This window comes from Vibrio sp. R10-SG-ISO4, from assembly GCF_059834135.1.
Genome location: NZ_JCBDHJ010000017.1, coordinates 287,864 through 403,206 on the forward strand (window position 1 = coordinate 287,864; position 115,343 = coordinate 403,206).

Sequence of the window (115,343 nt, forward strand, 5' to 3'; positions counted from 1 at the left end):
GTGTGTGCAAGGCGCTGGTCACTAAGGCAAGTGTATTTATCCCTGGCTTAACGCCTTACCTTTTGGCGCTCTACAAAGTGATGAAAGCGCAAGGCGTGCACGAAGGGTGTATCGAGCAAATGCAACGGCTCTACGCAATCAAGCTCTACAATCAAGCAAAAGTAGAGGTTGATGGCGAACGGTTAATACGTATTGACGATCTAGAATTGGCCAAGCCCGTTCAGGATGAGGTGGCGCTCCTACTCAAAGAGATGAACCGAGATAACTTCAAACAGCTGGGTGACTATCAAGGCTACAAGCAGGAGTTTCTCAATTTGAATGGTTTCGGATTTGATGCCATTGATTATCACGCTGATGTCGATTTAGCCCCATTTATCGAAACAAAAGAGGCGTAACTTCCCCTACTCGCCGTGCCTTCCTCGCGCGGCGAGTGCTCTAGGTTCCACTGACCTCTAGCACCTTATTCTTCGGTAGTTTACCTTTACTCCGCGCCGACAGGTTTCTATAATCCACGCTTTCAAAATTCTATAGTGAGCCAGTCATGGATCAGTTAACCGCCACCCTTAAAAAAATCGAAAAGCAGAACTATCGCGCTTATCAGCAAATCAAAGGTCAATACGACTTTGGCGATTACACCTTTCACATCGACTACGTTCAAGCCGACCCGCATGCCTCAGCATCACGAGTGCGCGCACTCCGCCCTTGGTCGTTAACCGGCTTAGACTGGCTACGTGAGCAATCTGCTGTCTATCAAATTGCGGCACGCGACTTTATCGCCCGCACCTTTGCTCAACTGGCAAAACAAGAAAACCTCATCAGCATCGCCCTAACGGGTCAAACTGTGATGGATTCCACTGCGGTGATGTTTACTGACGAAGGCATAGAGCTGCGTTTTCGGGTTAATTTACCCGCAGAAGGACGCAGTGTCCTTGGAAAAAAAGCGCTTAACCTCCTCACCTTTCACCTACCTAAATTTATCCGTCGTGCCACGATTGAGCGCGAGTTAGATAAAGCTGCTCTTATTGCACATTGCCAAGGTGTGGAAGATCAACAAGCGATTCGAGATCAACTGGATGAGCGTGGCTTAGTCGCCTTTATTGGTAATGGCGCCGTGCTGCCGCGTTTGGCCGGTAACTCTGACTTGCCAATGAAAGAAGCGGTCGCGTTTGTCTCGCCGCCGTCGCTTGAAGTGACGTTCCATACCCCTCATCACGGTGCGGTGTCAGGTATGGGCATTCCGGCTGGCATTACATTGATCGTTGGTGGCGGCTTTCATGGCAAATCGACGCTACTGAGCGCTATCGAACGCTCTATTTACAACCACATTGCCGGCGATGGCAGAGAATGGGTCGTCACCAGCAGCGAAGCGATGAAAATCCGCGCCGAAGACGGGCGCTGCGTGCATGACTTGAACCTGTCAAACTACATCAACCACTTACCGATGGGCAAAGATACGGCTCATTTCTCAACCCAAGACGCGTCCGGTTCGACCTCTCAAGCAGCATGGTTACAAGAATCTATTGAATCTGGCGTTAAAGCGATGCTGATTGATGAAGATACCTCAGCCACCAACTTCATGATTCGTGACGAGCGCATGCAGGCTTTGGTCGCAAAAGGTGATGAACCGATCACGCCCTTGGTCGATCGCATTGGCCAGTTACGTGATGAATTGGACATCTCAACCATCGTTGTTATGGGGGGCTCAGGCGATTACCTAGATGTGGCGGATACCGTGATTCAAATGCACGATTACCAAGCCATCGATCTGACCGAAAAAGCGAAACTTGTTACGCAAGAGCACCCAACCACGCGTCAAAATGAAGCCGAATCAGCGCTCGCTACTTTCCGTCCTCGTAAATTGAATTGCTCTGCTTTGCAAGCGGTATTGGCAGACGGCAAGTTTCGCGTTGCGGCGAAAGGCGTCGATTCACTGCGTTTTGGCAAAGAGTTTACCGACCTTTCGGCTCTTGAGCAGTTGGAATCGAGCTCAGAAGTGAACGCGATTGGCTGGTTGTGGTTTCAGTTGGCTCAGCGTCCTGGTTGGTCTGCCAACCCTGCTAAAGACGTGGCACAAATGCTCAATGACCAGTGGCATCACACTATGCCCAATCAAGGTGACCTTGCCAAACCGCGAGTGTTGGACGTCATGGCCGCGCTCAACCGCATGCGCAAATCGCAGTTTAAAGGTCAATAAAACGTTGAGTATGTGACGCGGCCACAATATGGACAGCAGCCGCTTGGTTTGCTGTCCACGGTTTGGCTGCTTAGAATCCCTTTTTACTGGCGAAGTACATTCCACGCTTCACACAGTACTCGGAATCGTTCGCTGTTGCCATTCTCTCTATCAGGGTGCCACTTCAGCGCCAACTTACGCCACGTTTTTCGTATCTCTGTCTGTGTCGCCTCTTGAGGCAATTCAAATAGTGACAGTGCTTTGCGGCGGTCCATATCTTCATGATGATTGCCCCCGAGAAACCTCTGATAACGACTCCAAAATTCATTCAGCAGACGCTTCACTTCGCCCTCTTCTGCTTCATAATTAGACCACTGGGTGTAGTAATCTCGCAAAGGATCATCGGTATCAATCGCAAAACCATGACTTTTTAGCGTCGGTAAAAGCAAAATATTCATCGCCTGGACTTGCAGCCAATTATCTGGGTAAAGCGTCTCTTGCAGTTGGTACAGGGCATTCATCATCAAGAAATTGCGTTTAAAGAGATCTTTTTCTGGCAAAGGATCCAACTCAGGCATATAACCAAGTTCACCAAGATGAGCCGCTAAGGTGTGTACCTTCCACCCCGACGGCTTTTTGCGTAGCACTTCGAGGATTGGCCAAAGCAGAGGGTTTTCCATGTATTGCTGAAACGACGTCGCGAGTGCTTGCTGATTACCCATAGGATCCCTTCACGGTTTTTCTTTTACTTAAATGGATCCTCAACCATTTGTCGAGTAAAACAGACAACAACTGTTATTCTGTGCGAAAAAAAGAGCCACCAAAGGTGACTCGATTCTCATCAGCTTGATAGGGTTAGATGACCCCTAACTCACGTAGGCGTTCCATCAAGTAGCTGTCGGCGGTGTAACGCTCTGACAGCACAACCTCGGGCTTGGGGTGCAAAAAGAGCGGCAGTGAAATGCGTGAGTGCTCTTGGCGAGCGCCGGTTGGATTGATCACGCGATGCGTGGTCGATGGGAAATAGCCACCGGATGCTTCTTGTAACATATCACCAATGTTGATGATGAGGTTGCCAAAATCGCAAGGCACATCGATCCACTCACCCTCTTTACTTTTCACTTGCAAGCCAGGTTCGTTAGCGGCGGGCAATACGGTCAACAAGTTAATGTCTTCATGAGCCGCTGCGCGAATGGCGCCAGGCTCTTCATCGCCCGTCATTGGGGGGTAATGCAGAATGCGTAGCAAGGTTTTCTGGCTACCATTGATCATCTCAGAAAGCGCAATCGAGAATTTCTCCTGTACCTCTTTCGGCGCATGAGCTTCAACCCAGCCGAGCAGCTCTTGGGCAAATCTGTCTGCACGCTGGTAGTACTCAAGAATTTGTGCTTCGAGTTCCTCAGGAATCTGCCCCCAAGGATAGACGTGAAAATACTCTTTAATGTCTTTTACTGTATGACCTTTCGCGACCTCTGAGACACTAGGCGGGAAATAACCATCTTGCGTTTCGACGTTAAAGTGGAAATCATTTTTGCGCTCTGAGGTAAAAAATTGGTACCAATTTTCGTAAATTGACTCGACCAACTCTTGCGGAATTGGGTGGTTTTTTAACACACCAAAGCCGGTCTCTCTCAAGGATTGAACAAATTGCTCTGCGGCATCGTCAGCAAGGTAATCAACGGTATCCAGTTTCATGCTTTCTTTACTCGTTATTAGAATTTGACTCGATTCTATGTGCCTCCTAGAGGTAAATCAAATGTTGACTACAGGTAACGTAAGTGTTTGCACGAAGAGTGTGCAGCAAAGCGGAATTTCAACATAAAGCGAGATCTGCATAGTGAAAGTTACAATTGAACAGCGTTTTATTTAATGGTAAAACAGTAGCATATCAATCAAACCGTAAGCGACTATGCGTACAATACACATGCGTACAACACACCTAAAAACCCTGAAGTTTCTCACTGCAATCTACAGTGCAGTGTTTCTATTTTCTGTTGTTAACCCAAGTTCAATTCATGTTTGGTTGGCTGAAATTGTGCCTGCCGTGGCGATACTGGCGATTGTTTGGTGGTTATCCCAGCGCTACGTATTTAGCCATACGGCGTACATTCTGATGTTCGTCTGGCTGGTATTACACACGATTGGTGCAAAATATACGTTTGCTGAGGTCCCCTTTGACTGGTTTAACCAACTCATTGGCTCTGAGAGAAATCACTTTGACCGCGTTGCCCATTTCTCTATCGGCCTTTACGCCTATCCGATAGCGGAATACCTGATGAGAAAACGCAAGCTACCATGGGGGCTGTCTGCTTGTTTTGCCCTATTCTCAATGATGTCGCTGGCAGCGGGCTATGAAATCATTGAGTGGTGGTACGCTGAATTGGCGGGTGGCGATGAGGGCATCGCCTTTCTCGGTTCCCAAGGTGATATATGGGATGCGCAAAAAGACATGCTGATGGACACCTTGGGCGCGTTAAGCGCACTCGCTCTGATGGCCGTTCAACGACGAGTGTTTGCCTCAAGCCAGCTGATATAAGGGTTGAAACCATCGACAATGGGCACTTGCACGACTTGCGGGGTGTCATAATCGTGCAACTCCACCACCTTTTGTTCGACTTCAACGTAGTTGCTCTGTGTCGTTTTGATCACCAGTAAGGTTTCGTTGTCACGACACACTTGCTCTTGCCAGACATAGTGACTCTCAATGGGCATGGTTTGAATACAAGCGGCAAGCCTTTCTTTAAGTAACGCATCTATGATTCGCTCAGTAAGCGCTTGACTGTTGGTGGTGGTGAGCGCAATACAAAATTCCATCGGCGACTCCTCGCGGTGCTATTTCACAATACTGACCGGGTAATCCTCTTCAAGCAACTCTTTGACAAAACTCGAACCGCTGCCGTTGAAGGTTACCCAAACCTTTTTCTTTGCGCGTGTAAGCGCGACGTAGAACAGTCTCCGTTCTTCTGCAAACGGGTAGCGTTCTTGTGATTGTGTCAAGGCGCCGTCCAAATGGAGCGCTTTCACTCGAGCTGGAAACTGCCCTTCATCCACATTTAATATAATCACAAAGTCGGCTTCACGTCCTTTGCTCGCGTGACAAGTCATAAATTCTATCGACAATTGTCGAAACCTTTTCTGCCAGTCGTCGAGCAGTTCAGGGCGATGATAGTGATTTCGGGCGAGTAACATCACTTGGGTTGTTTGCTTGGCGTTACGATCCAGTTGATCAAGGATTTTTTCCACTTGACCTGCAGGTGCCAGTGTCACCGCTTTGCTCTTTTGTTGTTTGTGGCTATTGAGTGATTTTTGCAACTGCTGTGGATTTTGCTGCACAAATCGATTGGCAACCTCGCCCAACTGATTGTTAAAACGGTATGTGGTGTCGAGGTAGTGAATGGTCGCATGTTGGAAGCGTTCACTAAACCCTGTCGTCAACGAAACGTCAGAACCAGCAAATTGATAGATAGATTGCCAATCGTCGCCGACGGCAAATAACGCGCAGCCATCTTCCTCGTCATTGGGTTCCACTTGCGCGCACAGTGCTTCAATCAAAGCAAGACGTGCGGGAGAGACATCCTGATACTCATCCACCATGATGTATTTCCAAGGCGCGCGGAATTTGCCCTTCTTCACATAGTCGACGGCTCTTGAAATCATAATATTGAAGTCAACTTGCTGCTGCTCTTTCAGCATCTGCTGCCAAGCTTGATAACAAGGCCACACCAAAGAGAGTTCGCTATTCAAACGAGTGTAGTCAGGGTGCTCAACCAATCGCTGCTGCAGCTCTTTCTTCGATACACCCATTGCAGCCAATTGACTCAACTGTTTCTCTAGCCAGGCGATGAGTTTAGGGTTTTCAACATGACTGCCTAACTCATCATCCCCGGCCAAATAGGCGATGGGCCACTTGACCAAATGTTTTTGCCAACGCTTAAAGTTGGTCGGCGTCATCCAGTGCTTTTTCAACCAGTCGACACACCATCCGTGACGCAACTTATCGTCCACCGCAACAGGGCAAATCTCAACGCGACTGGATTCAACATCATTTAATATCTTCAGTCCTAGACTATGAAATGTGCTGACTTCCACCCCTTCAGCGCTCAGACCAATTTTACTCTCAAGGCGCTGTTTCATTTCGCTTGCGGCGTCTTTACCAAACGCCAGCATTAAAATCTGATCGGCTTGCGCCAAATGACTTTGCAGCAAGTAGGCCACTCGCGCCGTCAATACACTGGTTTTACCCGAACCCGCGCCGGCTAAAATCAGGTTATTGTCATCATTGAGTAGTACCGCTCGGCGTTGAGAAAGGTTAAGCGGCGAGGACTCGATGCGTGAAAACAGTACCTCCCAATTCTCGAGTTCGGTTTCCATCCATTGATGATTGCGCGTTTGGAGTGACGTTTGTGTCTCTTCAATCCACGGTAGCAGTGGCGCTAAGCGCTTTGGCATCCGCAACTCAGCTTCTTCGAGTGTCATGCGCATGCATGCTAAATCGTCCATCACTTTCGTATTCCACGCAGCTAACATCGACTGCCTTAAGAACGTAGGTCGACGCAGTTGACGATCGATTGCCGCTTCCCACTCTGGCACATACTGGTTGAGCTGTTGGCATTGAGTGGCGTGCCACTGCTCATAACTGGCCACCGCGTGCAGCGCGAATTGCCGACACGCTTTTGGGCTAAGGCCCTGAACCATCCAACGACGCACTTTACCGCCATCAATGTGGCTATAAAACTCAAGCCCACTCCATACAATCCCCGTTTTGACTTTGACTCGCCCATCCCAAACACGAAAAGGCACCCGTGTTTCTTTCGTTTCGGATCGTAGAATCAACTCCTGCTCGCCCAGTTCGACGTGGTGGTATTCGTTTTGAGTAAAAAATGTAGCGGATGGGGATGCACTTAACTGCATGTCACAAGGTTCCTTGGCGTCAATAATCAACTCGCAAACTCTAAACGTTAATGCGATGCCCCTACTTTTCAGAACCTTGCTACATAAGTCAAGGGCTGGGCGGGTCATTTGCGCATCGAACAGACCTATTTCATTACCTCGATCAGTTAGTTACCATAGAGTCGGTGGTAATGTTTACCCCAAAGCTAACCAAGAAGAGACGCCCGTGCCCTATTTGCACCAACTTCGCCTCCTGTGGGTGAACCGAACGTTTAATAACAGCTTACTGATTTTAATCACGCTGCTTGGCGCGGTAGTGCCTGCCTGGCATTGGCAGCAGCAGACTCTATTAGTCCCACTGATTCTTGGCATCATCGCGGCGGCGCTGGCTGAAACCGACAATAGCTTTGTTGGGCGGTTAAAGTCGATTACCCTTACTTTGATCTGTTTCGCGATCGCCACCTTCTCGATAGAGCTGTTGTTTGATACGCCTTGGCTGTTCGCTCTGGGTCTGTTCACCTCGACATTTGGCTTTATCATGCTTGGCGCAATCGGTAGTCGCTACGCAAGTATCGCCTTTGGCTCGTTATTGATCGCTATCTACACCATGCTCGGCATTGACCAAAGTGGTGACAGTTGGTTCCAACCGATATTACTTCTTACTGGTGCGAGTTGGTATTTCCTGGTTTCTATGGTTTGGTTTGCAATTTGGCCGTTGCAACCGGTACAACAGAGTTTATCCACCGTTTTTTATCAACTCAGCCATTACCTGGATCTGAAAAGCCAATTGTTTCACCCAGTGACCAATTTGAATCCACAACCGATGCGTATCGAAGAGGCCAAACGCAATGCGGCGACCGTCACTGCGCTCAATCAGTGCAAATCGACGCTGCTCAGCCGCTCAAAACGTGGCCATGTGGACAGCGCCAGCGACCGTTTTCTTAATATCTACTTTATTGCGCAAGATATCCATGAGCGGTTAAGTTCGAGCCACTATCGTTACCAAGAATTAGCGCAACACTTTGAGCGTTCCGATATTTTGTTTCGTTTCAAACACCTTATTGACACGCAAAAACAGGCATGTCAGCGCATCAGTCAAGCCATCATGACTGGCAAAGCGTATCAACACGATACGGATTCAGTCATCGCACTGGATGAACTGCAAAACTCATTGGCGCACCTCCAAGCGCAAAATCACCCCACATGGAAACCTCTGCTAGCGCAGCTTGGTTACTTGTTTAGCAACTTAGCCATGGTGGAAAAACTGCTCGCCAACGTCAGCAACCCAGACACCACAAAACCCGAAGAGGATGAATTGGATGACACCGAAGCGCACACGCTCAAAACGATGTGGCAGCGGGTACAATCCAACCTCAACAGTGACTCGATTCTGTTTCGCCATGCGCTACGCCTGTCTCTGTCATTAACGGTGGGTTACGGCATCATCCAAGCGTTTGATATTGACCATGGCTACTGGATTTTGCTCACCACCTTGTTCGTTTGCCAACCCAACTACAGCACGACTCGACAAAAATTGATTGGCCGTGTGGTCGGTACCATTGCTGGTCTTTTGGTTGGTGTGCCACTGCTGAGTTTTTTCCCCTCACAAGAGAGTCAGTTGGTACTGATTGTCGCATCGGGTGTCGCCTTCTTTGCCTTTCGTTTGGCGAATTATGGCTACGCAACAGGCTTTATTACCGTTTTAGTTCTGTTTAGCTTCAACCAGCTAGGAGAAGGCTACTCGGTGGTGCTCCCTCGTCTCGCGGATACGATCATAGGCTGCTTACTGGCCGTTGGCGCGGTGGCGTATATTCTCCCGGATTGGCAGTCTAAACGATTGCACACCGTGATGGCCGAAGCTATCGCTGCGAATCAAGCATATTTAGCCCAAATCATTGGCCAATATCGCGTGGGTAAAAAAGACAATCTGGCCTACCGAATCGCTCGACGAGCGGCGCACAATAGTGATGCGAACCTCACTGCCGCCATATCGACCATGCTGGCAGAGCCTGGGCGCTATCGAAGCGCCGTAGATGAGAGTTTCCGCTTTTTAACCTTGAACCATGCGCTACTTAGTTATGTCTCAGCGTTAGGCGCGCACCGTACACGCATTGACAACGAGCAAACGCATGTGTTGATTCTCGATACCCACCGGCTGATTCACCAGCATCTTGAACTGCTGCATGTGCGTTTAAATCGTAAATCTTACGCTGAAGACATTGTGATTACGGAAAACATGGCGATTACGGAAGATCCTACGATTACCTCTCGGCTAAGTGAATGGCGTGAAGAAGACGATAATTCGGTGCGTCTCGTGTTGCAACAGCTGCACCTTATCTATCGAATGATTCCTGAGTTGCATTCACTGGCTAATAAATTCAGCGTAAGAGTGATAAGCCCCACTAATACAGAGTCATGAAATTGCTGTCATCTAACTTTTCCTGACAAAACTCGGACAAAAAAACAGCACAATTCCTTACGATTTGTATGAATTTTCGCACAGGCGTAAGACGATGAACGGAGACATCTCTTTCACAACTGAACTTGAGCACATGATGCTAAGTGGGGTTAATAATATGTCACCACAACAATTTGAGATTATCCGCACGCAGCTGCAGAGCCTATCACCTCAGCAGTTACGCGCACTTCTTGTCGATATCAACGCCAAATTGGATCATCCTAGTGAATCGATTATCTCAGATGATGAGCTGGATATGATCACAAGCCTCTTTTCGTAATCAAACTTGCTCAATGCAGGCAGACACCTTAAGCTTAGAGTAAGTGGAGGCGCTTATGTCTGTTTCAGCAATACAATCTGGCTATCATATCATCGACCAGTCATCTCGCATGGCTGAAGAGGCTGCGCTCGAAATCAACAACCAGACCAATGCCCCGATCCCACTTAAAGACAAATCCCTCGATTTCAATAAGGTCGAATTCAAAGCACCGGTAATTGACCACATCCAGCCGCTCGCTGAGCTGACACAAGCGGAGCAATACAGCAAAATCGGTACGAATGTCATTCAACGCGATCAAGATATGATTGGAACCTTATTAGATATCCATGTGTAAGACCTTGTCCCAACGCCAACTCGCGCAGCCAGTTGCCCATTTTCTTCTATCCTGTTTCGCTGCCTCTTGATGCGGTATTGAGTTCAAACCTCACCCCGTTAGAATGCCTAACACTTTTTGTACGTTTATCACTATTTTTGTACGTTTATCACTATGCCAAAAATGAATCACGCCGCCCCGAACACCTACACGCCTTTCCAGACGCAAGATGAGGAGTATGACTTAACCTCACAACTTGCGCCTCGAGAAGGAAAACCGTCACGCCGATTGACGCCGAGCCCTTACATCTCCGAGAAAGCGCTAAACCAACGGTGGAAAACACTCTCGGCGCTCACCGACCGCTCATTGTTGCTTGATGATCAGACTGAGCAAAACTGTGCCATTTTTGACCGTAATATCGAGCACTTCATCGGCACGGTAAAAGTCCCGGTAGGCATCGCCGGCCCGTTGCGGGTAAATGGCCTACACGCACAAGACGACTATTTGGTTCCACTGGCGACCACCGAAGCCGCTCTTGTCGCGTCATACAACCGGGGCGCTCAGTTGATCACTAAGGCGGGCGGGGCCAGCGCAATGCTGCTCAACGAAGGCGTTACACGCACGCCGGTGTTTGTGTTTGAAACGCTGGCTGAGGCGGGCCAGTTTGTCGCTTGGGTCACCACCCAATATGAACAGTTCAAACACATTGCCGAGACCACGACCTCTCACGGTAAGTTGCATGATATCAATGTCAATATTGAGGGGAACCACGTCTACTTGGTGTTTGAATACCACACGGGCGACGCGAGTGGGCAAAACATGGTGACTATCGCGACCAATGAGGTTTATCACCACATCCTCAAGACCACCCCCATAGCACCCAAAGAAGCGTTTCTCGACGGCAATTTGTCAGGGGATAAAAAAGCCAATAACTACACTCTACGCCATGTACGAGGCAAAAAAGTGACCGCAGAAGTCACGATAAAACGGGCACTGGTTGAACGCTACTTGCATACGACGCCAGAAAAAATGGCTCGCTTTGGACAAGTGACCACAACTGGTGCTGCGTTGTCTGGCAGTATTGGCGTCAACGCCCACTATGCGAATGCACTGGCGGCTTTGTATATCGCATGTGGTCAAGATGCAGCCTGCGTCGCTGAATCCGCCATCGGAATGACTCGAATGGAAGTCAACTCACAAGGCGACCTCTATGCTAGCGTCACACTGCCAAACTTGATGGTGGGTACCGTTGGCGGTGGGACTGGCCTGCCGAGCCAAAGAGCCTGCTTGGAAATTCTCGGGCTGTATGGTGCTGGCCACGCAAAAGCGCTCGCTGAAATGGCCGCCGCACTTTGCCTGGCGGGTGAGCTTTCCATTGTCGGCGCATTCTGTGCGGATCACTTCTCAAGAGCCCATCAAAAACTCGCCCGAAAATAAACGCCACGCATTGATGAAAAGTTTTAGGACCTCGGCTCAGCCGAGGTTTTTTTTCATTCGTTCGATAGTCTGATTGGATCATATTCAAACTTTTTTCATTTCATCTCTATTCGAACCTGTTTTTTCGTGATTAAATGAACATAATAATGAGCGAATGAGCATTTTGGAGAAAATTAATGGACGCAAGCTTGTTGACACACTCCCCCCATGAACCATTGGACGTTATCGTCATTGGTGGCGGAATCAATGGTGCGGGCATCGCCGCGGATGCAGCAGGCCGTGGGTTAAAGGTTGGGCTATATGAGGCTCAAGACTTTGCCGGTGCGACCTCTTCTGCGAGTTCAAAACTGATTCATGGCGGGCTGAGATATTTAGAGCATTACGAGTTTCGTTTAGTTTCGGAAGCGCTCGCCGAACGTGAAGTGTTGCTCAAGAAAGCCCCACACATCGCGTTCCCAATGCGCTTTCGCTTACCGCATCGACCATTTTTAAGGCCGGCTTGGATGATCCGAATTGGGCTGTTTCTTTACGACAACATTGGCAAAAGAACCACCCTACCCGCGAGCCAAAAGATCATGCTCGACAACCAGAACATTACCAAGGCCGACATAAAGACCGGTTTTGAGTATTCCGATTGCTGGGTGGATGATGCACGCTTGGTAATTGAGAATATTCTCCACGCGAAACAAAATGGTGCCGAAGTCAGCAACTATTGTGAAGTGACCTCAGCAGTCAGAGACAAGGGCTTATGGCGTGTCACTTTCTACGATAAACGCACCGGCGTTGCACACGAGCGTCTAAGTAAAACACTGGTTAATGCAGCAGGTCCTTGGGTGAGAGAATTTCTCACTCAGCAAGCGAACGTTACTTCGCCCTATGGCATCCGCCTGATTAAAGGGTCGCATATCATCGTGCCAAAACTTCACGATGAACCTCAAGCATATATTCTGCAAAACGAAGATAAACGCATCGTCTTCGTTATTCCATACATGGGGAAGTTTTCAATCATAGGGACCACTGATGTCGAGTATCAAGGAGATCCACGTAACGTCGCGATCTCCGATGAAGAGAAACATTACCTACTTGACGTAGTAAACCGACATTTTCGTCACCAACTTTCGATTCAAGACATCATTTCAGACTACAGCGGCGTAAGACCATTGTGTGACGATGAGTCCGACTCACCCCAAGCCATCACTCGTGATTACACGCTATCTATTGATGGGCGTAATGGCGATGCGCCTGTACTGTCCGTTTTTGGCGGGAAACTGACCACTTATCGAAAACTGGCTGAAGCGGCAATGGAGCAACTCAGTCAATATTTGGAGGTATTACCGGCTTGGACAGCAGAGACACCTTTACCGGGTGGTTTAGATTTTGATTGGAAAGATGCGAAGTCCGCACTGCAAACCAAGGCTCCCTATCTCGATTCATATACACTCAATCGTTGGTTAAGAGCCTATGGTTCGCGCGTCTTCTTACTTCTTGGTAATGCGCAAAAAGAGCAAGACTTGGGAATGAAGTTTGCGCCAGGTGTCTATCAACGAGAAATCGATTTTCTCATCACCACAGAGATGGGGTATGAAGCAGGCGATGTACTGACGCGCCGCTCAAAATTGCATTTATTGTGCACTCAAGAGCAAATTGACGCCATCAGTGACTATATTGCGATTTGTCATTGCAAACAGGACGCGCCTATTTATGAGGGCGCTGTGTAACAGCATCACAAATCGGTGTCATATTTTTCGTGATTGCGGCTTTATTATGTGTCAGGTTTCATTATAGTGATTAACAAGAAACCTGATACAGGGTTACATGATACCTATGACTCACACCCACGAAACGCTCGACGAACTGTACACACTGCTTAGACCAGGAGTGAAACTGTCTGTCACACTCAATTTTGGCCCCAACGATGAGTTTAGCTTTACATCGAGCTACATTGGCCATAAAGAATCTCAATTCTTCGTTTTAGATTTTCCTCAAAAGGCCGCCGAAGCGCTGATCATGCGAAAATTGACCAACACTGAAGTGATTGTTCGAGGAATCACCGCCAGTAAACTCGGCCATGTGGTTGCGTTTAAATCGTCTGTGATGTGCAAGCTGAATCAACCTTGCCACATGTTGTGCGTCCGTGAGCCTAGTCATTTCGCCACCAAAACCATCCGCGATCATGAACGGTTCTCTGTTCATATGCCTGTCGAGATACGCTCAAACAACGTCAGCTATCAGGCAACGATCGTCGATGTATCTGTTTCAGGCTGTGCGGTGTTTATTACTGGTGAAAACGAACTCTCCACCAGCAGCGCCATAGAGTTACACAATGACCTATCGAAAACCTTGCCTGAGCCGCCCAAATACTCCATTGTCAGTATCAACAAGGAAAAGTCGGGGCATAAATTAGGCATAAAATTTAGCCCTGAACTTGAGCTAACTGAAGAGTTAAAGACGTTGTTTCTAGAGCAAGCGCATTTGCATTCGAAGTTTTAAGGCCACCTCTTACATTCCGATCACGCCCTACCAAACGAAAATAGGCTGGCTCAACTAGGTATAGAAATGTTGTTTAAAGTAGTGGAACGCAACATTCAATGCCGACTCTTTAATCGGCTTGACGATGACGTAATTCGCCCCAGCTTGTTCAAAGGCTCTGCGCGTATCTTCCATTCCATCTGCGGTACAAGCAAAAACAGGCACGGTTAATTGGAGTTCACTGCGAATTCTTGCCGTCGTTTCGATGCCACCGAGGTTCGGCAGTTGGTTGTCCATTAATACCAAATCAAACACCTGAGCTTGCAACAACTCAAGGGCATTGTAGCCATCTTTTACCCACGTCACTTCCATGCCGTACTTTTCACAAAAGGCTTTGGCAATAAAGGCATTGGTATGGTTGTCTTCAACAAGCAATACTGAGAGCGCGCGATCGAACAAGGTTTTCGGATCAAATTGCAATCCACTTTGTGCTTGTTTTTCATCGGCAATTTTAGTGTGGATAGGCAGTTGAACAGAAAAGATCGTCCCCTCGCCCTTGATACTCTCAATATCCGCGGTACCATCGAGCATTTCCACTAAGCTATGTACGATAGCTAAACCTAAGCCACTGCCTCCGTATTCGCGAGTGGTCGTCGATTCAGCTTGGACGAACGGTTCAAAAATGTGTTTAAGCCGCTCACCGTCAATCCCAATTCCAGTATCTTCGACGACGATCTCGAGTAACTGCTCGTCTTCGTCACCCACTAGGTGAATACGCACCGTCACCTGCCCATCATGTGTAAACTTGACCGCATTACTGGCGAGATTAAACAGTATTTGATTCAAGCGAACTTGATCACTGTGCGCCCAAACTTGGTCAGAGAAATTGCTTTCCACAACAAAACCGATACCTTTTTCTTGGCATAGTGGTCTAAAAATATTGTCGACCGCACTGGTGAGCTCGCTCAGCTTAAAATCAATGCGTTCGATGTTAAATTTTCCACGCTCAATTTTGGAAAAATCCAAAATATCATCTAGCACCGCCAGCAAGTGCTCGCCACTATTACATAGCACATCGACTTTCTCGATATTGCTCGGCTCTTTGAGTTTATGTTTGAGTAACTGTGAAACCCCTAAAATACCGTTGAGTGGCGTGCGTAGTTCATGGCTCATTTTTGCTAGGAAATCGGCCCGCATACGCGCTGATTCAAGGGCCTCTTCTCGGGCACGCTTACTCTGCTCTTCGGCCTCAATCAGGCTGGTCACGTCTTGACCTTGAGCCATGATTTGTAGCTCTGTGTTATCAACATGAATGGGAGACAGATTCCACCGGTACGTCTTAGTGCCTATGTTGGTATTAATGCCGGTGAGCGTTGCGCCTTTAGCGCACATTCGAATGTGAGGGGTAAGACACTCAACCATGCTTGCTCCCCCTTCAGTGACGCGACTGCTCTCTCGAAACGCGCGCTCTGCAGAAGGATTCATACGAATCAACTCACCATTGACGTCCCAAAGCATGATTGGAGAGAGGGAGAAGTTGAACAAATCAGTGAACTGCTTCTCCTGTTGACGAATACGTTGAAACGAGCTTTGAAAGGCATGACCTATGTGGTCAAACTCTTTAATTGTGGATCCCGGAAAAGGCTCGAGTGTCATCGACTCGGATGTGCTTTCCGTGTAATCCATCAAAGTTTGCAGTTCGCTCGATAAGCGACGTCCAATCCAATAGCGTGTCGATACCGTAATCGTCACAATGAGTACAGCTATCACAACCATCCAGATGTAGCGTGTTTTCACAAACAACATGATGTGTTCATTGCTCTGGATGGTATAAACCGACAAATAAGTGGGCGATTCGTTGATGGTTAAATCGGTTTTTGACACCGTAAATTCACTGGCATTGAATGACTTTGAGGCAGCGGCAAGCCAATCTATATGGCGCAAATCGCTGTTTTTTGTACTCGATGCGATAATGTCTGAACCCACGACAAACATCAAATCATTGGCGTTACTTGCTTTAAGTATCGAGTTGACCCAGGAGAAGTTGTCATTCAACACTACAGCGATGTATGCGTGGCCAAACACTTCACCAGTATCTAAGTTAACAATGGCGGTGCGCCGAAGCAGGACATAACGCACGCCGAGTGGCGTCGGCAATTGTTCTAAACGCCAAGCACGACTTGCCACCGTCTCATCATGGAGGTGTTGGATCTGCGCTTGGGTGATACCATAAAATTGAAAATTGTAATCCGCCCAGACAACTTGATCACGCGAGGCGACAAATCGAAAATCCGGTGCAAGACTGGGGGTGCGTTGGTCAATGCCGTCAAAAATGCGGACGACGGCGTCGTCGTCTTTTCGCGCAACAGCCTCGAACAAACCATCGTTTAAGCTATAGCTGTCTTGCTGGATCTCAAGTGCACTCAAGCGGTAATTGAAATTTTCCTGAACAAGGCTCTGAGTTTGCTGCTTGGAACGCGCCACTTCTTGCTCAACCACCTGTTGATTCACTTGGTAGTTTTGCACCAGCATGACCATGGTTAAAAACACAATGGTCAAGAAAATTGAGTTAGTCAATAAGGTGGCAAGTTTGTGCTTGCTACGACTCACGGTTTTACTCATCGTTGATCTGAGTACCTAAATGCGCGCTGCTTTAGCGACCGCACACGCTCGGAATCGTCACCTGCTGTGACCAATTCAAAATCACCGGAGTATACTTGCGGAACCGGTTTACTCTCTAGATCCCATTTGATCGCTTCTGCCATCGCGATGCCAGTATCATCATTCATGCGCATTACAGTAAACGACAAATGAGCATCGGCAAGCGCATCTAATTCGGCGCTACCTCCACCCCAACCATTGATCAAGATATCCTCTCGTCCTTGCTCTTTAAGCGCATCTGATGCGCCAAGTGCCACATCGGTTGAACATGCATACATAAACTCAATCGAAGGATCGCGTTCTAAAGCCAGTTTTGCCGCTTCGTAGCCTGACTCACGCGTCGCTTGAGTGTAAAACGATGAAGACAACACATAATTGTCATGGTGACTCATCGCCTCGATAAAGGTATCACCTCGCGCATCACTGACGTAACCTTCAGAAAAATAGAGCACTGAGTAACGGCTTTGCTTGTCCGTGACTTCTTTATAGCGTTGCTCTAAAACCTCCGTACCTTTGACATGGTCAAATCCGATGTACAAAAAAGGTTGCTGATCGGCCCAAGCCCGAACTGGTGTGGTGATATTCTGCAATATGAGTTTAGTGTCGGTCGAACTCAATACGTGTTCAATAAACTTTCGGTGTCGAGTGGTATCAAGGGTAAAGATTAAATAGTCAGTTTTACTTTGTACTGCTTCGAGTAATGACAAACTCTGCTGACGAACATCCGCATTCGGTCGGGTAAATACCTGATTGATTTCGTAACGAATGCCCAGCCTATCTAAGCGCATTTCAAAAGCTTTGATGTTACGCACCCAATAATCGGACACTTGTTGACCAGGATAGATAACAGAAATAGAAATCGGTTTCTCTTGCTTAGCCGCTAGTGGAACCGGCGCGTTTCGCACTGCCTCCCCAAGAGATTCGGTTAGCACTCGCTGTGTTGGAAATTCGTTCAAGTATTGATCATATTGCCAATACCCATCCAGTACCTGCGTGGCCTGCGCTGTGGTAACCACAGAAAACAGCACCAATCCTGCACCAAGCTTTTTTATTAGGTTATTGTTTTTTCTCATTATACTCTAGCCAACTGTTGCCAAATACGCCGTTTAACGAGCTTTTGTACAGTAACAGGCTTTTGTCGCCACGTTAACCTCAAAGACTGATCAAACAAGCGTTTGTTTGATCAGTCTTAACAGTATATTTTAGAAGGTAAATGCCAAATTTGCTGACGCGCCAAATTGGTTGTCGCCCGCGTAACTGCCAGCAAAGTCAAGACTGACTAAATCACCGGGGCTAATACCCAAGCCAACCGTCACTGAATCGTCTAACGTCTCTTCTAAATCAACTTGGTAACCTAAGCGCAGTTGTGCCCAGCCAAATGCATTGCCTTCAATACCGAAGCGTACAAACTGGGTATCATCCTCTACACCTAGAGCAGATACCTCGAAGCGCTCTTGTTTGGTAAGATCAACATCCAATGCCGCAACAAAATAGTCTGATACGTAAGAACCCGAAGCGGTGACCTGAGTATTAAAAGCGTATTTATCGAGCCCATCTAAAGTTTCGATATCTTTGCTAAACAGATCCTTTGCTGCTATGCCTAAACGAAAGTTTTGATAGAACCAGACAAAGCCGAGGTCCATATTGAAGTGACTCTGCTTGTTTTCACTTTGATCGTAGTCACTAATATCGAAATCTTCGACGGAAATCGTCTCTTTATAGGTTCTCAACTCTTGGTATTTCGGCGTGACACCTATGGCAATGTCTTGACCACCAAGCGTGATGCGCTTTGCAAGAGCCACACCCACCTCTGTGTAACCAAAGGCCCACAAATTAACAGTTGAGTTCTCATAACGGGCCTGAGTGTCTGAATCGTCAGCAATGTTGGTTTTGCCTATTACATCCGCGTAACCGCGCACAAAGACATTTGCTGACAGGGTGTTGATGGGAAACGCAACTGCAGCGCCTGCGCCACCATTCACACCTAATGGTTTATCATCCGCCAATTGATCCAAGTAGGCGTTGAGCTGATCCTCTGTTGCAGGATCTGGATTATTCGGGTCAAAGCGGTCTATCGTGTCTTGCAAATCGTCAATCACTTTGAGCGATTCGTCTCCATCTCGAACGTTTGCCCCAATCGATGGAAGCAATAAACCAAAGTCGTCATTTTCACGATGAACGGCCACTAAAGCAGGGTTATAAAACGCTCCGAGCAGGTAGTCAGCGCTCGTGACGCCTGTGTTGCCCATACCGTTGCCGCGAGCGTCCGCGACAAACGTCGCACTGTTCGCTGGTAACGAAAGTACTGTTAACATTGCCACTGATGAAATTTTCGTTGTTAGTCTCATATCCATATCAACCTTTAGTATGATTTCATCTCTAAGGTTAATACAAAATATTGCAAACCATAAGGTAAATCTTTTATTTATCAAGCATCAATCGCCTGAGCGAATAACAAGTGACCAGATACGATTGCTTCCTTCTTGCTTTTGCTCAGTTTCTTTAACCGCGCTTCCACCTTGCTGGCGTGACTGCGCGAGTCCGCGACATAGCTCCACCAGGCAAGGGTTAGCTGTCCTTTTCCTTTCAGCGCCTTGGCGCCTCTTCCGCCGCAATGCTCGGAGAATCGCCGCTCGACGTCTGTGGTTATCCCACAATACAGTGAGTTTGAGCGGGTACGGACAAAATAGACGTACCACGCCGAGCACGGAGCTTCCTTATCGCTTGTTTCCATCTGTTATGACGTCAATAACGCAAGTTGTTCTTTCAGATCCTCAAGGGAGGCTTTGAGCTCTGCGACTTCGTGCTCTAATTGCTCGATGCGTTGCAGTGCGTCAGAATCGCCGGCTGCCGGCGCCAAAACAGGGCTTTGATGAATAACGTCGATATCGACAGCGCCACTGAATAGATGCTGATAACGAGATTCACGTTTGCCAGGCTCACGAGGGAGCTTAACCACAAGAGGCCCCTCCTCACGCGACGCCATGCTGTCGAGCAGCGCTTCTACTTCTTTCACATCTGCAAACTCAGCCAGTCGATTGGTACGAGAGCGAAGTTCACCTGGCGTTTGCGCACCGCGGAGCAATAGGCAGCACACCAGTCCCTTTTCTTGATCGGTTAATTTCAAATCACCAAATTCAGTGTTGCAAAAACGGTGTTGGAATTTATTCGCTCGACTATTAAAGCTACTTTCATCGCTGACCAAACGGCGGGCAATCAAGCTATCGACCGCATCACGCACTTCTGAGTCGCTAAGCGCCATAACAGGCTCACGGTTACTTTTCTGATTACAGGCCGCTGTCAAGCTATTGAGTGTCAGTGGATAATAGTCCGGTGTCGTGACTTCTTTTTCGATGAGACAACCGATCACTCGGGCTTCTAAAGGGGTCAGTTCTATATTCATGTTAGATCCTTAACGTGGCTCTTGATGTCGCACTTTGAACGCAATGTCATGCGCTAGTGCTCACCAATGAGTGGGATTCTTTTGATATTACCATTGTTGTCCATCATCACTATCTTGCTACGGTTGAGTTCGACTTCTGTGATCTCTTGACGCGTACGTTCAGAGCGATACGCGTTGGCCACTTTCTCTGTCTTCGGTGACGCCTCAACAGCAGTAGTAATGTCGTCTTCAACAACGGAAGCGAGGTTAAATAAAATAGACGAGTGACGTAGCATTGATTGACACATAGTGAATGTTGAAAACAATCCAGTTTGAAGAGGTTCCCTGATAATAGCCTGAACTTTCCTATGGGCTCAATCACTGCGTTGCTCTTGCCCAGAGTGACCGGCGATAAAAGCGTCAACATGCTGTAATGATTGATCTAAAGACTATTCACCTGCGACATGATGTGATTTAATCGTGTCAGTCTTTATGAGAATTAGGAAAGGAACCTACTATGAGTGGTGTATTTGAAATCGTAGCTCAGGCTCGTCGTAAAAATAAACTCAAGCGTGAACTTCTAGACAACGAAAAGAAAGTTCGTGATAACCAGAAGCGTGTCGATTTGCTCGATAACCTACTGGATTACATCAAGCCAACCATGACCACCGAAGAGATCACGCAAATCATCAAAAACATGAAAGCGGATTACGAAGATCGCGTCGATGACCACATCATCAAAAGTGCTGAAATTTCAAAAGAACGCCGTGAAATCAGCCGCCGTATTCGCGAGCTCACCGAAGAAGATAAAGTGGCACAAGGGAAGAAATAACCCTCAGCGTCATTTTACTGCTTATCGAGCCCGCATCACCTGCGGGCTTTTTTACGTCTCAACGTCTTTGCAGCTCAACACAAATCGTTATTTTCCTTTGTCTCTTGACGTAAAACGTTTGCGTAATCGCTAACCTTCTCCGTTACGCAAATTGAGGGTTTCGTCACACATTTCACCCTGCTATAGTCCACCACAGTTAATCAACTGACCATTCGAGGCACGGAGCTTCCTCACTTATCTCATGACGAGAAGAATTGGGTCGGGCACAGACACTGCCTAGATACATTATGAGGGTCAAATTATGGACATGAATATGGTTGAAATTTTGGGTTACGCGGCGTCTATCATGGTCGCTATCTCACTTACCATGAAAGATATCGTTAAGCTTCGCATTTTAAACTTCGTTGGTTGTGGCTTATTCACCGCTTACGGCTTGATGATTGATGCGTGGCCAGTAGTGGTCACCAACGGCTTCATCGCTTGTGTGAACGTCTACTTCCTTGCCAAAATGCAAAGCGAAAAAAAAAGCAGCGCTGAAAAAGTGACGAGCGCCGCTTAATTTTGATTTAATTAGACAGACGCCCTCGCTCACTGTAGCGAGGGCGCTCTTTTATTCGTCGTCGTCCTCTTCATGCAATGCAGCCCACGCCTGCGCAGCACTGACAGCGCGCTTCCACCCTTTGTATCGACGTTGGCGTTTCTCTTCATCATGATGCGGCGTAAACTGGCGATCGATTTCTGCTTTGTTACTCAACTCATCCAAGCTGTCCCAAAAACCGACTTCTAGCCCGGCAAGATACGCTGCCCCAAGCGCAGTGACTTCGGTGACCTTGGGCCTCATCACGTCGACATCCAGCACATCGGCTTGGAATTGCATCAGGAAGTTATTCGCCACTGCGCCGCCATCAACGCGCAACGCTTCGAGTTTGATACCAGAATCATTTTGCATCGCGTCAATCACATCACGGGTTTGATAAGCAATGCCTTCCAACGTCGCACGGATAATGTGATTCGCGCTGGTCCCACGCGTTAGCCCAACAATGGTGCCTCGCGCATACGCATCCCAATACGGTGCGCCCAAACCGGTGAACGCTGGCACGACATACACCCCATTTGAGGTCGCCACTTTGGTTGCGAAATATTCAGAATCTTTCGCATCAGAGAGCAGCTTAAGCTCATCTCTCAGCCACTGAATCGATGCGCCACCCATAAATACCGCACCTTCTAGCGCATAACTGGGTTCTCCCCTCGGGCCGCAAGCGAGCGTCGTCAGCAATCCATTGTGCGAGGTCACTTTTTCATTTCCGGTATTCATCAACAAGAAGCAGCCCGTGCCGTAAGTATTTTTCGCTTGGCCGGCACTCACACACATCTGGCCAAACAGCGCAGCTTGCTGGTCGCCTGCGATCCCAGCAATCGGAATTCTCGTACCGCCTTTGCCGCCGATGTTCGTTTGACCAAACAACGCTGACGAATTTTTCACTTCCGGCATCATGGAACGCGGAATGTCCAATTCGTCGAGCATGCGCTGATCCCACTCTAGGGTGTTGATGTTAAACAACAAGGTACGTGAGGCGTTGGTATAGTCGGTTGCATGCACTCGACCCTGTGTCATTTTCCACACGAGCCAGGTATCCACCGTACCAAACAGCAGTTTTCCCTGTTGCGCCAGTTGACGTGCGCCTTCGACGTTGTCGAGAATCCATTTCACCTTAGTGCCCGAGAAGTAAGGGTCAAGCAAAAGCCCTGTGGTATCACGAATGTAATCCGACAATCCACGCTTTTGTAACTGCTCACAAATCTTCGCGGTGCGACGACACTGCCAAACAATCGCGTTATAAATCGGTTTCCCCGTCTCTTTGTTCCAGACAATAGTGGTTTCACGCTGGTTAGTGATACCGATCGCCGCCACCTGGTCGCTGCGAATACCGCTTTTGGTCAGCGCTTCAATCAATGTTGAGCTTTGCGTGGCATAGATCTCCATCGGGTCGTGCTCTACCCAGCCTCCATGCGGGTAAATCTGAGTGAATTCACGTTGGGAGACACTGACAATATTGGCATCGTGGTCGAGTACCACCGTTCTTGAGCTCGTCGTGCCTTGATCGAGAGCGACGATGTACTTTTGCTCCGTCATAGTAGGGTCCTTTACTTTCTTTTTGTCTTATGAGGTCATTGTGCACAAAGCAAGAACACAGAAAAGCATCGACCGCCACAAATGAGCGTTCGAACACAAAATGTTAGAAAGTTATCGCCAGATTGTTGCTGAAATCGCGGAGAGCAAGCCACAATTGCAACTCAGAGGCCTAAGAAGAACTTTCGAACGAACAAAAAGCCTGACAAACGTCAGGCTCATGGTTGGTCAGTGTGAGATAACGTATGGTGGCTATCACCCGCTAGTTATTCGAAACGATAAAGAGGACTTCCACGCGTCGATTGCAGGCTTTGCCAGACGGGGTGTTATTACTACAGGCTGGCACATGTTCTCCATAGCCGCGCGTGAAAATAGAGTTCATGGATACGTTGTTGCGCGCCAGTTGCGCTTTTACGGCTTGTGCTCGCTTGACAGAGAGTTGATCATTGAAAGAGGCATTGCCTGTACTATCGGCGTGCCCGTCAATCACGATGTCGATGTCGGGCTGTTTCGATAAGTAACGCCCCACCATATCGACCCAATATAAAGAATCCGGTGATAAGTTCGATGAGCCAGTGCGGAACTTGATCGTATCTTTAAGTTTGACCATCACATGATTCCCCGGAAGAATTTCGTAATCGACACCATTGCTGACTAAAAAGCTCTGTAAGTCCCCATAGCTTTGAGTGCGCTGTTGCCCCATCGGGCCTTGTACACCAGCGTTTGATGATAACATCGGCGGATTACCCCAGTCTGGATAACGCAATTCAGAGTCGCTTTGCGGAGCGGTATCCAACATATCTCCGCCTAGTCGAGCAAACTCCTTGGGAATAGAGGCACTGCATCCAGACAGGAGTAACAGTAGAGGCAAAATGTATTTTGTCATGGTCGTCATCACTCGTTACTTCTCAACACTCTCTTTATATCGACCATTTTGCACGAACTTTAGCGCTTCTCTCGTGACCAAACGCATATTTCTTACCACCCTACAGACTTTAAGGGTGGTCGCGACTCCACCTACTTAGCTTGTGAATCAAGGCTTATCGATAGTAGAATCGAAACTCATTCCACGCTCAGCGCGAATTCAACGATAAACCAATGAGTTAAATCGAGTTGGTGTCACGTTGAACGATAAGCCTGCGCATACAGAGATAGTCATAATGAACAAACTCCTTACTCTGACACTCGTCATACTGACATTTGGCTTAGCCGGATGCAGTGAGTCAACCGAACCCACCGAAGGCAAACACTACGAACCACTCCCCGTTAACCTCTCCACCTTCCGAGTGGAGCCCGTTATTGAAGTGTTCTCTCTACATTGTAGTCACTGTCGTAAAATGGAAGAGGCGCTACCTGAACTTGAACAATTGGTCGGCCAGTCGTTTGGCAAGGTGCACGTCACGTTCAATGAAAGCGCACAAGTGGGTGCGATGATTTACTACTCCGCGCAAATGCAACTTGGTCATACACCGGATCACGCAATGATGACGGAACTGTTTGCCGCTGCGCAAATGGGGGATGGCGCATCGTTAGATGACAAGAAACAAGCGATTGATGCGGCGTTTGAAACTCGCAACTTAACCAGCCCTTACAATCTCGATAATGATCAGCAAAGTCAGCTGTTTAAAAAGATCGAACGCGCGCATGAGATGACCACTCAAGGGCAGATCAATGCGGTGCCAATGTTCATCGTCAAAGGCAAGTATCGCATCCTTACCTCTGCCCACAGCGATATTGCCGACATTGCCAATACGATCCAATTCTTACTTGCTCAACCTTAACTCTGTCAGGACGTTACTATGTCTAAAATTATCATTCCTATCGTTATCGTGGTTCTCGCGGTGTTTTTTGTCTATCGTACTTGGACGAATAGCAAAGCGGCCGAAGCTAATCTTGCTGCTGGCGAGGCATTTTTGGCTGAGAATGGCCAAAAAGAAGGCGTTATCACCACCGACAGTGGTCTTCAATACCAAGTACTCACCAAAGGTGACGGGACGGTATTCCCTACCGTGGCAAGCACAGTAAAAGTGCACTACCACGGTAGTTTGATTGACGGCACGGTCTTCGACAGCTCTGTCGACCGTGGAGAGCCTATCAGCTTTAAACTTGGTCAAGTGATCAAAGGGTGGCAAGAAGGACTGACTTACATGAACGTCGGTGACAAAGTAAGACTGTTTATTCCAAGCGCATTGGCGTACGGAAAAAGCGGCACTGGCCCTATCCCACCCGCAGCGACACTCATTTTTGACGTTGAATTGCTGGCCATTGACTAAGGCAAGGTCATCTAACCGAGTCTCTTGTGATAATCCATAAAAAAAGCCGCTAAGCGGCTTTTTTTCAGCTGACAAACATAGCGTTTTACTTGTGTTTGTCTTGAATAAACGTACGGCTGACATCGACAACGGCAATGTCTTTAAAGAAGCTACGACCAAGAAGTATTGGGTAGGTCAAGTGCGTTCTGTCGGCTAATGTGAACTCTGTTTTTTCCTTCACATCACCGATTTGAATCCAGCCCTCAACCACTGCGCGCTTTTCAGACTCTTCAGAAGTTGATTGGCGAATTTTCACCCAGCGCTGAACAGGCAAAGCAATTTCTCTGCTTTTTACACCCTCGTGTTCAATTTTGAACTTGACCCAATCCTTTCCGTCACGCTCAAACGGCAACACCTCTACCGCACTGATTGATGACGTTGTCGCCCCAGTATCGATACGCGCTTTAAAGCTCGCTTCTAGTCCGGGCACATACACCCACTCTTGTTCACCAAGCATCAACTTACCATCCGCCGTTTTCTTCGGCGATTCTGTCGGCTTAGGTGCCACTGGTTTTTCCGGTTTAGGCTCAGGTTTGACCTCAGGCTCTTGTGGTGCAGTCGGCTCTGGCTCCGAGGTGTCTGGTGACGTCACCTCTGGCGTTGTCACTTCCGGCTCCTGCGTTTGTGGCGTTTGCTCAGGCTCAACCACTGATTCACCCGTCGTTGAACACGCCACCAATCCACCACTCAATAGTAACTGCAGGACGATTTTCCATGTTTTATTCATTGGACCACCTAATCTTGTCAACATGGCCGCTCATCTTGAGCGGCACTCGCGAGTTTTCAATACGCAGATGTCTTTACGCGACACGAACGATAGCGTTGGCAACGTATGGGATGTCTTTTTCCGTCAAGCCGGCAATGTTAATTCGACCATCGCCTACGCCATAAATGCCATATTCTTCACGAAGTTGCGTCATTTGCTCTTGGCTAAAGCCTAGCACAGTGAACATGCCTTTGTGGCTCTGAATAAAGTCGAATTGTGATGTTCCGTGGCTATTTTTCAGTTCATCACACAATGCTTTGCGTAGGCTAACCAAACGTTGTTGCATCTGTGACAGCTCTTGTTTCCAGACTTGGGTCAGCGCGTCACTGCCCAAAATGGTTTTCACTAGCGCCGCGCCATGATCAGGCGGCATGGTGTAAGTGGAACGCGCGAGGGTCATCAACTTGCCTTTGGCGTTGTCCGCTTCCTGCTTAGTGTTTGCAACCACAATCGCCGCTCCCGTGCGCTCACGGTATAGGCCAAAGTTTTTCGAGCATGACGTGGTGATCAACATCTCTTCCACGTTGTCTGCCATGTAGCGAAGACCTTTCGCGTCTTCCTCTAACCCATCGCCAAAACCTTGATAAGCGATATCGACAAACGGGGTAAAACCATTTTTCTGCGACAGCTGGGTGATGGCCTGCCATGCGTCAAAATCGATGTCAGCACCCGTTGGGTTATGGCAACAGCCGTGCAATAACACGACGTCATCTTTTCCAGCGGTGCGCAGATCCGCCATCATCGCATCAACGTCGACTTGCTTAGTGTCACGGCTAAAATAGCGGTAGTGACGTACTTTCAGCCCCGCCGCTTCCATCACAGGTTTGTGGTTCACATAACTTGGATTAGAAATCCATATTGTTGTATTTGGCTGCGCCACCTTCATCAAGTCACCCAGCATACGCAGAGCACCGCTAGCACCTGGGGTTTGAATAGCAGACACGCGATCCATTGCCGATGTGCCCGTCAACAGCAGATCAATCATCGACTGGTTAAACTGCTCACAGCCCGCAAGGCCAACGTAAGATTTGGTGGTTTGCGTCGCGACGACAATATCTTGGGCTTGTTTAATGGCTTGCATTACAGGGGTTTCACCTGCGCTGTTTTTATAAACGCCAATGCCAAGGTCTACTTTTTCATCACGAGGATCGTTGCGGTACGTAACAGAGAGAGAAAGAATCGGATCCAGCATAGGTGCTGGTAATTGAGAAAACATGAAAGTCACAACCCTTTGAAATTCAAGATGGCTGACAACTTATCATTTAATCCTACTTTCTAGAAACTATTTTGTGAGCGATAGTTCAATTTCATCGATTGCTTTTGTAAATTTTCACATACAGTTAACAATGAGCCCTACCCCAAGGTATTACTGCAATTTGAACGTGTGGATGATTTGATTCGCGCTACCCCGCCATTCAAGATTAAGATCGCGCTGCTCTTGAATGTATTTGCCATCGATTAAGGTATCAATGTACTGCGTCACTTCACGCTGCGCATCATCAAGCTCTGCTAGGGAATACCCCGTCCAGACCCAGATGTCTTTTCCCGGGCACTCGGCGCGTACGCGTTTGACCAACTTAAGGATTTGCGGCACGTTAGCAGGGTGGAGCGGATCCCCACCGGACAGCGATAACCCTCGGCGCTTGATACGTGGATCGTTAAGATCAGCGATGATTCTATCTTCCGCTTCTTGAGTGAACAACACTCCTGAGTCCAAACGCTGAGTAGACTGATTGTAGCAGCCTCGACACTGATGCACGCAACCTGAGACAAACAAGGTGCATCGCGTGCCAGGGCCATTGACCACATCGACGGGGTAATATTGGTGATAATTCATCGCTCTTTCCAAAACAAAAGCCGCTAACTAAACACGAAACAAAACAGAGGACAAAAGAAGCCAGTCAAACTGGCTTCTTATCAGCTTGTCTAGGTGGCCACTTACAGGTGCTTAACGCGTCGTTTTACTTCTTCTTGCTTGCCGAAGTTGAAAGGTCTGGCGTCTGGGCTACCAAGATAACCACACACGCGGCGCGTCACTGATACTTTGGTCGAGTCGTGGTTGCCACAGCTTGGGCAGGTAAAGCCTTTGCTGGTACAGTCGAACTCCCCGTTGTAGCCACACTCATAACACTCGTCAATCGGCGTGTTGGTGCCGTAGTAAGGCACGCGGCTGTAGCTGTAATCCCAGACGTTTTCGAGCGCTTCGACGTTGCGCTGCATATTCGGGAACTCACCGTAGCAGATGAATCCACCGCTTGAGATCTCAGGGTATGGCATTTCAAAATCAATTTTATCGTACGGGTTAACCTTTTTCTCCACATCAAGGTGGAAGCTGTTGGTGTAGTAGCCTTTGTCCGTCACCCCTTCAATCACACCGTACTCTTTGGTATCGATTCGGCAGAAACGGCTGCACAAGTTTTCACTTGGTGTGCCGTATAAGCTGTAACCGTAGCCAGACTCTTGTGTCCACTGATTCACTGCTTGTTTAAGATGCTTAATGATGTTAAGCGCTTTTTCACGCAGTTCACTGTTATCGTACACATGGGTTTGATGGCCAAAGAGCGCATTCACTGTCTCGTGGATACCAATGTAACCAAGTGAAATCGAGGCACGACCGTTTTTGAAGATGTTCGCAATTGGCTCATCGGCACCTAGTCGGATGCCACATGCCCCTTCCATATAGAGGATAGGTGCGACGCGCGCTTTGACATTCTCTAAACGTGAGATGCGTGTTTCCAACGCACGGCGTGCCAGTTTCAGCTTGGCATCCAGCAGTTGGTAGAATTTGCTCTCATCGCCGCCCGCTTGAATAGCGATGCGTGGCAAGTTGAGGCTCACAACCCCCAAGTTATTGCGCCCTTCATGAATCAGCTCGCCATTTTCTTCATAGGTGCCCAAGAAGCTACGGCAACCCATCGGCGTTTTAAATGACCCAGTCACTTCGACGACTTTTTCGTAATTCAAGATGTCGGGATACATACGCTTCGATGCACATTCCAACGCCAATTGCTTGATGTCGTAGTTCGGATCGCCCGCTTTGTGGTTTAAGCCATCTTTAATACCAAATACCAATTTTGGGAACACTGCTGTTTTGCGGTTTTTACCCAATCCGGCAATACGATTTTTCAAGATGGATTGTTGGATAAGGCGTGAGCCCCAACTGGTGCCTAAACCAAAACCAAAGGTGACAAACGGTGTTTGCCCATTGGCGGTGTGCAGGGTGTTCACTTCATATTCCAACGATTGGAAAGCGTCATAACACTCTTTTTCAGTGCGCGCACGCGCAAACGCCTCAGGATCATGAATATCCCACTCTTTGGCGATCTCTAGGTGCTTGTCATAACTCGTCATCACGTACGGTTCGAGCACCTCATCAATACGGTTGATGGTGGTGCCGCCGTAGATATGGCTAGCAACCTGCGCGATGATTTGCGCCGTAACTGCGGTCGCCGTCGAGATCGATTTCGGTGTATCAATCTCTGCGTTACCCATTTTAAAACCGTGGGTCAGCATGCCTTGCAGGTCAATTAGCATGCAGTTGAACATTGGGAAGAACGGCGCGTAATCTAAATCGTGGTAGTGAATGTCGCCCGATTCATGAGCTTGAACAACATCACGGGGTAAAATGTGGGTTTTCGCGTAGTGCTTCGCAACAATGCCTGCCAAAAGATCGCGCTGAGTTGGGATCACCTTGCCATCTTTGTTGGCGTTTTCGTTGATGAGATCAACATTGCTCTCTTCAATCAGACCTTCAATTTCACGCGTCAGTGCACTTTGTTTTTCACGCGCGATGTCACGGTCATGGCGGTACTCAATGTAAGCACGCGCGAGTGACTTATACGGCCCCTGCATCAACTCGTTTTCAACTAGGGTTTGGATTTCATGGATGTGGACTTCATCGTGATCGCATAATTGCAGCTCGATCGCTAACGCGACATTGAGTGCGTAGATGGCAATTTCTTTATCAACGGTATCGGCGGCGGCTTCCACTGCGGCTTGTATACGATCTCGGCTAAATGGCGCTCTTGAGCCATCCCGTTTGATTACGATTGGTTTCACCTTTTCTCCTTACCCAGCATACTCACAGAGTTATCCACAAACACACTATATAGGGTTAATTTCTATTCGATCAATACTATATATTGTGGCGTATTTAACGAGATAGGCACCATGAAAGTATTGATTTTGATCAATAAAAAACGCCCCTAGCGTAAGATCAAAGCGTTCTAGTGGCACCGATCAAAATTAGGAAGGAAACGATGAAAACATTCAGATTTGAGATAAATTCGCTTGCAATTTTCAGAGCACTTATAGGATAAAGGATGAGTCAAATTCATGGATAGGGTGACGCTAACAATGCGCGATTGGACCGCCTCTTTTCTCTCACTCAGAGCTTACGTGCTACTTGTCGCCTTGGTTGGTTCCATCGGCTCAAGTCATGCTCTGACGTTAGCCAGTTGGAATATTGAGTGGCTTAGCTCTGACCCTAGCGATCGCTTTGAAGCGTCACTGCGTTCTGCGCAAGATTTCGACGCTTTAGGTCGTTATTTTGCCCAAATCGATCCCGACGTGCTCGCCTTTCAAGAGGTCAATGATGAACAAGCGCTGCGCAGCGTTGTGGGTTCGGGCTATCAAATCTGGTTGTCGGATCGCTCGTTAGAGCGCCATCAAGACGCCCAGTTTGGTGCGATTAACCAATATACAGGGTTTGCGGTGAGAGCGGGTATAGAGGTCGTTCAACGTGACGACATCATACTGGTGGACCAAGCTCGCAGCCGACTGCGCTTTGCCGCTTATCTGGTGCTTAACCCGCAAGGCCATCAACCCCTGCACCTTCTTTCGGTGCATTTAAAAGCCGGTTGCAGCGGCGCGTATCGTGATAATCGAGATTGTCGCCTTCTTTACACTCAAGGTGAGAGCTTAAACGCGTGGATCAGTGAACGTGAAGCAAACCAAGAGGCTTACCTCATCATGGGCGACTTTAACCATAATCTAGCGTTTAAAGGCGACTGGCTTTGGCGCACCTTGACAGAGGGCACCAAAGCGCAATTGGCGAGCGATCGTACCGCAGCGCAATGCGTCGTGCGCTCTAACAAACAAGCGAATAAAACCCATAAGTTTCGCAGCCTAATTGACCATGTCATCGCCAGCCCATCGCTTACTCTGGCCATGCCTTATCAAGTCACCTATAAAACGAGTGACCTCTTCCAATATCGTCTTAGCGATCATTGTCCGATGGTCACTCGCATTATCGACTAATTTTGGTTATCCCCTTGGCTTTAAATAGTCGTTAGCGAGCAAAGCGATGTTTCATCGCAACGTAGTACAGCACGGGGATCACCAACAACGTTAAGATGGTAGAAACGAAGATCCCGAAAATCAAACTAATGGCGAGACCATTAAAAATCGGGTCATCGAGAATGAACACCGCGCCAATCATCGCAGCCAGTGCGGTTAACATGATGGGTTTAGCGCGAACCGCCGCCGATTGAATCACCGCTTCTGCAAACTCAACGCCCTCTTCGACCTGTTGATTAATAAAGTCCACCAAGAGTATCGAATTACGTACGATGATGCCTGCTAGCGCAATCATGCCAATCATAGAGGTCGCGGTAAATTGCGCGCCGAGCAATGCATGACCTGGCATCACACCGATGATGGTCAGTGGAATCGGCGCCATAATGATCAGCGGTACCAAATAGGATTTAAACTGCGCCACTACCAATAAGTAGATCAGAATCATACCAACACCATAAGCAATGCCCATATCGCGGAAGGTTTCGTAGGTAATGGTCCACTCGCCATCCCAACGCACTGACACGCCATTAAGTCCATCAGGTTGCGCGACGTAGTATTGCTCTAGGGTCATCGCCTCATCCAACTTACCGACTAAGTCGAACATGCCGTACAGCGGGCTATCCAACTCGCCAGCCATATCGGCGACCACCATCACCATAGGCACCATGTTTTTTCGTACTATATAGGCTTCCATTGGCAACACGTTGACGCTCACGAGATCCGAGAGCGGAAACGCTTGACCATTTTGGCTGCCGACCTTCATGTTCAGCACTTGCTCTAAGCGCACTTTAGCCTCTTCACTGGCTTGAATCATAATGGGCACTGGGTATTTACTGTGCTCGCTGTGCAGATAAGTCACAGGCTTGCCACCCACCGCCGTTGCCAGCGCATCGACTATCGACGCATACGGCACTTGATAATGCGCGGCCTTACTTCGATCAATCGCCACCTGCCATTTTTGGTGATGTTCGGGCAGATACATGTCAACATCAACGATGTCCTCTGTCTCACGGAAAATTGCTCGTATCTGCTGTGCGGCTTGATGACGCATGGCATCGGTTGGCGCGTAGACTTCTGCCAATATCGGTGACCAAACCGGTGGCCCCGGCGGCACTTCAACCACTTTAACTTTGCCCCCAAAGCGCGATGCAATCTCATTGAGCACTGGGCGCACCTCACCAGCAATGGTGTGGCTATCTCGGTCACGATCTTTCCTATCCACCAAATTCACTTGAATATCGCCTTGATTCGGTTGATTGCGCATAAAGTAGTGACGAACCAAGCCATTAAAGTTGATAGGCGCCGCCGTACCCGCATAGATTTGATAGCCAGTGACTTCAGGCACCTCATCGAGCGCTTGTCCAAGTTCAAACAGTACGCGCTGCGTCCGCTCTAGCGGCTCACCCTCTGGCATATCCAGCACTACTTGAAACTCGGATTTGTTGTCAAAAGGCAGCATCTTCAACACCACCGATTGCACCACTGGCAGCAGTACCGAACCAGCAATCAGCGCCAATATCGCCAACAATAACAACCAACGATTGCGACGCTGTGCTCTGGCGGTGACAAAAGGGGCCATAATGCGATGAAACAGTGATGAGCTCGCACCGGTAGCGTCTTCGTGATGGGCGTGTTTGAGTAGATGATGCGCTAGCCAAGGTGAGAGCACAAAGGCGACCGCCAGTGAAATCAACATCCCCATAGACGCATTGATTGGAATTGGGCTCATGTATGGCCCCATCAATCCGCTCACAAACGCCATCGGCAGCAATGCCGCGATCACGGTTAAGGTTGCTAAGATGGTCGGTCCACCGACTTCATCGACGGCGACGGGGATCAATTCATCGAGTGATTTTTTGCCCATCGACATATGGCGGTGAATGTTTTCCACCACCACAATCGCGTCATCGACCAAAATACCGATTGAGAATATCAGGGCGAACAATGACACGCGATTGAGGGTAAATCCCCAAGCCCAAGACGCAAACAACGTGATCATCAAGGTCACCACAATGGCGATTCCGACCACGATAGCTTCACGCCAACCCATGGTCAGCAAGACCAGAATCACCACCGCCGCCGTGGCGAACGCCAGTTTGCCAATCAACGTATTGCTTTTGTCCGCCGCGGTTTTACCGTAGTCACGTGTTATTTCAACCTTAATGCCTTCGGGAATCAGTTGATTCTTAAGTGCGTCTAAACGCGCTTCAACGGCTTTCGCGACGTTGACTGCATTCTCACCGCTTTTTTTTGCCACCGCGAGCGTGACTGCGGGATGCAAGCCCTCTTTTGAGCTCGTCCACACCTGCTGCGTCGGCGTGTTAGTGCCTAAGCTAACCGTAGCAATATCTTCTAAATAGACGGGGGTTTGGTTATACAACCCGACCACTAGCTGTTTCACCTCTTCAACGCGTGAAAGAAATTGGCCGACTTGAACTGGAAACTGTTGATTTTCATGGGTCAAGCTCAGCATGGGTGAGCTTTGATTCGCGGCGGGCAAATGCTGATTGAGCTGATCCAAGGTGATATTAAAACTGTTCATCTTTACAGGATCTAAACGCACGTCAACAATGGTCTCGTGACTGCCGACTGTATAGATGTCTCGTGTCCCTTCAATGCGTTTAAGCTCAGTTTCTAAGCCGTGTGCTACCTGAGTTAACTGCTGCTGATCGAGCTTCGCCGATGGGCTGGATAAGGTGATACTGACGATCGGCACATCCTCAATCCCTTTGGGTTTAATGACGGGCTCACCGACACCCACGCCCTGCGGCATCCAGTCTTTATTGGAATAGAGTTTATTATAAATGCGCACGACAGCGTCGTTACGGCTAACGCCAACATCAAAGATCGCGACGATCATCGCGCCATCGGGCTGCGAGAAGGAGTAGATTTTATCAATACCCTGAATTTCAGAAATGATCTGTTCTGCGGGTGTGGTGACTAGGCTCTCCACTTCTGCGGGCGTTGCGCCGGGGAAGGGAATATACACATCCGCGAAGGTGACATCGATTTGCGGCTCTTCTTCTTTGGGAGTGATGATAACCGCAAACAGGCCCATCAATAAGCCCACCAACGCCAACAATGGCGTCATGGCTGAGTTTTGAAATGCTGAGGCAATACGGCCTGAGATCCCTAGCTTATGTTCCATGCGACTTTCCCCCTGCCTTTATTGCTGCTGGCTTAATGTTGGCAGGGTCGCGTAGATCGCGTCTCCCTCTTCCAACCCAGACAGCACCTCAACGTACTCGCCCACTTGTTGACCTAAACGCACTGGGTTAAGCACCGGTCCGTTTTTACTTTGACGGTAAACCGCACTTAACTCGCCTCGGCGTATTACCGCCTCATTGGGAATCATTTGTATGACGCGTTCACCGAAGCGAAACTCAGTTTTCACCCACATTCCCGGCACCAAGGCGCTCGCATTAGCAGGCAAATCTTTGCTGTCGGGTAAATCCAAACGAATTTTGAAGGTGTGAGACGTGGTGTCGGCATAGCTGAACAAGTTATAGGAGGTGGGCGCGACGCGCTCGCCATTGGGTGCCATCACATCAAATTGAGAGACATCCTTAACAAGTGGTTGATAGAGCTGAGGAATTTGCGTTTCAACGCGCAGTCGATCTAAAGAGAAGCCACTAAGTAGTGGCGACCCTGGCGCAACGGTTTCACCCAGTTCGACATGACGCGCTGTGACCACGCCGTCATAAGGCGCTTGAATACTGGTGTAGCCAAGGGACTCTTTTGCCTGAGCGACACTTGCTTGCGCCGCTTTCACTGACGCCGCAGTGCTGCGCGCACGCGCTTCTGCGCTGTCCATTTGATCTTGAGAAATCGCCCCTTTCGGGAAGAGTTGACGATACCGGGCAACCTGAGCTTGCGCCTCACGATTAAGCGCAATCGCACTAGCCAGTTGTGCATTGGCGGCATCGAGCGAGGCCGATTGTTGCACCGCGCTGATTTCAAGCAACACTTGCCCTTGTTTAACGACATCATTGACATCAACGTGCAGGCTCACAACTCGCCCAGACGTCTGAGCGGCGACGGTTCCTTGATTGACGGGTTGAATCACGCCATCTAAATGGACACTCTGCGCCATCGGAGCGCGTGTGACCGTGTACAAGGTGTCATTCTGGTTAGCCATGCTCACATAAGAAAAGCCCATCAGGCTCACGGCCAGTGCAGACGTGACTACAGAGAGTTGAAATGTCCTTTTCATGATCGCCGCTCCTTTTTTTGAGGGGTTATGTATCAGTGTAAAACTTAAGCAAGTTGAGACTGTGACTTGCGGCTGTTTTTAAAACAAATCATTAGGTTAGTGGCCCCTAGACCAACCATCATGCTGGCAAAAAAGATCCACACGCCCACGTTACCTAAACCAAGACTGGCCATTGCAGGTCCTGGGCAAACGCCGGCTAGCCCCCAACCCACGCCAAACAGCGCAGCGCCGCTTAACAATCGACCATCAATCTGCTTACTTTTTGCTAGGCAAAAGGTCTGTGCCGCGAGCGGCTTTTTCTTGGGTTTAATCAACAAAAAATAGCTCGGCATAAACACCAACAAGGCGCCGCCCATCACAAACATCAAACTTGGATCCCACTGACCCGCGATGTCCAAAAAGCCCAGAACTTTGTTTGGGTCTGCCATACCCGACACCACCATGCCCATGCCAAATAACACGCCTGCCAACAGTGACGTTAAACGAAAAACAACTTTATTCATGAGAAGATCCTAGGGTTATACAAGGTGGAATCGAACAAATACCGTCAGCGCTGCCACGCCCATAAAGACGCCAGTCGCGACCATTGAACGCTTAGACAAACGGCCAAGGCCACAAATACCGTGCCCACTGGTGCAACCGTTGCCAAGGCGTGTACCCACTCCAACAAGCAAACCGGCGAGCGCCAATCCTGTCGCACTGGTTGAATAGACCGTCACCACATCGTCAACAAACAGCAAGGCTGCAAGAATACCGCCCGAGACCATGCCCACCGCGAAAAGCAATCGCCAAGAAAAATCGTTCGATTTCGGCGTAAGTAGCCCCGTCATGATGCCGCTAATGCCCGCGATTTTTCCGTTAATCAGCAACAAAATCGTGGCTGAAACCCCAAGTAACATGCCTCCTGCTAACGATTCCCAAGGAACTGTGAACGCCATATTTACCTCTAAATGTTGTATATATTAATGTTGGGTTTACCCAGTGTTATCGAGCGCAAAAAATCGTCTCTAAACTCTGAATAAGTTGAATCACTCGCGCATCTGCCAAGGAGTAGAACACCTGTTGGGACTCTTTACGCGCCTGTATTAACCCGTGCTTACGCAGCACAGTAAGATGTTGAGAGAAGGCGGATTGACTCAGTGCCGACCCTTCTTGCAACGCCCCAACGCCGACTTCGCCTTGCGTCAATTGACATAAGACCATCAAACGCTCTGGGTGAGCCATGACCTTGAGTAGCTCAGAAGCCTCAACCGCATTTTGTTGCATTTGGCTTAGATTCAATGTTTGTTCACTCATGACACACCTATTATTTTGCAATGGAATGCTCTCTAACGAATGGCTTGATAATAAACTCAAACCTAATTTAGTCAATACTAATTTAGTATTTTAGCAATTAGACAAATAAACATTAGACTTTTCTAATTTAGAGTTCTATAGTACGAGGGTTTCATCACGGAAATGATTCGAAGGGAGAACGATCATGACGTTAGAAAATGCTATTCGTGTACTGGCAGGCAGTATGGTTCTGCTATCGGTGGTACTGACCTTCACCGTCAGTAACCACTTTGTTTGGCTAACTGTGTTTGTTGGCGTTAACTTGATTCAAAGCGCGTTTACAGGTTTGTGCCCTGCCGCTTTCTTTTTGAAAAAACTTGGTTTTCACTAATCGGAGTCACCCATGACTAAAATTGTTATCGTAGGCGGTGTTGCAGGTGGTGCATCTGCGGCTGCTCGTGCTCGTCGCCTTAGCGAGGATGCTCAAATCATCATGTTTGAACGTGGTGAGTTTGTTTCGTTTGCCAACTGCGGCTTGCCTTACCACATCGGCGGCGACATTACCGACCGCAGTAAGCTCCTGTTACAAACTCCGGAGAGCTTCCTTGCACGATTTAACGTCGATGTCCGCGTGATGAATGAAGTGGTGCGCATTAATCGCGAAGACAAATCCATCACGGTAAAAAATCTGCTTGATGGCACTGAATACCAAGAGTCTTATGACTTTCTTCTATTAAGCCCTGGCGCAGGTCCAGTTGTGCCACCGATCCCTGGTATCAAGAATCCGCTGACGCATTCACTGCGCAACATTCCAGACATGGATCGCATCATCAAAACGATTCAGATGAACAAACCGGACCACGCCACTGTCGTGGGCGGCGGGTTTATTGGCCTTGAAATGATGGAAGCCTTCCACCAGCTCGGCATCAAAACCACCCTCATAGAAATGGCCGATCAAGTGATGACGCCCGTCGATCGTGAAATGGCAGGCTTAGCGCACGCGGAAATTCGCCAGCGCGGCATCGATCTCAAATTGGGTGTTGCGTTAAGCGCCGTCGAATATGTACCCAATGATCACATGGCAAGTATCGCTTCGGGTGAGGATGTCGAACATCAACACATCGAAGGTGAGTTGAAACTGTCACTTAACAATGGCGAAACGCTCACCACTGACATTCTTATCATGGCTATTGGTGTGCGCCCTGAAACCAAGCTCGCTCAGGAAGCGGGTCTACAGATTGGTACCCTTGGCGGCATTTACACCAATGAAGCGATGCAAACCAGCGATCCTAGCATCTACGCCGTCGGTGATGCGGTCGAAGAGAAAGACTTCGTGACCGGTGAGCAGACATTGGTCCCCCTTGCAGGACCTGCCAACCGTCAAGGCCGCATGGCGGCAGACAATATGCTTGGCCGCAGTGAACAGTACCAAGGTACACAGGGCACTGCGATCTGTAAGATTTTTGATCTTGCCGTCGCCTCTACCGGTAAGAATGAGAAGCAGCTAAAACGCGCAGGCATCGCCTATGAAAAAGTGTATGTTCACACCGCGAGCCATGCGAGCTACTACCCGGGCGCGGAAATTGTGTCGTTTAAAATGCTGTTTGACCCAACCTCTGGCAAGATTTTGGGCGCACAAGCGGTCGGTAAAGATGGCGTCGATAAACGCATTGACGTGATGGCGGTAGCTCAGCGCGCAGGTATGACTGTCGATCAGTTGCAGCACCTTGAATTAACTTACGCTCCACCGTACGGCTCGGCAAAAGACGTCATCAACCAAGCCGCGTTTGTTGCCAACAACCTAATCAAAGGCGACAGCAAAGCGATTCACTTTGATGAAATCGACAACCTCACAGAGGACCAAGTCTTGCTTGACGTGCGTAACCCAGGTGAGTTGGAATCAGTCGGTTACATCGATGGTGCGATTAACATCCCTGTCGACCAGTTGCGTCACCGCATGAACGAGCTACCTAAAGACAAAGAGATCGTTATCTACTGTCAAGTAGGGTTACGCGGTAACGTGGCCTACCGTCAATTGGTCAGCAACGGCTTTAAGGCGCGCAACCTACTCGGTGGTTACCGCACCTACAAGTTCGCTACGGCCTAAGTTTTTATTCCACCACGTCAACACTGTCTTGGGGAGCGAATGGCTCCCCTTTTTTGTTTCGTTACCTACACAAGCCACCATATCGTGTCGCCACCGTCCGAGCAAAAACAGGCACACCGTACCTAGTAAGATAGCACTGATCATCCATTGCTCTCGGTTCATTCCTAGTTCCAGCATTATTTGTCCTTGTGATTGATGGTGCGAGTAGGCATCGGCATTACAAAAAACGTCCCTCTTGCACTGTCACTTCTTTCTTGACGAAATCAATAAAAGAACTGATGCGTCGTGACGTAGCAGAGTTACGGTAATAGACAGCGTGAATGGGCTGACGAATGTCTTGTGAAGCATCTGTAAGCAATTCAATGAGAGCGCCACTCTGCCTATCTTGATAAGTCATGAAGTCTGACAAGCAAGCAATCCCAGCACCGTGCAGTGCTAAGGCACGAATCGTTTCCCCGTTGTCCGAACGTAGATTACTCGTGATCTTGATTAGCTTGTTACTGTCATCAAGCAATGGCCAATCTTTTAGCGACTCCGGGCGGCTAAAGCCCAGCAATTTGTGCGACAGCAGATCTTGAACACAGTTAGGTTTGCCTTGTGCTTCAATATACGCAGGACTGGCAAGAATGCGTATACGGCTATGGCCAATAAACGTGGCTCTGAGCGTTGAATCTCTTAGTTCTCCGATGCGAAACGCAATGTCGGTCTTTTTGCCGACCAGATCGATGTTCTCTTCATTGGAATTTAACTCAATCTCCACATCAGGATACGTTTGCTGATAGCGAGCAATTAGTGGCGTCAGCACATGCAAACAAAAAGGGGTCGCGGCATTGATTCTCAACAATCCTGATGGTTGTGTTTTTTGGCTGGTCAGCTGCGCTTCCGCCGCTTCTACCTCATCCAAGATTTGCCGAACTTTGGCGAGGTAGACCGTCCCTTCACTCGTCACATCTAGCTTTCGCGTTGTACGATTAAGCAGCGTCGTGTCGAGTTTCGTTTCTAACCGCGATACGGTGCGACTGACAGCAGAGACCGTCACCGACAATACTTGTGCAGCATCGCTGATCGAACCCACATCCACTACAGTCACAAACGTCTTCATCTCATCGAGGGTCGCTTTCATTGTTTACTAATTATCAAATTAGATTTTCTTTTTGTTAACTATACCGCAAGAAATAGACACCGTACATTGGTCAGCACACAAACCCTTCCTTTAAAAATAGGAGTTCATATGGCAGTTCCCACTTTCGGTGTCGGCACATTTCGTCTGACAGGAGACACAGTAAAACAATCGGTCAAACACGCGCTCGACTTAGGCTATCGCGCCATTGATACAGCGCAAATCTATGGCAATGAAGCGGACATTGGAGAGGTGATCGCGGCAAGTCATCTGCCTCGTGAATCGCTATTTATTACCACCAAGATTTGGGTGGATAACATGAGCGAGGCATCACTTATTGCTAGCCTTCGAGAGAGCCTTAAGAAACTCAACACGGATTACGTCGACCTCACTCTGATTCATTGGCCGGGGACAGACAAGAATATCGAGGAGTACATGAAGGCGCTGATGGAAGCAAAGACGCTTGGTCTGACAAAACAGATTGGCGTGTCGAACTTCAATATCGACCTACTTCAGCAAGCGATTGATATCGTCGGTGTCGATAACATTGCCACTAACCAAATTGAACTGAGCCCTTATTTGCAAAACAACAAACTGGTTGAATTCATGCAACACCAAGGGATTCAGGTGACGTCATACATGACGCTCGCCTACGGCAAAGTGCTTCACGATGAGGTCATCAAACAGATCGCGGTTGAGTGCAACGCAACCCCAGCACAAGTTACACTCGCTTGGGCGCTAAACAAAGGCTACGCTGTGATCCCTTCATCGACCAAGCGCGATAACTTAGCCAGCAACCTTGAGGCGCAAAAGCTAACACTGAGTGATGATAATATGGCACGCATCGACGCATTAGAAAGAAATGGGCGTGAAGTCGACCCAGATGGGTTAGCACCCATCTGGGATTAGTCGGGTAATAGCGTCGGAGATCTGTTTTCTCTAAAACGCCGTCCTCACACAAACCATTACACGCATTGGGTTTGCACCATCAAACCCTTTGCTTTTCAACGCTATTGATATATAAACTAATGCATTGTTTTACCACGTTATCCTTGCCTTTCCTTTTTTATGTTACTCACCCTTGTTATTTTGTTGGCTATCGTCCTTACCGCGCTGCTGGCGCACTACTATCACTCCGAATCTGTACGTAGAAAAAGTCGCCAAGACGCAAAGCAGACGCTATTGCTGCGCTCCAAACGCATTAAACAGACATTCAAAGGCCACATAGAACGCTTTTGTGCCCTTGATGCCCTAACTCCAGAAACAGAAATGGCCGTGCTCCGTTTAGCCAACCTGTTTTTCGTTTTTCAACCGGTCAACAGCCACACGGTTGAGCAATACCAAGAGACGTTAAACAACTTGGTCAAGACGATTGATGAGCGAATTGATGCGGCCCAAGAGACATCACTGGACATGCTGAGTGCTGATCTTGAGCGATTTGCCGCTTCACTGCCTAAAGCGAACAGTGCTTATACTGCAAGCTTCTATCGTAATGACTTACCTGCGATGATTTATCACCTCAGCAATCAGACGACCACTTCCGTGAGTGATGAGGCCGCCATGAAACCTGCACCAGAAATGGTCACCGAGTAAGGTAAGCAGTTGAGAGTGCTCACACTCTCGTTTGTGTGCGCATGAGCTGCCTAATTAATACGCTATAGTGCAGACTGCAAAGAGAAAGGAGAACTCATGTCAGCCACTCACACTCAACCCGTCATGAAATGGGGCGTGATTGCGCCGGGTCGCATCGCGCATAACTTTGCCAAAGGGATCCGTGTTGTCGACGATGCCTGTATCACAGCCGTCGCCAGTCGAGATAAACAGCGCGCAACGGCGTTCGCTGAGCAGTATGGAATCGATCGCATATATTTGGATTACGCCGAGTTAATTCGCGACCCCGACATCGATGCCATCTACATCGCCACACCTCATGCGTTTCACTTTGAGCTAGCAAAACAATGCTTGTTGGCCCGAAAACCGGTGTTGTGTGAAAAGCCATTGACGATGAATGCCGCGCAATCACAAGCGTTGGCGAGCCTCGCTTTAGAACAGTCCACTTTCATCATGGAGGCGCTGTGGTCGAAATTTCTCCCTGTTTGGCGAAATATGAACACATGGTTGGCGCAAATTGGCGATGTGAAACAGGTTCACTCGAGCTTTTGTTTTAAGGTGGATGTTGACCCAAATGATCGTTTATTTGATCCCTTACTCGGTGGTGGCGCACTGCACGACATTGGTATTTACAATATCGCGCTATCGAACCTCCTATTTGGTCAGGCGCCGTGTGACTGGAAACTGAGCGGCGATGTCGGGCAAACAGGGGTGGAAGAGACGGTTAATGCACTTTTAGATTATGGTGACGGCCGGCACGCCACTTTTCATTGTAGCTTTCATGTGGATGAGCCAATGGTGATGCAAATCTCAGGCACTCATGGACGCATTGTCATTGATGCGCCTTTCTTTGGTGCCCAATCTGCCACGCTCTACGCTGACGATAACGCCCCTGAAACCTTTCAGGTCACCCATCACGGCGGTGGGTTTGAATACCAGATTCGTGAAGCCATGGCATGCATTCGCAGTGGCCAAGTGTTTAGTGAGATTCACCCTCTCTCATCAACGCTAGAGCACATGCGCATTATTGATCAAATGCGCGCTGACCTGGGCACCCCAACGCCCTAGCATAAGACTTTTCGCCATCAGATTTAGGTCACCTAGATTTAGGTGACTCTTGAACAATTAGCCAAATAGTCACTCAACACCTCAATCACTAACTGATGATCGTCAGCTTGAGGTAACCCCGAGACCGTGATGGCACCTACAAGGCCACAACCTCGAATTCGAATCGGGAATGACCCACCATGCGCACAGTACTGAGTCGCATCTAGGTGCGCTTGGCGTTCAAAATCTCGCTGCTTTTGCGCATTGTACTGACCTAAGTAATAGGAGCTGTGGCCAAATCGCATCACAGATCGGCGTTTGCGCATCGCCCAGTCTAGGTTGTCGGCTGTGGTTCCGGGCATGGCGAACTGAAAAATGACCTGTTCAAATGCATACACTTCCACCAACACAGCCGCCGACTGCGCTTCGGCACGCTGTTTTAACGCCAGCCCCAGCTCCCACGCTGTCTCATTGTTAAAGCGTTCAAACTGAAGTTCAGCTTCTTGCTCTAACAATACCTCTAATGACGCTTGAGTCATTGATTCCACTCCCATTGACCTTCCAGTGCTAATGTTTGCCCTAAGCGGCTGCTCTGCATCGCTAATTCAATCAGGCGAATCGTCACTAGCGCTTGTGAGGGCGTGACCGGGACTGTTGTGTTGTGTCGAATCGCGCTGGCCATTTGCTCAAAATAGGTTTGGTATTGACCCGAAAAAGTATCAATCCGCTCAGAGCCTTCACCGTGATAAAAACGCCCAAAGTGCACCTCACTTTCTTGGCCCCAGCTTGGGTCTAAGGGTGTCATGCCTGAAATTAGCTGAGACTCCTGCGGATCAAGACCGTATTTTTCATAACTGCCCTGTGTGCCCTTAACAGTAAAACGATGGTTAGGACCCGCGCTGAACATATCGCCATGAAGTACTGCTAATCGGTTGGGGTAATGAAGCGTAACGTTGAAGTAATCCACCGTGGTGCTCGATGGACGCAGCATTTTGCAATGAGCACTGATCGCCTCTGGTAAGCCAAACAGTTCAAGCGCTTGATCGATAAGATGCGAGCCAAGATCGAATAAAATACCGCCGCCATCGGTCGCCTGCTCACGCCAGCGAACGCGCACTTCGGGTCTGAATCGGTCAAAGTGAGACTCGAAATGTTTGACGTCACCCACTCTGCCCTCTTCAATAAGGGATTTGACGGTTAAAAAGTCTCCATCCCAACGTCGATTGTGGTAAACACTGAGTAGACACTGACTTTTTTTCGCCAAATCAATCAACGCCTGACCATCTTGCACATTCGTCACAAACGGCTTCTCAATGATGACGTGCTTCCCTTTTTCCAATGCTAATTTCGCTAACGGAAAGTGTTCACTGTTGGGTGCGGTAATAATCACCAGTTCAGCGTCAGATTGAGTAAGCATCGCCACGGCGTCTGTAAAGTGCTGGACGTTTGGCCAATCTTGGGCTACCTCTGTCTTACTGGTGCTGACAGCAACAAAATCAAAGGCTTCTAAGCTGGTAATAAACGGGATGTGGAAGGTTTTTGCAGAAAAGCCGTAGCCCACTACAGCAGTTTTGATAGGAGAAAAAGTCATAGCACTACTCGGTCAATTATGGAGATTACCCATCTGGGGTCAAATGGGAGATCTGAGGTTCGTCGTTTATAAACAACCGATTCTATTCGACATCCATCACTCATAAAACCCCAAAAACATTCATCACTAAAATTCCATGGTGACAAACATTACTCACTGTTCTGTAAACCTTATTTCACCATAGAACGCATGGGCTTGCTCGCCTCTATTGTCCGTATCGGTCATAATAGCAATGACATCAATATACTGGTACGCGCGGGCGTTATCGATATCACTACCCTTGTCGCCAAAGTAGGTGATGAAGTCTTGATAAACGTTACGCTTTTCATCATGCCATAAGCCAAGTTTTGCCTCGTTGTCTTTCACCGCTAACATTTTGACCCTTTCACCTGCATAAGCATTATCCCAAGAAGTGCCTTCACTTTGTGAGCTCGACCAAACGTAATTGAGCGCTTGTGAGCTTAGTCCCATCAAGCCCTTTTCCATCACAAGATAAATCCGCGCGGCATAATCATCCCCTTGTTTGCTGCGCTCGTCTAATCTGGTGAGTGCTTGGTCCACTTTCCATCGCCAATGGATCATCGGTGTCTGCAAAAGATCAACGCGCTTAGCGATTACCCAGCCAGACGCACTCTCTTCACTGACTGCTTGCAGCACTGAACCACCTAGCATTGGCTGATATTGAGTATTGCCAGAAAACACTTTTTCACGCCACGTTGAGTCATTAATCTCAAACGGCGGTAATGTCACATCAGCGCTGACATAAAACGCGCTGCTGAAAAGAAAGAAGCCAAGTGAAGATTTCATGGATAACACCAATATAGAGTTGAGGTGATAACTTAGTGTAATCACCATTTAATAACGATACGATCAGCATGAAACGGCCGCAGCCTAATTTCAAGGAGGCATTTCGCCTCCTTGATGCTTATCGAGATTACACCCCGTTTCTGCGTTTTTGCTTTTCTCCCATTACCCGTCGCACCATTTTGCCAAATTGTTTACTTTGCGCTCGTTGCTGCGCAAGCGTGGCGCCGTTATGGGCCTGCTCACGTAAGAGCTTTTGGTAGTTGTTAAAACGGCGTTCATCTAACTCGCCATTGGCGATAGCTTGCTGCACGGCGCAGCCCGGCTCACTTTGATGCTGACAATCACCAAAGCGGCACGCTTTGGCCAAGCTCTCTACGTCCGCGAAAGTCTCACTCACGCCATCTTCACAGTCCGCCAGTTGAATTTCTCGCATTCCCGGAGTATCGAGCAAAACCGCGCCCGAGGGCAGAAAATGAATCGAGCGCGAAGTGGTCGTGTGCCTACCCTTGCTGTCATCTTCACGGATACCTCCGGTCGCTTGCTCCTGCTCTCCTAGCAAGGTATTGACGAGCGTGGATTTCCCCACCCCAGACGATCCGATAAACGCCACCGTTTGGCCTTCGCCGCACCAGCTCATCAAGCGACTTACGCTGTTAGCGTCAAGTGCATTAACACTCTCAACCATGAGAAATGGATCCAATTGCTGCACCTGTTGGCGCAGCGCCGCTTCATCCTCGCACAAATCGGCTTTAGTCAGCACGACTACGGGCTCAACCTTGGCTTCATTAACAAGGGCAAGGTAGCGCTCAATGCGGCTTAGGTTGAAATCATGGTTAAGCGAACAGACGATAAATACGGTGTCCACATTGGCGGCAATCAGTTGCTGTTCGACCTTTGTCCCTGCGGCTTTTCGGCTAAACAGGCTTCGGCGTTCAAGTAGCGACGAGAACTGTTGCTGACCATCCAACACTAGCCAATCGCCAACGGTCATCGCTGGCAATGAACGGGTGATCGGTAAATGATGCTCTTGATAGCCGTCACTTTGTTGGCTTAGCAGCACGTAACCACTGCGATGATGTGCGATGACGCGAGCCCAACGAGTATCATCGTAATCGTCTAATGAGATCTGCTGCTGAAAAAATGGCTTCCAACCGAGACGTTTAAGCAAATTCGGCTTTTTGTTGGCCGCGGTTAAAAAAGAAAATTTTGTATTCATGATTGAATTATCCCAGACGCAACAATGCGCCTTAATACATAGAGCATTAGGGTCTAATTCGGATAGAGTTGACCCCGGTGATACCGGGCAAAGAAGGGGGACTGTGGATTATCCACAAAGAGCGATTTGGCGGTTTACCCTTTCACTGCCCAGTTGCTGGTCATCATTACAATCATCTTGTGTCCTCGCTTTAGGTGAAATAACGCGCTGAATATAGACCTCAGTGGTGAGGCTGTCAAACCCAGCGCATACAATCCGAGCTCAACAATGCGTTACGCCGATGCGACTAACTCGTCTCGGACTATTTTGGCGCCGTCGCTCAATGCTTTGAGCTTGGCAGCAGAGACCTCGCGAGGCAAAGGTGCCATGCCGCAGTTGGTACAAGGGTACAACTTATCTGCATCGACATATTTGAGCGCTTCTCTGAGCGTACTTGCGACCTCTTCTGGCGTTTCAATGTCATGAGTGGCGACATCAATAGCGCCCACCATCACTTTTTTGCCTCGAATCAATGATAACAACTCTATCGGCACACGTGAGTTGTGGCACTCTAGTGAGATAATATCGATGTTTGATTGCTGCAACTTAGGGAACACGGCCTCATACTGGCGCCACTCGCTGCCCAACGTTTTTTTCCAGTCAGTGTTGGCTTTGATACCGTAGCCATAGCAGATGTGCACCGCGGTTTCACATTTAAGCCCTTCAATCGCACGTTCTAAGCAGGCGATTCCCCAGTCGTTCACGTCATCGAAGAACACATTAAACGCGGGTTCATCAAACTGGATGATATCGACACCTGCCGCTTCAAGCTCTTTTGCTTCTTGATTGAGGATCTTGGCAAACTCCCACGCCAATTTCTCACGGCTTTTGTAGTGCGCATCATACAAGGTATCGATCATAGTCATCGGCCCAGGCAGTGCCCACTTGATGGGTTGGTCAGTTTGCTGGCGCAAAAATTTCGCGTCCTCGACAAACACGGGTTTGATGCGACTTACCGGGCCAACCACGGTTGGCACGCTTGCTTCATAACGATTACGAATGGTCACGGTTTGACGATTGTCGAAATCCACCCCACCCAAATGCTCAATGAATGTAGTGACAAAGTGCTGGCGCGTTTGCTCGCCGTCACTGACGATAGTAACGCCCGCGAATTGCTGCTCTTGCAAGGCAACACGCAGAGCATCGCGTTTTCCATCTTGCAGCGCTTTCCCTTCTAACTTCCACGGGGACCAGAGTGTCTCCGGCTCGGCAAGCCATGACGGTTTAGGTAAGCTTCCCGCGGTAGATGTCGGTAGTAATATTTTCATCGATTGTTCCTTCACAGAGTTTTCATCATGGTTACGCGTAGCTTTCTGACCACTGCTCAAGTCGCGCTTGATACGGTTGAATAAAGTGCGTTTGTGCAAATTTCCCTTGCTCTACTGCCAATTGGCTGCGTTCTTCTCGGTCATAGACGATTTGTGTCAGAGAGTGATCGAGATTGTTCAATTTTGGCTGATACACCGCGCCCGCGGCTGCGTTAGCGTTGTAGATCTCTGGGCGATAAATCTTTTGAAAGGTCTCCATCGTGCTGATCGTGCTAATGAGTTCAAGATTGGTGTAATCATTGAGTAAGTCGCCAAAGAAGTAGAAAGCCAGGGGCGCGACGCAGTTCGGCGGCATAAAGTAACGTACGTCTAAGCCCATCTTTTTGAAATACTGCTCAGTAAACGACGATTCATTCGGCAGATACTCAACACCGAGCACCGGGTGTTGATTGCTGGTGCGGCGATAGATTTTGTTGTCAGAAACACTGAGGCAAATCACCGGACGCTTGTTAAACGATTGGTGATATGTCGCAGAGCGAACAAAAGACTGGAACAGTTGACCATGCAGCTCACCAAATTTTGGCGGCACACTAAACTGGCTCGTCTGCTTATTATGCTCAAGCAGTAAGACACTAAAATCGTAATCGCGCACATAGGAAGAGAAGTTATTCCCCACGATACCTTCAATGCGTTGATTGTTTTTACGATCCAAAATATGCGTTTGCAGGACTTCTATCGAGGGAAAAGCGTCACTTTGCCCGTCCAACGCAATCTCGACGGAGATGATGTCCAACTCCAATGCGTAACGATCACCAGTAGGATTGTCCCAATGGGCAAGCGAATTAAAGCGATTGTCCATCATTCGCAGCGCCGCTCGCAGGTTCTCTTGACGTTGCTCGCCCCGTGCCAAGTTTGCAAAGTTGGTGGTAATACGCGTGTTGTCTGACGGCTGATAATGCTCATCAAAACGCAGGCTTTTAATCCTAAAAGTGAACTCGTTATTCATTGTAATTATCCTATTTCCTAAGAAAACGCTGACGATTTAGGCTCTGCTGGGTGGGTCAAAGCCTAACGCCAGTTATACGGAGTTCACGAGTTGAAGAATATTGGTATTACTTCACATGAAACATGAAGAAGTTTCATGGTGAGACATCACAATGGTCGGGTTAAAAGCGCAAAATCAATGCGATGATGCATAGCGGATGACGAAGACTGCTCCGCCAATAACAACCTACGATCAAGTTTTGAGGCAGCTATCCATGACTCGCTAATTCAAAAGTGTTGGACACTAGATTTCCTGTTGTTCGCATCCAAATAAAAAATACCAGTCAGCTAACCTGACTGGCATTAAAACTTGTGCATCCCACACGCAAAACTCTATATAGATTTAGCCTTTAAACTGACCAAAAGATTGCGTCAACTTGTAAAAAGTTGCCTGTGAGTAATCGTCTAGCTCACCATTGATATTTTGGTTATACACGCCAGCTTTAAAGTACATGTACTTTCCGCCGACGTCATACCCACTCTCACTCATATCGACAACCTGAACGATATCGTCATGTCCTTCTCGCATTAGGGTGACTGTCATCGTGTTGCCTTCTACCGCGATTCGATAACTGAATAACTCGCCTAATGCGATACCTTGGTCACCAACTTCTGCTGTCATGTCTCCGATGAGATTGTAGTAATCCTCTGTACCGCTGTTAGTATTCTCATGGGCAAAATACACCACCCCTGTTGGTTGGTCAGGTAGCTTACGGTAGTACAATCGAATCGGCTCATCATCCTTGTCATGAATTTGACCAATGATAAAACGGCCAACCTCATGGGCATCTCCAGTTACGGTTGCATGGTCTATCTTCAACGTTGCTTCTAAGACGCCATCGACACCACCTGCCGCTTTTTGGTCCTCGACAGGTGCGGAGCTGAAGACCCAGTTATTCGGGTTCACGCCTTTTGTTGAATGAGATTTGTCACCCGCTCGAAGCATTGTTCTGAGTTCAGTCCGGGCATATTTGGTATTTTTGGAAGTGCGCGCGCCTTTTACGTATGTTTTAAAGACCATTCCACCGTCTGGAGCCGTATAGAAAATATCAGGATGTTGGAAACCGTTTGCAAGATCCCACTCATTCACATCGTCGGCTCTACCATCTCCATCGTGATCGAAAGGCGTGGTTAATTTCCATCGCGTTAAATCGAAATTTTGTCCAGGAGCATTACTCGCGAGCGGTGTTTCTGGCAATGAAGGTACAGCCATTGGCTTAGATAAATCGCATGAAACTGTTGTTGAGCAAGGAAGGACTAGAGGCGCTCCGAAGTCACCTTTGCGAAGATCTTTTCTCGCCTCTTTTAGGGCCTTAGACTCTGCCTCCATACGGGCTATCAATTCTTGCTCAGCTGCGACGACTGAATCTGTAATGATATGACTGGCAGGACACGCATTAATACTACAATTAACTGCAGCAAACTCTGTTACCGAGTTCCACTTATTCTTTGAGTTGCCAAAACCAACATAGCGTACATATCGCGCTTGGACGGCGGGCGAGAATTGGAATCGCTCAAGGCCAATCACCTTGCCAGAACTTTGCTGGTTAGGCAGAACCGTGTTCCAATTTTCTCCGTCTTCACTGGTTTGAATCTCAAAGTTGGTGACACGTTCGTTTCCTTTGCTGAAGGCAATCTGCACGGCATCAAATTCATGAAGAGTACCGTAGTCAAGCACCGCCCATTCACCATCACCGTTGGCTGCCCATCGAGTCATTAGGTCGCCGTCGAATAATCGAGCGGGTACATTTCCATCATGACTGCTTGCAGTGATCGCTGTTGGAGTCAAAATTTCTAAACCGGTCTCTTTATTGTTTGGAAATGGATCCGCAGCTTGGTCAGAAGTGCTAGCACAACCCACTGCTAGCAAAATAGAGGTAGTTAGAACGCTTTTGAGGTAGATATGTTTCATTTGTTTAGCACCTATTCAAACTCATAATTTTATATAACCGCCATTCAACAGACTTTTTGTTGTCACTCTCTTACGTTGGCTCTAGTCTTGTTGCATGGTTGAACCAAACTATTACATAATTTAATACTACAAATGCATAAAGGTTCGATAAATGAGACCATGATCTCGCCTCATCTCGGACTATGTGGGGTCCATCACTTTCTTGAGCATCCTGATTACTCAAATTTTTGCAGTTTCCGCGACTGTTAACAAACACAATATATTCATGTCGTTGAGTATTAGTTGAAAGTAAAGTATTTAATCTCCAAAACACGCCTTGAAACTCACTTTTCTAAGCTTTTATTATTAAATGAACAATAAAATTAAAGCTGCTAAAAAGGCAGCTTTAATAATTATTTTTACATCCTATTATTTATATTCAATCTGAAGACAATGGATCGGTTGAAACGACAGAAGAAAAAGTACTGGAGTTATAAGGTGATACATTTAGTTCGTAACCAATATCATAACTCTCAAAGTCATCATTAAATACTTCTACTGTCCCTTCAATATCTGAATAGACTTGATAGTCATCAACGTACAGTGTTGTTTCTGCCGTACCTGAGTTAGAAGAAAACTTTATTGTCGTTGCGGTCACAGGAATACCATAACCTGAGTTTTGAGATGTATATGGTCCATATTCAACACCATCAATTTTCACCCAGTAGTTACCCGGCTCAGATTCACTGGATGTGTCCCACGACATCTCTAGGTCAACCCACGTACCTGGTGTAAATGTCGCAACCTGCTCGTCCTCACCACGTAGGGTTATTTTTCCTTCATCAAGTCTGAGCTCGCCAATAAGAGAACTTGTTGAGTTTTTCTCATCGAATAGAGATACATAAGCAGACTCGGTCTCACCCACAGAATAAAACATCGATACTTTATGTAAGCCCGTTGTCATTCCTTCATCGAACTTATATCGAAGCTCGCCTGTGTCAGTCGTATCTGTATCCGTGATAGCGGCTACTTGGTTGTCAACCGGGTCCGTCGGATTGCCAGGGGAATTACCGTCCAAAACAACGATTGCTTCTGCAGAGTTGTTGTTATACGGGTTGCCTGACAAGTTTTGACCGTTAGTATAAGTATCAAAGGTATCGGAGAAGACGACTTCGTCATCCATACTATCGTGAGAGTAGACGGTGAAATCGTCAATCAACAACTCATAGTGCGTCGTATTACTCGTATCGCCGAGCTTCAATGCGATAATTTGAACTGCCGTTTTGTCGAAGGCTTCAAATCCATTACCATTATTATCATAAGTATCTTCGTTGATTGAAAATGTGTAATAACCGTCTGACCAATTTAGTTCAACAAATAGATCTTGACCGAGCTCATAAGTCCCGACAGGTTGCTCAGAGACTTGCGGCTTACCACTGCTGTCTGTCTCAGTAGAACGGTAGTAAATATCACCATTATTCAGGATAATTTCGCCATGTAAGTTTGTATTTGAGGTACCTGATGAATAGAGCGAAACATAAGCATTATTACCATTCCCATTTTCGGGTTGTTCGGTACTCTCATCCACTTGATATACTAACTTGACTGATACTTTACCTCGTAGAATACTGTCTACCGTTGCCGCTGTGGCTGAGTCAGAGAGTTTTAAACGCAACTCGCCCACGTCGGTTTTCGTACCACCATGGTTGGTGTCCAGCACGCGCACGTAACCATTGATACCACTATCGCTGTTCGCATCCGCTACTGCTTGTTTTACTCCATCAACGTTGGTTTGATCATTACTAGAAAGCGCTTCCGATAGATCATCACTGACGATAGTTAACGAACCATCTGTATTTATAGTAAAAGCGGCATCCGAAATATCTGTTGCGTTACTTTCCACACCAGTCGCATCATAGAACTTAAATGACACCGTACCGGATGAACTGTTAAAAGCAGACACAGTTGATACGCTTGCATCCTTTATAACATATCCAGCGGTAACATCTGCATCATCATCATAATATTTATGGTTTCCATCATCAGAAAATACATAAACATTGGGTAACCCAGGATCTGAGTCTGAGTCACCTAATTGCCACATACCACTAGTCAACGTAACATCAACGGTGCTATCGCCTGTATCCCCAACAACGAGTCCATCTCCATTACAACCATATAGAAGACCACTTAATAGCCCAATCGCAATAGATAGTTTAGAATATTTCATAATCCATTCTCATATTCGAAATAATTAATATTGCTATCGATTGATATAAAACCTCAATTAACAGCTCTAATTTTATCATTTTGTTTTTTGAAATTAATTAGTACTCTAGAAACTATAAGTAACACCAAATCGGTATTTAGCTTCTCTATCGCTTGACGAAGAACTAATGTCAGAAGACCAAAGTTCTACGTAAGGCTTCCAAGATTCGAATTTATACCCAAGCTTAATACCAGCATCCCATTCCCAATCTTTATCATCATATAACAACACATTGTTATGGGACTTCACGTAGTTTGCTTCCCAGGAAAGATTAACTTTTGGGTATTGTTCAATTTTATAAGAGCCCGTATAAGTTATTTTCGATTTCTGTGCTGTCGCTAATCGTTCACCAGTCTCAGAATCTTTGTCACCAAAAGCCAGACCATCTGTATCATGGTTGCGGAAATCATTAATTTCATGTCTGTAACGCAATCCAGTTGTAAGCCCGAAATCCGACTTATAAATGACACGTAATTGAGGCTTATAGGTGATTTTTTTCAGTTTCCAGTCGCCTTCGTGTGCATTGGGTTCATCCCAGTCCCAGGCTATAGGCATACCGACTTGTAACGACCAATGATTGTCGACCTTATACGTCGCGGTATTATCTAGCTCCATTCCGTAGATGTACCAATTGCCATTGTAAAAAGAACCACTGTTGGCTGGCTTGATATTGCCATCGTCATCTACGTATGTGCTGTCTTCATGAAATTTGATTTCTAAACTCGAAGAGTGCTTCCAATCATCATTGATTTTAAAGCTCTCGCCGATTTTTACCCTATGCTGATGACGTGCATCCACATGTGTATCTTGATCAGCACCGTTCTTGCGGTAATCAGTTGCAGCTCGGTACTCGTATCGATAATCAATAGATGCTGCGGATAGGGTCCCTGCAGTCAATGTTGATGCCACTGCTATGGCTACAATGCTAATTTTGTTCATTATTCAGTCTCGTCTTTATGAGTTTCAGATATTCAGAGAAACAAGCTCCATGACATGACTCTTTACTAGTCATACAATAATCTTATATCTCAAATGAAAGAAAAAACGTGACTTAGACAGCATGCGATTTGGCGGCTTGCTGAATATTTGATCCAAAACACAAAGACGAAAATCTGTTCTTTGCTGCTTTCAGGTCATTCACTTGAACGTTGGCTACAACAAGGCAAGGCTCAAAAACCATATTAAGCCCTTTATATTCATAAAGTTAACAATCAACTTTTAGTAAAAAATCTAGTAGAGGTCAGCTTTAAAATCATATCCTATTGGGAGGGTTTATGAACAAAGCTCAAACAATGATGGCGATAAGAGGAGAAAAAAAAGGGATTGATCACAAAACCACAAATTTATTGTATTATTATACTATTCACATATTGGCTATTGAAACTCTGCCCCACGCTAAACACTGGTGAGTAGTGTTTTTGCATGAGGCATGGGTACAAAACTGACATTGATCTCAGCAACCAATCGAATGTCCGAACTGTAAATAGAGGTTATTGCAAAAGTCGAGTTACGACTCTTGCAGATAATACCTCCACCCTCCAGTCCGGGTAATGTCGGTAGCCCCTTCAATCCCAATCCCTTCACATATGAACCCAGTAACCCAGTCACCAGAATCAATCTCAACGCGGCCTAACCCCAATGGATGGGGGATTTGCATCAACAGGGAACCAAGCTGCTTTTTCGGCACGCGCCAAATTTCAACTTCAATCTTTTGCCCTTGGTTTGAATGACGGACTAAGCCCGGTCTCAGTGGGGGTCCGCCGGCTAAGCAATAAAGAGAATAGTGTTCAGATGTCGTGGTTCGCCGTTTAAAGTTCGCACCTAACTCAATCAGTTGATGATTGAGCGCTAAATCTTTCATGTGTGCACCACAAACCAATAGGTCCACACTCTCGCAACTCTCTAATTCTATTTCGGTCGCCCCTAGCGGTAAGTTCATCGTTCTCTGCCACTCGGTCGCTAACGCAACCAAGGCTTCGTCATGAAACGCTTGGGCAAACAGAGTTACGCCAAACGGGAGTCCGGCGTCGGTGAAACCTGCTGGCATTGCGATCGCACTGTAGTCGAGTAAGTTCATGAAATTGGTGTAGTAACCAAGGTTTGAGTTGAGCCCGATTGGGTTGTTGCTCACCTCATCAATAGTGTAAATCGTGCCGGCGGTAGGGGTTAGCACAACATCCACATTTTCCATCAATTTATCGCACTGAACTTTAAATGCTTGCAGTCGATACATGGCTTTAAACGTATCCGCAGCCGATAGTTGTTTCGCTCCACCGACAATCGTTTGAATCACTTCTAAACACTGTTCTTGATTATCGTTGAAAAAGGATTCAATCGCGGCGTATCGCTCCGCAACCCAGGGACCTTGGTAAAGAAGATTGGCGGCTTCTAAGAAGGGTGACAAATCGAAAGGAATAGTCTGCGCGCCCAAAGACTCTAAGCGAGCAACCGACTGAGCATAGAGCTTACGGTAGTCTTCATTACCAAAGAATTTAAGCTGCTCTTCACCTGGAACTCCGACCCTCAATCCTAAAAATTGCGTCGTTGGGTTTTGTCCTTGTTTAAGGGCATGGCGAGCATAACAGTCGCTCTCATCGTAGCTTGCGCCAACTTGGTAGAGGGTGCTTAAGTCTTCAGCACATTTGGTAAAAAACGTCACGCAATCTAGTGTACGGCAGGCCGGAACAACGCCACTGCAGCTCAACACCCCTCTGCTCGGTTTGAGGCCATAAAGGTTGTTAAATGCTGCCGGGACACGTCCTGAACCCGCGGTATCGGTACCCAATGCAAAGTAAACTTGGTTGCTCGCAACCGCAACCGCACTGCCAGAGCTCGAACCGCCTGAGATGTATTCAGGATCAAAGCTATTTTTCACCGCTCCCCAAGGGCTGCGTGTACCCACTAAGCCAGTGGCGAACTGGTCAAGGCTCGTCTTACCTAAGGGGACTGCACCTGCTTTTATCAACTGCTGAACAACGTAAGCCGACTCCGTTGGTTGATAGCGGTATGCCTCGCAACCCGCGGTGGTGTCTAACCCCTGCAAATCGATATTATCTTTGATCGCAAAAGGAACACCAAACAGAGGTAGCTGGTCAATCTCTTGCCCTGAAAGTTGAGCGAGATACTGCCCCAGTTGCTGGTCAGAAATCACTGACACCCAGGCATTGGATTGATCCGCTCTCACTTGCGCCAGTTTGCTGCGCAAAAACGTCTCTACCTCTATATCACCATTACGGTATGCTTCAAGTAAGCGACCGATCGTTGTTGGCTCTTCCATTGCCTGACACCTTGTATTTGAATCTGTCATCTTTTCTATCCTCAAAAACCGAATCATGCCTTGCAGGTGTTGACGACAAGCAGTGGCTCACCCGCATGGACTTGTGCGCCCGCCTCGTGGCATATCGAGTCAATCACACCAGAGACACTCGCGGTCACCTCAAGCTCCATCTTCATCGCTTCGAGTATCATCACGACGTCGTTCTCTTTTACCGTTTGGCCAGGCTTGACAAGCACTTGCCAGATGTTGCCAGCAACATGACTCTCAATGGCTTCTTGTCCCTCTGCAAGCTCAGTGTGTACATTCGACTGCTCAATTTCAGTGGCGACAAAATTCGCTTGTCCAGACTCTTCCCAGCGTTGGCGCTCTTGTTCAAATGCTTGTTGCTGGCGTGCTTTGCTTTGCTTTATTTCATCGGCATGGTCATCAAGAGTGGATTGATAGTCCGCGAGTGAAAACTCTGTCTGTTCAATTTTAATTGGGTAGTGACCTAGAGGATGCTTTTCACGGATATCCAATAGCTCTTGTGCACTCACTTCATAGAACCTAATCTGGTCAAAAAAGCGCAATAGCCAAGGCTTGGTAAAGGCTTCTGTTTGACGATAGCGATTCCACATTTGCAAAGTGCGACCGACAAATTGATACCCCCCAGGGCCTTCCATGCCGTAGACACACAAATAGGCGCCACCAATGCCTACCGCGTTTTCAGGCGTCCAAGTACGTGCTGGATTATATTTAGTCGTGACCAAGCGGTGACGAGGATCCATTGGTGTTGCGACCGGCGCGCCAAGATACACATCCCCTAAGCCCATCACTAAGTAGCTGGCATCGAACACAATGCGCTTAACGTCCTCGACTGAATCAAGCCCGTTGATGCGGCGAATAAACTCAATGTTGTCTGGGCACCAAGGTGCGTCTTTACGTACGATCTCATCGTATTTACGTATCGCCAGCCGAGTGGCTTCATCATCCCAAGAGAGTGGCAAATGCACTACGCGAGCAGGGACAGCGAGATCATCGATGTTATCCAGCGTTGCTTCAATTTTTTCTAGCTCTTCAAGCAACTGCGCTCTTGGCAACATAAGGTTATCATAGTGAATTTGCAGGGAACGTATCCCCGGAGTCAGTTCTTCTACACCTAGCAACCGCCGCTCTTGAAGCTTCAGCATCAAAGCATGAACTCGAAATCGCAGACGAATATCGAGTCTTTGTGGTCCATATTCCACCAGCAGGTAATCCTCGCCACTGGGTCGATATACCACGTGTTCTCCATATTGACTGGCTGGTATTGTTTTAATGACGGGCGAGCCGAGATCTGCTCTTGGCAGCGCCATTTCATCAATAGCGCCGACTTCAATTTGAGCCAGCTGCGCGCGCTCGGCTAACTCGGCGTTTTCTACCGTAACCGGAATAAATCGAATCTTATCCCCTGCTTTGAGCTGTCCCATTTTCCATAGATCGGCTTTGATGATGGTGGCAGGGCAAACGAACCCTCCCAAGCTCGGCCCATCCGGCCCTAAGATGACCGGCATGTCACCCGTGAAATCGATGGTACCAACCGCATACGCATTATCGTGAATGTTAGAGGGATGAAGGCCCGCTTCGCCACCGTCAGCCCGCGCCCAATTTGGTTTCGGTCCAATTAAGCGTACACCGGTTCGGCTCGAGTTAAAGTGCACTTTCCACTGCGCATCAAAAAATGTATCGATATCTTCCTGAGTGAAAAAATCAGGCGCACCGTGCGGCCCATAGATCACTCGAATCTGCCACTCGCCGTTGAAAATCGGCTGAGGAAGTGAGCCAATTTCAGCGCCACCCGCTTGAACGACGGGATGAATGTGCAACACATCGCCCGCTAGCAATGCGCGCCCAGCATGGCCCCCAAATTGACCTAAAGTGAAGGTTGAACGGCTACCTAGATATTGAGGACAATCAATGCCCCCCTGAACAGCGAGATAAGTGCGAGCGCCATCGAGTATTTTACCGAGTTTGAGCGTTTGTCCTGCTTTGATGTTAATGGTGGCGTTCATCGCAACCGATTGATTATCAAGTGTTGCTTGAATCGTTGCACCCGTTAGAGCTATACGAGTGTCTTGGCTAAATTTTAACGTTGGACCAGAAACAATCATTTCCAGACCGGCACTGGATTCATCATTCCCCAGCAGTCTATTGCCTAAACGGAAGCTCAAGCTATCCATCGGACCTGAAGGCGGCACGCCAATGTCCCAGTAGCCTGTTCGTGCTGGGTAGTCTTGAATGGTGGTTTGGGTACCTCCGCTGATCACATCAAAGGTATTGGGCTTGAACTCAAAGCTATTAAGAGATTGAGTCAGCACCTCGCCTTTCTTAACCCGTTCGCTCGCTAAGAGCTGGCTCAAGTACGCTTTGTTGTGCTCTATTCCGTAAATAGTACTTTTGTCTAAGCTTTGTTTAAGTTCAGCCAGAGCCGTGTCTCTATCGGCAGCATGAACGATCACTTTCGCCAGCATAGGGTCAAAAAATGGTGATACTTCGACGCCCGCTTCAATCCAGTGTTCAATGCGCAAATTCTCTTGCTTTGCCCACTCAACATGGCTCAATAGACCGGCACAAGGTTGAAAGTTTTTGTTGGCATCTTCCGCATAGAGACGAACCTGAATCGCATGACCTTGTGATTTGAGGTGCGCGCCCAGCGCTTTTAAGTCGAGTTGCTCTGCCCCTTGGCGAACCATCCACTCGACAAGGTCCACACCAAACACTTCTTCTGTGACACCATGTTCAACCTGAAGACGTGTGTTGACTTCAAGGAAGTAGAAGGCTTGTGTTTGCTGATCCAATACAAACTCCACCGTTCCTGCATTCCGGTAATTGACCTGAGCGGCCAACTTCACTGCGGTCTCATGCAGCTTAATTCGGGTTTCATCGTCTAGGTTAGGCGCGGGGGTTTCTTCAATGACTTTTTGGTTGCGGCGCTGCGCCGAGCAGTCCCGCTCGCCCAAGGCAACCACATGACCCTGCCCATCGCCAAAAACCTGGACTTCAATGTGGCGTGCTTGCTGAATAAACTTCTCGATAAACACGCCACTGTTGCTGAAATTGTTCTCACTTAATCGTTTAACGCTGTCGTAAGCCTCATCCAACTCTTGGCTTGTGAAGCAACACTGCATGCCGATACCACCACCGCCCGCCGTGCTTTTGAGCATCACTGGATACCCAATGTTCTCCGCTTCACGCAGTGCTTGCTGCTTGTCGTTAAGCAACCCCGTGCCAGGGAGAAGTGGAACATGGGCTTGAGTGGCAATGTCGCGTGCAGAGTGTTTTAGTCCGAACGCACGCATTTGCTCTGCTGTGGGCCCTAAAAAGACCAATCCTTCTTGTTCGCAGCGTTCAACGAACTCTGGATTTTCACTCAGAAAGCCGTAACCAGGATGAATCGCTTGCGCGCCCGACTCTTTAGCAATGGAGAGTATTTTATCTTGATCAAGGTAGGTCTCGGTCGCGCCCCCTTGTCCTAGAGAGAACGCCTCATCAGCACCGACGACATGGAGACTGTGTGAATCGGCTTCGCTGTAAATCGCAACGCTGCCAATATTGAGGTGTTTTAACGTGCGGATAACTCGACAGGCAATGGCTCCACGGTTAGCAATCAATACCTTACTAAACATAATTTCGTCCCTAAAATCCGGGTCGTCCCGGAACAACAAAGAGCATTCGTTAGGGTCGTCCCTTGCTCATGTTCGACAGCGTGCTTGCTGACGTTATCGCCAAACCTTTATTCCCAGATAATGACCTCAACGGGGGTCGGGTTGTAGGCATTACATGGATTGTTCAATTGTGGGCAGTTTGACATCAACACAATGACGTCCATGTGAGCTTTTAGCTCCACGTATTTACCTGCACCACTGATACCGTCGGCAAAAGTCAGACCGCCTTCGGCTGTAACGGGGACATTCATAAAGAAGTTAATATTATGGGTGATGTCGCGCTTCGACATACCAAACTGCTCATTTTCAGCCACCGCCAGTAACCAGCTATCACGGCAAGCATGCATACACTTTTTGTCTAGCGAGTAGCGTACTGTGTTGCTCTCAGTCGCACATGCGCCGCCCAAGGTATCGTGTCGACCACAGGTATCCGCCACTATCTCAAGCATTACGTTGCCTTGATCAGATAAAATCTTCGTGCCTGCGGTTAGATAAACATTGCCCTGCTCTCGAATCGTATCCATCGCGCTGTAACGCTCTGAAGGATCATTGGCGTTGTAAAACAGCGTATCTGCGGCTTGGTTACCCTCAATATCAAGAATGCGCACAGTCTGCCCTTTTTTGACGACTTTCATGTAGTAATCACCCGCTGGCACGGTGTCACGATATAGGGCTTCATTAAGTGGTAATTGGCTCTCTACAATCATGTTTTGCTCCTTTAGCAACATTGGCGGGTGGCTGATGGTTCAAACGTTCGACTTGTCGTTGCTGCATAGCGGCGGTTATTTTCAAAGCCTCGCTCGTTCTCTTCCCGATGAGTGAGACAGGCATCGTCATCTCGCATTGGCTCAGATTCCCATACCGAAACCTCAACGGGCTGGTATGGGTAGGTTTTTGATGAATTAAGTGGATGTGGACAAGTGGTCATCACAACCAACGTATCCATTTCAAATCGCAGTTCAATGCTATCGCCCGCGTTGCTGTGTTGTGGGTCGTAGTTAAGATTACCCTCCTCATCGATGGCGACTTTGCTAAATAGATTTAAGTTCGCAGCCAAATCACGCTTACCTAAACCGTATTTGGCCACCTCAACCAACAGCGCATCATAACCATTTTGCTTCCACTGATTGCGTTGGGTTTGGTAGTCCCGCTCACCCCATTTTTCTGCCACTTTTTGTTTGTTGCTGACCCCACACACCGTATCAATCCAGCCGGTATCATCGCGCACAATCGAGCAGAAGATGCGTCCCATATCAGAGTACAAACAGTGGCCTTGGGTTAACTTAAACGTATGTTGGCACTTTAAGGTATCGGGCGCATTGTAGCGCTCAAGTAGATTAGCCGGGTTGTAGAACAGTACACTCAAATTCGCACCACCCTCGATATCTATGAAGCGTACGGTTCGCCCTTTGGGTACCACCATTGACCAATGCGCGGCCCCTGGCAGAGTGTCTGAAAAAATCACATCCTGTTTTGCTAACATGTTTTATTCCTTATGCAATTTTGGAAAAAAGTTGGTCTGGCGGCGTGTTGTCCAACTGCTCGGTTGAGATATCAAATGTCACCTGCGCGCCAAAACGCTCCGGCGCTTGCTCATCATGACGAGTATGATCAAACACCCATAAACGGTTGCCCAGATGGAAGCCTTCACTCAGGTCGTGCGTGATCATGAACACCGTTAAATTTTGCTCTTTCCACAGCGACTTCACTAACACATGCATATCTTTTCGAATCCCCGGATCCAGCGCGCCAAACGGTTCATCCAACAACAGAATTCTTGGTCTTTTTATCAGCGCCTGAGCGATGGAGAGTCGCTGCCTCATACCACCCGATAGTTCATGCGGGTATTTATCTTGAGCCGCTACAAGGCCAACCTGCTCGAGCATCTTTAATGCCTGCTCTTTGGCCTGCTGCTTCTTAGAGCCAAACAGTCGTCCCAGCGTGCGGCTAGAAAGACTATTCGACTCAAACTCATAACCGAGCATGACATTCTCAAGTGCTGTTAAGTGTGGGAATACAGAGTACTTTTGAAAAACGATGCCTCGTTCGACTCCAGGTTCTTGAGTCAAAGGTTCGCCATCCAATAGTAATTGTCCTCTTGAGGGTGTTTCGGTACCGAGCAACATATTGAGGAATGTGGTTTTACCGCACCCAGAGGCGCCTACAATACTGACAAAATCCCCTTCATGAACGGTAAGGTTTAGACGCTCTAAAACAATGTTGTCGCCATACTCTTTCCAGACCTGTTTGACTTGAATGATCGGAGGGGTGTTTTCTTTGTTCGTCGTCGAGTTAACCATGGCTCTCTCCTTGTGACTGGTGATACCAAGGGCTGAGCTTTTTTGATGCTAGACGCAACAACCAGTCCATGCTGTAAGCTAAGAGAGTAATCCACAACACATACGGCAGAATCACATCCATCGATAGATAACGGCGTACCAAGAAGATACGATAGCCCAAGCCTTCGGTAGCGACTATCGCTTCTGCAGCAATCAGAAACAGCCATGCGCTACCCAAGGTTAGGCGAACCGCTTCAATCAGTTTGGGCATAATTTGCGGAAGGATCACTCGCACGATTATTTGCCAACTGTTCGCACCTAAAGTCTGAGCCTTTATGAGCTGTTCATCCGGCAAGCTTTGCACTCGAAGTTGAATGTCCCTAATGATGATTGGACACACACCGATGACAATCAGCACGACCTTGGACAATTCACCCACTCCGAATGAAATAAACAAAATCGGCAAAATCGCCATAGGTGGTATCAATGATACAGCCGTGATCACCGGTGATAGCGACGCGCGCATTAAAGGAACGATCCCGGTCGCAATGCCCAATGACAGACCGATAAGGGCACTGAGACCAATCCCCCAACCCAGCCGTGCAAGGCTTGCAAAGGTGTCCGTCCACATTAGGTATTCGCCCGTTCTTCGACTTGGGGTAAATGCCATTCTATCAATGGCATCAGCAAAACTGCTGAAGGCTGGCAGCAATTTGTCTGCGGAGTTCACCGCCAATCTCGCATCCGATGCCGTTACATAGACGGCAAGCAGGATAAGAAAAGGCATCACGCCGAGCATAACCCGCCCAAGTTTGGACGGGTGACGGTTAATTACTTTGGTCATAATGACTCCAATTACAACGACCGAATGGTGAGGTTACAGCGTGTTGTCCGCTGCCATCTGCATGTATTCAGAAGTAAATCGGAGCTTGACGTTGCTTGGGTCACCGAACACACCCGTTGGTGTTTCTACACCAATGAAGCCTGCATCAGGTGCACCTTCGCCAAGTAATCCATGTTCAAATGAAAACTCACTGACTTTTTGCATCGTTTCTGCCAGTTTAGGGCTTTGCGTAAAACTCACCGCCTCATCTGCGGAGTAGAACATGTTGGTCGCTTGGAGTTGAGACTTGTAGCCATCAAGATCTGTCCCTGACGCTTGCGCCATGTATGATTTGGCTTCATCGCCCTGTTCAGGTGATTGCATGATTGACATGATTTCATACCATGCGCCCGTTAATGCTTTACCTAATGCGGGGTTACTTTGTAACGTCTCTGTATTGACGACGAGTAGATCAATGATTTCGCCAGGAATATCAGATGAGTCGAAAACAAAAGAGGTGTCTGGCTGAGAAGTAATTTCGCTAAGAAGGGGGTTCCAAGTCACAACCGATGTCACTTCACTTGTGCTAAACGCAGCAACAAGATCAGCGTCAGAGGTGTTCACCACTTTCACATCACGCTCACTCAAGCCGACACTTTCTAATGCACGAGCCATTAAGTAGTGAGACACACTCAACTCGACAAGGTTGATCGATTGACCTTTTAGGTCTTCAAGTTGCTTGTCCCCTTTAAGGACAATACCGTCATTCCCATTGGAAAAATCACCGACCACAAGAGCAGTAGAGTCCACACCACTTGCAGCGGGAATCGTTAATGCATCCATATTGGTCATCACAGTGGCATCGAACTGACCTGTCGTGAACTGGTTGATCGACTCTATATAGTCGTTCACCTGCACGACATCGATGTCAATGCCATATTTGTCTGCCCATTTGTCAATGATCCCAGCATGGTCGGCATAATCCCACGGCATCCAACCAACATAGATGGACCAAGCCAGCGTAAATTTCTCTTTCTCTTGAGCGAGTACTATAGGTGAAAAAGCGGATGCCAGTAGCGAAGTGCCGACAACCGATGCGAGTAGGCTGTTTTTGATGTGAGCTTTCATTTGAATCTCCTCCATGAGGTCACTGAATATCAACACAAGAGACGCAACCAATAAGTTTGGTTCAATCTCCCGGGCTTCTATCCCTCCGTGTGACCTCTTACGAGGTTGACAACTCTTGACCCAGACACTGTTTCAACAGCCGGAACCCTAGATGTCTATTTTCCAAATTGTATGTTAGCCAGACAACATTAACCGCTAACTATGCGCTCTTGTGAACTTGTATAGAGTATTACAAAACTCATGCCAACCATTAAGATATATAAAATCAACAACTTAAAATCGATTAGCTTCACTCAACCTCTCTAAATGAGATCATGCTGGTGCATAAGCCCTACATTGGTGCATTGACAATCCGGTCACTCTTTATCGCCTTATTCCATGCATGATTGAGTATGCTGATAAACCCAAACAACATTTTCATCCGATAGTGGTATTTCAAACCAAGACCAGAACAACTCCAACATTTCAGGTGTCATTTCATACGACTTGGCATCCAAATTTGAATTGCGCAAAAGCGCCCTTTGCCGACATGTTTCAAAAGGTACGTCAAGGTAATGAACTTCACTCTCAACCCCCTTTTCTGATGCCCAGCGAATAAAAGTATCTCGGTCAAATTTGCGCCAGAAACCAAAATCGAAAATAACCGGAACACCGAGAGTAAAAAGCTGAAGAGCAGAATCTTTGAACAAGTCTTGAAGCGTAGCCAAACGACTGTCGAAGAGTTCACGCTCCATATGCTCACCATATAAAGGAATCATCCATTCATCTATGGAGAAACGAAAAGCCCCATACTTTTTTGCTAGTTCCTTGGAGTAAGTCGTTTTACCTGAGCCGATAAAACCGCATACGAAATAGATCTTGGTCATAATTTCTCTTTAGCTAATAATATCCAACAAAGGTGTGAGGTGCGCTATCGCAACACTCTAGCCATACGTCCTTACCACTCAACTTGATCCAGTATGAATAGTAGCTTGCCGATGGCCAACATGTTTCTCGACGCTTTCAATTTACGCCGAGGGGATGATTTCTACCCTATCGATAAATTTAAGCAATGATGGGCTGAAGAAAGTGAGGTTATAGTACCTTTAACGACACCTAAGACCTATTCGCAATAGGGGGGGACACCAAATTAGGCCACCGACATAATAGGCAACGTCCCGATCTTGAATTTCAGACATGAAAAAACACGCAATAAAGCGCTTAATATTCAATAGATTGGGATAAAAATATTGTTTGGGAATGATTGGAGCGTACTGCGGGAATCGAACCCGCATCATCAGCTTGGAAGGCTGAGGTAATAGCCATTATACGAAGTACGCATCTTCGGAAAGCGTGTTTACTATGCCATATCCTATGAAAAAGAAAAGCCTAATTTCCAGTTATTTAGCTCGTTCGGACGCTTTTTGTACGTAACGGGCAAACTTTCATCGACGCATCGTCTCTTTACCCTTTTTCTGGGCTGGGCGGCTCACCCAATTCGGTCGGTATCCTTTATTTGTCGTGTTTTGCTCGCTAGAATAAAGCCAATTTTAGATAGCTATCCGAGAACTGATTGCCATGGCAAAACTCACCCTTCAAGAGCAAATGCTCAAAGCTGGCTTAGTCAATGAGAAGAAACTCAAGAAAGCCAAGAAAGGCTCAAAAAAATCGCGTGTTCAAGCGCGTGAAGTGAAAGCCGCCGTCGAAGAGCAAAAAAAAGCGCAAGTTGAACGTGATAAAGCACTCAGCAAAGAACAAAACGAACAGCGCTTAAGCAAAGAGATTCGCGCCCAAGTGAAACAACTGATCCAGATGAACAAGCTAGACTTGGGCGATGGAGAGATCAAGTACAACTTTACCGATGGCACATTGGTCAAATCTCTCTATGTGACGGAACTGGTGCGAACCCAGCTTAGTAAAGGCATTCTTGCAATTGTACGCGAAGATGAGTCTTACGTTGTGATTCCAAGTAGCGTCGCGAATAAAATTGCTCAGCGTGATGAGAGTGTCATCGTCGATCAAAAAGAAGCGGATGAAGAGACCATCGCAGAGGACGACCCATATGCAGAATTTGTCGTCCCTGATGATTTAATGTGGTAATTAACGCCCACCTAAACAGCGAACTTGCCCATCGTGAGTTCGCTACTCTTGCTCAGTGGTCGACGCCTCTATCGTTCGACTGACGACACAGTCCTTACCCTTGGCTTTTGCCTCATACATTAAGTGGTCCGCATCGGATAACGTAATGCCCTTGTGGGTCTTCGGGTACATTGCGCAGCCCACGCTCACAGTCACGTGACGTGTGCCTTCGATACAGCAGTCAACAAGGCGGACATTGTCACAAATCTGATGGGCAATTAACCGAGCTGTATTCGACGTTTCACCAAACACCAACACAGCAAACTCTTCTCCGCCGATTCTGCCTAGCAAGCAATGTTTGCTAATGGCGTCTCGCGCCGCCCACGCCACATTTTGGATCACGCAGTCCCCTATTTGGTGACCAAAGGTGTCGTTGACCTGCTTAAAGTCATCAATATCAAAAATGATGATCGCCAGTGGGTGGCCTCGACTGATGGCGCGGTTGAACTCACGGATAAAATGACGGCGGTTGCTGACTCCAGTCAACTCATCTTGTTCACTCAACTTTTTCAACCGACGATTGGCTGCTTTCAGCTGCACCGTTTTCCGCTTCACCGTCACTTTAAGTAGCACAATGTAGCCAAGCGCCGTCAACGTACAGACAAAAACAATCAGCGGCACCAAATATTTAGGGTAGACGGTACTGACGTACATCCAGCGCTGTAATATTTGGTTTTTGTCGTCCTCACTAAAACGCTTGAGGTTGCTGATGATTGTGTCATAGAGGTCGCGCTCCCCTTCCGCCACGGCAGGGCGTAAGTCGCCGGAGTAAAGATGACGAACACCAATAAAGCGGTGAGGTTCATCGCTGCTGTAGAGATAAAAATTCGCGACCTGAAGATCAGAAACAAAGGCGGAAATTTTTCCATTAAACGCGGCATCAATCATAAGTTGGTTATTGGCAAAACTGACGACATCTAAGCCGGGAAATTCACGTCGGGTAAAAGACTCTTCGTAACCACCGGCAACCACACCCACGCGATAATTGTGGTCACCACGCATAAACTCATCAATGTCTTGAGTGATGAGCGATTGATGGACATAGAGCTGAGTATCGATCTTCATAATACTCGGGCCATACTCAAGATACTGCTCTCGACTTTCTGACCAGAGCAAACCGGCATGGATATCGGCGTCACCGCTTTTCATCGCATCCAAAGAGGCTTGCCAGTCCACGAGTAAAAATTCGACGTTGACCTTATTCAACTCACCATATTTGCGCCAGTAATCAACCAAGATCCCATCCGGTTCCCCTTTCTGATTGAGAAAGGAAAAAGGCTTCCAGGCTTTGGAATTGGTCACGACTATCGTTTCCGCGTGGTCGGCATACACCGAGTTAGCCACCAACACCAGAAGCAGTACAAATAACTGACGCACATCATCCCCTAAACGAAAAAGCTCAAGCATGCATTGCTTGAGCTTCAATACTTCACTCAACGGTTAATGTATAGACGACGTCAGCACGCTTTTCCTGCGCCCATCGTGATTTACCCACAAACTTAGTGCAACAATACACATAATTGAGAATTGGATCTCACTAAACAGGTGGGGGCATTACCCCATCACGTTTGCGCTACGCGTCTATTACTCAGTTTTAAAACGCTGCATCTCGCCATTAAGATCAGAAATGCCTTGCTTGACGGTATCCGTGACCTGTGAGGACGACACAGAAATCGTCGCCACGTCTTCTGCGGATGCGATCACCTGCGCCATGATCGACTGTATCTCTTGCGTTGCTGAAGATTGTCTTTGCGCGGCATCCAACAAGGCATTCATTTGTTGGCTCACCTGTTCGATTTGGTCGGTAGTCTGGCTCAGCGTCCCATAGGCTTGTTGGGTTTGCGCTGCGCCTTGCTGCGCTAGATGGCGGCTTTGTTCTATCTCACTGACCACTTGAGAGGTCGACGTCTGAATCGCATTGACGATAGCGTTGATTTCAGAAGTCGATTCCGTGGTACGTGAGGCAAGCAAACGCACCTCATCAGCCACCACAGCAAAACCGCGCCCGTACTCTCCGGCTCGCGCCGCTTCTATCGCAGCATTCAACGCCAGTAGATTGGTTTGTTCCGCAAGTCCTTCAATCACCTCTGTTACGCGGCCAATCGCCTCACTCTCTTTACTCAGCTCAGCAACTCGCTGATTGGCCGCTTCAATACGACTGTGCAGCTCATCCACTGTGGTGCGATTGTGTTCGAGTGCCTCACCACCGAGTCGAATCTGCTGGCGTGATTGCGCCAAACTCTCAGCCGATTGCTGCACTTGAACTGAAGTGGTTTGGGCACTTTCACTGACATCGGCAAGTTGATTGCCAACATCGCTCATTTTCTCTTTTTGTAGCGCCACTTGAGACGCGGTCTTTTGGTTGGCTTTGAGTAGGTCATTCATACTGTCGTTGACCGACTGAGCCTTGCTCGATACACCATGAACAATCTCATTCAGCGCCGTGTTCATGGTATTGATTGACAGCATCAAGCTCGCGAGTTCATCGCTCCCTTCGATGCGCAATGGGGATTGAGAGACATCCCCTGAAGCAATGGCCTGCGCGCGCTTGGAAACAATTTTTAAACGGCGGCCGATGTTATTACCCATCGCTTGTGACAAGCTCACCGCCACAATCACCACAGCAATGATTGAACCAACCAAAACACTGATGACTGTCGTCACGGAGGTAAATATCCCCTCACCGCTTATGTCCGCTTTTTGCTGTTGTATCTCGATCAAGGCTTCAAGCTGACGGTCTAGATCATCCACCGCGGGAATCAGCTCGTTGGCCATCACTTGGTTTGCCTGATTCCAATCGGTGGAGAGTCGCAGTGCAACCACTTGATCCGCTAATGGATAGTATAGCTGCTGCATCTCTTTAAACAGCTCCCACAAACCTTGATCACTGCTCGACAGTAAGGTTAATTTAGATTCAATTTCATTGACTGGTTTGGCATGCAGGTCAAGCCACTCATGGTACTTGTCTAAGTGCTCTTGTTTGCCGTATTGGAGAAAATCTCGCATCGCCGACAGCGCATTTGCAAATGAGGTATAACTGTCTGCGTACAAGCGGAACAAGCGCTTGCGCTCTCCACCCTCTTTATTGCCCGCTTCATCGTTAATCAGGCCCTGCAACTGATCTAACGCCACTTCGGCAATCGGCGCCGCTTCATAGATAAACAATGAGTGAGCCGGTAAATTTTCGTCACTGTGACTGAGTTGGGCGATACGTGAAAACAGTGCGCTGGTGTTCTGCCAAGCCGCATTGATCTGCTGGTATTGCGCCTCACTCACTAACGGCTCAAGTGCAGGCAAGGCGTTATTCAGGCCCTCCATCGCTTGCTGTAACTGCTGGAACTGTTGCTCTCCGACACGTTCGTCGCCGCCCAATAGCATATAGGCACGTAACGTCGATACGGTGGCTTGAAGTGATTGCTGAATAGAACGCGCAGCATCGACCGTCGGAAGATCGGTCGATAGCAGCGAATCGGTATGCTGCTCTACAGTGTTAACACTGCGAAAAATAAACAAAGCGGATACGATAAAAAGTACTGCAAGTGACACAAAACTAAGACGTAACTTCCCTGATATCGTGAGTTTCATCCTTAAACTCCTAAAGTTAGTTTCGCTGCAACTATATCCTGTTCAACCGGATTGTTAAACAATAGTGAACAAAAACTTACTACTTTCGTTTAGCTGGGATTAGTGATGCGCGATCGAAAAGGCGTTAAATCTGAGGACCAGTGTGGCAGGCGTTGACTCGGATAATAGACTTATAGACGTGATAGAACACAAAATCGCCCCAGAAGGCTCCAGGGCGAGACTCGATTAGATGTGCGTGCTCACCACGTACTGTTCTAATTCTTGGTTTGATACAGTTGTGATCAACTCATCATTCAAGTAAAACGCCACACTCTCATCACCTTTGACGCCGGTAAGCGTTTTGCTTGTTCCATCTATGTAAGCGATGTCCATTTGTACGGTATTGGCGTCAATGGATTGAATCGTTGTGCTTTCAATCTCTTTCGCACTGGAAAGCGGGACATCCGTTAGAGACTTGTCCAACTTATCGTTTACCTTGATGTAGTTGTCGGTTGGCGTATCCACTACCGCAGGAGACTTCCCAGTGATTGGGTTAGTGCCCGTCCAAAACTCCACCGCGTTGACGATAAACAGGTCAGCGACACTGGCAATACCGTAAACCGGTGACAGCAAAACAAACAAACCTTCACGGCCGTAGCGGTTATCTACCGCTTCTAGGTTGAATTTAGTGACAAGCCCAGTTGTCGCCATTTGTCCCATACAACCCGTCAGTGTGCTAACGCCTAACGCGGCAATCACCGCAACTTTTACTTTGCTTGATTTCATTAATTTCGTTCCATTGTTGATGATGGCGCGCATGCTAACGACAGAGTCATTGGTTTGAAAGAGATCGCCTCTATTTTTACCGAATACTGACATGTTAAGTGCCTAATTACCCAGCACTTCTATCATTCCGACAAGATGATTAGCCCTTATCCTACACGCCACACCAATAACCCACTGACAACTTAGGACATAAACAGCTCAAATTGTAACCAGAACAGTCATCAATTGTTGCACCATTTTTAACAACAAAACAAATAGTTAACATCTCAATGTTTATTTTCCGTTTTGTCCCAAAAAGAGATTCCAATCACATATAGATTGGTTATAATTCGCGCCCGTTGCGTCTTATGTTGATAAACGCAAACAAAATTTGAGTATTCCGCCATTAACCCGCCTCTTCCCCCGAAGAGACTCACAGAGAAGAATAATGAGCAAGATTGATAAAGCATCACGCATCCTGCTAGCAGGTTTCTGTATCAACCTCTGCCTTGGCATCTTGTATGCTTGGAGCGTATTTAACAAGGCACTCGTCACAGAAGCAGGCTGGAGCGCCGCTGAAGCTTCTGCCCCTTATGCCACTGCAACCATCACTTTCTCTATCTGTCTTTTAGTTGCAGGCATTCTTCAAGATCGCATGGGTCCACGTCTGATCCTAATTCTAGGTACAGTTCTAACTGGTCTAGGTATGATTGCGTCTGGTTTTGCGACCACCCCGCTGATGCTTAACATCACCTTTGGTGTGATTACCGGTGCCGGTATCGGTTTTGGTTATGCATGTTTGTCTCCATCGGCGATGAAGTGGTTCCACTCGTCGAAGAAAGGTATGGTTAATGGTTTGATCGCGGCAGGCTTTGGCTTGGCAGCGATTTATCTTGCTCCTGTGACGTCTGCGCTGATTGACAGCATGGGCATTCAGACCAGCTTTATGGTGCTTGGTGCCGGTGTACTCGCGATTGCGGTTCCTCTTGCAGCCACCATCAACAACCCACCAGCAGGCTACACGCCAGCAGAACCAAAAGTAAAAGCGGGCGCGGCGCCAAAAGCAGTAAAAACTTCTGAGAACTTGTCTTGGAAAGCAATGCTGAAAACGCCTCAGTTCTACTCGCTTTGGGTTATGTACGCGTTTGCCGCATCTGTAGGTTTGATGATCATTGGTAACATCACCACCATCGCAAGTGTTCAAGCAAACCTGCCAAATGCGGTTTACCTAGCGTCTATCCTTGCGGTCTTTAACTCTGGCGGTCGTGTTGCTGCGGGTATCTTGGCTGACAAAATTGGTGGTGTGCGCACTCTGCTTCTCGCATTCGTGTTGCAAGGCATCAACATGGCTCTTTTCGCCACCTTCAAATCAGAGTTCACACTGATCATCGGTACGGCGATAGCAGCGGTGGGTTACGGTACACTGCTAGCGGTATTCCCAACCTTGACAGCGGAATTCTACGGCCTGAAAAATTACGGCACGAACTACGGCGTACTCTACACTGCATGGGGTATCGGAGGTGCAATTGGTGCGGCAGTCGTTGGTTTCTCGATGACGCACGGCGAAGCATACGGCCTTGCTTACACCATCTCAGCAGTCATGATGGGGGTTTGTATCGTGCTAGCGCTAGTGACCAAACCGCTATCTGAAGCGAAAGTTGCTGAGTTGAAAAATGCCTAAACATTGATTTGTTTTGCAAAAGGCTTACCCTGATCGGTAAGCCTTTTTTGTATTTCAAAGTAATGTAGGACGAGACAGATTGTTATGGACGCTCAACCCACGCTCGCGCCCCATTATTACCTCGACAATTTTATCAAGCTCACTTCGCATGCTCAGCAGTGGTACAGCGACCTGCTACATGAGGACGAGCAAGCGTGGTTGGCTCGCTTTAATATGCAGAGCCGCGATGCTCAGTGCTTGCTTGTTCGATTACTGAGCCGTAAAGGCGAATGGTTTCGCAGTGATAAGTTACACTATCCAGAAATCAGCAGTATCACCGAGGCGTTAAGCACACTCGAGCAACACGGTTTTATCCTTATTAATGGTCCGATTGATAAGCAAACCTTAGCCGCGACATTACTGACCAAACCCGAAATCGTCGCTCTGTTTTCACCGCTCAACAAGCAGAAAAAGAAAGAAGCCTTGGTGGCTGAGCTTCCCTGCGAGCCTTTTCTCACCGCTTCCGCGTTAGATTTTGACTGGATCAAGCTTGAGCATGGCAGCATGCTCGATCTGCTTCTCACGCTGTTTTTCGCCAATACCCACCAAGATTTAAGTCAATTTGTCCTTGATGACTTGGGCCTTCATCGTTACGAACCCTATCCTCTGAGCCGCGAGCGGCGCTTTTTTCCAATCAGAGACGATGTCGATAGTCTGCTGCAACTCAGTCAGTTGAGTGAGCAATACCAACAAGGCGACAGAAAATGCGCTGACACACTGGTCACGCTAGCCGATCAGATCCCCACTTTGCATACTCACCCTTACGTGGAGCGCAAACGTCAGCACCTCATCAACGATATCGCGCGCGATCTTGAGCGCATCCAGCGTCTTGACGATGCGCTGACGCTGTATCAGCAAACTGAGCTTCCTCCCACCCGTGAGCGACAAGCGCGCATTCTAGATAAGTTGAATAGAGATTTTAGTGACGTTGTCACTAAAATGTTACATACACCAAGAGACCAAGCTGAGTACGAAGTCGCGCTCAAGTTGCAACAACGATTAAAGCGCAAGCAGGGAGAGCGCGTACCCAGGGCGCAAAAGCCTGCTCACGATGCGATGCACGTTGCGCTAGACCTCTCTCGAGAACGGGTTGAGTTGGCGGTGAAAGCTCACTTAGAAGCGCAAGGTTGGCAGGTCTATTTTTGTGAAAATGCGCTCCTCAATGGCTTATTTGGTTTGGCATTTTGGCCTGTCATCTTTGCGCCCGTCGAAGGGGCATTCATCAATGCTTACCAATATCGCCCGCTTGATCTCTACCATTCAGATTTCGCAAGCAAACGCCGCGAAGAGATTGAGCATGTGATGCAAACTCTACAAGGGCGCGACTGGTCAGCACTACTCACGACCTATCGGGACAAATACGCCATCAACAATGCGTTTGTACAGTGGTCGCTATTGGACGAAGCACTGCTTAGCCTAGCGTTAAACACCATTCCAACACCCACACTGATCGCTTTGTTTCGCATTTTATTGAGCGATCTTAAGCTGTATCGCAATGGCCAGCCGGATCTGATTGCCTTTAAAGAGGGTCAATATCAATGGATAGAAGTCAAAGGACCCGGTGACAAACTGCAAGATAACCAATGGCGCTGGATTGAACACTTCACACGGCTTGAAGTACCTTTTTCGGTCTGTTATGTCACGCACCAGGCGGAACCTTATCCGAGCGAAAATGCGCATTAATTTGCACTATCGCTCAGTTTTTGCTGCAATTCATCTATCACTGACCAGCGGAATCATCCAAATCATGAATCCAAAAAAGATCTTGAGCCTAATTACCGTGCTCTTTTTTGCCGGCTGTGCCACCTATGCTGGCCTGAATTACGATCAGCTGTTTGGCATAGAGCAAGTACGCGAGCGCCGAGTCGACGCGAGCGATAGCCGTCACGATTTCTTTCATGCTCAAGTCAAACCTATTCTCGATAAGCGCTGTGTGGTTTGCCACGCCTGCTACGACGCCCCTTGCCAGCTCAAGATGTCATCAGTTGAAGGAATAGAACGAGGTGGCAGCAAAGAACTGGTCTATCAAGGTACGCGACTGACTGCCGCAAGCCCGACGCGTCTGTTTGAAGACGCGCAAACTACACAGCAGTGGCGTGAACTCGGCTTTCATCCGATTTTAAACGAGCGCAATCAAACGCCAACCGCCAACCTAGAGGCGGGCTTGATGGCGAAAATGTTGATGCAAAAAGAGGCGCACCCACTACCCAAACAAGTTCAACTTGAAGGTTTTGATTTTGCTATTGACCGAAGCCAAGTGTGCCCAACCATGGATGAGTTTGAGCAATACCAAGCGGATCACCCTACTTGGGGAATGCCCTACGGCATGCCGAATTTACCCCAACAGGAATACGCGACTCTCATGGCCTGGCTGCAAGGCGGCGCAACGATGAGCGCACCGCTGCCGCTTAGCCACGAGCAGCAGCAACATGTTGATCAGTACGAAGCACTGCTTAATCTCCCTTCTCGTAAAGGTCAGTTGACTGCGCGCTATCTCTATGAGCACCTGTTTCTCTTCCATCTTTATTTCTCTGAGATAGACGATGCGCAGCCGATATTTTTCACTATCGTACGCTCAGCAACCCCACCGGGCGAGCCGGTTCAGCGCATTGCCACTCGCAGGCCGTACGATGATCCGGGCGTGGAGCGCGTATACTACCGCTTGATCCCTGAGCAAGGTACCATTGTCGATAAGACGCACATGCCCTATGCGCTTAATCAGCAGCGCTTCCACAACTGGAAAAGCTGGTTTATTGATGCTGAGTATGACGTCGCGACCTTACCCAGTTATGAGCCTGATGTCGCGGCGAATCCCATGACGGCCTTTATCGATCTACCCGTCAAAGCGCGCTTCAACTACTTGCTCGACAACGCACAAAATACCATCAACGCCTTCATCAAAGGGCCGGTATGCCGAGGACAATTGGCGCTCAATGTCATCAATGACCGATTTTGGGTCTTTTTCTTAGATCCCGATAAATCGGATATTCCGCAAGTGAATGAGTTTTATCGCTCGCAAGCCGACAACCTAAAACTGCCTGCTGAGCTGGAAAGCAATACGCTGCCGATTGCCAATTGGGTCAGCTATTCCAAGCAGCAAGCGCGCTATTTGAAAGCGAAATCTGAGTTCACCAATCAGTGGTTTAAAGACGGCAAACACCTGACCACCGATATCATCTGGACAGGCGGTGGCACGAACCCCAATGCCGCTCTCACGGTATTTCGCCATTTTGATAGTGCGTCGGTGGTCCAAGGGTTAGTCGGCACGCCACCAAAAACCGCCTGGGTGCTTGATTATGCCTTGTTAGAGCGCATTCATTACCTCCTTGTGGCAGGCTTTGATGTCTATGGCAACTTTGGCCACCAATTGATGACACGCATGTTTATGGACTTCCTGCGCCTTGAGGGAGAAAGCAATTTTGTCGCCTTGCTGCCTCAAGAGGTTCGTCATCAAGAGCATTCGAGCTGGTATCAAGATCAGAGCGCTCAGTTGAGTGATTTCTTACAGCGCAACGTCGAACCCTTCAACCAACCAACGCAAGTGCGCTATGCCAGCGATGATTCGAAAGCGGAGCTGTATGACATTCTCCAAACCCAACTCGCCCCCGTACTGTCCAACCGTTTCAAGATTGAGCAAACAGGTCTAAGCGAGCGCAGTGAAGCAACCCTGAGACGTATCGATGCAATACAAGGTGAAGGTCTGGTCCATTTGCCACAAAGCCTGATGATCATGGTGCGCGCGCCAAACGGACAAGAGCAGTTGTTTACTCTGCTACACAATAACGCTCACACCAATATTTCTAGCTTGTTTAATGAAGAGAGTAACCGTGATTTCGCCAATGATGATTTAACCTTAGTGCGCGGAGTGATCGGTAGCTATCCGGCTGCGTACCTATCGTTGGAGGAATCTGAGGTCGATCAGTTGGTCGAATCATTAGAAGCGCTGCGAACCGAAGACGATTACATTAAGATACTGGATCAATTCGCGATTCGCCGCAGTTCTGATGAATTCTGGCCGTTCAGTGACCGCGTGCACGAGTGGTATAAAGCGGATCAACCGATCGAATTTGGATTGCTGGACTATAATCGTTTTGAAAACAGATAAACGTTTTAATTGGGTTTAACGTGTTATCGGAGGTAGTTATGGGACTTCAAGACAATATCCGAGCATTGGAGCAACAAATCTATGTCGCGTGCTCCGAAGGTGATTACGACACCGTACAGATGTTAGAGCACCAACTCGACAGCTTGAGAAACCGGTCATCCCACACCCGTGATGACTCCCCTTATGCACCCGAAGGGAAGCTCTATCCGGAAGACGACTGGTACTAACTATAGTTGCTCAGTCAACTGGGCCACCTCACTCGCCCTGCCTTGCAGGGCGTTTTATTATTCTGTCACTCGCTCTGTTCATTCCAGCATTGTTCGTTGAGTTATTGGCCTACATGTCCAACCCAATTTTCGTAGGCGTTCTTCGCCCAATCCGCTAAAATAATCCGTCACTAAAAAGCGCTTTACAACGCAAGATTACACGCTATCATTCGTGCGCAAACGTTTGCCTCACTTTTTAGTCTGTATTTTGAGGGTTTTATGCTGTCCGATATTGAAATCTGTCGCACGACATCACTGCAATCTATCGATCAGGTTGCGCTTAACGCTGGACTAACGGAATCAGAGTTTCACAGCCAAGGAAAATATAAGGCCAAAATCTCACTGAGCACACTGAAAAGGCTCGATGATCACCCTACAGGCAAGCTAATCGTCGTGACCGCGATTACTCCAACCCCTCTTGGCGAAGGCAAAACCGTCACCACGATTGGCCTTGCGCAAGGATTGAAAAAGTTGGGGCGCTCTGTGATGGCGTGCATTCGTCAACCTTCTATGGGGCCCGTGTTTGGCGTCAAAGGCGGGGCAGCGGGCGGCGGTTACTCGCAAGTCGCACCGATGGAAGAGTTGAACTTACACCTCACTGGCGATATTCATGCGGTGAGCGCTGCCCACAACCTCGCGGCGGCCGCCATTGACGCGCGTCTGTATCATGAACAGCGCAACGGCTATGACGATTTCGAAACGCGCAGTGGACTCAAAGCACTGCGTCTTGACCCAGAACGCATCGTGTGGAAACGCGTAATGGATCATAATGACCGTGCACTGCGCATGATCCGCGTGGGTCAGAACGAGCTAGGTAAAACCATCAACGGGTTTGAGCGCCAAGATGGCTTTGACATCTCAGCCGCATCGGAACTGATGGCCATTCTAGCCCTTGCCAGCAACCTGAGCGATTTACGCCAGCGTATCGGCCGTGTCGTACTGGCTTATGATCTCGATGGGCAGCCCGTGACCGCAGAAGATTTGCAAGTCGCCGGCGCTATGGCGGTCTGCATGAAAGACGCCATCGAACCCACGTTAATGCAAACGCTAGAAGGTGTGCCGACCTTGATCCACGCTGGGCCTTTCGCCAATATTGCTCACGGTAACTCTTCCATCATCGCAGACAATATCGCCACCAAGTTGGCCGATTTCACGGTCACCGAAGGCGGCTTTGGTTCAGACATGGGCTTTGAAAAAGCGTGCAACATCAAAGCGCAACTCTCCGGCAAAGCGCCTGATTGCGCCGTCATTGTGGCAACGTTGCGCGGACTTAAAGCCAACTCTGGCTGTTACGACTTAAAGCCAGGCCAAGCCTTGCCTGACGCCCTATTCCATGATGATAAAAACGCGCTGCACGCTGGATTTGAAAACCTAAAATGGCACATCGACAATGTCAACAAGTACGGCGTGCCGGCGGTTGTGGCCATCAACCGATTCCCGCAAGACAGCGAACAAGAGCTCGCTGAGCTGAAGGCGCTGATCGAAGCTCTGCCAAACAATGTCGCCGTTTCTATCAGCGAAGGCTTTGCCCTTGGTGGTGAAGGCACTCGTGAGCTTGCCGCCAAGGTGGTGGAACAAACGCAGACGAACGCGTGCTTTAAGCCACTGTATAAACTCTCCCAATCACTGGAAGAGAAACTGATGGCGGTAACAGAAACAGGCTATGGCGCGGCGTCCATAACGCTCAGTGAGCTGGCGAAAGCGCAACTGGCCCAGTTCAAGCAGCAGGGCTTTGATCACCTTGCCGTCTGTATGGCAAAAACGCCCATGTCCATCTCAACTGATGGCGCAGTCAAAGGGGCGCCTAGTCACTTTGATGTGCCAGTACGGGAACTCAAGCTGTGTGCAGGTGCCGGTTTTATCTACGCCCTGTGTGGCAATGTGATGACGATGCCTGGTCTCCCTGATAAACCGGCGTTTATGAATCTTGATCTCGACGATGACGGCAACATCATCGGGCTGAGCTAAACCTTAGCGAGTTAGAGTTTCATTTTAGTTGTAACCAGGCTTAGGCACTGTGCCTAAGCCTTTATTTTTTAAGCCACTGCGCCACTTTCCACCCTAGATGTTGTACCATTGACATTCAGTCAGCCAACAGTGGACCCCATCATGGAAGCCGAACTACTCGAAATCAAAAACTTCCTCGCCCAACATCCGCCTTTTGATGAACTCGAAGATGAAGTTCTCAACACCGTCACGAAAAGCATCGAAATCTCCTATTTTCGGGAAGATACACCCGTCATCCACTTTGGCGATGAGATTCACGATCTGTATATGATTCGCAGTGGCGTCATTGAAGTCTACCGCCGCAAAGGGGAGCTCTATAACCGAATCGATGAGGGCGCCTTATTTGGCCAAATGGGGCTACTGACCAACAACAAAGTCCGCTTCCCGGCGAAAGCGATCACCGACACCCTACTCTATTGCATTCCCGAAGCGGTGTTCCAGCACCTCTACGACAACTATGAATCCTTTGCCGATTTTGTTGAAGTACAAGACAGTGCGCGTCTTCGCCATGCGATTTCCACCTCAACCGAGCAAAACGATCTCACCACGTCTAAGGTGCGCACCTTGCTGACCGGTGAAGTGCCTTACATCTACAAAACCGAGTCGATTCAAAACGCGGCGATCAAAATGGCCGATGAGAATGTCTCTTCGTTGTTGATTTATGATGCTGATATCGTCGAGAGCGATGAAGAAGACACCAACCCATTAGTCGGGATCATTACCGACCGCGATTTGTGCACACGGGTGCTCGCGCAGGGTCTTAACCCCGCAGACCAAGTAGCGGACGTGATGACCACCGAACTCATCTCCCTTGATCACAACGCCTACGTTTATGAAGCCATGCTCACCATGCTGCGCTACAACGTGCACCATTTACCTGTGCTAAAAGATAAAAAACCGATAGGCATCATTGAGGCTACCGATATCGTTCGCTACGAGTCGCAAAACTCTCTGCTACTGGTGAGCACCATCTTCCAGCAACAAAGCATTGATGAATTGGCGGTGTTATCCCAACAAGTGAAGGACAGTTTCGTCCGTCTGGTGAACGAAGACGCCAACTCGCACATGGTCGGCAGCGCGATGTCGGTGATTGGTCGCAGCTTTAAGCAGCGAATCATCGAGTTAGCGGAAGAAGAGCTCGGCGAAGCGCCCATTCCCTACTGCTTTGTCGCACTGGGATCGATGGGGCGGGATGAGCAGCTATTAGTTACCGACCAAGACAACGCCATTATTCTCGATAACAGTTTCGATAAAAATCTGCACGATGACTATTTTGCACAGCTCGCCAAACGGGTCTGTGATGGGCTTGATCGCTGCGGCTACCAATACTGCACCGGCGACATTATGGCGACAAACCCCGACTGGCGAATGACACGCACCGAATGGGAAGAGTGTTTTGCCGATTGGATTGACGATCCAAACCCTAAGGCGCTGCTCAATGCCTCTATTTTCTTTGACTTAGATGGCGTGTATGGCAGGCTCAAGTTCGCTGAGCAGCTCAATGGTTTTATCGTCCGCCGCGCCCGGAAGAACAACCGTTTTCTCGCGTGTTTGGCGCGCAATGCCATGAACCGCACCCCACCACTTGGCTTTTTTAAAGATTTTGTGATGGAAAAAGACGGTCAGCACAAAAACTCGATCAACTTAAAACGTCGTGGCACCGCGCCACTCGCTGACCTTATCCGTGTGCATGCACTGGCGGTTGGCTCTCGCTCAAGAAATTCATTCGAACGTCTTGATGACATTCAAGAAGCGGGTATTTTGCCAAAAGGCAAAGCGCGAGATTTGCGTGACGCGTTGGAATTTATCTCCATGGTACGTATCCGCCACCAAGCCTATGATGTGGAAAATGAGATTGAACCAGACAACAACATCGAGCCTGAGCACTTGTCTGATTTTGAACGACGCAACCTCAAAGATGCGTTTCAGATATTGAGTAATGCGCAGAACTTCCTCAAGTTCCGCTATCAAGCGAGCAACAACTTTAAGTAGGCGACACTATGCTAAATCGACTCAAATACGCTGGCAGCATAGACTGGCCGAACAAGTTCCAACAAAAGCTCGCACTGACTCAAGATGAGCGACTGCTGCGCTACTACCAAGCGGGCGTGCCTGCGCTCGACACCCCAATTAGCGAGGTGAAGTTTCTAGCGATGGATTTTGAAACCACCGGCCTTGATGCCAATCAAGATGACATCATCACCATAGGGACTGTGCCCTTTGATCTTAATCGAATCTACATGAATCAGGCCAAGCACTGGACCGTTCGTCCCCGTCAGCAGTTAGCGGAAGAGTCGGTGGTCATTCATGGCATTACCCACTCAGATGTGCTGGACGCTCCGGATTTGTCTGCTGTGTTTGATCAAGTATTAGAGCAAATGGCGGGTAAGATCACCGTGGTTCACTATCAAAAAATCGAACGTGAGTTTTTCGATCAAGCGCTGCGCTCTCGCATCAATGAAGGCATTGAGTTTCCAGTGGTCGATACCATGCAACTTGAAATCGAATGGCAGAAGAAACAGACCCAGGGCATCATCAATCGGATTAAAGGCAAAAAACCACAATCGGTCCGTTTAGCGGCCAGTCGCACACGTTATGGTTTGCCACAATACACGCCACATCATGCCCTAACCGATGCGATCGCAACCGCTGAGCTTCTTCAAGCGCAGATCGCCTATCGCTTTGCACCTTCGACCCCCATTGGCAAACTGTGGATTTAAGTCGCTGCCACTCAGAGGTTTCAATTTTAGCGAGGCAAAAAAACGGGAGACCTTCGAGTCTCCCGTTTTAATTTCACTTATTGATGGAATGGCTTACTGGTTGTATTTCTCAGTACGCATACCGAGTATCAAGCTGACACACATCAACAGCAGGACAATCGTGAACGGCAGCGCGGTTGAAATCGCACCCGCTTGTAGCGCTTGAATCGCTTCCGTACCACCAATCCAGAGTAGCGCAACCGCAATCGCCCCTTCCATGAAGGCCCAGAATACACGTTGCAGGACAGGCGCATCCACTTTACCACCAGCGGTAATGCTGTCGATAACCAGTGAGCCTGAGTCCGATGAGGTGATAAAGAACACCAAGACCAGTACCACTGCAATCACAGAGAGCATCGTGCCCATTGGCAGCACATCAAACATCTGGAACATCGCTAGCGACACATCCGTCAAGCCGTTGGCACCTAGCTCACCAATGTTGTTGACCACTTGATCAATCGCAATGCCACCGAAGACCGACATCCAAAGCAAGGTAACGGCGGTAGGGACAAGCAATACTGCGGTCATGAACTCGCGCACAGTACGACCTTTAGAAACGCGCGCAATGAACATACCGACAAATGGCGACCATGAAATCCACCAAGCCCAGTAGAAAACAGTCCAACCTTGGAACCAAGCAACGTCTTCACGACCATGCGGGTTACTTAGCGGGATGATGTTTTCAACGTACGCCATCAGCGTTGTGCCGATGTTGCCAAACGAAACCGCATAACCGATAAGAGCCACCAAAATCAGCAGCACGAACGCTACTAGCATATTGATGTTACTGATCACTTTTACGCCACCGTCGATGCCGCGAACAACCGATACCACCGCCAGTAATGTCACAATAGTAATCACGACGATCTGTAGCCCTAGGCCGGCATCAATACCGAAGACATGGTGAATACCACTGGCCGCTTGTTGCGCGCCAAGACCAAGAGACGTTGCCAAACCAAACAAGGTAGCCAAAACCGCGAGGATGTCCACCACGTGACCTGCCCAGCCCCAAGCGCGATCGCCCAGAAGTGGATAAAAAATTGAGCGAATTGAGAGCGGTAAGCCTTTGTTGTACGCAAAGAACGCAAGTGACAGTGCCACCACGCCATAGATAGCCCATGGGTGCAGACCCCAGTGGAACATGGTTGCGCCCATAGCCAGTTTGGCGGCGGCTTCTGTGTTGGCTTCCACACCTAGTGGCGTTTCATACCATCCGGTGAAGTACGCAACGGGCTCTGCCACACTCCAGAACATCAGTCCGATACCCATACCAGCAGCAAACAGCATAGAGAGCCAGGAGATGAACGAATAGTCCGCCGTCGCTTGTTGACCGCCCAGTCGGATTTTTCCAAGCGGTGAGACAATCAACGCCAGGCAGAAGATCACGAAAATGTTGCCCGACCAAATGAACAGCCAATCAAAGCTGCCAATGATTTGCCATTTTAGGCCATCTAACGCAGATTTAGCCGACTCCGCATCAAGCACTAGCGTCGCTACCAAGAACAACGCGATCAAACCCGCGCTGATCCCAAAAACAGGGTTGTGAACATCAAACCCCCATTTTTGCACATTATCTTGCCCGACGGTGTAGTCGGTGCTATCGATACTGTACTTATCTATACCCTTAGTCATCGTTCCTCTCTTAGATGATTAGTGCGTGTGTTCGAGCTTGTTGACATAAAAATCATTAGTCGTAAAACTAATATTCTGCGCTTTACAACGCATTACTAACGAAGTTCAAGCTCGTCGCGAACGCACATATTGTACTCACCCATATAAAATGTTCCATTAAACCTCGGTTAAACGTTCACTTTTCACCCAAAAAGGTTAGCAGAAGTTCAATTTTTAAACAAAACCCTCACTCAACGCTGACATGGTTTTGTTTGAATTCTAAACATTTGAACTCTACTAAATTCATCACTACACTTCTTCTTAATGATAATTTACACGATGGGTGGTCAGTCAAACGCCTGAAAGAACGTTGATCTTTACACTTCAAATGATTCACTAATTGAGGTATTTTCCCCGCTCCATCGCGACGTTAATAGAGGTATCAAGTTGGAAAAGCACGAAGAAGTCTTGGTTTCACTCCGCCAAATCATGCGCGCTATTGATTTGCACTCGAAGAAACTGAGTAAAGAGTCGGGTCTAACCGGGCCACAATTAATACTTATGCGTTCGATTCGAGAACTCGGTGAAGTGACCATTCGTGAGCTATCTAACCACACTAACATGAGTCAGGCGACGGCCACTACCATCCTTGACCGCCTCGAGCGCAATGATCTGGTTAAGCGCGTGCGCAGCGTGCAAGACAAACGCAAAGTACACGCTCATTTAACTGACAAAGGCCGCCAAGTGCTCAGCGAAGCGCCAATGCCACTGCAACAAAGCTTCATCAATAAGTTTCAAACGCTGGAGGAGTGGGAACAGTCGTTGTTGCTCTCGTCCGTCCAACGCATTTCCGCCATGATGAATGCCGAAGACATCGAAGCGGCGCCAGTGCTAGAGCTAGGTAGCATTATCAAGCCAGAATAATTGCCGCGTTACTTACCGTGATCAAGGGGAGTGGCTAACGGTAGATTGGCCACTCACTCGACGCTTTCACTTGGCGAATCGATAAATGGGTGTGAATGTCTTTCACATGATTGAGAGTCTGTAACTTGCGTGTAAATGCTTCATAGCCACTCAAATCGCGCGCCGCGACCTCAAGTAGATAATCGTACGCCCCTGACACCACATGACAGCTCACCACCTCTTCCATCTCAATCACATCTTGTTCGAAACTGGAGATAGAGCTCGCCTGATGGTTGTTTAAGCTCACTTCGACAAATACGGTCATTCCAACCCCAATATGCCCCGTGTCTAACTTTGCATGATAGCCGCTGATCACCCCAGTCTCCTCTAAGCGTTTAATTCGCCTCGCACAAGGTGACGGTGACAATCCGACTTTCTCCGCTATTTGCGCCGCAGATTGACGCGAATCTCGCTGCAATAGCGAGAGAATGTGTTTATCAATTCGATCCATACTACGTTGCCCATATCACTCAAAAAATGGTTTATCATTAGCAAAATTTGGCACATATTAAGTAGATTTCTACTCACTTTGCCATCTTTAACCCCATCATACGATTCATACTTAGCAAATGATAATTAAATGTTAAAGCATTATGTTCACAGGCTATCTTGCCATGCTGGCAACCCTCCTGATGTGGTCAGGCTTTTTTCTTTCGCTACGTATGGGCGCTCAATCTACATTGACTCTGGCTGATATTGCGCTGCTGCGTTTTATGCTGCCCGCCATTGTCCTGTTGCCCTTTGTCATCAAACACAGAGCGGCAATTCGACATACGCCTTGGAGGCTGAAACTAGGCTTGTTGATCGGTTGCGGCCTTCCCTATCTATGGGTCGCAGGTAATGGAATGCAGCTTGCGCCGGTTTCCGATGGCAGCGCACTCATCCCCGGCACCTTACCGCTGTTTGTCACGGCGCTTGCGGTGTTGGTTTATCGTCAATCACTGAGCCACCATAGAGTGATAGGCTTATGCCTGATTGTGGTTGGCATCGCGATATTTCTGCATTATGGGGCCAGTGCGGGCCACCATCAGCTTAATGGTTACCTTGTCTTGCTTGTGGCGAGTTTCATGTGGAGTGTGTTTACGATTTGCGCCAGAGTCGCCGCGCTCAACGCCTTAGCCGTGGCCGGATGGGTATCATTGTTTTCAAGCTTGACGTTAGCACTCTTAATAGGGACTAGCGTCGCGCCGAGCACCTTAGCCAGTGTCGATGTCACCCTGTGGCCGTACGATGAATTACTCCGCCATCTTTTACTGCAAGGCGTTGGAGCGGGCATTATTGCCGCCTATACCTACCTTCATGCCATTGCTCACCTTGGCGCTGAACGCAGCGCGGCGTTTGCAGCGACGACACCTGTTATCGCGACGCTCTTAGCTTGGTTTTTCTTGCAAGAAAGTGCCAACGCGGTGAGCTTGCTCGCCCTCGGCTGTATATCGCTTGGCAGTATTATCGCCAGCAACGTCTTTTTAAAAAATGATCAGTCGGTCGCTTTTACTGTCAAACCCTATACTGTCAAACCGAAGGCAGCGAAAGCCAAGCAACCTTAATGCACCTTAGTGGGCAAGCGTTAGACAGAAAGTTTGATAAACGCGGCGGGAATGACCACGCACAGCCCATAGACCCATAAAGGGATCCAACGACCTTTTTGATGAATGAGTACGGGTGAGCATACAAACAGGCCAATCAGTACCAACAAGGCGCTGCCCGGTGCCCATTGCTCAACTAAAGCGATAACCACCAAATAGCCGATAATAAACCATTGCGGTAATTGCAGTTTTAACCCGAGCGCGAGTGAGAAAAGTAGAGCAGCAAACAAAGACAACATAGGTAACTCTTTATTATGATTTGGCTTAAATATTAATGAGAACCATTATCAAAAACAAGTCATTTTTACGCGCGATTCGAACGTGTTATCCTCTGCGCACCTATCTTCTAACACCTAGCGATTTATGAAAACACCCTGCATTGCAGCATGTAAAAACAATGGCGGAATCTGTAGCGGTTGTCACCGTACTATGGACGAAATCGTTCAGTGGTCTCAGCACTCTGATGAACAACGTGATCACATCATGGACTCAATCAGCGGGCAACAGAGTACACACACGTGTCCTCAGTGTGCTAGCCCTACTCAGTGTGACATTAGCCTAGGAAAATCAACATGTTGGTGCTTTTCGCTCGAAGAACGAGACAAATCGACGCTCAATGACGATACTTCTCGTAATCTTTGCTTATGTCGCCGCTGCCTTAGCGCACTGCCGTTGGCCTAAAAAGCCCACATTTTTAGCGGTAAGATAAAAAATCGACCTATCGAACAAAAAAGTTGTAACCAAGCTTGTCATTCACGACATAAATAAATCCACACACTATTAAACAACTTGCACTGAGTTCACAAAAACCGCGTCAATGTATATGAAATTCATCTAAAAGCCTTCAGTAATATTTATTGTCACCATTGATCGATAAATAGACAGCAAACTATGTCAAATTGCTATTTTTTCGTCATTTGAGTCGCTGATTCGCACGCGCTAGGATGACTAAAATAACGACATAATGAGGGCTTACCTATGGAAAAACTCTTCGCTTCAGCACTGGAACTCAAACAGCGTACCCAAGTGACAAGTCTATTTGCCATGAACGGTTTCAAGATTATCAACACCGACTTTGACCAAGTGATCTTCGAACGCTTGGGCACAAAAATTCAAGTCCATTTTGATCGCTCAGCTAACGCGCGCGCACTCGCGGTACTCGATAGTTAAACACTTCAGAGCTCCCCTACCTCTGCCAACGTGTTGACCTCCCCCAGGTAAGCACTCATGCTCTAAAAGTCGCGGTAAATAGGCCGCAACTTTTTATTACATCTCCACATCCCGATTCAGTAAAAAGCTCGCTAGCCATAACGCTCAGTAGAATAAAATGGTAACATCGCGCCAATAGATAAAGGTGTATTGAGCAAGCAGACACATCGTCAGCCCGCGGTATCAGCGGAAAACCTGAGATAAATGGGGTGACTCATTTCTCATCTGGCTCAAGCACAAAAGAGTAATTACAAGGTATTCAAATGGTTAACAACACAATTCAATGGTTTCCTGGCCACATGCACAAAGCGCGCAAGGAGATCGAAGAAGCCATTCCGCAAGTGGATGTCATTATTGAGGTGCTCGATGCTCGTATCCCGTTTAGCAGCGAGAACCCGATGATCTCTCAACTACGCGGAGAGAAACCTGTGGTTAAAGTGCTCAACAAGCGCGATCTTGCCGATCCTGAGCTCACTCAATTGTGGATCGAGCACTTTGAGAAAGAGCACAACGTGAAGGCGATGGCCATCACCACACAAAATCCCCAAGAAGTACATAAAATCCTCGAGCTTTGTCGTAAGCTGGCGCCGCATCGTGAAGAGATCGGCAAAAACGTTCGCACCATGATCATGGGCATTCCCAACGTCGGTAAATCGACCATCATTAACACACTGGCTGGTCGTGTTATTGCGCAAACCGGCAACCAGCCTGCCGTCACTCGACGCCAACAACGCATCAACTTGCAAAATGGCATCGTACTGTCTGACACGCCGGGAATTTTGTGGCCAAAAGTTGAAAACCCGCACAGTGGGTTCCGACTCGCCGCAACGGGCGCTGTGAAAGACACGGCAATGGAATACGATGAAGTCGCATTCTACACCGTTGAGTACTTAGCCAAAGCGTACCCAGAGCGCTTAAAAGAGCGTTACCAAATTGAAGAGTTACCAGAAACCGATATTGAGCTGATGGAAGAGATCGGTCGACGCCGCGGCGCATTGCGCACAGGTGGGCGCGTGGATCTGCACAAATGCTCAGAAATCCTTTTGCATGAGCTGCGCGGCGGAACACTGGGTCAATTGACTCTGGAGCGCCCAGAGATGATCACTCAAGAGTTGATCGAAGTCGAAATCGAAGCGGCCCGCAAAGCAGAAGAAAAAGCGAAGAAGAAAGAAGAGCGTCGTAAGCGTTACCTGAAAAACAAACGCTAAGGCGTTTAGGAGAGTATCGATGAGAGTTCCCACGAATATTATTACCGGTTTTTTGGGTACAGGAAAAACCACCGCCATTTTGAATCTGCTCAAAGAGAAACCGGCAAACGAGCATTGGGCGGTATTGGTCAATGAATTTGGCGAGATAGGGATTGATGGCGCACTACTCACAGACCAGGGCGCACTTATCAAAGAAGTACCCGGCGGCTGCATGTGCTGTGCCGCTGGCGTGCCGATGTCAGTGGCGGTCACGGCACTGTTGCGTACCCAACCAGATAGGCTGATTGTCGAGCCTACGGGCCTAGGCCACGCACATAAAGTACTGGCTACCCTCACCTCTGCGCAGTTCGCTGACTATATCGATTTGAAAGCAACCATCGGGCTGGTCGATCCGCGCAATCTCTCTAAGGATAAATACACCAGTAACCAGAACTTTATTGATCAACTGGCCATTTCCGACATCATTATTGGCAACAAGGTTGATCAATGTCAGGTCAGTGATGTGGATGCCTTCAACGATTGGGTCACGGTTCAGACACCACCAAAAATCTACAGTCAGTTGGTGAAACAAGGTCGCTTCCCTATTGAGTTACTCGATAGCCAGCGCCGCAATAAAGCACCGTCGAGCGCGCCAATGGACGCTCATCACCATGAACATGCCGAGCAAGAGCCTCAATTCGCCCTTGCCCCCGATCAAGTGATGACTCGCAAAGAAAACCAAGGCCAAGGTTACTACAGCTGCGGCTGGATTTTCGGTGCTGAAGTCACCTTTAATTTTGATGACCTCTTTTCAGTGCTGTCAGATCTCACCGCAGAGCGCGTCAAAGGCGTGTTGAATACCAACAATGGTAGCTTCGCGTTTAACGTCAGCAATGGCGTGGTTTCCGTCAATCAAGTCAGTTTGGACGGATTTGAAAGCCGCCTAGAAGTCATCGACAGCCAGTTATTGCCTTGGCAAAAACTTGAAGACGTCTTGGTTAGTATCTCTAGCCTCAAAGCATAACGAGTCGCTGCCAGTGGTAGCGCTGGTGGCCTCTTCTCGCCTTTTTCTCATCCTAGAATAAACCTCTTGACCCTGTAGCCAACTACAGGGTTTATAATCACGCCATGATTTCTTCAACATGGCTTATCAACATGGAACGGTTAACCCGCGGTCAGTTGGCCAAACAACTGAACATCACCATTGAAGCAATACGATTTTATGAGCAGCAAGGGCTACTAAACCCACAACGTGCCGCCAACGGCTATCGTCAATACGATAGTGACTGCGTCGCCAAGCTCTCGTTTATTCTGCACGCAAAAGAGTTGGGGTTCACACTAGAGGACATCCAAGAGCTGCTCTCCATCCATATCAAGCCTGAGCAACATACCTGCCAAGAGGTAAAGAGTATTACGGAAGCTAAGCTGGACGATATTGAACAAAAGATACAGCGCCTGCAACACATGCACGATGCGCTCCAAGTGATCAATCAGCGTTGCTGTGGCGGCGCCCATGCTGCAACACACTGCACCATACTCACAGCGCTTGCGCATACAAAGCCCGAGGAGAAATAGCATGAGCCGAATTGATACCTTTTTCATGACGTTGCTTGATTTATGGCTCGACTCCGCCTTTTGGATTGTTGTCGGCCTCATCGTCGCGGGCATCCTAAAAAGCTTGATAAACACAGACAAATTGGGGCTGCTATTCAGAGGTTCCGGCTTGTGGCCTGCGGTAAAAGCGACAGTATTAGGCGCGCCATTGCCTCTGTGCTCATGCGGCGTGATCCCCGCGGCTTTGGGCCTTCGACGCGCTGGCGCCTCCAAAAGCTCGACGGTCGCTTTTTTGATCTCGACACCAGAAACGGGCGTTGACTCCATCTCCATCTCATACGCGTTACTTGGGCCATTTATGGCCACTATCCGCCCTATTGCCGCAATGAGTTCTGCTTTAGTCGCAGCGATACTCGTGCTAGTGACAGACAAAGAAACGGAACCCGCGACACCCTCTCAGCCAAGTAACAACCATTGCTCATCAAGCTGCTGTAGCAGTAAGCCAGTGGAGAGCAGCCCTACCTCATGGACAACACGGTTATGGCAAGGTCAGCGATTTGCCTTTACCGACTTGATTTCCGATCTCTCTATCTGGTTAATTATAGGGCTAACAATGTCCGCGTTAGTCGTGACTTTTATTCCTCCTGAATCTCTCGGTGAACTTAGCCGCGGCCCTTGGGCGATGCTGGTTATGGCTCTGATTGGCGTCCCTATGTATATCTGCGCGTCAGCCTCAACACCTCTCGCAGCAGGCTTTATGCTTGCGGGTGTCTCCCCTGGCGCCGTGCTTGTCTTTTTACTTGCAGGCCCCGCCACCAACATGGCGACATTGGGTGTGGTTTATCACCAGCTAGGCAAGCGCGTTCTAGTGAGCTACCTGATCGGTGTTGTGGGCGTGGCAATGGTGTTTGGATATATGACAAACGCGTTAGTGGATACACTCACTATCGACATCCAAGCGCAACTCGACAGCAGCAGTCAGCTTATCCCAGAGAGCCTCGTTTGGTTAAGCGCCATCGTATTATTGATTGCGATCTTCAGAGACATCTACAGGCGGTTTCAGCCGTTAAATAAACGCTCGGCCTAATCCACAACCAAACATCCTTTTCGGGTCGTTAGAAGGGCAAATAGTGCACATAAAAAGGCCGCGAAAGCGATAATGGTGAGTGACAATGACCAGGTTTGAGTCTGAGAGTAAATCATACCAACTATGGCGGGGCCAACAGCCGCGAGAGCATAACCTATTGATTGGGCCATCCCTGACAACGTCGCCGCTTGTGCTGAGTTCCCGGATATCTGCCCCAAAATCGACAAAGCGAGAATAAAGGTAGAACAGTTGCCTAAACCAAACACACCAACCCAGAAGATCGCCCACTGAGGAAATAGCATTAGACCAGTCACACCTACCCCGTTTAAAAGCGCAGCACCGACAAATAAAGGCGCAATACTTTTGCTTCTAGCCATGATAGGAATCAGCAGCAACCCCGGAACCATAGTCGAAAACTGCAAAAAGCCATACACATACCCCGCTTCTAACTCGCTATAGCCCAAAGCCGCGAGAATTTTTGGCAGCCAGCCTGCAAACGTGTAAAAAATAAAAGAGTTCAAGCCAAGCGCAAACGTGAAGTACCAAGCAATAGGCTGGCGCACAAGCTTGTTTAATGGGTAGTAATCTTTGCTACTCGCAGTGCTGCGAGTTTTGCTTTCCGCTAACCTTGGCAACCAAAAAGCCAAAGCGAGCACAGGAAAAATCAAATTCCCCGCCAATGCGACTCGCCAACCGATAGAGATGTCATCAACAACGTTGGTGACAGGTACCATGACTGAAGCGCTCAGTGTCGAGCCAATACCCATCGATATACCATACAGTGCAGTCACTGTCGCAATTCGGCCGGGAAATGACGCCTTGATGATTGCCGGAGCCAACACATTGCCGATTGCAATGCCAAGGCCGATAAGCGTTGTTCCAATGAATAACCAGTAAAAGTGCCCAAAAGAGCGGGATACTACCCCAACCGCGATCAAAACTAACGCAAAACAAATCGACTTCTCTAAACCCAGTTTGCTGCCAAGCTTGGGGCACCAAGGAGACGCCAACGCAAACATGATCAGCGGCGTTGACGTAATCACACCCATACTGACCGCTGAAATCTGTAACGAGTCCATAATTTGCGAAATGAGCGGAGCTAAGCTGGTGAACGGTGCGCGTAAATTGATAGAAAGCAGCAGCACGCTAATCATCAACAAAGTCGTGGTTTTTGATTTGAACATCGGTTTCAAACTTTTTAGCAGGAGAGATAACGTTGAAATGTCTTATCTTACGCTTTTAACTGGCAATAGCCAGAAGGCGAACAAAATGCGCGTCGAGAATGGCAGCGCACCCTAGATAAAAACTCAAGCCGGAAAGATGGGTCTTCGAAAATGATACTTGTGGTAATGTGCGGCCGATAAACTGGGAAATGGATATTCTGAGAAATGTCTAATAATGCATTGCTCAGAATAAAAAACCATACCTGTAGCAAACATCGTTAAGTGTTGTACACTTTATAAAACGTTTGAAGGTATGGTTGTCTCTATCTCAACGTATGCTTTCGTAAAATCAATATAGGGTTGTTTTTACAATCTATTTCAAAGTGCTTAAATCACTCTTTGCCGAATACGTTATTCTCTTGCTCTTGTACACGAATAAACGTCGTGCGCTTCGTTAGCTCTTTAAGCTTTGCTGCGCCTACGTAGGTACACGTCGATCGGACACCGCCGAGGATGTCAGAGATGGTGCCGTGAACACTGCCGCGGAATGGTAGAAGTACGGTTTTTCCTTCCGCTGCGCGGTACTGCGCAACGCCGCCTGAGTGCTTATCCATGGCAGACTGAGAAGACATGCCGTAGAACTTCATGAAGGTTTTGCCGTCTTTTTCTACCAACTCACCACCAGATTCTTCATGACCCGCGAGCATACCGCCGAGCATGACAAAATCAGCACCGCCGCCGAACGCTTTGGCTACGTCACCTGCACAAGAACAGCCACCGTCACCGATGATCATGCCGCCAAGGCCGTGCGCTGCATCCGCACATTCGATGATGGCGGAAAGCTGCGGGTAACCCACCCCCGTTTTCACACGAGTAGTACACACCGAACCCGGGCCAATACCCACTTTGACGATGTCGGCACCGGCTAGAATCAACTCTTCACACATGTCGCCTGTAACGACGTTACCCGCAGAGATGGTCTTCGTTGGGAATGCTTGGCGCACTTGCTGGACAAACTCCACCAAATGCTCAGAGTAGCCATTTGCGATGTCAATACAGATAAATTCCAAGTCATCGCTGAGGGCGAGAATTTGCTGCGTCTTTTCGAAATCACGCTGTGAAGTACCCGTTGAAACAAACACTTTATTGAGCGTTTCTGGTGTGGCATTGGCGACAAACTCAGCCCACTGCTCAACAGAGTAGTGCTTGTGCATTGCCGTCATCACGCCGTGCTCAGCAAGTGCGGTTGCCATTTCAAAGCTGCCGACAGAGTCCATATTGGCAGCGATCACAGGCACGCCAGACCATTGACGGCCACTATGCTTGAATGTAAAATCGCGGGTTAAATTTACTTGAGAACGACTTTTTAGGGTAGAACGTTTCGGGCGAAACAGGACATCTTTAAAGCCTAACTTAAGTTCTTGTTCGATACGCATGGATTACCATTCCTTTCTCTTCAAATCGGAGTGTCGGTGCGTTTTCGGTACGCTTTGGCAGAAGCGTGACTGAGTTTCGGACACAAAAAAACCGGAGCGTTGGCAGACGCTCCGGTTTTCAGCATTATAGGTTGTGATTTGTTTCCTGCAAGACTGATATTGTTAGATTTTTTGTGATACAGTTCGGTTAAGTTGCATACCTAAATTCCCTACCTTTCAAATCTTCTCTTAATTTCTTTTTAACAATCAGATGGTTACCAATGACCAACTAAACGTTTGCTTTTATCACTCGCTCATTACCAGCGCACTCATCTAGGTTATTTCACCTTATCCACTCACACCCTGAGCCACGGATATTCTAAAAAGACGGCGTTTTCCGCTCAAATTTCAGGCAAAAAAATGGCCAAGCACGAAGCTTGACCAAATGGGTAGACAAAACTGACGTTGTTTTGTGATTAGAAATCGTAACGCGCGCCTAGACGAAGTGTATCTTCACCCGCGGTAACCAGGCCACCGATTTTCTCTTCGCTGATGCCATTGATGAAGTAAGAAACGTAAGTGCGGAAGTTGCTGTTAAATTTGTAGTAACCAGCAATTTCTACGCCATCGGTCTCGTCGGCTTTTGTACCATCAGACGCTTCGTTCTCTTGATAAGTGTACAGAACCGCCGCAGAGAATTGCTTGGTAAACTTGTATTGCGCCGCGAGTTCGTAGGCCGTGAATTCAGAGCCAGCACCTTCCTCAGTTTCGTTGTCACCTTTTGAGTAGGTGCCCGCTAAGTACAGGTTATCCAGGGTGTAACCCAAACCAACAAGCACTTGCGAATCATCTAAATTGCCGCTTTCCGCCGCCGAGTACGCTAAACCGATGTCTAGGCCCATAGGTGCAGAATACAAACCTGCTAGGCTGTAGCCGTCTGCGTCTTTTTCGCTGTTCGCTTGGTAGGTAACTTCAAGTTGTAGTGAATCAAAGCCACCACGGTAGGCGATCACACTGCTCGCTTTATCACTAGACGCATCAATCGCTTGTTGTACGCCAGAAAACTCAGTGATATCGGTCATATCAGATACGATGACTGATGCCATGTCTTGCTTACCAACGGAGAAAGCTTGCCCATCAAAGTCGACACCAGCGTACATGTAGCGATTTTTGAAGTCAGAATCTACTTTTTGTTCTGCTTCATAGACAGCAAACGCCGTCATACCGTCTTGAATTTCACTTTTGCCTTTAAGATTAAGGCGAGCACGTGAAGAATCTTCCATAGTACCTGGAATCTCTTCACCGTCCTCGTTACCAATGAAATCACCACGAAACTCAACACGACCACCCACTTTGAATTCAGTACCGTCAGCTTTGTAAACTGTTGCCGCCAATGCGGAACCAGAGGTGAGAACCGCCAACACTGCTGATGCTAGAACTGCTTTATTCATCTTACTTACCTTTTTTAATCAAAGAGCTTCATTGCTCAAACCAATTCAATGGCGACTAAGTTAGTCAGACTCTATGAAGGTTTCATGGCTCGTTGATGACACTTTGGTGGCAGTTCTATGTAATGATGATGACAAAACCTTATTTAAAATCAGTCAATTAATTAATGTTAAATAGAAAAATGTAGATTTAGGCTGAAAAATAGCCACTATCGTTCATCTTTAGGAGAGTCCATCACCACCATGGTGGATATGGAATTGACTTGTCGGCACTCACCCAGTACATCCGCGTGAAATTGTTTGTAACTGGGCAGATCTTTCGCCTCGACTCTAAGCAGATATTCGTTCGATCCTGTGATGTTGTGGCACTCCACCACTTCATCAACAAACCTGACATGATCTTCAAATTCCAACTGGGCTTGCTTGCGATGACTGGCTAGCCCAATCGACACGTAGGCGACAAAGCCAACACCCAACTGCCCATTATCGAGCACCGCGCGATACCCTTTGATCACCCCTCTTTTTTCCAACTCTTGCACACGTCGCAAGGTTGCTGAGGCTGAGAGCCCAATTCGCTCAGATAGCTCTACATTGGATATTCTTCCGTCATTCTTTAACTCACGCAATATTCTGTCGTCGTATTTATCCATCTTGATAATTCATGTCTTTTGGTGGCGAATTTACACAAATAAAAACACACAATTGCTCGCACGACAACATACGATAAGGATTCATTTCTCGATTAAGGATTGCATCATGTTACTGGATCAAGTGACTGCGCTGACTCTGTTCGCGTTCGTTTCTACCTTTACCCCGGGGCCCAACAACGTCATGTTAATGACCAGTGGCGCCAACGTCGGCTATCTAAGAACCCTGCCGCATATCGCAGGTGTGGTGTTCGGCTTTGCGTTTATGGTGCTACTAGTTGGGCTCGGGTTGACGCAAGTTTTCATCACCTATCCAGCGCTTCATCAAGGGTTAAAGTGGCTCAGCTTACTCTACCTTGGTTACCTCGCGGTAAAAATTGCATTGAGCGGACAAGTCTCCAGTCAAGAGGCGTATAAACCGCTGACTTTTCTCAATGCCGCCGGGTTTCAGTGGGTCAATCCCAAAGGTTGGTCAATGGCACTGACAGCGGTCACCCTCTATAGTAATGGAGGAGGTGTATGGGAACTGTTGGTGATCTCCAGCGCATTTATGCTCGTGAATTTCCCCTCTTGCTCCTTCTGGGTATTGGCAGGCAAAGAGATGCAACGTTGGTTAACCAATACCACTCGCGTGCGCGTGTTTAACATCACGATGGCACTGCTGTTGATCGCATCTACCCTACCGATGCTGTGATTCATCTCAACGCTGTTGGTTCGGATGTGCTTTTGGCTAATTTACATCTTTCGAATGTAAATTTAGTTAAAGAGACTGACATTAACGAGGTTGAGCTGTTAATCTTAAATGCGAAAAAGAATAATTATCGACAACAACTGTCGAGCTCAACCTGATTGTAAGAGTCCTCATTATGAAGAAGCCTTCACCAAAACTGCTTACTGTTGTATCAACAGAGACCATCACGCCCAATATGCAGCGCATCGTATTACACGGTCACGCCTTAAGTGACTTTCCCCATGACTGCGATGGCGGTTACATTAAACTACTGTTTAACGCAGAAGGTGGCACCGATCTCACTTCACAACAAGAAGGTCAGCGCCCCATCATGCGTACCTACACCATTCGTCACTTTGACGCGGCCGCACGCACTCTTGAGGTGGATTTTGTTCGTCACGAAACTCGCGACTTAAGTTGCGGCTTTGCGGCGCGTTGGGCGATGTCCGCTCAGGTGGGCGATACCATCTCAATTGCCGGCCCTGGCACCATTGCGCCCATTAACACAGATGCCGACTGGTTTTTTATGGTCGCCGATATGACTGCGCTCCCTGCTCTGTCCGCCAAAATCAAACAACTGCCTGAAGACGCACGCGGTTATGCGGTGATTCAGGTTCAATCCGAGCAAGATAAACAAGCCTTAACGATACCCAGTCACTTTGAGGTACTTTGGGTCACCGAAGGCAAGCCTTTGGCAGAACATGTCAAAGCGCAACCTTGGTTAGCAGGTCAAGCGTCCATTTGGTGTGCCTGCGAGTTTGATTCGATGCGCCAACTGCGCCAGTATTTTAGAAATGAGAAAGAGGTGGACCGCGACTTCATCTACATCAGCAGTTATTGGAAGCAAGGTGTCTCAGAAGATGGCCACAAGCAAATTAAAAAGCAAGACGCCGATAGCCTCGCCTAGTTACTCACTAACCGGCTCGCGCTGTGCGAGCCTCTCTGCCAGAAAATCAATCACAAGGCGAACCTTGGGCGACAAATTTCGATTGTGGGGATACAGCGCCCAAATGCCTTCTCGGTCAACGCGGTAATCGGTGAGCACTTCGACCAATTGGCCCGATTCTAAATCCTGTTTGACGTAGTAGTCGGGCAGTTGAATCAAACCAAGGCCGCGCTTTGCCGCGCTGCGCAGCGCAAAACCAGAGTTACAGCGTACGCGACCCGAGACTTTAATCGCTCGCTCTCGCGCCCCTTCGACAAACCGCCAATGATCCAGTGACCCAACCAAGCAACTGTGATTCACCAGTTCAGACAAGGTATGTGGCTCGCCATAACGCGCCAAATAAGCCGGCGAGGCACAAACATGAATTTGCCGAGATGACAGCCGCTTGGCAATCAAACTGGAGTCTTGTAAGCGGCCAAGGCGCACGGCGATATCAACACCTGATTCAATCAAATCCAACGTTTGATTGGTGAGATTTAAGTCCAGATCTACTTGCGGATAGTGCTCCAAAAATTCATTGAGGATCGGCGCGACATGCGACTCACCATAAGCCACTGGCGCAGTGATTTTCACCATACCTTTGGGGCTCGATTGCATTTGCGTCACAGAGAGCTCTGCCAACTCAAGCCCTTCGACCAGATGCTTGCAGCGTTGAAAGTACAATTGCCCCGCTTCGGTGAGCGAGACTTTACGCGTAGTGCGGTTAAGCAGTTTAACCGCTAGCCGCTCTTCAAGCGCAGCGACCTTACGGCTGACTTGCGCCACAGAGGTATTCAATTTTTTGGCCGCGACAGTAAACGATTGATGATGACCCACTGCGACAAACTCGTTCACCCCTTCCCAATTCGCCATGACTCTCTCCTCATTTAAACTCGCCAATTATTACATATACGTAAAAATAATTTGCAAATCCACCTCATTATCAACAAAAGCGAAACAGTATAAGGTAGTAATGAAATAGGACGCTGCAGCTTTCGCTATTGTTGCTAGGCTTAGAGCGTCTGCCCACTGCTAAAAAAGAGGAATACCCGATGGCACTTGATATTAAACCCGGTCAGGAATTCATTAAGTCTAAAGCCGCTGTGGCTTGGGCGGCTGGCGAGCCACTGAAAATGGAAGAAGTAGATGTCCAACTGCCGAAAAAAGGCGAAGTGTTGGTGCGTATCGTGGCGACGGGCGTATGCCACACCGATGCTTACACGCTCTCAGGTGACGATCCAGAGGGGGTATTCCCCGCGATTCTCGGTCATGAAGGCGGCGGCATTGTCGAAATGGTTGGCGAAGGCGTAACGAGTGTTTCCGTCGGCGATCACGTCATTCCACTCTACACCGCAGAATGTGGTGAGTGTAAGTTCTGTACCTCGGGTAAAACCAACTTGTGCCAAGCGGTACGTGAAACACAAGGCAAAGGTTTGATGCCTGATGGCACCACGCGCTTTTACAAAGATGGCCAGCCTATTTTCCACTACATGGGCTGCTCAACCTTCTCTGAATACACTGTGCTTCCAGAGATTTCACTGGCGAAAGTCAACAAAGAAGCGCCGCTTGAAGAGGTGTGCTTGCTCGGCTGTGGCGTCACCACAGGTATGGGCGCGGTTTTAAATACGGCGAAAGTACAAAAAGGCGATACCGTCGCGATTTTTGGCCTCGGTGGTATTGGTCTTTCGGCAATCATCGGTGCACGCATGGCGGGCGCGGGTCGTATCATTGGTATCGACATCAACGAGAGCAAATTTGATTTGGCCAAGCAACTGGGTGCGACGGATGTCATCAATCCACAATCCTTTGATCGCCCCATTCAGGAAGTGATCGTCGAAATGACGGATGGCGGTGTCGACTTCTCTTTTGAGTGCATTGGTAACGTCAATGTGATGCGCTCTGCACTCGAGTGTTGCCACAAAGGTTGGGGGGAGTCAGTGATCATTGGTGTGGCCGGTGCAGGCCAAGAGATCTCAACCCGTCCATTCCAATTGGTGACAGGTCGTGTATGGCGCGGCAGTGCCTTTGGTGGCGTTAAAGGCCGCTCTGAGCTTCCCGACATTGTTGAGCGCTACCTAGCGGGTGAATTTGGCTTGCAAGAGTTCATCACGCACACCATGGGCCTTGATGAGGTCAACCACGCGTTTGATCTGATGCATGAAGGTAAGAGCATTCGCTCTGTCATCCACATGGATAAATAACCCGCCCGCACACTCATCATTCGTCTGCCGTCACACTGTGGCGGCAGCCAACGTTAGGAGCATACGATGACCTTAACTAACCTATCGCAAGCCAAAGTGGCACAAGGCTGGCACAAGCAATATAGCCATGACTCTGAGGTGCTAAACTGCACCATGCGTTTTGCGCTGTTTTTGCCGCCCAATGCCAGTGCCACCTCGCCTGTCCCCGCTTTGTATTGGCTATCTGGCCTCACCTGTACTGACGAAAACTTCATGCAAAAAGCTGGTGCGTTCAAAAAAGCGGCCGAACTTGGCCTAGCAATCATCGCACCCGATACCAGCCCAAGAGGTGACGAGGTCGCCGATGACCCAGAGTACGACCTAGGGAAAGGCGCCGGATTCTACCTCAACGCCACACAGCCACCGTGGAAAAAGCACTATCAGATGTACAGCTACATCACCGAAGAGTTACCGACCCTGATTGAATCGCACTTTCCCATCTCCTCGCTGCGCTCCATCTCTGGCCACAGCATGGGCGGACACGGCGCGTTGACGATTGGCCTGAAAAATCCGCATCTGTACCAGTCGATTTCCGCTTTTAGTCCGATTTGTCATCCGATTCATGTCCCCTGGGGACAAAAAGCGTTTCAGGCGTATCTCGGTTCAGATGTCGAAACATGGAAGCCATACGATGCGTGTGAGCTATTGAAATCTGGGCCATCACCTTTGCCTATCCTTGTCGACCAAGGTGATGCGGACAACTTTTTAAACGATCAACTCAAACCAGAGATGCTGTTTGCCGCGGCAAAAGCCCATGACAGCCATTTGGAACTGCGCATGCAAAGTGGCTATGACCACAGCTACTTCTTCATCTCGAGCTTTATTGATGATCATCTCGAGTTTCACGCTAAGCACCTCGCTTTGATTGACGCGTAACACGCTCTCGCTGGCATTCAAACGCTAATTCGGTACAATCGGCGCCAGATTGAATCAAGAATGAATGCCAGCCATGCACCAACCGGACTCGCTGTTTACTCGCTTTGAACCAGCGATAGATACCCGCACACTACCTGAGAAGTTCACGTTCCCCTTCTACTACCAGCCGCATCCGCTGTGCGTGGCAGCAGCTGCGCAGTTGCAGCAACACTTGATGAGCCAAACCCAGTGGCAGCATGACTTTGGTGTTTCGCCAAACGGCGCTCTGAAGAGTGACTCTGCGGCCGTGCAACACTCTAGTGGAAAAATGTTTGGTGTGCTGTTAGTACGCTCACCGCAAGGTGAGATTGGTTTCTTTTCTGCTTTTTCAGGCAAAATTGCTGACCAAAACCTTCTGCCCGGTTTTGTCCCGCCCGTCTTTGATATGCTCGCGGAAGAGAGCTTTTTCCGCCGAGAATTAGCGCAAATCACCGACATTAATGCGCAAGTCACCGCTTGGCAGCAAAACCACGATCTGACACCGCTCATCGAGGCGCTCACCACGCTCAATCAAACGTTCGCCAAAGAGGAGCACGCTCTGAGACAAACCATGATCTCGCGCCGTGCTGAGCGTAAAGCAGAGCGTCAAACCCTACAAAGCGAGCCACACAGCGCCGAGCAACAAGCGCGCCTCGATGAATTAGCAAAACAGAGTGTTGCGGATAAAAACCGCCTCAAGTATCTAAAACTGGAGTGGGAAGAGAAAGCGACAGCATTACAGCGACGCATTGACGAACAACAAGCGCAGTTGAATGCGTTAAAACAAAAGCGCAAAACGCTCTCAAACCAACTGCAACACAAGTTGTTTGACCACTATCAGTTTCTCAATGCGCGCGGTGAATCGCGCTCACTCAATGCGATTTTCGCCCCAACCACCACCCCGACGCCCGCTGCTGGCGCAGGCGAATGCGCAGCGCCGAAATTGCTCCACTACGCGTATCAGCATGGTTATACGCCACTGGCTATGGCGGAGTTTTGGTGGGGAGTGTCACCCAAATCGGAAATTCGCCAGCATCGTCATTTTTATCCATCGTGCAATAGTAAGTGTCAACCGATTCTCGGCCACATGCTGCAAGGGCTAGAGGTGGATGACAATCCACTTGAGCAAAACTGGGCCGAAAACCTGCCCCTCGACATTATCTATGAAGATGACGCCATGGTGGTGGTCAATAAGCCTTCAGGCCTACTTTCAGTGCCAGGAAAAACCATCACAGATTCCGCCTACACGCGTTTGACTGAGCGCTACCCTGAGTGTGAAGGGCCGTTTGTTATTCATCGATTAGATATGGCGACCTCTGGACTTTTGGTGTTCGCTCTCACGCGCCGTGCGAACAAAAGCCTGCAGAAACAGTTTATCTCTCGCCAAGTACAAAAACGCTACATCGCGCTAATCGATGGCCAAGTGCCTGGCAATGAAGGGGAGATTTCGCTGCCGCTACGAGGCGACCCAGAAGATAGACCACGCCAACTGGTTTGCTTTGAACACGGCAAACCGGCGTTAACCCATTGGCAATTGATTGAACAACGCGACGGGCGCAGCAAGTTACGGCTTTACCCAAGAACAGGACGCACCCATCAATTGCGCGTCCACTGTGCCCACCACCTTGGCCTCGCCATCCCGATTGTCGGTGATGCGCTCTACGGCCATAAAGCTGATCGCCTGCACTTGCATGCCGAGCGATTGGAGTTTGAGCACCCTTACACTAAAGAGCCGCTCATCTTCGAAGCGCCGTGTGAGTTTTAAGTAAAAAGCCGCATAGCGTTGATGCTATGCGGCTTATGAACTCACGCTATAGCGGTGAGAATGAAGGTGCCAAACGCCCACTTAAACGCTTGCCGTAATCTCCATCACCACTGCTTGATACGGCGCTAAGGTTAATCCATCAAGGTTAAATTCCGCTTGCGGATAGTTGTTGATCAGCACTTGTTTGGCTTGATACGGATAGCGGCGCTCTAAGGTTTGATCAGTAAAGTTCGCCACAACCAACAGAGCGCGGCCGCTTTGCTCATCTTGCCTCACATAGGCGTACACTTCACTGTCTTGCGGGTCGAGCAATGTGTGACGGCCATACACCACCACATCACCAAACTTTTCACTTTTACGCAGCGCAATCAGGGCTCGGTAGTGATGGTAAATCGAGTTAGGATCAAGCACCGCTTGCGCCACATTGATCTCTGGATAATTGTCATTGACCGGCAACCACGGTGTCCCGGTGGTGAATCCCGCATTGGCCGCATCTTCCCACTGCACAGGCACTCGGGCATGATCGCGTGAAAAGTCGTTGAGAAACGCCAATGCATCTTGCTCGGTCATGCCACGCTCCATCATTTTTTGATAATGGAACTTGGCCATCAAATCGTTAAATTCCTCGATACTGGCAAAGTGCTTGTTGGTCATACCAATTTCTTCGCCTTGATAGATGTAGGGCGTGCCGCTCATCATGTGCAGCACTGTACCGAGCATTTTCGCACTGATGACTCGATATTGCGGCGAATCACAACCGTAGCGAGAGACAGTACGCGGCTGATCATGGTTACTCCAGTAGACGCTGTTCCAGCCTTTTTGGTACAAATCGTCTTGCCAACGTGTCATGATCTCCTTGTACTGCACCAGATCGAACGGCTTTTTCACTGCGTTATGCTCTTCGCGATCAATACTGACGTGCTCAAATTGGAAAATCATGCTGATTTCTTTGCGATCAGGGTGCGAATAGTAGCGGCCATCTAAGGTCGTCGTGAATGGCGTTTCGCCTACCGTCAACACATCGTAATGCTGAAGTACCTTCTCATGCATTTCACGCAAGTACTGGTGCACCAACAGGTTATTGGACCAATGTTCCCAGCCTGCGACACCGGCATCAAAAATGGTCGCATCGGGAAAATCAGATGGCTTACCAATCATGTTGATCACATCCATGCGAAACCCGCCAAGCCCCTTTTTAAGCCAAAAATGCATCATCTCATACACGGCTTCACGCACTTCTGGATTGGCCCAGTTGAGATCCGGCTGGCGATTACTAAACAGGTGCAAGTAATACTGGCCAGTATTCTCATCCAGTGTCCACGCTTTGGGCTTAAAGAAAGACTCCCAGTTGTTGGGCTCACTGCCATCGGGTTTGGGATCTTTCCAGATGTACCAATCGCGCTTAGGGTTATCCTTGCTGCTTTTCGATTCAATGAACCAAGGATGTTCATCAGAGGTGTGGTTCACCACCAGATCCATCACAATCTTGATGCCGCGTTTGTCCGCTTCTGCCAACAACCTGTCCATGTCCGCCATGGTGCCAAATTCTGGTGCGATCTGCTGATAGTCTGAAATGTCGTATCCGTTGTCATCCATCGGTGACTTGTAGACAGGACTGAGCCAAATCACATTGGCTCCGAGCTCTTGAATGTAATCCAGTTTGTCGATGATGCCCGGAATATCGCCAATACCGTCCCCATTAGAATCATTAAAGCTTCTTGGGTAGATTTGGTACACCACGGCATCGTGCCACCAGCGTTTTTCCAGTTGTCCCGTCGTCATGGGAGACTCCTTAGCAAGTTAACTGCTGGTGCCAACCACCAGCTCTGTGTCCAGTTGGACGGTTTCGTAAGGGATGTGTCCAAGCGCCATTTGCGCGGCCACTTGGCCCTTTTTCATAATCGGTTGAGCAATCGTTGTCAGGCCCGCTTGCGCCGCTTTCGGAATGCCATCAAAGCCGACAACGCGCAGTGTATCGGGCATAGAAAGACCAAGTTCATTGGCCACATCCAGCGCGGCGAGCGCGATTTTGTCACTCATACAGAGCAGCACATCGACTTTTTTCGGGTTGGCCAACGCACCGCGCAACATGGTTTTCAGGCTGGCTTCGTCAAGGTCGTGAATCTGCCAGACGTTCTCGTAGGCCAAATCAATCCCGCTTTCTGCCAAGGCTTTTTTGTAACCTTCAAATCGGCAACGCGAAACGGACTCTTCACTGGTATACAGTGAGCTCAGGTTCGCCAGCGACATAGACGTCGACGGCTCTAGACGCAAGCCAAGAATCAACACATTGTCATTCGGGCTACGGATGGCGTGTTTGGCGATGTCATAGCAAGCAGTAAAGTTATCTACGTTCACGGAAGGAATATCAGGAAGGTAAAAATCCACCGACACCACCGGCTTGTGTTGGCGCAAAATCAAATTGATCACGCTCGGGTCCATCGGCTTACCATAGACGATAAAGCTATCTGGAATGGTTTCCACCTGCGTATTTTGGTAGTTCTCGTGATTGGAGGGCAGCAGCAGCATATTGACGTGTGCTGCGTCCAAGGTTTTTGATATTCCCGCGAGAAATTCGGTCGCCACCGGATCGGTAAAGTTGTACGCCAGGCTGTCTGCCAGCAATACACCAATCACCCCTGTTTTCCCCGTTCTTAAACTGCGCGCCGTAATGCTTGGCCCCGTGTAACCAAGCGTTTCACACTCCGCCAAAATTTTCTCACGCAGAGACTGGGAGAGTTGGTTGGGACGATTGAAAGCGTTCGACACCGTCGCGGTCGAGACCCCAAGATGGGCCGCCACGGTTTTCAACGTCGGTTTTCGCCTTTCACTGCTCATCGCACTACCACTCCTTCACTGACTCCCTGAGTGAACCACACCAACGGCGTCGATAGATCAGGGTTATATTTCACAATTCTAAATCGATTAAGAAGAAATAAGGAACTCACTTAATCACTAAAAATTGATTAGTTTGACAGCGGTCATAGAGTGAGCAGCAAACCAGAGAAAAACTTGATCAAAAGCACAAGATTGAGCAGAAAAACAGGCGAATTTGAAATAACGTCTTATGTTGTTTATTGATAGCTTAATCGATTAAGAAATTACTGGTCTTTATAGAAGTTATAGAATCTTGATGGGTTAAGTCTAGGGAATAACATCAATTATAACAATGAAACAAAGTATCTGAACCCACCCTAACCCATTGAAGGTAAAGGGTATCGAATACATGGAGTCTTACTGATGAAAACCTCTCTACTTGCTGGTGCAATCGCGGTCGCGATTTCTGCTACCTCCGCGTTTGCCGCCGAACTGAAGTACGCACCGGGTGAAGACGCTCGCTTTAATTGGCAGAGCTACGAAGCACTCAAAAATATGGATTTAAAAGGTGAAACCGTCACCGTATTCGGCCCTTGGTTGACCGAAGATAAGGAGCTGGTGGAAAGCGTTATCGCCTACTTCGAAGCGGCAACAGGCGCCGTGGTGAAATACTCTGGCTCAGACTCGTTTGAGCAGCAAATCGCCATCGATGTACAAGCAGGTAGTGCGCCAAACATTGCGATCTTCCCGCAGCCAGGTCTTGCGGCTGATTTGGCCTCAAAAGGCTTCCTAACGCCACTTGAGCCTTCCATGGCCGACTGGATTAATAATAACTATGCGGCAGGCTCATCCTGGGTCGACCTGGGCACATTTACCGGCAAAGATGGTAAAGAAGCGCTCTACGGCTTCTTCTATAAAGTCGATTTGAAATCACTGGTTTGGTATGTGCCTGAAAACTTTGAAGATGCAGGCTACGAAGTACCAGAAACCATGGAAGAGCTTAAAGCGCTTACCGATCAAATCGTCAAAGATGGTGAAACACCTTGGTGTGTCGGTCTAGGTTCTGGCGGCGCAACCGGCTGGCCAGCCACTGACTGGGTAGAAGACATGATGCTGCGCACCCAATCTCCCGCAGATTACGACAAATGGGTCAGCAACGAGCTGAAATTCAACGACGCGAAAGTGGTCGGCGCAATTGAAGAATTCGGTTGGTTTGTTCGCAACGACGCCTACGTGGATGGCGGTGCGCGTGCGGTCGCTGCGACTGACTTTAGGGATTCGCCAAAAGGTCTCTTTACCTCTCCGGCCAAATGTTACATGCACCGTCAAGCGTCATTCATTCCAAGCTTCTTCCCTGAAGGAACGGAACTGGGCGCGGATGCGGACTTCTTCTACTTCCCTGCTTATGAGTCGAAAGACTTAGGTAAACCGGTACTCGGTGCCGGCACCATGTGGAGCATCACCAAAGATTCCAAAGCGGCTCGCGCGTTCATGGAGTTCCTCCAATCGCCGATTGCGCATGAAATTTGGATGGCTCAGTCTGGTTTCTTAACACCGCATAAAGGCGCTAACGTGGATGCGTACGGCAACGACACCTTGAAAAAACAAGGTGAGATCTTACTTCAAGCCACAACCTTCCGCTTTGACGGCTCTGACTTGATGCCAGGTAAAATCGGCGCAGGCGCATTCTGGACAGGCATGGTCGACTACAGCGGCGGTAAATCGGCGCAAGATGTCGCCAACGACATCCAAAAAACCTGGGATGCGCTCAAATAGTTCATCTCATCCCATGCGGGCTACCCAAGGTAGCCCGCTGATGAGACTGCCGTATTGATGTTCAACCCTCGACAGTCAGCTAAGCGTTTTCTGTCGGCAAGGGTTCCAAGTTGAGGTCGTGATGGAGCAACTCTATTCCTCTTTATTTATCATGGCGCTAGGCGTTGCCAGTTGTGTGGTCTACTTTGTCGGCACCAACTGGTTACTTAGCGTGATCTTCCCGACTCGTCGGGTTTCCAATCAGACCATGGCGCAAAACCTGCGTCGCGCCGCAGCGATTCGCCCTTGGCTCTTTCTTGGCCCAGCGTTGGCGTTTTTGGGCCTCTACCTTATTTATCCCGTTTTTGAATCTGTGGTGTTATCACTGCACGATCGAAACGGCTTTGAATTTGTAGGCTTGAGTAACTACACCTGGCTGTTCAACGACCCTGAGTTTCGTGAATCCCTGTTCAACAATCTGTTGTGGCTATTGGTCGTACCGGCTGCCTCGACCTTCTTTGGCTTGGTGATCGCGGCGCTGACCGATAAAGTCAGCTGGGGCAATATTGCCAAAAGCTTGATTTTTATGCCGATGGCCATCTCCTTTATTGGTGCGTCGATCATCTGGAAGTTCGTTTATGACTATCGTGCGCCAGGCTCAGAACAAATCGGTATTTTAAACGCCATCGTCGAGCTATTCGGCGGTACGGCGCAAGCATGGATTACCCTTCCTTTCTGGAATAATTTCTTTTTGATGGTGATCTTAATTTGGATTCAAACCGGCTTTGCGATGGTGATTCTCTCAGCCGCACTGCGCGGTATTCCCGAAGAGACGGTGGAAGCGGCGGTCCTTGATGGGGCCAATGGCGTGCAAATCTTCTTCAAAATACTCATTCCACAAATTTGGGGCACCATTGCTGTGGTCTGGACCACCATCACCATCTTAGTGCTGAAAGTGTTCGATATCGTCCTTGCCATGACCAACGGTCAATGGAGTACACAGGTGCTGGCGAACATGATGTTCGACTGGATGTTTAGAGGCGGCGGTGACTTTGGCCGCGGCGCGGCGATTGCCGTGGTGATCATGGTCGCGGTTGTTCCTGTTATGGTGTGGAACATGCGCCAAGCCAGCGCTCAAATGGAGGATCGTTAATGTCTCAGCCTCAAACTACAGCACCCAATGTGAGCCAAGCCAAGTTTAGCCTGAGTAAACTTAGGCGCTCACCGCTGACCTTTCTTGTCCACTTTTCGGTGCTCGTCATCGTGATTCTTTGGACACTGCCGACCGCAGGCTTGTTCATCTCCTCATTCAGAGATAAAGATCAGCTTGCCCTGAGTGGTTGGTGGACATCCCTTACCGCATCCGAACAAAACCTCGTCGATCGCACCGGCGATCCCGACTCACAAATTCAACGAGGCGATCATTATGTGCTTGCCGGGCAACTGCTGCTTGATGGTGAGCCTGTTGATATTAAAGCATTTGGTTTCTCCTCAAGAGAGCCGACCGCTTACCAACCCGGCGACGTGGCCGAGATGAACGACGGGACATTGACCGTCACTGAAGATGGTCACTATGAAATGGTCTCAAACGAGCCGTTCAAAGGCTCACGTGGCAAACGTATTTTCTATACCGCCGTCGTGCCGCCCAAGTTTGGCTTAGATAACTACCGCGAGGTACTGACCGCAGAGGGGATTGGACGCTCATTCATTAACTCACTCACCGTGACGATTCCCGCTACCATCATCCCGATTTTGATCGCTGCGTACGCTGCGTATGCGCTCTCTTGGATGAAGATGCCCGGTCGCAACCTGCTGATTGCTATGGTCGTTGGCTTGCTTGTGGTGCCATTGCAGATGTCACTGATCCCCTTGCTGCGTCTCTACAACGACATTGGCGCCTTCTTTGGCGTGGGCGCGAAAACCTATCTCGGTATCTGGCTTGCCCACACCGGCTTTGGTCTGCCACTGGCGATTTATCTGCTGCGCAACTACATCTCTAGCCTACCAAGGGAGATCATTGAGTCCGCCAAGGTCGACGGTGCGACAGACTTTGAGATCTTTATGCGCATCGTACTGCCACTCTCCTTCCCTGCCCTTGCCTCTTTTGGCATTTTCCAATTCCTTTGGGTATGGAATGACTTACTGGTCGCGACGGTGTTCTTAGGCACAGGAGAAGAGCACATGGTGCTCACCGCCCGCTTACGCGAACTACTCGGCTCTCGTGGCGGTAACTGGGAGATCCTCACGGCCTCAGCCTTTGTCTCAATTGCTGTACCACTGACCGTATTTTTTGCCTTGCAGCGCTACTTAGTGCGCGGATTGCTTTCTGGCTCTGTGAAATAACCAGCCAAGGATTGAAGAGAATTGATAATGACAGGATTAACACTGACCAACGTAAAAAAAGCCTACGGTGACACCCAAGTCATTCACGGTGTCGATTTGGAGATTGATCAAGGCGAATTTATCGTCTTTGTCGGGCCATCAGGCTGTGGTAAATCCACCTTGCTGCGCATGATTGCGGGGTTGGAAGAGATCACCTCTGGCGATTTGTTTATTGAAGGGGCGAAAGTCAACGATTTGCCTGCGGCGATGCGCGGTATTGCGATGGTGTTTCAAACCTACGCCCTCTACCCGCATATGACGGTTTACGACAACATGGCGTTTGCGATGCGCATCGCGAAAGAGTCAAAAGAAGCGATCCATGAACGAGTAATGGAAGCCGCGCGCATGCTGCAACTAGAACCTTACCTCGACCGTTTACCGAAAGCGCTGTCCGGTGGGCAAAGACAGCGAGTGGCGATTGGCCGCGCGATTGTACGCCAACCAAAAGTCTTCCTTTTTGATGAGCCACTCTCTAACCTCGACGCGGCGCTGCGGGTACAAACGCGTATTGAGATCGCCAACTTAAAAGAGGAGCTCAAGCAAACCACGATGATCTACGTGACGCACGATCAGGTCGAAGCCATGACACTCGCCGATCGCATTGTGGTGCTTTCAGCAGGCAAGATTGAACAGGTCGGCACCCCATTGGAACTCTACACCAATCCAGCGAACGTGTTTGTTGCGCGCTTTATTGGCTCACCTGCGATGAACATTAGCCCCGTCACTCTTGAAGCAGCAGGCAGCGAGTCTCAAATCAAAGCCGAAAGCGGCCTCACCATTACTGTCCCGATCGCAGCGCAGAGCGCATTAGTTGGCGACACCTTGCAAATGGGCATTCGCCCAGAAGATTTTCGCGTCGCCGCCGAGGGGCAAGAACTGATGACGGGCACGGTGCTGTTTGTCGAATCGCTCGGTGAAGTCACGCTGCTGCACATCCAGGTGCCCAATCATGAAGAGTCCATCGTGGCCAAGCTGCCGGGTATTCTCGACTATCACAAAGGCGAGCACATTAAACTGACGGCCGAGCCCGATAAGATTCACTTGTTCAACCAACAAGGTATCTCACTGAAACATCTGTAGTGTGTCTATCGCTCACCCTGTTTGAACAAGAGAGTTTGGACAAGAGAGTGTAAAAAAAGAGAATCCGATGAAAAACCAAGTTCAGTTAATCACTTACACAGACCGCCTAACGGGTGGCGGTCTTCATGCGCTGCGCAACACACTCAGCAACACGTTGAGCGACCTCTTTGGCGGCGTGCATATTTTGCCGTTCTATTACCCAATTGATGGTAGCGACGCGGGATTTGATCCCATTGATCATGCTCAAATCGACCCAAGGCTTGGCGATTGGCCCGATCTCAACGCACTTGGCAAAGACGTTGAAATCATGGCCGACCTTATCGTCAACCATGCCTCTGGCCAATCACCCGAGTTTTTGGATGTGCTGGAGAAAGGCGAAGCCTCTGAGTATTGGTCGATGTTTCTTAAAGAGCGCGATCTGTTTCCAGATGGCATCAGTGAAGAGCAAGCTAAGCGGATCTATCGCCCTCGTCCGGGCAGTTGTTTTAGCGCAAAAACCCTCGCCAGCGGTGAATCCGTCAACTTTTGGACCACTTTCACTGACAACCAAATCGACATCAATGTGGAAACGCAAGCGGGTCAAGCCTACCTTGAGCGCGTACTGACCCTATTTGCTGATAACGGTGTAAAAATCATTCGCCTTGACGCCGCAGGCTATGCGATTAAACGCGCGGGCACCTCCTGCTTTATGATTGAGGATACCTTTGCGTTTATCGATGCCTTATCCAAGCGCGCCAACGCACTTGGCATGGAGACCGTGGCGGAAATTCATAGCCACTATAAAACCCAAATTGACGTGGCGAGCAAAGTCAATCGTGTCTACGACTTTGCTCTGCCGCCACTGGTCCTACACACCCTCTACAGCAATAATGTCGAGGCGTTGGTCAAGTGGCTGACGATCGCGCCACGAAACTGTTTAACCGTGCTCGATACGCACGATGGCATCGGTATCATCGACGCTGGCCCTGAAGGTGACAAACCGGGGTTACTCAACGCCGAACAAATCGATCGGCTCGTCGAGACGATTCATCAAAAGAGCCAAGGAGAGAGTCAGCAGGCAACAGGTAGCGCGGCGAATAATCTCGATCTCTACCAAGTCAATTGCAGCTACTATGACGCACTAGGGCGATGCGATTTTGATTATTTGGTGGCGAGAGCCATTCAGTTCTTCAGCCCCGGCGTTCCTCAAGTCTACTACGGCGGTTTGTTGGCGATGCACAACGACATGGCCCTGCTCCATCGTACTCAAGTGGGTCGAGACATCAATCGCCCTTACCTCACACCAGCGCAGCTAGCCGCTGAACGAGGTAAGCCTGTCGTCAACGCCTTGTGTGAACTGATTCGATTGCGTAATCGCAGCGCCGCGTTTGATGGTAGTTTTAGCGTGGCTGGCGAGGGTTCAAGCCTTACGATGGAATGGGTTCATTTAGACACTCGCGCAACGCTGCAACTTGATTTGGCAACTCGCAGAGCGCAGGTTCACCTTGAGGATGCAGGCAATATACGCACGTTCGATTTGCAAACGTGGCTAGACGAGCGTTAAGCATTCTGCGGCCTTCACCCCACTCTATAAACTCATTGAACCGACTTCTCAGCATGAGAAGCCTTTTTCTGCCTAGCATTTACATTGTAAACCGTGAACTTTCGCTCAAGCTTGATGAGCAGTTTATCATTCATATTGCTCAATATTACGAGTCACACTAGACTTAATTTATTAAGTCAGTTGTTCATTTGTTTAAAACACTGCGCAGACAGTGACGTGTATCTTCTTCAAATAAGGGGAGAGTTATGACACCACGCCACTGGGTTCACATTGCTGTTACCGCCTTGTCCATCGCGTTGCTGTTGAGTTTACCTCGCGTATTCGCGAGCGAATCACCTGAGATTACGCGCGAGCAAACCCTTATTCTTGGCACGCTTAGCTCCAACCCGAAGAAAGCTTTTAAACGTGCGCAGCCCTTTGCCGATTACTTAGCGGCGAATCTCCATCAACATGGTATTGTACAAGCCAAAGTTGTGGTGGCCAAAACTAACCTTCAGCTGGCCAATTGGGTCAAAAGTGGCCAAGTAGATATCGTGTCAGAGACGGTGTATGCCTCGGACGATCTTATCAAGTACAGCCATGCTGAGATGATTGCGCGGCGCTGGAAAAACGGCGTAGCCAACTACGCCTCACTTTTCTTCGTTCATCAAGACTCTGACATCCATACCTTGGATGATTTGGTGGGCAAAGTAATCGTCTTTGAGGATCGTAACTCCACCAGCGCGTTTCTACTTCCTGTCTCTGCGCTCATAGAACAAGGCTATCCGCTGCATGAAGTGACTTCACCCCGCGATCTGCCACCTGCAGATAAAATTGGCTACTTCTTTTCCGATGAGTTCTCATCTGCGGGGGGTGAGTCCAATATGATGAGTTGGGTACATCGTAAAGTCGTATCCGCTGCGGCGTTCAGTGATATCGACTGGGAGAAAGAAATTCCGGCACCAATCAAAGAACAGCTGCGCGTTATCTACACGAGCCCCTCTGTGCCGCGTGCGTTTATGCTCGTTCGACCTGACATGGATCCTGTTCTCAAACACGCGATAAGCCAAGTCCTATTCTTGGCAGACCAAGACCCGAACGCCGCGCTGCCACTCAAAAAATACAAGGAGACAGCAAAGTTTGATCCTATTACCGACGATATAGAACAGAGCATCGTCTGGTCTCTGCAACAGAAAGCCCTCGTTAACCAATATCTAGGCCGCTAAATAAGCAGCATCAAGGGGCAATAGGATGAAACTCAAAAGTAAACTGGTCGTTGGTAATATGCTCGCCGTGATACTCACGCTAGGGAGCTTTGCACTCTCTCAATGGCTTATCAACAGCCATTACAATGCCAAGGTACTAGAAGAAAACGGACAGCACATGGCGCAGCGTTTTATCGGCTATGCGAAAAGCCAAGCCGAACAAACGATGAGCTATCTCACTGAAGCGCTGCTTAACCCTATGTACTTTTACGATTTGGATGGGATTGAGCGGATTTTGGAACCGACGCTGCAAAACGTCTCTACGCTCGAAGTCAAGGTGTATGATTTCAATGGTACCGTCATTCACAGAGGCAGCCGTGAAGGGGATGCCTATGGCATGCCCCTGAATGATACCAATGTCGAACAAACGACACTCGGCAAACAGATGGAGTATCTGCACCATGAAGGGAATAGACTTATTATCGCCCGCCCACTGATTCTCAATCAGGAGCTGCTTGGCGGTGTGATGATGGTGTACTCATTGATCGCGATACAGCGTGACATCGCTGAAAACCAAGCGATCATTCAACAAATTAACCAAGCCAGCACAGAGCATAGCACCTTTTTAATTGTGGTGGTCACAGCGGTGATGTGTCTCGTCAGTTTTGTGATTTCAATTGTCATGGCCAACACCTTAATCAAACCCATCACAAAACTGGTGCGTCACTCTCAGCGTATCAGTCGGGGTCACTATCAAAATCTGAATAACATTGAGCGTGGTGATGAGCTTGGTGAGCTAGCCAAAGCCTTTAATGAAATGGACAATAACCTCAAAGAACGCAGTGATGCCATTCAATTTTTAGCTTACAACGACCCACTGACAAAACTACCCAATCGCACCCAGTTTTTGGGCTTTTTAGAGGGATTATTGGAGCAGCACCGCGTGAAGCCCCTGACGTTCGCGATTCTTTTCCTCGACTTGGATGAATTCAAACGCATCAATGACAACTTAGGTCATCAAGCCGGCGATGAGTTATTATGCAGCGTCGCAAGTAAAATCAGCGAGAACTTACGTCACAGTGATTTTGTCGCGAATCTACTCAGTCGTCACGCCAAAGAAAATAGCCTAATTGCCCGCGTCGGCGGGGACGAGTTTTTACTCTGTATTCCTCACATTGATCAACACGCAGCCGGTGACATCGCGCAGCGCCTGGTACACCTGTTTGAAGAACCGATATTACTCCAAGGGGTCAACGAATCCGTGGTCGTTGGCGCAAGTGTTGGTATTGCCCTCTTCCCTGCCAACGGCCAAAGTGCCGAGGAGCTGGTCAAAAACGCCGACATCGCGATGTACGCCGCCAAAACGCAAGGCAAAGGGCGTTACTGCCATTTCACCGCAGAGATGGAATATCAAGTACTCAATCGCGGCGTGATTGAACGAGAGTTGCGGGCGGCAATCATCGACTTTTCTCAGTTTGAAATCCACTACCAGCCGAAAGTGAATATGCAAACAGGTCGAGTCATCGGCGTTGAAGCGCTGATTCGCTGGAATCACCCAGCCAGAGGGTTAATCGCGCCAAGCGAGTTTATCCCCGTCGCAGAATCCACTGGGCTGATTCTACCCCTCGGACAGTGGATTATGGAAGAAGTGTGTCTGGCACTGAACAAGTGGCATCAGTTACCCCACACGGATGATTTTCATGTTGCAATCAACCTCTCTGCCAAACAGATTTATAACCAAGACATTGCCGCACGTCTAGCGGAACTGGTCGACAAACATCAGCTTCACGCCTCGCATCTGCACGTCGAGGTAACGGAAACCGCCTTGATGCTGGATATGGATAAAGCCAAAACAACGCTGGATAAAATCCGTCAATTGGGTATTGAAGTATGGTTGGATGACTTTGGGACAGGTTACGCGTCGCTCGCCTATCTGAGAGAGTTCAACGTCGATGGTTTGAAAATCGACCGTAGCTTTGTGTCTGATATTGAAGAGGATGAGAATGATCGCGCATTGTGCTCGGCCGTGATTTCAATGGCTCAGCAGATGAATATCAAAGTGGTGGCTGAAGGCATCGAAACCGCGCAGCAAGCACGCTACTTACTGAGCGAGCAATGTGAACTCGGCCAAGGGTATCTTTATTCGAAACCTGTTTACGCCGAGGCCATCAGCCGCATTCTCTACCAACAAGCGGAAGAAATGAGCGCCGGCAAGAGCGCCACGCTCTCCGTGGTTCCCCCGACGCTTCGAGATCATGGCTAACTAGCGCTGCTCAATCTCGCGAATCACGCGGCACAGGTTACCTGCGGCAACCACATTCGCCGGAACATCTTTCGTCACAACACTGCCCGCCCCGATAACCGTGTTATGACCAATGGTCACTCCTGGGCAAACAATCACACCACCGCCTAGCCAGACGTTATCACCAATGGTAATTGTGGTACCAAACTCAACGCCCTCTTCGACACGCCCTTTGACATCCAACGGGTGGCCTGCAGTGTAAAGCTGAACATTGGGAGCGAGCAACACGTTATCGCCAATGTACACCGGCGCCACATCCAAAATCACGCAGTTAAAGTTAGCGTAGAAGTTCTTACCCACATGAATATTACTGCCGTAATCACAACGAAACGGCGGCTCTAAATAGGCCTCTCCCGCATCAGGCAGCAAGCTGTCGATCGCCTCGCGCCATTCTGGGCTGTTGGGAATCGTGTTGTTGAGCTTGAGTAAGTGCTCTCTACAACGGATGCGCTCTTGGTAGAG

The 115,343-nt window shown here is 48.6% G+C and carries 100 protein-coding genes, 1 tRNA gene and 1 riboswitch (2 of these 102 running past the window's edge); of the genes, 47 read left to right on the plus strand and 54 right to left on the minus strand.

Going from position 1 to position 115,343, the window contains the following annotated elements; translation table 11 throughout:
• Together fabV and AC6R03_RS11980 are read left to right on the plus strand one after the other, a co-directional pair.
• Positions 1 to 395 carry the end of an enoyl-ACP reductase FabV gene (fabV, locus tag AC6R03_RS11975; RefSeq protein WP_500631318.1) on the plus strand. Its footprint begins 808 nt before the window's first position, so the window shows 395 of its 1,203 coding nt (coding positions 809-1,203); the start codon falls outside the window, past its left edge; it ends in the stop codon at positions 393 to 395.
• Positions 396 to 541: 146 nt separating this feature from the next.
• Entirely contained in the window at positions 542 to 2,194 is a 1,653-nt protein-coding gene (locus AC6R03_RS11980; protein ID WP_500631319.1) for a P-loop domain-containing protein, read from the plus strand.
• An 83-nt stretch (positions 2,195 to 2,277) separates the two neighbouring features.
• Here AC6R03_RS11980 and AC6R03_RS11985 read toward each other — a convergent pair whose 3' ends face one another.
• Positions 2,278 to 2,895 (minus strand): DNA-J related domain-containing protein, encoded by a 618-nt coding sequence (locus AC6R03_RS11985; protein WP_500631320.1) that lies wholly within the window; start codon positions 2,893 to 2,895, stop codon positions 2,278 to 2,280.
• Positions 2,896 to 3,028: 133 nt separating this feature from the next.
• Positions 3,029 to 3,868 carry an isopenicillin N synthase family dioxygenase gene (locus AC6R03_RS11990; protein ID WP_500631321.1) on the minus strand — a complete coding sequence of 280 codons (840 nt, stop codon included), beginning with the start codon at positions 3,866 to 3,868 and terminating at the stop codon, positions 3,029 to 3,031.
• Positions 3,869 to 4,097: 229 nt separating this feature from the next.
• On the opposite strand from AC6R03_RS11990, the gene AC6R03_RS11995 reads away from it, so the two are divergent.
• Positions 4,098 to 4,709 carry a DUF2238 domain-containing protein gene (locus AC6R03_RS11995; protein ID WP_500631322.1) on the plus strand — a complete coding sequence of 204 codons (612 nt, stop codon included), beginning with the start codon at positions 4,098 to 4,100 and terminating at the stop codon, positions 4,707 to 4,709.
• Here the strand turns inward: AC6R03_RS11995 and cutA are convergent.
• Complete coding sequence (cutA, locus tag AC6R03_RS12000; RefSeq protein ID WP_500631323.1) at positions 4,673 to 4,987, minus strand: divalent-cation tolerance protein CutA; 315 nt, start codon at positions 4,985 to 4,987, stop codon at positions 4,673 to 4,675. The genes AC6R03_RS11995 and cutA overlap by 37 nt on opposite strands.
• 18 nt (positions 4,988 to 5,005) lie before the next feature.
• Positions 5,006 to 7,084: a DNA helicase IV gene (helD, locus tag AC6R03_RS12005; RefSeq protein ID WP_500631324.1), complete on the minus strand. Its 2,079-nt coding sequence runs from the start codon at positions 7,082 to 7,084 to the stop codon at positions 5,006 to 5,008.
• Positions 7,085 to 7,289: 205 nt separating this feature from the next.
• On the opposite strand from helD, the gene yccS reads away from it, so the two are divergent.
• From yccS to AC6R03_RS12035, 6 genes are all read left to right on the plus strand, one after another.
• The gene (yccS, locus tag AC6R03_RS12010) at positions 7,290 to 9,482 is read left to right on the plus strand and encodes a YccS family putative transporter (RefSeq protein WP_500631325.1); all 2,193 of its coding nucleotides are present in this window, start codon (positions 7,290 to 7,292) and stop codon (positions 9,480 to 9,482) included.
• Between the two features lie 94 nt (positions 9,483 to 9,576).
• Positions 9,577 to 9,801 carry a hypothetical protein gene (locus tag AC6R03_RS12015; RefSeq protein ID WP_500631326.1) on the plus strand — a complete coding sequence of 75 codons (225 nt, stop codon included), beginning with the start codon at positions 9,577 to 9,579 and terminating at the stop codon, positions 9,799 to 9,801.
• A gap of 55 nt (positions 9,802 to 9,856) precedes the next feature.
• A complete protein-coding gene (locus tag AC6R03_RS12020) occupies positions 9,857 to 10,135 on the plus strand; it encodes a hypothetical protein (protein ID WP_500628300.1) in 279 nt (92 codons plus the stop codon).
• Between the two features lie 153 nt (positions 10,136 to 10,288).
• The gene (locus AC6R03_RS12025; protein ID WP_500631327.1) at positions 10,289 to 11,551 is read left to right on the plus strand and encodes a hydroxymethylglutaryl-CoA reductase; all 1,263 of its coding nucleotides are present in this window, start codon (positions 10,289 to 10,291) and stop codon (positions 11,549 to 11,551) included.
• A 176-nt stretch (positions 11,552 to 11,727) separates the two neighbouring features.
• Complete coding sequence (glpD, locus tag AC6R03_RS12030) at positions 11,728 to 13,269, plus strand: glycerol-3-phosphate dehydrogenase (RefSeq protein ID WP_500631328.1); 1,542 nt, start codon at positions 11,728 to 11,730, stop codon at positions 13,267 to 13,269.
• 106 nt (positions 13,270 to 13,375) lie between these two features.
• Positions 13,376 to 14,041 carry a PilZ domain-containing protein gene (locus AC6R03_RS12035; protein ID WP_500631329.1) on the plus strand — a complete coding sequence of 222 codons (666 nt, stop codon included), beginning with the start codon at positions 13,376 to 13,378 and terminating at the stop codon, positions 14,039 to 14,041.
• A gap of 54 nt (positions 14,042 to 14,095) precedes the next feature.
• On the opposite strand, the gene luxQ is transcribed toward AC6R03_RS12035, so the two are convergent.
• The 6 genes from luxQ to AC6R03_RS12065 all read right to left on the minus strand — a co-directional run bounded on the left by luxQ (position 14,096) and on the right by AC6R03_RS12065 (position 20,359).
• On the minus strand, positions 14,096 to 16,642 hold the full coding sequence (gene luxQ, locus AC6R03_RS12040; protein ID WP_500631330.1) for a quorum-sensing autoinducer 2 sensor kinase/phosphatase LuxQ: 2,547 nt from the start codon (positions 16,640 to 16,642) through the stop codon (positions 14,096 to 14,098).
• Positions 16,639 to 17,754, minus strand: coding sequence for an autoinducer 2-binding periplasmic protein LuxP (locus AC6R03_RS12045; protein WP_500631331.1), 1,116 nt, complete (start codon positions 17,752 to 17,754; stop codon positions 16,639 to 16,641). The genes luxQ and AC6R03_RS12045 overlap by 4 nt, the downstream gene beginning before the upstream one ends.
• A 129-nt stretch (positions 17,755 to 17,883) precedes the next feature.
• Positions 17,884 to 19,029 (minus strand): conjugal transfer protein TraF, encoded by a 1,146-nt coding sequence (locus AC6R03_RS12050; protein WP_500631332.1) that lies wholly within the window; start codon positions 19,027 to 19,029, stop codon positions 17,884 to 17,886.
• Between the two features lie 80 nt (positions 19,030 to 19,109).
• Positions 19,110 to 19,415: a GIY-YIG nuclease family protein gene (locus AC6R03_RS12055; RefSeq protein ID WP_500631333.1), complete on the minus strand. Its 306-nt coding sequence runs from the start codon at positions 19,413 to 19,415 to the stop codon at positions 19,110 to 19,112.
• Positions 19,416 to 19,418: 3 nt separating this feature from the next.
• Complete coding sequence (locus AC6R03_RS12060; protein ID WP_500631334.1) at positions 19,419 to 20,084, minus strand: YceH family protein; 666 nt, start codon at positions 20,082 to 20,084, stop codon at positions 19,419 to 19,421.
• A gap of 53 nt (positions 20,085 to 20,137) precedes the next feature.
• On the minus strand, positions 20,138 to 20,359 hold the full coding sequence (locus AC6R03_RS12065) for a hypothetical protein (protein WP_500631335.1): 222 nt from the start codon (positions 20,357 to 20,359) through the stop codon (positions 20,138 to 20,140).
• Positions 20,360 to 20,580: 221 nt separating this feature from the next.
• Here AC6R03_RS12065 and AC6R03_RS12070 point away from each other — a divergent pair, with 221 nt between their 5' ends.
• Positions 20,581 to 20,895 carry a DUF496 family protein gene (locus AC6R03_RS12070; protein ID WP_500631336.1) on the plus strand — a complete coding sequence of 105 codons (315 nt, stop codon included), beginning with the start codon at positions 20,581 to 20,583 and terminating at the stop codon, positions 20,893 to 20,895.
• 301 nt (positions 20,896 to 21,196) lie between these two features.
• Positions 21,197 to 21,454, plus strand: a complete 258-nt coding sequence (locus tag AC6R03_RS12075) for a YgjV family protein (RefSeq protein WP_334551815.1) — start codon at positions 21,197 to 21,199, stop codon at positions 21,452 to 21,454.
• 51 nt (positions 21,455 to 21,505) lie between these two features.
• Here AC6R03_RS12075 and glpK read toward each other — a convergent pair whose 3' ends face one another.
• Both glpK and AC6R03_RS12085 read right to left on the minus strand, forming a co-directional pair.
• Complete coding sequence (gene glpK, locus AC6R03_RS12080) at positions 21,506 to 23,029, minus strand: glycerol kinase GlpK (RefSeq protein ID WP_500631337.1); 1,524 nt, start codon at positions 23,027 to 23,029, stop codon at positions 21,506 to 21,508.
• 259 nt (positions 23,030 to 23,288) lie between these two features.
• Entirely contained in the window at positions 23,289 to 23,912 is a 624-nt protein-coding gene (locus AC6R03_RS12085) for an OmpA family protein (protein WP_500631338.1), read from the minus strand.
• 274 nt (positions 23,913 to 24,186) lie between these two features.
• Between AC6R03_RS12085 and AC6R03_RS12090 the strand changes: the two genes are divergently transcribed.
• Complete coding sequence (locus AC6R03_RS12090; protein WP_500628310.1) at positions 24,187 to 24,807, plus strand: thiol:disulfide interchange protein DsbA/DsbL; 621 nt, start codon at positions 24,187 to 24,189, stop codon at positions 24,805 to 24,807.
• Positions 24,808 to 24,825: 18 nt separating this feature from the next.
• Positions 24,826 to 25,299, plus strand: a complete 474-nt coding sequence (gene bamJ, locus AC6R03_RS12095) for a BamJ family beta-barrel-assembly machinery protein (RefSeq protein WP_500631339.1) — start codon at positions 24,826 to 24,828, stop codon at positions 25,297 to 25,299.
• Positions 25,300 to 25,384: 85 nt separating this feature from the next.
• Here the strand turns inward: bamJ and AC6R03_RS12100 are convergent, their stop codons facing one another.
• The 4 genes from AC6R03_RS12100 to nrdD all read right to left on the minus strand — a co-directional run bounded on the left by AC6R03_RS12100 (position 25,385) and on the right by nrdD (position 30,163).
• A complete protein-coding gene (locus tag AC6R03_RS12100) occupies positions 25,385 to 26,065 on the minus strand; it encodes a putative ATP-dependent zinc protease (RefSeq protein ID WP_500631340.1) in 681 nt (226 codons plus the stop codon).
• 73 nt (positions 26,066 to 26,138) lie between these two features.
• Positions 26,139 to 27,320: an amino acid aminotransferase gene (locus AC6R03_RS12105; protein WP_500631341.1), complete on the minus strand. Its 1,182-nt coding sequence runs from the start codon at positions 27,318 to 27,320 to the stop codon at positions 26,139 to 26,141.
• 150 nt (positions 27,321 to 27,470) lie between these two features.
• On the minus strand, positions 27,471 to 27,941 hold the full coding sequence (gene nrdG, locus AC6R03_RS12110) for an anaerobic ribonucleoside-triphosphate reductase-activating protein (protein ID WP_500631342.1): 471 nt from the start codon (positions 27,939 to 27,941) through the stop codon (positions 27,471 to 27,473).
• A 101-nt stretch (positions 27,942 to 28,042) separates the two neighbouring features.
• Positions 28,043 to 30,163, minus strand: coding sequence for an anaerobic ribonucleoside-triphosphate reductase (nrdD, locus tag AC6R03_RS12115; RefSeq protein WP_500631343.1), 2,121 nt, complete (start codon positions 30,161 to 30,163; stop codon positions 28,043 to 28,045).
• Between the two features lie 297 nt (positions 30,164 to 30,460).
• Here nrdD and AC6R03_RS12120 point away from each other — a divergent pair, with 297 nt between their 5' ends.
• Entirely contained in the window at positions 30,461 to 31,363 is a 903-nt protein-coding gene (locus AC6R03_RS12120; protein ID WP_500631344.1) for an endonuclease/exonuclease/phosphatase family protein, read from the plus strand.
• Positions 31,364 to 31,394: 31 nt separating this feature from the next.
• On the opposite strand, the gene AC6R03_RS12125 is transcribed toward AC6R03_RS12120, so the two are convergent.
• Genes AC6R03_RS12125 through AC6R03_RS12145 form a run of 5 tightly spaced genes read right to left on the minus strand, consistent with a single transcriptional unit; the run spans position 31,395 to position 36,911 of the window.
• Positions 31,395 to 34,550, minus strand: a complete 3,156-nt coding sequence (locus AC6R03_RS12125; RefSeq protein ID WP_500631345.1) for an efflux RND transporter permease subunit — start codon at positions 34,548 to 34,550, stop codon at positions 31,395 to 31,397.
• A gap of 18 nt (positions 34,551 to 34,568) precedes the next feature.
• Complete coding sequence (locus AC6R03_RS12130; protein WP_500631346.1) at positions 34,569 to 35,615, minus strand: efflux RND transporter periplasmic adaptor subunit; 1,047 nt, start codon at positions 35,613 to 35,615, stop codon at positions 34,569 to 34,571.
• 44 nt (positions 35,616 to 35,659) lie between these two features.
• Complete coding sequence (locus AC6R03_RS12135; protein ID WP_487902882.1) at positions 35,660 to 36,118, minus strand: DUF6691 family protein; 459 nt, start codon at positions 36,116 to 36,118, stop codon at positions 35,660 to 35,662.
• A gap of 15 nt (positions 36,119 to 36,133) precedes the next feature.
• Positions 36,134 to 36,553 (minus strand): YeeE/YedE family protein, encoded by a 420-nt coding sequence (locus tag AC6R03_RS12140; RefSeq protein ID WP_500631955.1) that lies wholly within the window; start codon positions 36,551 to 36,553, stop codon positions 36,134 to 36,136.
• Between the two features lie 46 nt (positions 36,554 to 36,599).
• Positions 36,600 to 36,911, minus strand: a complete 312-nt coding sequence (locus tag AC6R03_RS12145; RefSeq protein ID WP_500631956.1) for a metalloregulator ArsR/SmtB family transcription factor — start codon at positions 36,909 to 36,911, stop codon at positions 36,600 to 36,602.
• 184 nt (positions 36,912 to 37,095) lie between these two features.
• On the opposite strand from AC6R03_RS12145, the gene AC6R03_RS12150 reads away from it, so the two are divergent.
• On the plus strand, positions 37,096 to 37,281 hold the full coding sequence (locus tag AC6R03_RS12150) for a YgaP family membrane protein (protein WP_500631957.1): 186 nt from the start codon (positions 37,096 to 37,098) through the stop codon (positions 37,279 to 37,281).
• Between the two features lie 12 nt (positions 37,282 to 37,293).
• Positions 37,294 to 38,997 carry an FAD-dependent oxidoreductase gene (locus AC6R03_RS12155; protein ID WP_500631958.1) on the plus strand — a complete coding sequence of 568 codons (1,704 nt, stop codon included), beginning with the start codon at positions 37,294 to 37,296 and terminating at the stop codon, positions 38,995 to 38,997.
• A 217-nt stretch (positions 38,998 to 39,214) separates the two neighbouring features.
• Here AC6R03_RS12155 and AC6R03_RS12160 read toward each other — a convergent pair whose 3' ends face one another.
• Positions 39,215 to 40,120, minus strand: a complete 906-nt coding sequence (locus tag AC6R03_RS12160; RefSeq protein WP_500631959.1) for a LysR substrate-binding domain-containing protein — start codon at positions 40,118 to 40,120, stop codon at positions 39,215 to 39,217.
• A gap of 108 nt (positions 40,121 to 40,228) precedes the next feature.
• Between AC6R03_RS12160 and dkgB the strand changes: the two genes are divergently transcribed.
• The 3 genes from dkgB to AC6R03_RS12175 all read left to right on the plus strand — a co-directional run bounded on the left by dkgB (position 40,229) and on the right by AC6R03_RS12175 (position 42,796).
• Positions 40,229 to 41,026, plus strand: coding sequence for a 2,5-didehydrogluconate reductase DkgB (gene dkgB, locus AC6R03_RS12165; protein WP_500631960.1), 798 nt, complete (start codon positions 40,229 to 40,231; stop codon positions 41,024 to 41,026).
• A 159-nt stretch (positions 41,027 to 41,185) separates the two neighbouring features.
• Positions 41,186 to 41,710 (plus strand): hypothetical protein, encoded by a 525-nt coding sequence (locus AC6R03_RS12170; RefSeq protein ID WP_500631961.1) that lies wholly within the window; start codon positions 41,186 to 41,188, stop codon positions 41,708 to 41,710.
• Positions 41,711 to 41,806: 96 nt separating this feature from the next.
• Positions 41,807 to 42,796, plus strand: a complete 990-nt coding sequence (locus AC6R03_RS12175; RefSeq protein ID WP_500631962.1) for a Gfo/Idh/MocA family protein — start codon at positions 41,807 to 41,809, stop codon at positions 42,794 to 42,796.
• A gap of 38 nt (positions 42,797 to 42,834) precedes the next feature.
• Here the strand turns inward: AC6R03_RS12175 and AC6R03_RS12180 are convergent, their stop codons facing one another.
• The 18 genes from AC6R03_RS12180 to AC6R03_RS12265 all read right to left on the minus strand — a co-directional run bounded on the left by AC6R03_RS12180 (position 42,835) and on the right by AC6R03_RS12265 (position 65,409).
• Positions 42,835 to 43,314: a heme-degrading domain-containing protein gene (locus AC6R03_RS12180; RefSeq protein ID WP_500631963.1), complete on the minus strand. Its 480-nt coding sequence runs from the start codon at positions 43,312 to 43,314 to the stop codon at positions 42,835 to 42,837.
• Complete coding sequence (locus AC6R03_RS12185) at positions 43,311 to 44,366, minus strand: oxidoreductase (protein ID WP_500631964.1); 1,056 nt, start codon at positions 44,364 to 44,366, stop codon at positions 43,311 to 43,313. The genes AC6R03_RS12180 and AC6R03_RS12185 overlap by 4 nt, the downstream gene beginning before the upstream one ends.
• 153 nt (positions 44,367 to 44,519) lie before the next feature.
• The gene (locus tag AC6R03_RS12190; RefSeq protein ID WP_500631965.1) at positions 44,520 to 45,173 is read right to left on the minus strand and encodes a DUF3047 domain-containing protein; all 654 of its coding nucleotides are present in this window, start codon (positions 45,171 to 45,173) and stop codon (positions 44,520 to 44,522) included.
• A gap of 127 nt (positions 45,174 to 45,300) precedes the next feature.
• Positions 45,301 to 46,389, minus strand: a complete 1,089-nt coding sequence (rsgA, locus tag AC6R03_RS12195; protein ID WP_500631966.1) for a ribosome small subunit-dependent GTPase A — start codon at positions 46,387 to 46,389, stop codon at positions 45,301 to 45,303.
• 272 nt (positions 46,390 to 46,661) lie between these two features.
• On the minus strand, positions 46,662 to 47,696 hold the full coding sequence (locus AC6R03_RS12200) for a methionine synthase (protein WP_500631967.1): 1,035 nt from the start codon (positions 47,694 to 47,696) through the stop codon (positions 46,662 to 46,664).
• A 31-nt stretch (positions 47,697 to 47,727) separates the two neighbouring features.
• On the minus strand, positions 47,728 to 48,702 hold the full coding sequence (locus AC6R03_RS12205; RefSeq protein WP_500631968.1) for a DUF1852 domain-containing protein: 975 nt from the start codon (positions 48,700 to 48,702) through the stop codon (positions 47,728 to 47,730).
• A 381-nt stretch (positions 48,703 to 49,083) separates the two neighbouring features.
• Positions 49,084 to 50,652, minus strand: a complete 1,569-nt coding sequence (locus AC6R03_RS12210; protein WP_500631969.1) for a polysaccharide lyase family 7 protein — start codon at positions 50,650 to 50,652, stop codon at positions 49,084 to 49,086.
• A 418-nt stretch (positions 50,653 to 51,070) separates the two neighbouring features.
• Positions 51,071 to 52,861: a hypothetical protein gene (locus AC6R03_RS12215; RefSeq protein ID WP_500631970.1), complete on the minus strand. Its 1,791-nt coding sequence runs from the start codon at positions 52,859 to 52,861 to the stop codon at positions 51,071 to 51,073.
• A 105-nt stretch (positions 52,862 to 52,966) separates the two neighbouring features.
• Entirely contained in the window at positions 52,967 to 53,839 is an 873-nt protein-coding gene (locus tag AC6R03_RS12220; RefSeq protein ID WP_500631971.1) for an oligogalacturonate-specific porin KdgM family protein, read from the minus strand.
• A 568-nt stretch (positions 53,840 to 54,407) separates the two neighbouring features.
• A complete protein-coding gene (atzF, locus tag AC6R03_RS12225) occupies positions 54,408 to 56,177 on the minus strand; it encodes an allophanate hydrolase (protein ID WP_500631973.1) in 1,770 nt (589 codons plus the stop codon).
• Between the two features lie 53 nt (positions 56,178 to 56,230).
• Entirely contained in the window at positions 56,231 to 59,821 is a 3,591-nt protein-coding gene (gene uca, locus AC6R03_RS12230) for an urea carboxylase (protein ID WP_500631974.1), read from the minus strand.
• 107 nt (positions 59,822 to 59,928) lie between these two features.
• Positions 59,929 to 60,567, minus strand: a complete 639-nt coding sequence (locus AC6R03_RS12235) for an urea amidolyase associated protein UAAP2 (protein ID WP_500631975.1) — start codon at positions 60,565 to 60,567, stop codon at positions 59,929 to 59,931.
• 11 nt (positions 60,568 to 60,578) lie between these two features.
• Complete coding sequence (locus AC6R03_RS12240) at positions 60,579 to 61,343, minus strand: urea amidolyase associated protein UAAP1 (protein WP_500631976.1); 765 nt, start codon at positions 61,341 to 61,343, stop codon at positions 60,579 to 60,581.
• 10 nt (positions 61,344 to 61,353) lie between these two features.
• Entirely contained in the window at positions 61,354 to 62,160 is an 807-nt protein-coding gene (locus tag AC6R03_RS12245) for an ABC transporter ATP-binding protein (protein ID WP_500631977.1), read from the minus strand.
• A complete protein-coding gene (locus AC6R03_RS12250) occupies positions 62,153 to 62,983 on the minus strand; it encodes an ABC transporter permease (RefSeq protein ID WP_500631978.1) in 831 nt (276 codons plus the stop codon). Before AC6R03_RS12250 ends, AC6R03_RS12245 begins: the two co-directional genes overlap by 8 nt.
• Positions 62,984 to 63,016: 33 nt before the next feature.
• Positions 63,017 to 64,090, minus strand: coding sequence for a putative urea ABC transporter substrate-binding protein (locus AC6R03_RS12255; protein ID WP_500631979.1), 1,074 nt, complete (start codon positions 64,088 to 64,090; stop codon positions 63,017 to 63,019).
• A 64-nt stretch (positions 64,091 to 64,154) separates the two neighbouring features.
• A riboswitch (guanidine-I (ykkC/yxkD leader) is annotated at positions 64,155 to 64,252 on the minus strand.
• A gap of 209 nt (positions 64,253 to 64,461) precedes the next feature.
• Positions 64,462 to 64,956: a P-loop nucleotide/nucleoside kinase family protein gene (locus AC6R03_RS12260; RefSeq protein WP_500631980.1), complete on the minus strand. Its 495-nt coding sequence runs from the start codon at positions 64,954 to 64,956 to the stop codon at positions 64,462 to 64,464.
• A gap of 378 nt (positions 64,957 to 65,334) precedes the next feature.
• Positions 65,335 to 65,409 (minus strand) — tRNA-Gly (locus tag AC6R03_RS12265).
• A 238-nt stretch (positions 65,410 to 65,647) separates the two neighbouring features.
• Here AC6R03_RS12265 and AC6R03_RS12270 point away from each other — a divergent pair.
• Positions 65,648 to 66,169 (plus strand): DUF2058 domain-containing protein, encoded by a 522-nt coding sequence (locus AC6R03_RS12270; protein WP_487903396.1) that lies wholly within the window; start codon positions 65,648 to 65,650, stop codon positions 66,167 to 66,169.
• A 42-nt stretch (positions 66,170 to 66,211) separates the two neighbouring features.
• On the opposite strand, the gene AC6R03_RS12275 is transcribed toward AC6R03_RS12270, so the two are convergent.
• The 3 genes from AC6R03_RS12275 to AC6R03_RS12285 form a co-directional block, all read right to left on the minus strand.
• A complete protein-coding gene (locus AC6R03_RS12275; protein WP_500631981.1) occupies positions 66,212 to 67,585 on the minus strand; it encodes a transporter substrate-binding domain-containing diguanylate cyclase in 1,374 nt (457 codons plus the stop codon).
• Between the two features lie 207 nt (positions 67,586 to 67,792).
• The gene (locus tag AC6R03_RS12280) at positions 67,793 to 69,793 is read right to left on the minus strand and encodes a methyl-accepting chemotaxis protein (protein ID WP_500631982.1); all 2,001 of its coding nucleotides are present in this window, start codon (positions 69,791 to 69,793) and stop codon (positions 67,793 to 67,795) included.
• A gap of 225 nt (positions 69,794 to 70,018) precedes the next feature.
• On the minus strand, positions 70,019 to 70,558 hold the full coding sequence (locus AC6R03_RS12285; protein WP_500632055.1) for a DUF3332 domain-containing protein: 540 nt from the start codon (positions 70,556 to 70,558) through the stop codon (positions 70,019 to 70,021).
• Positions 70,559 to 70,985: 427 nt separating this feature from the next.
• Here AC6R03_RS12285 and AC6R03_RS12290 point away from each other — a divergent pair, with 427 nt between their 5' ends.
• The 7 genes from AC6R03_RS12290 (at position 70,986) to AC6R03_RS12320 (ending at position 81,355) form a co-directional block, all read left to right on the plus strand.
• The gene (locus tag AC6R03_RS12290) at positions 70,986 to 72,218 is read left to right on the plus strand and encodes an L-lactate MFS transporter (protein WP_500631983.1); all 1,233 of its coding nucleotides are present in this window, start codon (positions 70,986 to 70,988) and stop codon (positions 72,216 to 72,218) included.
• 84 nt (positions 72,219 to 72,302) lie between these two features.
• A complete protein-coding gene (locus AC6R03_RS12295; protein ID WP_500631984.1) occupies positions 72,303 to 73,940 on the plus strand; it encodes a VRR-NUC domain-containing protein in 1,638 nt (545 codons plus the stop codon).
• A gap of 64 nt (positions 73,941 to 74,004) precedes the next feature.
• Positions 74,005 to 76,362 carry a fatty acid cis/trans isomerase gene (locus tag AC6R03_RS12300; protein ID WP_500631985.1) on the plus strand — a complete coding sequence of 786 codons (2,358 nt, stop codon included), beginning with the start codon at positions 74,005 to 74,007 and terminating at the stop codon, positions 76,360 to 76,362.
• Positions 76,363 to 76,400: 38 nt separating this feature from the next.
• Positions 76,401 to 76,589 carry a hypothetical protein gene (locus AC6R03_RS12305; protein WP_487903389.1) on the plus strand — a complete coding sequence of 63 codons (189 nt, stop codon included), beginning with the start codon at positions 76,401 to 76,403 and terminating at the stop codon, positions 76,587 to 76,589.
• Positions 76,590 to 76,847: 258 nt separating this feature from the next.
• Complete coding sequence (locus AC6R03_RS12310) at positions 76,848 to 78,596, plus strand: formate--tetrahydrofolate ligase (RefSeq protein WP_500631986.1); 1,749 nt, start codon at positions 76,848 to 76,850, stop codon at positions 78,594 to 78,596.
• 141 nt (positions 78,597 to 78,737) lie between these two features.
• Positions 78,738 to 80,627, plus strand: coding sequence for a putative nucleotidyltransferase substrate binding domain-containing protein (locus tag AC6R03_RS12315; RefSeq protein ID WP_500631987.1), 1,890 nt, complete (start codon positions 78,738 to 78,740; stop codon positions 80,625 to 80,627).
• 8 nt (positions 80,628 to 80,635) lie between these two features.
• A complete protein-coding gene (locus tag AC6R03_RS12320) occupies positions 80,636 to 81,355 on the plus strand; it encodes a 3'-5' exonuclease (protein WP_500631988.1) in 720 nt (239 codons plus the stop codon).
• A gap of 93 nt (positions 81,356 to 81,448) precedes the next feature.
• Here the strand turns inward: AC6R03_RS12320 and AC6R03_RS12325 are convergent, their stop codons facing one another.
• Entirely contained in the window at positions 81,449 to 83,026 is a 1,578-nt protein-coding gene (locus AC6R03_RS12325; protein WP_500631989.1) for a BCCT family transporter, read from the minus strand.
• Positions 83,027 to 83,452: 426 nt separating this feature from the next.
• Here AC6R03_RS12325 and AC6R03_RS12330 point away from each other — a divergent pair, with 426 nt between their 5' ends.
• Positions 83,453 to 83,929 carry a MarR family winged helix-turn-helix transcriptional regulator gene (locus AC6R03_RS12330; RefSeq protein ID WP_500631990.1) on the plus strand — a complete coding sequence of 159 codons (477 nt, stop codon included), beginning with the start codon at positions 83,453 to 83,455 and terminating at the stop codon, positions 83,927 to 83,929.
• 34 nt (positions 83,930 to 83,963) lie between these two features.
• On the opposite strand, the gene AC6R03_RS12335 is transcribed toward AC6R03_RS12330, so the two are convergent.
• Positions 83,964 to 84,419 (minus strand): Lrp/AsnC family transcriptional regulator, encoded by a 456-nt coding sequence (locus AC6R03_RS12335; RefSeq protein ID WP_500625243.1) that lies wholly within the window; start codon positions 84,417 to 84,419, stop codon positions 83,964 to 83,966.
• 142 nt (positions 84,420 to 84,561) lie between these two features.
• Between AC6R03_RS12335 and AC6R03_RS12340 the strand changes: the two genes are divergently transcribed.
• Positions 84,562 to 85,515: a DMT family transporter gene (locus AC6R03_RS12340; protein WP_500631991.1), complete on the plus strand. Its 954-nt coding sequence runs from the start codon at positions 84,562 to 84,564 to the stop codon at positions 85,513 to 85,515.
• Positions 85,516 to 85,535: 20 nt separating this feature from the next.
• Here AC6R03_RS12340 and AC6R03_RS12345 read toward each other — a convergent pair whose 3' ends face one another.
• Positions 85,536 to 85,793: a hypothetical protein gene (locus AC6R03_RS12345; protein ID WP_500631992.1), complete on the minus strand. Its 258-nt coding sequence runs from the start codon at positions 85,791 to 85,793 to the stop codon at positions 85,536 to 85,538.
• Positions 85,794 to 85,917: 124 nt separating this feature from the next.
• Between AC6R03_RS12345 and AC6R03_RS12350 the strand changes: the two genes are divergently transcribed.
• The 6 genes from AC6R03_RS12350 (at position 85,918) to AC6R03_RS12375 (ending at position 90,591) form a co-directional block, all read left to right on the plus strand.
• Positions 85,918 to 86,235 (plus strand): DUF1289 domain-containing protein, encoded by a 318-nt coding sequence (locus AC6R03_RS12350; protein WP_500625240.1) that lies wholly within the window; start codon positions 85,918 to 85,920, stop codon positions 86,233 to 86,235.
• Positions 86,236 to 86,532: 297 nt separating this feature from the next.
• Entirely contained in the window at positions 86,533 to 86,724 is a 192-nt protein-coding gene (locus AC6R03_RS12355; protein WP_500625239.1) for a hypothetical protein, read from the plus strand.
• A gap of 302 nt (positions 86,725 to 87,026) precedes the next feature.
• On the plus strand, positions 87,027 to 87,971 hold the full coding sequence (ylqF, locus tag AC6R03_RS12360) for a ribosome biogenesis GTPase YlqF (protein WP_487903378.1): 945 nt from the start codon (positions 87,027 to 87,029) through the stop codon (positions 87,969 to 87,971).
• Between the two features lie 19 nt (positions 87,972 to 87,990).
• Positions 87,991 to 88,974 carry a CobW family GTP-binding protein gene (locus AC6R03_RS12365; RefSeq protein WP_500631993.1) on the plus strand — a complete coding sequence of 328 codons (984 nt, stop codon included), beginning with the start codon at positions 87,991 to 87,993 and terminating at the stop codon, positions 88,972 to 88,974.
• A 131-nt stretch (positions 88,975 to 89,105) separates the two neighbouring features.
• The gene (zntR, locus tag AC6R03_RS12370) at positions 89,106 to 89,525 is read left to right on the plus strand and encodes a Zn(2+)-responsive transcriptional regulator (RefSeq protein WP_500628353.1); all 420 of its coding nucleotides are present in this window, start codon (positions 89,106 to 89,108) and stop codon (positions 89,523 to 89,525) included.
• Between the two features lies 1 nt (position 89,526).
• Positions 89,527 to 90,591, plus strand: coding sequence for an SO_0444 family Cu/Zn efflux transporter (locus AC6R03_RS12375; RefSeq protein ID WP_500628354.1), 1,065 nt, complete (start codon positions 89,527 to 89,529; stop codon positions 90,589 to 90,591).
• Here the strand turns inward: AC6R03_RS12375 and AC6R03_RS12380 are convergent.
• The 4 genes from AC6R03_RS12380 to AC6R03_RS12395 form a co-directional block, all read right to left on the minus strand.
• Positions 90,588 to 91,775, minus strand: a complete 1,188-nt coding sequence (locus AC6R03_RS12380) for an MFS transporter (RefSeq protein WP_500631994.1) — start codon at positions 91,773 to 91,775, stop codon at positions 90,588 to 90,590. The genes AC6R03_RS12375 and AC6R03_RS12380 overlap by 4 nt on opposite strands.
• A gap of 371 nt (positions 91,776 to 92,146) precedes the next feature.
• Entirely contained in the window at positions 92,147 to 93,190 is a 1,044-nt protein-coding gene (locus AC6R03_RS12385) for a GMP reductase (RefSeq protein WP_334551741.1), read from the minus strand.
• A gap of 455 nt (positions 93,191 to 93,645) precedes the next feature.
• A complete protein-coding gene (locus AC6R03_RS12390; RefSeq protein WP_500628356.1) occupies positions 93,646 to 94,620 on the minus strand; it encodes a porin in 975 nt (324 codons plus the stop codon).
• A gap of 206 nt (positions 94,621 to 94,826) precedes the next feature.
• Entirely contained in the window at positions 94,827 to 95,267 is a 441-nt protein-coding gene (locus AC6R03_RS12395; protein WP_500628357.1) for an Lrp/AsnC family transcriptional regulator, read from the minus strand.
• A gap of 106 nt (positions 95,268 to 95,373) precedes the next feature.
• Here AC6R03_RS12395 and AC6R03_RS12400 point away from each other — a divergent pair, with 106 nt between their 5' ends.
• Both AC6R03_RS12400 and AC6R03_RS12405 read left to right on the plus strand, forming a co-directional pair.
• Complete coding sequence (locus AC6R03_RS12400) at positions 95,374 to 95,958, plus strand: LysE family translocator (RefSeq protein ID WP_500628358.1); 585 nt, start codon at positions 95,374 to 95,376, stop codon at positions 95,956 to 95,958.
• Positions 95,959 to 96,130: 172 nt separating this feature from the next.
• Positions 96,131 to 96,901, plus strand: coding sequence for a siderophore-interacting protein (locus AC6R03_RS12405; RefSeq protein WP_500628359.1), 771 nt, complete (start codon positions 96,131 to 96,133; stop codon positions 96,899 to 96,901).
• On the opposite strand, the gene AC6R03_RS12410 is transcribed toward AC6R03_RS12405, so the two are convergent.
• Positions 96,902 to 97,792, minus strand: a complete 891-nt coding sequence (locus AC6R03_RS12410; protein ID WP_500628360.1) for a LysR family transcriptional regulator — start codon at positions 97,790 to 97,792, stop codon at positions 96,902 to 96,904.
• A gap of 179 nt (positions 97,793 to 97,971) precedes the next feature.
• Here AC6R03_RS12410 and AC6R03_RS12415 point away from each other — a divergent pair, with 179 nt between their 5' ends.
• The 3 genes from AC6R03_RS12415 (at position 97,972) to AC6R03_RS12425 (ending at position 101,818) form a co-directional block, all read left to right on the plus strand.
• A complete protein-coding gene (locus AC6R03_RS12415) occupies positions 97,972 to 99,120 on the plus strand; it encodes an S-(hydroxymethyl)glutathione dehydrogenase/class III alcohol dehydrogenase (protein ID WP_500625378.1) in 1,149 nt (382 codons plus the stop codon).
• A gap of 66 nt (positions 99,121 to 99,186) precedes the next feature.
• Entirely contained in the window at positions 99,187 to 100,035 is an 849-nt protein-coding gene (fghA, locus tag AC6R03_RS12420; RefSeq protein ID WP_334551735.1) for an S-formylglutathione hydrolase, read from the plus strand.
• Between the two features lie 73 nt (positions 100,036 to 100,108).
• Positions 100,109 to 101,818, plus strand: a complete 1,710-nt coding sequence (locus AC6R03_RS12425) for an RluA family pseudouridine synthase (RefSeq protein ID WP_500628361.1) — start codon at positions 100,109 to 100,111, stop codon at positions 101,816 to 101,818.
• Positions 101,819 to 101,899: 81 nt separating this feature from the next.
• On the opposite strand, the gene AC6R03_RS12430 is transcribed toward AC6R03_RS12425, so the two are convergent.
• Positions 101,900 to 103,600: a glycoside hydrolase family 13 protein gene (locus AC6R03_RS12430; RefSeq protein WP_500628362.1), complete on the minus strand. Its 1,701-nt coding sequence runs from the start codon at positions 103,598 to 103,600 to the stop codon at positions 101,900 to 101,902.
• Positions 103,601 to 103,618: 18 nt separating this feature from the next.
• The gene (locus tag AC6R03_RS12435; RefSeq protein ID WP_500628363.1) at positions 103,619 to 104,656 is read right to left on the minus strand and encodes a LacI family DNA-binding transcriptional regulator; all 1,038 of its coding nucleotides are present in this window, start codon (positions 104,654 to 104,656) and stop codon (positions 103,619 to 103,621) included.
• Positions 104,657 to 105,058: 402 nt separating this feature from the next.
• Between AC6R03_RS12435 and AC6R03_RS12440 the strand changes: the two genes are divergently transcribed.
• The 7 genes from AC6R03_RS12440 (at position 105,059) to AC6R03_RS12470 (ending at position 114,842) form a co-directional block, all read left to right on the plus strand.
• Entirely contained in the window at positions 105,059 to 106,411 is a 1,353-nt protein-coding gene (locus tag AC6R03_RS12440; protein ID WP_500628364.1) for an ABC transporter substrate-binding protein, read from the plus strand.
• Positions 106,412 to 106,532: 121 nt separating this feature from the next.
• On the plus strand, positions 106,533 to 107,543 hold the full coding sequence (locus AC6R03_RS12445; RefSeq protein WP_500628365.1) for a carbohydrate ABC transporter permease: 1,011 nt from the start codon (positions 106,533 to 106,535) through the stop codon (positions 107,541 to 107,543).
• Positions 107,543 to 108,733: a carbohydrate ABC transporter permease gene (locus tag AC6R03_RS12450; RefSeq protein ID WP_500628366.1), complete on the plus strand. Its 1,191-nt coding sequence runs from the start codon at positions 107,543 to 107,545 to the stop codon at positions 108,731 to 108,733. Before AC6R03_RS12445 ends, AC6R03_RS12450 begins: the two co-directional genes overlap by 1 nt.
• A gap of 27 nt (positions 108,734 to 108,760) precedes the next feature.
• Entirely contained in the window at positions 108,761 to 109,852 is a 1,092-nt protein-coding gene (locus tag AC6R03_RS12455) for an ABC transporter ATP-binding protein (protein WP_500628367.1), read from the plus strand.
• A gap of 67 nt (positions 109,853 to 109,919) precedes the next feature.
• Entirely contained in the window at positions 109,920 to 111,395 is a 1,476-nt protein-coding gene (gene gtfA / locus AC6R03_RS12460) for a sucrose phosphorylase (RefSeq protein ID WP_500628368.1), read from the plus strand.
• A 245-nt stretch (positions 111,396 to 111,640) separates the two neighbouring features.
• On the plus strand, positions 111,641 to 112,600 hold the full coding sequence (locus AC6R03_RS12465) for a phosphate/phosphite/phosphonate ABC transporter substrate-binding protein (protein ID WP_500628369.1): 960 nt from the start codon (positions 111,641 to 111,643) through the stop codon (positions 112,598 to 112,600).
• 25 nt (positions 112,601 to 112,625) lie between these two features.
• Positions 112,626 to 114,842 (plus strand): putative bifunctional diguanylate cyclase/phosphodiesterase, encoded by a 2,217-nt coding sequence (locus AC6R03_RS12470; protein ID WP_500628370.1) that lies wholly within the window; start codon positions 112,626 to 112,628, stop codon positions 114,840 to 114,842.
• Here the strand turns inward: AC6R03_RS12470 and AC6R03_RS12475 are convergent, their stop codons facing one another.
• On the minus strand, positions 114,843 to 115,343 hold the 3' portion of the coding sequence (locus AC6R03_RS12475) for a sugar O-acetyltransferase (RefSeq protein ID WP_500631995.1). 63 nt of this gene lie beyond the right edge of the window; only the last 501 of its 564 coding nucleotides appear in the window; its start codon lies beyond the right edge, outside the window — the gene reads right to left on this strand; its stop codon occupies positions 114,843 to 114,845. It abuts the gene before it with no gap.

What these genes read in the sequence shown, in the direction of transcription:
- AC6R03_RS11980 (WP_500631319.1), top strand. Translation starts at nt 542, where the DNA reads ATGGATCAGTTAACCGCCACCCTTAAAAAAATCGAAAAGCAGAACTAT.
- AC6R03_RS11985 (WP_500631320.1), bottom strand. Translation starts at nt 2,895, where the DNA reads ATGGGTAATCAGCAAGCACTCGCGACGTCGTTTCAGCAATACATGGAA.
- AC6R03_RS11990 (WP_500631321.1), bottom strand. Translation starts at nt 3,868, where the DNA reads ATGAAACTGGATACCGTTGATTACCTTGCTGACGATGCCGCAGAGCAA.
- AC6R03_RS11995 (WP_500631322.1), top strand. Translation starts at nt 4,098, where the DNA reads ATGCGTACAACACACCTAAAAACCCTGAAGTTTCTCACTGCAATCTAC.
- cutA (WP_500631323.1), bottom strand. Translation starts at nt 4,987, where the DNA reads ATGGAATTTTGTATTGCGCTCACCACCACCAACAGTCAAGCGCTTACT.
- helD (WP_500631324.1), bottom strand. Translation starts at nt 7,084, where the DNA reads ATGCAGTTAAGTGCATCCCCATCCGCTACATTTTTTACTCAAAACGAA.
- AC6R03_RS12015 (WP_500631326.1), top strand. Translation starts at nt 9,577, where the DNA reads ATGAACGGAGACATCTCTTTCACAACTGAACTTGAGCACATGATGCTA.
- AC6R03_RS12020 (WP_500628300.1), top strand. Translation starts at nt 9,857, where the DNA reads ATGTCTGTTTCAGCAATACAATCTGGCTATCATATCATCGACCAGTCA.
- AC6R03_RS12025 (WP_500631327.1), top strand. Translation starts at nt 10,289, where the DNA reads ATGCCAAAAATGAATCACGCCGCCCCGAACACCTACACGCCTTTCCAG.
- glpD (WP_500631328.1), top strand. Translation starts at nt 11,728, where the DNA reads ATGGACGCAAGCTTGTTGACACACTCCCCCCATGAACCATTGGACGTT.
- AC6R03_RS12035 (WP_500631329.1), top strand. Translation starts at nt 13,376, where the DNA reads ATGACTCACACCCACGAAACGCTCGACGAACTGTACACACTGCTTAGA.
- luxQ (WP_500631330.1), bottom strand. Translation starts at nt 16,642, where the DNA reads ATGAGTAAAACCGTGAGTCGTAGCAAGCACAAACTTGCCACCTTATTG.
- AC6R03_RS12045 (WP_500631331.1), bottom strand. Translation starts at nt 17,754, where the DNA reads ATGAGAAAAAACAATAACCTAATAAAAAAGCTTGGTGCAGGATTGGTG.
- AC6R03_RS12050 (WP_500631332.1), bottom strand. Translation starts at nt 19,029, where the DNA reads ATGAGACTAACAACGAAAATTTCATCAGTGGCAATGTTAACAGTACTT.
- AC6R03_RS12055 (WP_500631333.1), bottom strand. Translation starts at nt 19,415, where the DNA reads ATGGAAACAAGCGATAAGGAAGCTCCGTGCTCGGCGTGGTACGTCTAT.
- AC6R03_RS12060 (WP_500631334.1), bottom strand. Translation starts at nt 20,084, where the DNA reads ATGAATATAGAACTGACCCCTTTAGAAGCCCGAGTGATCGGTTGTCTC.
- AC6R03_RS12065 (WP_500631335.1), bottom strand. Translation starts at nt 20,359, where the DNA reads ATGCTACGTCACTCGTCTATTTTATTTAACCTCGCTTCCGTTGTTGAA.
- AC6R03_RS12070 (WP_500631336.1), top strand. Translation starts at nt 20,581, where the DNA reads ATGAGTGGTGTATTTGAAATCGTAGCTCAGGCTCGTCGTAAAAATAAA.
- AC6R03_RS12075 (WP_334551815.1), top strand. Translation starts at nt 21,197, where the DNA reads ATGGACATGAATATGGTTGAAATTTTGGGTTACGCGGCGTCTATCATG.
- glpK (WP_500631337.1), bottom strand. Translation starts at nt 23,029, where the DNA reads ATGACGGAGCAAAAGTACATCGTCGCTCTCGATCAAGGCACGACGAGC.
- AC6R03_RS12085 (WP_500631338.1), bottom strand. Translation starts at nt 23,912, where the DNA reads ATGACAAAATACATTTTGCCTCTACTGTTACTCCTGTCTGGATGCAGT.
- AC6R03_RS12090 (WP_500628310.1), top strand. Translation starts at nt 24,187, where the DNA reads ATGAACAAACTCCTTACTCTGACACTCGTCATACTGACATTTGGCTTA.
- bamJ (WP_500631339.1), top strand. Translation starts at nt 24,826, where the DNA reads ATGTCTAAAATTATCATTCCTATCGTTATCGTGGTTCTCGCGGTGTTT.
- AC6R03_RS12100 (WP_500631340.1), bottom strand. Translation starts at nt 26,065, where the DNA reads ATGAATAAAACATGGAAAATCGTCCTGCAGTTACTATTGAGTGGTGGA.
- AC6R03_RS12105 (WP_500631341.1), bottom strand. Translation starts at nt 27,320, where the DNA reads ATGTTTTCTCAATTACCAGCACCTATGCTGGATCCGATTCTTTCTCTC.
- nrdG (WP_500631342.1), bottom strand. Translation starts at nt 27,941, where the DNA reads ATGAATTATCACCAATATTACCCCGTCGATGTGGTCAATGGCCCTGGC.
- AC6R03_RS12120 (WP_500631344.1), top strand. Translation starts at nt 30,461, where the DNA reads ATGCGCGATTGGACCGCCTCTTTTCTCTCACTCAGAGCTTACGTGCTA.
- AC6R03_RS12125 (WP_500631345.1), bottom strand. Translation starts at nt 34,550, where the DNA reads ATGGAACATAAGCTAGGGATCTCAGGCCGTATTGCCTCAGCATTTCAA.
- AC6R03_RS12130 (WP_500631346.1), bottom strand. Translation starts at nt 35,615, where the DNA reads ATGAAAAGGACATTTCAACTCTCTGTAGTCACGTCTGCACTGGCCGTG.
- AC6R03_RS12135 (WP_487902882.1), bottom strand. Translation starts at nt 36,118, where the DNA reads ATGAATAAAGTTGTTTTTCGTTTAACGTCACTGTTGGCAGGCGTGTTA.
- AC6R03_RS12140 (WP_500631955.1), bottom strand. Translation starts at nt 36,553, where the DNA reads ATGGCGTTCACAGTTCCTTGGGAATCGTTAGCAGGAGGCATGTTACTT.
- AC6R03_RS12145 (WP_500631956.1), bottom strand. Translation starts at nt 36,911, where the DNA reads ATGAGTGAACAAACATTGAATCTAAGCCAAATGCAACAAAATGCGGTT.
- AC6R03_RS12150 (WP_500631957.1), top strand. Translation starts at nt 37,096, where the DNA reads ATGACGTTAGAAAATGCTATTCGTGTACTGGCAGGCAGTATGGTTCTG.
- AC6R03_RS12155 (WP_500631958.1), top strand. Translation starts at nt 37,294, where the DNA reads ATGACTAAAATTGTTATCGTAGGCGGTGTTGCAGGTGGTGCATCTGCG.
- AC6R03_RS12160 (WP_500631959.1), bottom strand. Translation starts at nt 40,120, where the DNA reads ATGAAAGCGACCCTCGATGAGATGAAGACGTTTGTGACTGTAGTGGAT.
- dkgB (WP_500631960.1), top strand. Translation starts at nt 40,229, where the DNA reads ATGGCAGTTCCCACTTTCGGTGTCGGCACATTTCGTCTGACAGGAGAC.
- AC6R03_RS12170 (WP_500631961.1), top strand. Translation starts at nt 41,186, where the DNA reads ATGTTACTCACCCTTGTTATTTTGTTGGCTATCGTCCTTACCGCGCTG.
- AC6R03_RS12175 (WP_500631962.1), top strand. Translation starts at nt 41,807, where the DNA reads ATGTCAGCCACTCACACTCAACCCGTCATGAAATGGGGCGTGATTGCG.
- AC6R03_RS12180 (WP_500631963.1), bottom strand. Translation starts at nt 43,314, where the DNA reads ATGACTCAAGCGTCATTAGAGGTATTGTTAGAGCAAGAAGCTGAACTT.
- AC6R03_RS12185 (WP_500631964.1), bottom strand. Translation starts at nt 44,366, where the DNA reads ATGACTTTTTCTCCTATCAAAACTGCTGTAGTGGGCTACGGCTTTTCT.
- AC6R03_RS12190 (WP_500631965.1), bottom strand. Translation starts at nt 45,173, where the DNA reads ATGAAATCTTCACTTGGCTTCTTTCTTTTCAGCAGCGCGTTTTATGTC.
- rsgA (WP_500631966.1), bottom strand. Translation starts at nt 46,389, where the DNA reads ATGAATACAAAATTTTCTTTTTTAACCGCGGCCAACAAAAAGCCGAAT.
- AC6R03_RS12200 (WP_500631967.1), bottom strand. Translation starts at nt 47,696, where the DNA reads ATGAAAATATTACTACCGACATCTACCGCGGGAAGCTTACCTAAACCG.
- AC6R03_RS12205 (WP_500631968.1), bottom strand. Translation starts at nt 48,702, where the DNA reads ATGAATAACGAGTTCACTTTTAGGATTAAAAGCCTGCGTTTTGATGAG.
- AC6R03_RS12210 (WP_500631969.1), bottom strand. Translation starts at nt 50,652, where the DNA reads ATGAAACATATCTACCTCAAAAGCGTTCTAACTACCTCTATTTTGCTA.
- AC6R03_RS12215 (WP_500631970.1), bottom strand. Translation starts at nt 52,861, where the DNA reads ATGAAATATTCTAAACTATCTATTGCGATTGGGCTATTAAGTGGTCTT.
- AC6R03_RS12220 (WP_500631971.1), bottom strand. Translation starts at nt 53,839, where the DNA reads ATGAACAAAATTAGCATTGTAGCCATAGCAGTGGCATCAACATTGACT.
- atzF (WP_500631973.1), bottom strand. Translation starts at nt 56,177, where the DNA reads ATGGAAGAGCCAACAACGATCGGTCGCTTACTTGAAGCATACCGTAAT.
- uca (WP_500631974.1), bottom strand. Translation starts at nt 59,821, where the DNA reads ATGTTTAGTAAGGTATTGATTGCTAACCGTGGAGCCATTGCCTGTCGA.
- AC6R03_RS12235 (WP_500631975.1), bottom strand. Translation starts at nt 60,567, where the DNA reads ATGATTGTAGAGAGCCAATTACCACTTAATGAAGCCCTATATCGTGAC.
- AC6R03_RS12240 (WP_500631976.1), bottom strand. Translation starts at nt 61,343, where the DNA reads ATGTTAGCAAAACAGGATGTGATTTTTTCAGACACTCTGCCAGGGGCC.
- AC6R03_RS12245 (WP_500631977.1), bottom strand. Translation starts at nt 62,160, where the DNA reads ATGGTTAACTCGACGACGAACAAAGAAAACACCCCTCCGATCATTCAA.
- AC6R03_RS12250 (WP_500631978.1), bottom strand. Translation starts at nt 62,983, where the DNA reads ATGACCAAAGTAATTAACCGTCACCCGTCCAAACTTGGGCGGGTTATG.
- AC6R03_RS12255 (WP_500631979.1), bottom strand. Translation starts at nt 64,090, where the DNA reads ATGAAAGCTCACATCAAAAACAGCCTACTCGCATCGGTTGTCGGCACT.
- AC6R03_RS12260 (WP_500631980.1), bottom strand. Translation starts at nt 64,956, where the DNA reads ATGACCAAGATCTATTTCGTATGCGGTTTTATCGGCTCAGGTAAAACG.
- AC6R03_RS12270 (WP_487903396.1), top strand. Translation starts at nt 65,648, where the DNA reads ATGGCAAAACTCACCCTTCAAGAGCAAATGCTCAAAGCTGGCTTAGTC.
- AC6R03_RS12280 (WP_500631982.1), bottom strand. Translation starts at nt 69,793, where the DNA reads ATGAAACTCACGATATCAGGGAAGTTACGTCTTAGTTTTGTGTCACTT.
- AC6R03_RS12285 (WP_500632055.1), bottom strand. Translation starts at nt 70,558, where the DNA reads ATGAAATCAAGCAAAGTAAAAGTTGCGGTGATTGCCGCGTTAGGCGTT.
- AC6R03_RS12290 (WP_500631983.1), top strand. Translation starts at nt 70,986, where the DNA reads ATGAGCAAGATTGATAAAGCATCACGCATCCTGCTAGCAGGTTTCTGT.
- AC6R03_RS12295 (WP_500631984.1), top strand. Translation starts at nt 72,303, where the DNA reads ATGGACGCTCAACCCACGCTCGCGCCCCATTATTACCTCGACAATTTT.
- AC6R03_RS12300 (WP_500631985.1), top strand. Translation starts at nt 74,005, where the DNA reads ATGAATCCAAAAAAGATCTTGAGCCTAATTACCGTGCTCTTTTTTGCC.
- AC6R03_RS12305 (WP_487903389.1), top strand. Translation starts at nt 76,401, where the DNA reads ATGGGACTTCAAGACAATATCCGAGCATTGGAGCAACAAATCTATGTC.
- AC6R03_RS12310 (WP_500631986.1), top strand. Translation starts at nt 76,848, where the DNA reads ATGCTGTCCGATATTGAAATCTGTCGCACGACATCACTGCAATCTATC.
- AC6R03_RS12315 (WP_500631987.1), top strand. Translation starts at nt 78,738, where the DNA reads ATGGAAGCCGAACTACTCGAAATCAAAAACTTCCTCGCCCAACATCCG.
- AC6R03_RS12320 (WP_500631988.1), top strand. Translation starts at nt 80,636, where the DNA reads ATGCTAAATCGACTCAAATACGCTGGCAGCATAGACTGGCCGAACAAG.
- AC6R03_RS12325 (WP_500631989.1), bottom strand. Translation starts at nt 83,026, where the DNA reads ATGACTAAGGGTATAGATAAGTACAGTATCGATAGCACCGACTACACC.
- AC6R03_RS12335 (WP_500625243.1), bottom strand. Translation starts at nt 84,419, where the DNA reads ATGGATCGAATTGATAAACACATTCTCTCGCTATTGCAGCGAGATTCG.
- AC6R03_RS12340 (WP_500631991.1), top strand. Translation starts at nt 84,562, where the DNA reads ATGTTCACAGGCTATCTTGCCATGCTGGCAACCCTCCTGATGTGGTCA.
- AC6R03_RS12345 (WP_500631992.1), bottom strand. Translation starts at nt 85,793, where the DNA reads ATGTTGTCTTTGTTTGCTGCTCTACTTTTCTCACTCGCGCTCGGGTTA.
- AC6R03_RS12350 (WP_500625240.1), top strand. Translation starts at nt 85,918, where the DNA reads ATGAAAACACCCTGCATTGCAGCATGTAAAAACAATGGCGGAATCTGT.
- AC6R03_RS12355 (WP_500625239.1), top strand. Translation starts at nt 86,533, where the DNA reads ATGGAAAAACTCTTCGCTTCAGCACTGGAACTCAAACAGCGTACCCAA.
- ylqF (WP_487903378.1), top strand. Translation starts at nt 87,027, where the DNA reads ATGGTTAACAACACAATTCAATGGTTTCCTGGCCACATGCACAAAGCG.
- AC6R03_RS12365 (WP_500631993.1), top strand. Translation starts at nt 87,991, where the DNA reads ATGAGAGTTCCCACGAATATTATTACCGGTTTTTTGGGTACAGGAAAA.
- zntR (WP_500628353.1), top strand. Translation starts at nt 89,106, where the DNA reads ATGGAACGGTTAACCCGCGGTCAGTTGGCCAAACAACTGAACATCACC.
- AC6R03_RS12375 (WP_500628354.1), top strand. Translation starts at nt 89,527, where the DNA reads ATGAGCCGAATTGATACCTTTTTCATGACGTTGCTTGATTTATGGCTC.
- AC6R03_RS12380 (WP_500631994.1), bottom strand. Translation starts at nt 91,775, where the DNA reads ATGTTCAAATCAAAAACCACGACTTTGTTGATGATTAGCGTGCTGCTG.
- AC6R03_RS12385 (WP_334551741.1), bottom strand. Translation starts at nt 93,190, where the DNA reads ATGCGTATCGAACAAGAACTTAAGTTAGGCTTTAAAGATGTCCTGTTT.
- AC6R03_RS12390 (WP_500628356.1), bottom strand. Translation starts at nt 94,620, where the DNA reads ATGAATAAAGCAGTTCTAGCATCAGCAGTGTTGGCGGTTCTCACCTCT.
- AC6R03_RS12395 (WP_500628357.1), bottom strand. Translation starts at nt 95,267, where the DNA reads ATGGATAAATACGACGACAGAATATTGCGTGAGTTAAAGAATGACGGA.
- AC6R03_RS12400 (WP_500628358.1), top strand. Translation starts at nt 95,374, where the DNA reads ATGTTACTGGATCAAGTGACTGCGCTGACTCTGTTCGCGTTCGTTTCT.
- AC6R03_RS12405 (WP_500628359.1), top strand. Translation starts at nt 96,131, where the DNA reads ATGAAGAAGCCTTCACCAAAACTGCTTACTGTTGTATCAACAGAGACC.
- AC6R03_RS12410 (WP_500628360.1), bottom strand. Translation starts at nt 97,792, where the DNA reads ATGGCGAATTGGGAAGGGGTGAACGAGTTTGTCGCAGTGGGTCATCAT.
- AC6R03_RS12415 (WP_500625378.1), top strand. Translation starts at nt 97,972, where the DNA reads ATGGCACTTGATATTAAACCCGGTCAGGAATTCATTAAGTCTAAAGCC.
- fghA (WP_334551735.1), top strand. Translation starts at nt 99,187, where the DNA reads ATGACCTTAACTAACCTATCGCAAGCCAAAGTGGCACAAGGCTGGCAC.
- AC6R03_RS12425 (WP_500628361.1), top strand. Translation starts at nt 100,109, where the DNA reads ATGCACCAACCGGACTCGCTGTTTACTCGCTTTGAACCAGCGATAGAT.
- AC6R03_RS12430 (WP_500628362.1), bottom strand. Translation starts at nt 103,600, where the DNA reads ATGACGACGGGACAACTGGAAAAACGCTGGTGGCACGATGCCGTGGTG.
- AC6R03_RS12435 (WP_500628363.1), bottom strand. Translation starts at nt 104,656, where the DNA reads ATGAGCAGTGAAAGGCGAAAACCGACGTTGAAAACCGTGGCGGCCCAT.
- AC6R03_RS12440 (WP_500628364.1), top strand. Translation starts at nt 105,059, where the DNA reads ATGAAAACCTCTCTACTTGCTGGTGCAATCGCGGTCGCGATTTCTGCT.
- AC6R03_RS12445 (WP_500628365.1), top strand. Translation starts at nt 106,533, where the DNA reads ATGGAGCAACTCTATTCCTCTTTATTTATCATGGCGCTAGGCGTTGCC.
- AC6R03_RS12450 (WP_500628366.1), top strand. Translation starts at nt 107,543, where the DNA reads ATGTCTCAGCCTCAAACTACAGCACCCAATGTGAGCCAAGCCAAGTTT.
- AC6R03_RS12455 (WP_500628367.1), top strand. Translation starts at nt 108,761, where the DNA reads ATGACAGGATTAACACTGACCAACGTAAAAAAAGCCTACGGTGACACC.
- gtfA (WP_500628368.1), top strand. Translation starts at nt 109,920, where the DNA reads ATGAAAAACCAAGTTCAGTTAATCACTTACACAGACCGCCTAACGGGT.
- AC6R03_RS12465 (WP_500628369.1), top strand. Translation starts at nt 111,641, where the DNA reads ATGACACCACGCCACTGGGTTCACATTGCTGTTACCGCCTTGTCCATC.
- AC6R03_RS12470 (WP_500628370.1), top strand. Translation starts at nt 112,626, where the DNA reads ATGAAACTCAAAAGTAAACTGGTCGTTGGTAATATGCTCGCCGTGATA.